The organism is Neoaquamicrobium microcysteis, from assembly GCF_008180155.1.
GTDB classification, from domain to species: domain Bacteria; phylum Pseudomonadota; class Alphaproteobacteria; order Rhizobiales; family Rhizobiaceae; genus Aerobium; species Aerobium microcysteis.
In genome coordinates this window covers 56,847-162,843 of the sequence record NZ_VSZS01000057.1, presented here as the reverse complement: position 1 = coordinate 162,843, position 105,997 = coordinate 56,847, and the positions used below count along the sequence as shown (strand labels likewise).

The 105,997-nt window shown below is 65.1% G+C and carries 100 protein-coding genes and 1 riboswitch (1 of these 101 running past the window's edge); of the genes, 49 read left to right on the top strand and 51 right to left on the bottom strand.

Going from position 1 to position 105,997, the window contains the following annotated elements:
* Window positions 1–181 precede the first annotated feature (181 nt).
* Together FY036_RS06330 and FY036_RS06325 are read right to left on the bottom strand one after the other, a co-directional pair.
* The gene (locus FY036_RS06330) at window positions 182–520 is read right to left on the bottom strand and encodes a YciI family protein (protein ID WP_148913866.1); all 339 of its coding nucleotides are present in this window, start codon (window positions 518–520) and stop codon (window positions 182–184) included.
* Window positions 521–603: 83 nt separating this feature from the next.
* On the bottom strand, window positions 604–1,170 hold the full coding sequence (locus FY036_RS06325) for a peroxidase-related enzyme (protein WP_148913865.1): 567 nt from the start codon (window positions 1,168–1,170) through the stop codon (window positions 604–606).
* A 122-nt stretch (window positions 1,171–1,292) separates the two neighbouring features.
* Between FY036_RS06325 and FY036_RS06320 the strand changes: the two genes are divergently transcribed.
* Window positions 1,293–6,059 (top strand): NAD-glutamate dehydrogenase, encoded by a 4,767-nt coding sequence (locus FY036_RS06320; RefSeq protein WP_148913864.1) that lies wholly within the window; start codon window positions 1,293–1,295, stop codon window positions 6,057–6,059.
* Window positions 6,060–6,101: 42 nt separating this feature from the next.
* On the top strand, window positions 6,102–7,493 hold the full coding sequence (locus FY036_RS06315) for an MFS transporter (RefSeq protein ID WP_148913863.1): 1,392 nt from the start codon (window positions 6,102–6,104) through the stop codon (window positions 7,491–7,493).
* A 6-nt stretch (window positions 7,494–7,499) separates the two neighbouring features.
* Here the strand turns inward: FY036_RS06315 and purH are convergent, their stop codons facing one another.
* From purH to htpX, 4 genes are all read right to left on the bottom strand, one after another.
* Entirely contained in the window at window positions 7,500–9,116 is a 1,617-nt protein-coding gene (gene purH, locus FY036_RS06310) for a bifunctional phosphoribosylaminoimidazolecarboxamide formyltransferase/IMP cyclohydrolase (RefSeq protein WP_148913862.1), read from the bottom strand.
* 78 nt (window positions 9,117–9,194) lie between these two features.
* A complete protein-coding gene (locus FY036_RS06305) occupies window positions 9,195–10,904 on the bottom strand; it encodes a heparinase II/III family protein (RefSeq protein WP_148913861.1) in 1,710 nt (569 codons plus the stop codon).
* Window positions 10,905–10,992: 88 nt separating this feature from the next.
* The gene (locus tag FY036_RS06300) at window positions 10,993–12,369 is read right to left on the bottom strand and encodes an RsmB/NOP family class I SAM-dependent RNA methyltransferase (protein WP_407941130.1); all 1,377 of its coding nucleotides are present in this window, start codon (window positions 12,367–12,369) and stop codon (window positions 10,993–10,995) included.
* Window positions 12,366–13,406, bottom strand: a complete 1,041-nt coding sequence (gene htpX, locus FY036_RS06295) for a zinc metalloprotease HtpX (RefSeq protein ID WP_148913860.1) — start codon at window positions 13,404–13,406, stop codon at window positions 12,366–12,368. Before htpX ends, FY036_RS06300 begins: the two co-directional genes overlap by 4 nt.
* Window positions 13,407–13,466: 60 nt before the next feature.
* Here htpX and FY036_RS06290 point away from each other — a divergent pair, with 60 nt between their 5' ends.
* From FY036_RS06290 to FY036_RS06280, 3 genes are all read left to right on the top strand, one after another.
* Window positions 13,467–13,736 carry a DUF1674 domain-containing protein gene (locus tag FY036_RS06290; protein WP_201744701.1) on the top strand — a complete coding sequence of 90 codons (270 nt, stop codon included), beginning with the start codon at window positions 13,467–13,469 and terminating at the stop codon, window positions 13,734–13,736.
* Window positions 13,737–13,792: 56 nt separating this feature from the next.
* Window positions 13,793–14,260 carry a thermonuclease family protein gene (locus FY036_RS06285; protein ID WP_148913858.1) on the top strand — a complete coding sequence of 156 codons (468 nt, stop codon included), beginning with the start codon at window positions 13,793–13,795 and terminating at the stop codon, window positions 14,258–14,260.
* A 198-nt stretch (window positions 14,261–14,458) separates the two neighbouring features.
* Entirely contained in the window at window positions 14,459–15,772 is a 1,314-nt protein-coding gene (locus FY036_RS06280; RefSeq protein WP_148913857.1) for a pilus assembly protein, read from the top strand.
* Window positions 15,773–16,020: 248 nt separating this feature from the next.
* Here the strand turns inward: FY036_RS06280 and acs are convergent, their stop codons facing one another.
* Entirely contained in the window at window positions 16,021–17,976 is a 1,956-nt protein-coding gene (acs, locus tag FY036_RS06275) for an acetate--CoA ligase (protein ID WP_148913856.1), read from the bottom strand.
* 287 nt (window positions 17,977–18,263) lie between these two features.
* Here acs and FY036_RS06270 point away from each other — a divergent pair, with 287 nt between their 5' ends.
* Window positions 18,264–18,536 carry an usg protein gene (locus FY036_RS06270; protein ID WP_148913855.1) on the top strand — a complete coding sequence of 91 codons (273 nt, stop codon included), beginning with the start codon at window positions 18,264–18,266 and terminating at the stop codon, window positions 18,534–18,536.
* Between the two features lie 15 nt (window positions 18,537–18,551).
* Here FY036_RS06270 and FY036_RS06265 read toward each other — a convergent pair whose 3' ends face one another.
* Window positions 18,552–18,950: a hypothetical protein gene (locus tag FY036_RS06265; protein WP_148913854.1), complete on the bottom strand. Its 399-nt coding sequence runs from the start codon at window positions 18,948–18,950 to the stop codon at window positions 18,552–18,554.
* Between the two features lie 99 nt (window positions 18,951–19,049).
* The gene (locus tag FY036_RS06260) at window positions 19,050–19,712 is read right to left on the bottom strand and encodes a YggS family pyridoxal phosphate-dependent enzyme (RefSeq protein WP_148913853.1); all 663 of its coding nucleotides are present in this window, start codon (window positions 19,710–19,712) and stop codon (window positions 19,050–19,052) included.
* A 146-nt stretch (window positions 19,713–19,858) separates the two neighbouring features.
* Between FY036_RS06260 and leuS the strand changes: the two genes are divergently transcribed.
* From leuS to FY036_RS06245, 3 genes are all read left to right on the top strand, one after another.
* On the top strand, window positions 19,859–22,486 hold the full coding sequence (gene leuS, locus FY036_RS06255) for a leucine--tRNA ligase (protein WP_148913852.1): 2,628 nt from the start codon (window positions 19,859–19,861) through the stop codon (window positions 22,484–22,486).
* Entirely contained in the window at window positions 22,473–23,123 is a 651-nt protein-coding gene (locus FY036_RS06250) for an LPS assembly lipoprotein LptE (RefSeq protein ID WP_148913851.1), read from the top strand. Before leuS ends, FY036_RS06250 begins: the two co-directional genes overlap by 14 nt.
* A 122-nt stretch (window positions 23,124–23,245) precedes the next feature.
* Window positions 23,246–24,145 carry a 1-acyl-sn-glycerol-3-phosphate acyltransferase gene (locus tag FY036_RS06245; protein ID WP_148913850.1) on the top strand — a complete coding sequence of 300 codons (900 nt, stop codon included), beginning with the start codon at window positions 23,246–23,248 and terminating at the stop codon, window positions 24,143–24,145.
* Window positions 24,146–24,231: 86 nt separating this feature from the next.
* Here FY036_RS06245 and fsa read toward each other — a convergent pair whose 3' ends face one another.
* Complete coding sequence (gene fsa / locus FY036_RS06240) at window positions 24,232–24,885, bottom strand: fructose-6-phosphate aldolase (protein ID WP_148913849.1); 654 nt, start codon at window positions 24,883–24,885, stop codon at window positions 24,232–24,234.
* An 86-nt stretch (window positions 24,886–24,971) separates the two neighbouring features.
* Between fsa and FY036_RS06235 the strand changes: the two genes are divergently transcribed.
* A complete protein-coding gene (locus FY036_RS06235) occupies window positions 24,972–27,152 on the top strand; it encodes a primosomal protein N' (protein ID WP_148913848.1) in 2,181 nt (726 codons plus the stop codon).
* A gap of 4 nt (window positions 27,153–27,156) precedes the next feature.
* On the opposite strand, the gene FY036_RS06230 is transcribed toward FY036_RS06235, so the two are convergent.
* Entirely contained in the window at window positions 27,157–28,350 is a 1,194-nt protein-coding gene (locus tag FY036_RS06230) for a multidrug effflux MFS transporter (RefSeq protein ID WP_148913847.1), read from the bottom strand.
* 254 nt (window positions 28,351–28,604) lie between these two features.
* Here FY036_RS06230 and FY036_RS06225 point away from each other — a divergent pair, with 254 nt between their 5' ends.
* The 7 genes from FY036_RS06225 to FY036_RS06195 all read left to right on the top strand — a co-directional run bounded on the left by FY036_RS06225 (window position 28,605) and on the right by FY036_RS06195 (window position 35,183).
* Window positions 28,605–29,297 carry an aspartate/glutamate racemase family protein gene (locus FY036_RS06225; protein ID WP_148913846.1) on the top strand — a complete coding sequence of 231 codons (693 nt, stop codon included), beginning with the start codon at window positions 28,605–28,607 and terminating at the stop codon, window positions 29,295–29,297.
* Window positions 29,298–29,412: 115 nt separating this feature from the next.
* Window positions 29,413–29,808 (top strand): AGROH133_08824 family phage infection protein, encoded by a 396-nt coding sequence (locus tag FY036_RS06220; RefSeq protein WP_148913845.1) that lies wholly within the window; start codon window positions 29,413–29,415, stop codon window positions 29,806–29,808.
* A gap of 256 nt (window positions 29,809–30,064) precedes the next feature.
* On the top strand, window positions 30,065–30,607 hold the full coding sequence (locus FY036_RS06215) for a F0F1 ATP synthase subunit delta (protein WP_407941131.1): 543 nt from the start codon (window positions 30,065–30,067) through the stop codon (window positions 30,605–30,607).
* On the top strand, window positions 30,607–32,133 hold the full coding sequence (gene atpA, locus FY036_RS06210; RefSeq protein ID WP_148913843.1) for a F0F1 ATP synthase subunit alpha: 1,527 nt from the start codon (window positions 30,607–30,609) through the stop codon (window positions 32,131–32,133). Before FY036_RS06215 ends, atpA begins: the two co-directional genes overlap by 1 nt.
* 31 nt (window positions 32,134–32,164) lie before the next feature.
* Window positions 32,165–33,043 carry a F0F1 ATP synthase subunit gamma gene (locus tag FY036_RS06205; protein WP_148913842.1) on the top strand — a complete coding sequence of 293 codons (879 nt, stop codon included), beginning with the start codon at window positions 32,165–32,167 and terminating at the stop codon, window positions 33,041–33,043.
* A 67-nt stretch (window positions 33,044–33,110) separates the two neighbouring features.
* Window positions 33,111–34,670: a F0F1 ATP synthase subunit beta gene (gene atpD, locus FY036_RS06200; protein WP_148913841.1), complete on the top strand. Its 1,560-nt coding sequence runs from the start codon at window positions 33,111–33,113 to the stop codon at window positions 34,668–34,670.
* A gap of 114 nt (window positions 34,671–34,784) precedes the next feature.
* Window positions 34,785–35,183, top strand: a complete 399-nt coding sequence (locus FY036_RS06195; RefSeq protein ID WP_148913840.1) for a F0F1 ATP synthase subunit epsilon — start codon at window positions 34,785–34,787, stop codon at window positions 35,181–35,183.
* A 64-nt stretch (window positions 35,184–35,247) separates the two neighbouring features.
* Here FY036_RS06195 and FY036_RS06190 read toward each other — a convergent pair whose 3' ends face one another.
* Window positions 35,248–35,766, bottom strand: coding sequence for a winged helix-turn-helix transcriptional regulator (locus tag FY036_RS06190; RefSeq protein ID WP_148913839.1), 519 nt, complete (start codon window positions 35,764–35,766; stop codon window positions 35,248–35,250).
* Between the two features lie 88 nt (window positions 35,767–35,854).
* On the opposite strand from FY036_RS06190, the gene FY036_RS06185 reads away from it, so the two are divergent.
* Window positions 35,855–36,541: a glutathione S-transferase family protein gene (locus FY036_RS06185; RefSeq protein WP_148913838.1), complete on the top strand. Its 687-nt coding sequence runs from the start codon at window positions 35,855–35,857 to the stop codon at window positions 36,539–36,541.
* Here the strand turns inward: FY036_RS06185 and FY036_RS06180 are convergent.
* From FY036_RS06180 to obgE, 11 genes are all read right to left on the bottom strand, one after another.
* Window positions 36,536–37,060 carry an RNA pyrophosphohydrolase gene (locus FY036_RS06180; RefSeq protein WP_407941129.1) on the bottom strand — a complete coding sequence of 175 codons (525 nt, stop codon included), beginning with the start codon at window positions 37,058–37,060 and terminating at the stop codon, window positions 36,536–36,538. The genes FY036_RS06185 and FY036_RS06180 overlap by 6 nt on opposite strands.
* 5 nt (window positions 37,061–37,065) lie before the next feature.
* A complete protein-coding gene (locus tag FY036_RS06175) occupies window positions 37,066–38,226 on the bottom strand; it encodes a divergent polysaccharide deacetylase family protein (RefSeq protein ID WP_235897555.1) in 1,161 nt (386 codons plus the stop codon).
* 194 nt (window positions 38,227–38,420) lie between these two features.
* On the bottom strand, window positions 38,421–39,746 hold the full coding sequence (locus FY036_RS06170; protein ID WP_148913836.1) for a S41 family peptidase: 1,326 nt from the start codon (window positions 39,744–39,746) through the stop codon (window positions 38,421–38,423).
* Entirely contained in the window at window positions 39,736–41,049 is a 1,314-nt protein-coding gene (locus FY036_RS06165) for a murein hydrolase activator EnvC family protein (protein ID WP_148913835.1), read from the bottom strand. Before FY036_RS06165 ends, FY036_RS06170 begins: the two co-directional genes overlap by 11 nt.
* 94 nt (window positions 41,050–41,143) lie before the next feature.
* A complete protein-coding gene (gene rlmH / locus FY036_RS06160; RefSeq protein WP_148913834.1) occupies window positions 41,144–41,623 on the bottom strand; it encodes a 23S rRNA (pseudouridine(1915)-N(3))-methyltransferase RlmH in 480 nt (159 codons plus the stop codon).
* A 40-nt stretch (window positions 41,624–41,663) separates the two neighbouring features.
* The gene (gene rsfS, locus FY036_RS06155; protein WP_148913833.1) at window positions 41,664–42,062 is read right to left on the bottom strand and encodes a ribosome silencing factor; all 399 of its coding nucleotides are present in this window, start codon (window positions 42,060–42,062) and stop codon (window positions 41,664–41,666) included.
* A 109-nt stretch (window positions 42,063–42,171) separates the two neighbouring features.
* Window positions 42,172–43,464 (bottom strand): MFS transporter, encoded by a 1,293-nt coding sequence (locus tag FY036_RS06150; RefSeq protein WP_148913832.1) that lies wholly within the window; start codon window positions 43,462–43,464, stop codon window positions 42,172–42,174.
* 84 nt (window positions 43,465–43,548) lie between these two features.
* Window positions 43,549–44,136: a nicotinate-nucleotide adenylyltransferase gene (locus FY036_RS06145; protein ID WP_148913875.1), complete on the bottom strand. Its 588-nt coding sequence runs from the start codon at window positions 44,134–44,136 to the stop codon at window positions 43,549–43,551.
* A 59-nt stretch (window positions 44,137–44,195) separates the two neighbouring features.
* Entirely contained in the window at window positions 44,196–45,482 is a 1,287-nt protein-coding gene (locus tag FY036_RS06140; RefSeq protein WP_148913831.1) for a glutamate-5-semialdehyde dehydrogenase, read from the bottom strand.
* Window positions 45,466–46,620, bottom strand: coding sequence for a glutamate 5-kinase (gene proB / locus FY036_RS06135; protein WP_148913830.1), 1,155 nt, complete (start codon window positions 46,618–46,620; stop codon window positions 45,466–45,468). Before proB ends, FY036_RS06140 begins: the two co-directional genes overlap by 17 nt.
* Window positions 46,617–47,651, bottom strand: coding sequence for a GTPase ObgE (gene obgE, locus FY036_RS06130; RefSeq protein ID WP_148913829.1), 1,035 nt, complete (start codon window positions 47,649–47,651; stop codon window positions 46,617–46,619). The genes proB and obgE overlap by 4 nt, the downstream gene beginning before the upstream one ends.
* A gap of 102 nt (window positions 47,652–47,753) precedes the next feature.
* Between obgE and FY036_RS06125 the strand changes: the two genes are divergently transcribed.
* Window positions 47,754–48,617 (top strand): endonuclease/exonuclease/phosphatase family protein, encoded by an 864-nt coding sequence (locus FY036_RS06125; protein WP_148913828.1) that lies wholly within the window; start codon window positions 47,754–47,756, stop codon window positions 48,615–48,617.
* Window position 48,618: 1 nt separating this feature from the next.
* On the opposite strand, the gene FY036_RS06120 is transcribed toward FY036_RS06125, so the two are convergent.
* The 8 genes from FY036_RS06120 to hemN all read right to left on the bottom strand — a co-directional run bounded on the left by FY036_RS06120 (window position 48,619) and on the right by hemN (window position 55,321).
* Window positions 48,619–49,917: a TRAP transporter large permease gene (locus tag FY036_RS06120; RefSeq protein ID WP_148913827.1), complete on the bottom strand. Its 1,299-nt coding sequence runs from the start codon at window positions 49,915–49,917 to the stop codon at window positions 48,619–48,621.
* Window positions 49,917–50,381 carry a TRAP transporter small permease subunit gene (locus FY036_RS06115; protein WP_148913826.1) on the bottom strand — a complete coding sequence of 155 codons (465 nt, stop codon included), beginning with the start codon at window positions 50,379–50,381 and terminating at the stop codon, window positions 49,917–49,919. Before FY036_RS06115 ends, FY036_RS06120 begins: the two co-directional genes overlap by 1 nt.
* The gene (dctP, locus tag FY036_RS06110; RefSeq protein WP_148913825.1) at window positions 50,381–51,517 is read right to left on the bottom strand and encodes a TRAP transporter substrate-binding protein DctP; all 1,137 of its coding nucleotides are present in this window, start codon (window positions 51,515–51,517) and stop codon (window positions 50,381–50,383) included. The genes FY036_RS06115 and dctP overlap by 1 nt, the downstream gene beginning before the upstream one ends.
* 26 nt (window positions 51,518–51,543) lie before the next feature.
* The gene (locus FY036_RS06105; protein WP_161601102.1) at window positions 51,544–51,951 is read right to left on the bottom strand and encodes an OsmC family protein; all 408 of its coding nucleotides are present in this window, start codon (window positions 51,949–51,951) and stop codon (window positions 51,544–51,546) included.
* A 166-nt stretch (window positions 51,952–52,117) separates the two neighbouring features.
* The gene (locus FY036_RS06100) at window positions 52,118–52,708 is read right to left on the bottom strand and encodes a GNAT family N-acetyltransferase (protein WP_148913823.1); all 591 of its coding nucleotides are present in this window, start codon (window positions 52,706–52,708) and stop codon (window positions 52,118–52,120) included.
* A gap of 122 nt (window positions 52,709–52,830) precedes the next feature.
* A complete protein-coding gene (gene rpmA, locus FY036_RS06095; RefSeq protein WP_148913822.1) occupies window positions 52,831–53,100 on the bottom strand; it encodes a 50S ribosomal protein L27 in 270 nt (89 codons plus the stop codon).
* Between the two features lie 81 nt (window positions 53,101–53,181).
* Window positions 53,182–53,802, bottom strand: coding sequence for a 50S ribosomal protein L21 (locus tag FY036_RS06090; protein WP_148913821.1), 621 nt, complete (start codon window positions 53,800–53,802; stop codon window positions 53,182–53,184).
* Between the two features lie 193 nt (window positions 53,803–53,995).
* On the bottom strand, window positions 53,996–55,321 hold the full coding sequence (gene hemN, locus FY036_RS06085; RefSeq protein ID WP_148913820.1) for an oxygen-independent coproporphyrinogen III oxidase: 1,326 nt from the start codon (window positions 55,319–55,321) through the stop codon (window positions 53,996–53,998).
* A gap of 160 nt (window positions 55,322–55,481) precedes the next feature.
* Between hemN and ccoN the strand changes: the two genes are divergently transcribed.
* From ccoN to ccoP, 4 genes are read left to right on the top strand one after another with little or no spacing between them, the layout of a single operon-like run.
* Window positions 55,482–57,098: a cytochrome-c oxidase, cbb3-type subunit I gene (gene ccoN, locus FY036_RS06080; protein ID WP_148913819.1), complete on the top strand. Its 1,617-nt coding sequence runs from the start codon at window positions 55,482–55,484 to the stop codon at window positions 57,096–57,098.
* A 12-nt stretch (window positions 57,099–57,110) separates the two neighbouring features.
* Window positions 57,111–57,842 carry a cytochrome-c oxidase, cbb3-type subunit II gene (ccoO, locus tag FY036_RS06075; RefSeq protein WP_148913818.1) on the top strand — a complete coding sequence of 244 codons (732 nt, stop codon included), beginning with the start codon at window positions 57,111–57,113 and terminating at the stop codon, window positions 57,840–57,842.
* A gap of 9 nt (window positions 57,843–57,851) precedes the next feature.
* The gene (locus tag FY036_RS06070; protein WP_148913817.1) at window positions 57,852–58,004 is read left to right on the top strand and encodes a cbb3-type cytochrome c oxidase subunit 3; all 153 of its coding nucleotides are present in this window, start codon (window positions 57,852–57,854) and stop codon (window positions 58,002–58,004) included.
* A gap of 1 nt (window position 58,005) precedes the next feature.
* A complete protein-coding gene (gene ccoP, locus FY036_RS06065; protein ID WP_148913816.1) occupies window positions 58,006–58,860 on the top strand; it encodes a cytochrome-c oxidase, cbb3-type subunit III in 855 nt (284 codons plus the stop codon).
* A 77-nt stretch (window positions 58,861–58,937) separates the two neighbouring features.
* Here ccoP and iolB read toward each other — a convergent pair whose 3' ends face one another.
* The 5 genes from iolB to FY036_RS06040 are packed head-to-tail and all read right to left on the bottom strand — an operon-like array spanning window position 58,938 to window position 64,617.
* Window positions 58,938–59,747, bottom strand: coding sequence for a 5-deoxy-glucuronate isomerase (iolB, locus tag FY036_RS06060; protein ID WP_148913815.1), 810 nt, complete (start codon window positions 59,745–59,747; stop codon window positions 58,938–58,940).
* A 4-nt stretch (window positions 59,748–59,751) separates the two neighbouring features.
* On the bottom strand, window positions 59,752–59,937 hold the full coding sequence (locus FY036_RS06055; protein WP_148913814.1) for a DUF3329 domain-containing protein: 186 nt from the start codon (window positions 59,935–59,937) through the stop codon (window positions 59,752–59,754).
* Entirely contained in the window at window positions 59,934–60,818 is an 885-nt protein-coding gene (iolE, locus tag FY036_RS06050) for a myo-inosose-2 dehydratase (RefSeq protein ID WP_148913813.1), read from the bottom strand. The genes FY036_RS06055 and iolE overlap by 4 nt, the downstream gene beginning before the upstream one ends.
* A 4-nt stretch (window positions 60,819–60,822) precedes the next feature.
* Window positions 60,823–62,673: a 3D-(3,5/4)-trihydroxycyclohexane-1,2-dione acylhydrolase (decyclizing) gene (iolD, locus tag FY036_RS06045; RefSeq protein ID WP_148913812.1), complete on the bottom strand. Its 1,851-nt coding sequence runs from the start codon at window positions 62,671–62,673 to the stop codon at window positions 60,823–60,825.
* A 21-nt stretch (window positions 62,674–62,694) separates the two neighbouring features.
* Entirely contained in the window at window positions 62,695–64,617 is a 1,923-nt protein-coding gene (locus FY036_RS06040) for a bifunctional 5-dehydro-2-deoxygluconokinase/5-dehydro-2-deoxyphosphogluconate aldolase (RefSeq protein ID WP_148913811.1), read from the bottom strand.
* A gap of 131 nt (window positions 64,618–64,748) precedes the next feature.
* Here FY036_RS06040 and iolG point away from each other — a divergent pair, with 131 nt between their 5' ends.
* On the top strand, window positions 64,749–65,738 hold the full coding sequence (iolG, locus tag FY036_RS06035) for an inositol 2-dehydrogenase (protein ID WP_148913810.1): 990 nt from the start codon (window positions 64,749–64,751) through the stop codon (window positions 65,736–65,738).
* A 7-nt stretch (window positions 65,739–65,745) separates the two neighbouring features.
* On the top strand, window positions 65,746–66,570 hold the full coding sequence (locus tag FY036_RS06030) for an SDR family oxidoreductase (RefSeq protein ID WP_148913874.1): 825 nt from the start codon (window positions 65,746–65,748) through the stop codon (window positions 66,568–66,570).
* 27 nt (window positions 66,571–66,597) lie between these two features.
* Here the strand turns inward: FY036_RS06030 and FY036_RS06025 are convergent, their stop codons facing one another.
* Complete coding sequence (locus FY036_RS06025) at window positions 66,598–67,440, bottom strand: MurR/RpiR family transcriptional regulator (protein WP_148913809.1); 843 nt, start codon at window positions 67,438–67,440, stop codon at window positions 66,598–66,600.
* Between the two features lie 131 nt (window positions 67,441–67,571).
* Here FY036_RS06025 and ccoG point away from each other — a divergent pair, with 131 nt between their 5' ends.
* Genes ccoG through hemA form a run of 5 tightly spaced genes read left to right on the top strand, consistent with a single transcriptional unit; the run spans window position 67,572 to window position 73,281 of the window.
* Window positions 67,572–69,122 (top strand): cytochrome c oxidase accessory protein CcoG, encoded by a 1,551-nt coding sequence (gene ccoG, locus FY036_RS06020; RefSeq protein ID WP_148913808.1) that lies wholly within the window; start codon window positions 67,572–67,574, stop codon window positions 69,120–69,122.
* Window positions 69,123–69,126: 4 nt separating this feature from the next.
* Window positions 69,127–69,624, top strand: a complete 498-nt coding sequence (locus FY036_RS06015; RefSeq protein WP_161601101.1) for a FixH family protein — start codon at window positions 69,127–69,129, stop codon at window positions 69,622–69,624.
* Window positions 69,621–71,855, top strand: a complete 2,235-nt coding sequence (locus FY036_RS06010) for a cation-translocating P-type ATPase (protein ID WP_148913806.1) — start codon at window positions 69,621–69,623, stop codon at window positions 71,853–71,855. Before FY036_RS06015 ends, FY036_RS06010 begins: the two co-directional genes overlap by 4 nt.
* Window positions 71,852–72,013 carry a cbb3-type cytochrome oxidase assembly protein CcoS gene (ccoS, locus tag FY036_RS06005; RefSeq protein WP_148913805.1) on the top strand — a complete coding sequence of 54 codons (162 nt, stop codon included), beginning with the start codon at window positions 71,852–71,854 and terminating at the stop codon, window positions 72,011–72,013. Before FY036_RS06010 ends, ccoS begins: the two co-directional genes overlap by 4 nt.
* Before the next feature lie 53 nt (window positions 72,014–72,066).
* On the top strand, window positions 72,067–73,281 hold the full coding sequence (hemA, locus tag FY036_RS06000; protein ID WP_148913804.1) for a 5-aminolevulinate synthase: 1,215 nt from the start codon (window positions 72,067–72,069) through the stop codon (window positions 73,279–73,281).
* An 8-nt stretch (window positions 73,282–73,289) separates the two neighbouring features.
* Here hemA and FY036_RS05995 read toward each other — a convergent pair whose 3' ends face one another.
* Genes FY036_RS05995 through FY036_RS05975 form a run of 5 tightly spaced genes read right to left on the bottom strand, consistent with a single transcriptional unit; the run spans window position 73,290 to window position 77,416 of the window.
* Window positions 73,290–74,057: an ABC transporter permease gene (locus FY036_RS05995; RefSeq protein WP_148913803.1), complete on the bottom strand. Its 768-nt coding sequence runs from the start codon at window positions 74,055–74,057 to the stop codon at window positions 73,290–73,292.
* A gap of 60 nt (window positions 74,058–74,117) precedes the next feature.
* On the bottom strand, window positions 74,118–75,122 hold the full coding sequence (locus FY036_RS05990; protein ID WP_148913802.1) for an ABC transporter substrate-binding protein: 1,005 nt from the start codon (window positions 75,120–75,122) through the stop codon (window positions 74,118–74,120).
* A 34-nt stretch (window positions 75,123–75,156) separates the two neighbouring features.
* Entirely contained in the window at window positions 75,157–75,948 is a 792-nt protein-coding gene (locus tag FY036_RS05985; protein WP_148913801.1) for a nucleoside phosphorylase, read from the bottom strand.
* Entirely contained in the window at window positions 75,927–76,679 is a 753-nt protein-coding gene (locus FY036_RS05980; protein WP_148913800.1) for an ABC transporter permease, read from the bottom strand. The genes FY036_RS05985 and FY036_RS05980 overlap by 22 nt, the downstream gene beginning before the upstream one ends.
* Window positions 76,676–77,416 carry an ABC transporter ATP-binding protein gene (locus FY036_RS05975; RefSeq protein ID WP_235897554.1) on the bottom strand — a complete coding sequence of 247 codons (741 nt, stop codon included), beginning with the start codon at window positions 77,414–77,416 and terminating at the stop codon, window positions 76,676–76,678. The genes FY036_RS05980 and FY036_RS05975 overlap by 4 nt, the downstream gene beginning before the upstream one ends.
* Before the next feature lie 333 nt (window positions 77,417–77,749).
* Between FY036_RS05975 and FY036_RS05970 the strand changes: the two genes are divergently transcribed.
* From FY036_RS05970 to FY036_RS05960, 3 genes are all read left to right on the top strand, one after another.
* Window positions 77,750–80,386: a DNA translocase FtsK gene (locus tag FY036_RS05970; RefSeq protein ID WP_148913799.1), complete on the top strand. Its 2,637-nt coding sequence runs from the start codon at window positions 77,750–77,752 to the stop codon at window positions 80,384–80,386.
* 106 nt (window positions 80,387–80,492) lie between these two features.
* Window positions 80,493–81,191: an outer membrane lipoprotein carrier protein LolA gene (locus FY036_RS05965; protein ID WP_235897553.1), complete on the top strand. Its 699-nt coding sequence runs from the start codon at window positions 80,493–80,495 to the stop codon at window positions 81,189–81,191.
* Between the two features lie 111 nt (window positions 81,192–81,302).
* Window positions 81,303–82,109 (top strand): exodeoxyribonuclease III, encoded by an 807-nt coding sequence (locus FY036_RS05960; RefSeq protein ID WP_148913798.1) that lies wholly within the window; start codon window positions 81,303–81,305, stop codon window positions 82,107–82,109.
* 3 nt (window positions 82,110–82,112) lie between these two features.
* On the opposite strand, the gene FY036_RS05955 is transcribed toward FY036_RS05960, so the two are convergent.
* Window positions 82,113–82,568, bottom strand: coding sequence for a cyclic nucleotide-binding domain-containing protein (locus tag FY036_RS05955; protein ID WP_148913797.1), 456 nt, complete (start codon window positions 82,566–82,568; stop codon window positions 82,113–82,115).
* Window positions 82,569–82,623: 55 nt separating this feature from the next.
* Window positions 82,624–83,307, bottom strand: a complete 684-nt coding sequence (locus tag FY036_RS05950; protein WP_148913796.1) for a response regulator transcription factor — start codon at window positions 83,305–83,307, stop codon at window positions 82,624–82,626.
* A 94-nt stretch (window positions 83,308–83,401) separates the two neighbouring features.
* Between FY036_RS05950 and FY036_RS05945 the strand changes: the two genes are divergently transcribed.
* Window positions 83,402–83,980, top strand: a complete 579-nt coding sequence (locus tag FY036_RS05945; protein ID WP_235897551.1) for a L,D-transpeptidase family protein — start codon at window positions 83,402–83,404, stop codon at window positions 83,978–83,980.
* Between the two features lie 60 nt (window positions 83,981–84,040).
* Here the strand turns inward: FY036_RS05945 and FY036_RS05940 are convergent, their stop codons facing one another.
* Genes FY036_RS05940 through tsaD form a run of 5 tightly spaced genes read right to left on the bottom strand, consistent with a single transcriptional unit; the run spans window position 84,041 to window position 87,569 of the window.
* Entirely contained in the window at window positions 84,041–84,787 is a 747-nt protein-coding gene (locus FY036_RS05940) for a class I SAM-dependent methyltransferase (protein WP_148913795.1), read from the bottom strand.
* Window positions 84,742–85,167, bottom strand: a complete 426-nt coding sequence (locus tag FY036_RS05935; protein ID WP_148913794.1) for an EVE domain-containing protein — start codon at window positions 85,165–85,167, stop codon at window positions 84,742–84,744. The genes FY036_RS05940 and FY036_RS05935 overlap by 46 nt, the downstream gene beginning before the upstream one ends.
* A complete protein-coding gene (locus FY036_RS05930; protein WP_148913793.1) occupies window positions 85,167–85,463 on the bottom strand; it encodes a YciI-like protein in 297 nt (98 codons plus the stop codon). Before FY036_RS05930 ends, FY036_RS05935 begins: the two co-directional genes overlap by 1 nt.
* A 22-nt stretch (window positions 85,464–85,485) precedes the next feature.
* Window positions 85,486–86,487: an NAD(P)H-dependent glycerol-3-phosphate dehydrogenase gene (locus FY036_RS05925; protein WP_148913792.1), complete on the bottom strand. Its 1,002-nt coding sequence runs from the start codon at window positions 86,485–86,487 to the stop codon at window positions 85,486–85,488.
* Window positions 86,484–87,569, bottom strand: a complete 1,086-nt coding sequence (gene tsaD, locus FY036_RS05920) for a tRNA (adenosine(37)-N6)-threonylcarbamoyltransferase complex transferase subunit TsaD (RefSeq protein ID WP_201744703.1) — start codon at window positions 87,567–87,569, stop codon at window positions 86,484–86,486. Before tsaD ends, FY036_RS05925 begins: the two co-directional genes overlap by 4 nt.
* A gap of 62 nt (window positions 87,570–87,631) precedes the next feature.
* On the opposite strand from tsaD, the gene hemC reads away from it, so the two are divergent.
* The 6 genes from hemC to FY036_RS05890 all read left to right on the top strand — a co-directional run bounded on the left by hemC (window position 87,632) and on the right by FY036_RS05890 (window position 93,808).
* The gene (hemC, locus tag FY036_RS05915; RefSeq protein WP_148913790.1) at window positions 87,632–88,561 is read left to right on the top strand and encodes a hydroxymethylbilane synthase; all 930 of its coding nucleotides are present in this window, start codon (window positions 87,632–87,634) and stop codon (window positions 88,559–88,561) included.
* Window positions 88,558–89,286 (top strand): uroporphyrinogen-III synthase, encoded by a 729-nt coding sequence (locus FY036_RS05910; RefSeq protein ID WP_161601100.1) that lies wholly within the window; start codon window positions 88,558–88,560, stop codon window positions 89,284–89,286. The genes hemC and FY036_RS05910 overlap by 4 nt, the downstream gene beginning before the upstream one ends.
* A gap of 86 nt (window positions 89,287–89,372) precedes the next feature.
* The gene (locus tag FY036_RS05905; RefSeq protein ID WP_148913788.1) at window positions 89,373–90,791 is read left to right on the top strand and encodes a phage tail protein; all 1,419 of its coding nucleotides are present in this window, start codon (window positions 89,373–89,375) and stop codon (window positions 90,789–90,791) included.
* Between the two features lie 10 nt (window positions 90,792–90,801).
* Window positions 90,802–92,484 carry a heme biosynthesis protein HemY gene (locus FY036_RS05900; RefSeq protein ID WP_148913787.1) on the top strand — a complete coding sequence of 561 codons (1,683 nt, stop codon included), beginning with the start codon at window positions 90,802–90,804 and terminating at the stop codon, window positions 92,482–92,484.
* Between the two features lie 57 nt (window positions 92,485–92,541).
* Window positions 92,542–93,021, top strand: coding sequence for a tellurite resistance TerB family protein (locus FY036_RS05895; protein WP_148913786.1), 480 nt, complete (start codon window positions 92,542–92,544; stop codon window positions 93,019–93,021).
* 7 nt (window positions 93,022–93,028) lie between these two features.
* Complete coding sequence (locus tag FY036_RS05890) at window positions 93,029–93,808, top strand: glutamine amidotransferase (protein ID WP_148913785.1); 780 nt, start codon at window positions 93,029–93,031, stop codon at window positions 93,806–93,808.
* On the opposite strand, the gene FY036_RS05885 is transcribed toward FY036_RS05890, so the two are convergent.
* Window positions 93,774–95,009, bottom strand: coding sequence for an MFS transporter (locus tag FY036_RS05885; RefSeq protein ID WP_148913870.1), 1,236 nt, complete (start codon window positions 95,007–95,009; stop codon window positions 93,774–93,776). The two genes, FY036_RS05890 and FY036_RS05885, sit on opposite strands and share 35 nt — an antisense overlap.
* Before the next feature lie 171 nt (window positions 95,010–95,180).
* Between FY036_RS05885 and FY036_RS05880 the strand changes: the two genes are divergently transcribed.
* The 9 genes from FY036_RS05880 to FY036_RS05840 all read left to right on the top strand — a co-directional run bounded on the left by FY036_RS05880 (window position 95,181) and on the right by FY036_RS05840 (window position 105,975).
* The gene (locus FY036_RS05880; RefSeq protein ID WP_148913869.1) at window positions 95,181–96,890 is read left to right on the top strand and encodes an alpha/beta hydrolase; all 1,710 of its coding nucleotides are present in this window, start codon (window positions 95,181–95,183) and stop codon (window positions 96,888–96,890) included.
* Window positions 96,891–97,009: 119 nt separating this feature from the next.
* Window positions 97,010–98,005, top strand: coding sequence for a TRAP transporter substrate-binding protein (locus FY036_RS05875; RefSeq protein WP_148913784.1), 996 nt, complete (start codon window positions 97,010–97,012; stop codon window positions 98,003–98,005).
* 63 nt (window positions 98,006–98,068) lie between these two features.
* Window positions 98,069–98,581 carry a TRAP transporter small permease gene (locus FY036_RS05870; protein WP_148913783.1) on the top strand — a complete coding sequence of 171 codons (513 nt, stop codon included), beginning with the start codon at window positions 98,069–98,071 and terminating at the stop codon, window positions 98,579–98,581.
* Window positions 98,582–98,618: 37 nt separating this feature from the next.
* The gene (locus tag FY036_RS05865) at window positions 98,619–99,902 is read left to right on the top strand and encodes a TRAP transporter large permease (RefSeq protein ID WP_148913782.1); all 1,284 of its coding nucleotides are present in this window, start codon (window positions 98,619–98,621) and stop codon (window positions 99,900–99,902) included.
* Window positions 99,903–100,013: 111 nt separating this feature from the next.
* The gene (galE, locus tag FY036_RS05860; RefSeq protein ID WP_148913781.1) at window positions 100,014–101,006 is read left to right on the top strand and encodes a UDP-glucose 4-epimerase GalE; all 993 of its coding nucleotides are present in this window, start codon (window positions 100,014–100,016) and stop codon (window positions 101,004–101,006) included.
* Window positions 101,007–101,062: 56 nt separating this feature from the next.
* Window positions 101,063–101,267: riboswitch (cobalamin riboswitch) on the top strand.
* Between the two features lie 180 nt (window positions 101,268–101,447).
* Window positions 101,448–103,325: a TonB-dependent receptor domain-containing protein gene (locus FY036_RS05855; protein ID WP_148913780.1), complete on the top strand. Its 1,878-nt coding sequence runs from the start codon at window positions 101,448–101,450 to the stop codon at window positions 103,323–103,325.
* Between the two features lie 12 nt (window positions 103,326–103,337).
* Window positions 103,338–104,189: an ABC transporter substrate-binding protein gene (locus FY036_RS05850; protein WP_148913779.1), complete on the top strand. Its 852-nt coding sequence runs from the start codon at window positions 103,338–103,340 to the stop codon at window positions 104,187–104,189.
* Window positions 104,186–105,187 (top strand): FecCD family ABC transporter permease, encoded by a 1,002-nt coding sequence (locus FY036_RS05845; RefSeq protein WP_148913778.1) that lies wholly within the window; start codon window positions 104,186–104,188, stop codon window positions 105,185–105,187. The genes FY036_RS05850 and FY036_RS05845 overlap by 4 nt, the downstream gene beginning before the upstream one ends.
* Entirely contained in the window at window positions 105,184–105,975 is a 792-nt protein-coding gene (locus FY036_RS05840) for an ABC transporter ATP-binding protein (RefSeq protein ID WP_148913777.1), read from the top strand. The genes FY036_RS05845 and FY036_RS05840 overlap by 4 nt, the downstream gene beginning before the upstream one ends.
* A gap of 4 nt (window positions 105,976–105,979) precedes the next feature.
* On the opposite strand, the gene FY036_RS05835 is transcribed toward FY036_RS05840, so the two are convergent.
* On the bottom strand, window positions 105,980–105,997 hold the 3' portion of the coding sequence (locus tag FY036_RS05835; RefSeq protein WP_148913776.1) for a DUF2794 domain-containing protein. The gene runs 369 nt beyond the window's last position; only the last 18 of its 387 coding nucleotides appear in the window; its start codon lies beyond the right edge, outside the window; it ends in the stop codon at window positions 105,980–105,982.

The following is a 105,997-nucleotide window of genomic DNA, read 5'->3' as shown; positions in this document are numbered from 1 at the left end:
GGATCGGTAGCGGGGCAAGCAGCGTCGGCGGTGTGCGCCCGTCGGGCATCGTTTATTACCAAAGCAGCGCTGCCGATCTGACCCGGCAGGGCGTGCACCGCCTCCCTCCGCTTGTCTCGCGGGGTCAACAGCCAGACCGGCCAAGCCGGGGCGTGGCGCCGGCCCCGTGTGCCGTCTGCGCTCAGCCGGCGGTCATCGTCCTCATGTCGAGAATGGGTGCAATCTCGATATTCGCGTTGCCTGCCGCCAGGATCGGGCAGGATTTGGCCTTCCTCGCAGCGTCGTCGATATCCTTCGCCTCGATGATGGAATAGCCACCGGTCGGATTTACGCCGCCATTGTTCTCGACCTTGCCGCCGGGCATCACTGTCTTCGACATGCCGACCGGGTTTCCGGTGTCGAGAACGTCCGCTCCGAGGCTCGCGAACCACGCGTCCCAGGCCTTCATCATCTCGTGGCGCTCAGCCTCGGTCGCAGGGATCTTGCCGGAGCCGTGATAGACGTACAGAAACTTCGTCATGATCTTCTCCTCGCCTCCGCCCACGCAAAGCGGGAGAATTATTTTAGCGTCCTCTGAAACATGCAAATCAACATTGCGAGGCGCTACCGCGCCATCGCGTGATATTCGGGGTTGGGGCGCATATCGACGGCTGCGGCAACCCGGTTTGACATGTTGAAGAAGGCCGCCGTCGAGGCGATGTCCCAGATGTCGCGATCGGTGAAGCCGGCATCGCGAAGGCCCTGCCTGTCCTTCTCCTCGATCGTGTCTGGCCGTTCCGTCAGCTTGACGGCGAAGTCCAGCATCGCCTTCTGCTTCGCGCTCAGGTCGGCGGCGCGGTAGTTCATCGCCATCTGTTCGCCCAGCGCCGGGTCGCCAGACAGCTGGCGCACGGCAGCGCCATGTGCGGTCAGGCAATAGTAGCAGTGGTTCACCGCCGACACGGCCACCGCGATCATCTCGCGCTCGAGCTTGGTCAATCCCGAATCGCCCAGCATCAGATCGTTGTACATGTCGGTGAAGGCGCGCAGCTTCTTCTCGTCGAAGGCGTAGGCCAGAAGCACGTTCGGGACGAGGCCGAGCTTCTCTTCGCACTTGGCGAAATAGGCCTTCGTCGCATCGGAAAGCTCGTCCGATGGCGCCAGATCCAGTGCCGTCACCCGTTCGCCCATCGCTTCATCTCCCTTTCATCAGTTCCCTGCATATTGCGCCCGTTTCGGCGGTTTCGCCGGTCGCCAAAAGGCTTTTGTCTGCTACGATAGAGCAAAAGACGGAAATTGGAGAGGGAATCGCCATGGCTGCGGCCAAGAAGAAGCCAACCGCCGGCAAATCGAACGCGGCGGAGGTGGAAAAGCTTGCAGCCTTCCTCAAAGCGCGCGCGCCTGCCGAAGACATAGCCGACTACGAGGCGTCGTCGTTCAACAAGGCGGTCCAGTTCGCCCATGCGGCGCTGAAGAGCCACAAGCGCGGCGACAGCGTCATCGCCATCGACGAAGACCCGGCGCTGGTGCTGCACGGGCGGCCGGTCACGGCCATCACCGTCGTAAACGACAACATGCCGTTCCTGTTCGATTCGATCACCGGCGAGATCGCCGACAGCGCGGGCGAGGCGTCGCTGGTCCTGCACCCCGTCATTCTCGTCAAGCACGACAAGACGGGCGTGGCGGAACTCTTCGGCGACGGCTCCGCCGGCAAATCCGATCCACAGGCCGACCGCGTCAGCCTCATCCATGTCCATGTCGGCCGGCTCGGTCCGGAGGCTGCCAAGGCCCTGAAGGCACGGCTCAGCCACGTGGTGGCGCAGGTGCGCGCCGCGGTGGCCGACTGGAAGCCGATGCTGGCGCGGCTGGACGAGGCGATCCACGATTTCCGCTTCGCACCGATCCAGCTCGACAAGGGCGAGGTCACCGAAGCCATCGCATTCCTCGAATGGCTGCGCGACGACAACTTCACCTTCCTTGGCATGCGCGAGTTCAAATATACCGGCGGCGAGCAGAGCGGCACGCTGGAGCGCACGCGCAAGGCCGGGCTCGGCATCCTCTCCGATCCGGACGTGAAGGTGTTGCGACGTGGTACCGAGCCGGTGACGACGACGCCCGAAATCCGCGCTTTCCTGCACGGTCCCGACCCGCTGATCGTCACCAAGGCCAATGCCAAGTCGGTGGTGCACCGGCGCATCTATCTCGACTATGTCGGCGTCAAGACCTTCGACGCCAAGGGCCGGCTGACAGGCGAGCTGCGCATCGTCGGCCTGTTCACCTCCACCGCCTACACGCGCTCGGTGATGAAGATCCCGTATCTGCGTTCCAAGGCCAATGCGGTGATCGCCAAGTCGGGCTTCGACCCGAACGACCATTCCGGCAAGGCGCTCATCAACGTGCTGGAATCCTATCCGCGCGACGAGCTATTCCAGATCAGCGTGCCGATCCTGCGAAAGCACGCCGAAGCCATTCTGGCGCTGGGCGAGCGCCCGCGCGTGCGCGTGCTGTTTCGCGTAGACCAGTTCGACCGTTTCGTCTCGGTCATCGTCTTCGTGCCGCGCGACCGTTACGATTCCAACGTGCGCGAGCGCATCGGCGCCTTCCTGAAAACTGTGTTCGATGGTCGCCTGTCGGCCTACTATCCGGCGTTTCCGGAGGGCAGCCTCGCGCGCGTCCACTTCATCATCGGCCGTTCCGATGGCAAGACGCCGCGCGTCGAGACGGCCGCACTGGAGGCGGGCCTGCGCTCCATCGTTCGCACATGGGACGACGCGCTGCGCGAGGCCGCATCCGACGCGCAGGCAGCTCCCGCGCTGGTGGCTGTCGCCCAGCGCCTGCCACAGAGCTACCGCAACTCGTTCACGCCGGAGACCGCGCTGCGCGATGCCGGGCACATCGCCGGGATCAGCGCCGACAATCCGATCGCCATCGACTTCTATCATTTGCAGGACCACGACCCGTCCGGCGCGGCGCTGAAGATCTATCATCACGGTCAGCCCGTTGCGCTGTCGCGCCGTGTGCCGCTGCTTGAAAACATGGGCTTCCGCGTCATCAGCGAACGCACCTTCGAGATCGAGGGCGAGGAAGGCGCCGGTGCCGTGTTCGTCCACGACATGGAGCTGGTGAACGGCTTTGGCCAGCCGATCGACCTGTCAGACGGCGGCGCTCTGCTGGAAGAGGTTTTCCTGTCGGCATGGCGCGGCGAGACCGACAATGACGGCTACGCAGCACTCGTGCAGACGGCAGGTCTCGGCGCGCGCCAGATCCAGCTTCTTCGCGCTTACGGCCGCTATCTCCAGCAGGCGGGCATTCCGCAGAGCCAGGATTTCATCGCTGCCGTTCTCAACCGCTACCCCGACATCGCCCGCGCCCTGTTCCAGCTTTTCGCCGCGCGCTTCGATCCGGCCGCGCGCAAGGAAGGCGAGGTCACGGCCACGCATCTCAAGGCGGCCATCAAGGACGCGCTGGACGAGGTTCCCAATCTCGACGACGACACGATCCTGCGCCGCTACCAGAACCTGATCGATTCCTCGTTGCGCACCAACTACTACGCTGTCGAGACCGACAAACCCCGTTCGCTGGCGATCAAGCTCGATTCGCGCGCCGTCACCGGCCTGCCTGAACCGCGTCCGTGGCGAGAGATTTTCGTCTACGGGCCGGAGGTCGAAGGCGTTCACCTTCGCTTCGGCGCGGTGGCGCGCGGCGGTCTGCGCTGGTCGGATCGCGCGCAGGACTACCGCACCGAGGTGCTCGGCCTCGTCAAGGCCCAGCAGGTCAAGAACGCGGTGATCGTGCCGGTGGGTGCAAAGGGCGGCTTCTATCCGCGCCTGCTTCCGGCCGGCGGCAGCCGCAGCGAGATTTTCGAGGCCGGTCGCAAGGCCTACATCAACTTCATCTCCTCCATGCTGTCGATCACCGACAATCTGGACGGCGACAAGGTCGTCCCCCCCGCAGGCGTCATCCGGCGTGACGTGGACGACCCCTATTTCGTGGTCGCGGCCGACAAGGGAACGGCGACCTTCTCCGACACCGCAAATGCCATCAGCCAGGATCACGGCTTCTGGCTCGACGACGCCTTCGCGTCGGGCGGCTCGGCCGGCTACGACCACAAGAAGATGGGCATCACCGCGCGCGGCGCGTGGGAGGCGGTCAAGCGCCACTTCCGCGAGATGAACCGCGACATCCAGACCGAGCCCTTCACCGTCGTCGGCGTGGGCGACATGTCGGGCGACGTGTTCGGCAACGGCATGCTGCTGTCGCCCTGCATCAGGCTGGTGGCGGCGTTCGACCACCGCGACATCTTCATAGACCCGACGCCGGACGAGGCGTCGTCCCTTGCCGAGCGCCAGCGGCTGTTCGACAACCCCCAGCTCAACTGGCAGGACTACGACAAGTCCCTGCTGTCGGAAGGCGGCATGGTCATTCCGCGCTCGTCCAAGTCCGTGACGCTGACGCCGCAGGCAGCCGAGGCGATCGGGCTGGAAAAGACCACGGCGTCACCCGCCGAGATCATGAACGCTATCCTGAAGGCGCATGTAGACCTGCTCTGGTTCGGCGGCATAGGGACCTATGTGCGCGGCGCAGGCGAGGCCAACGCGGAAGTGGGCGACCGCGCCAACGACGCGATCCGCATCACCGGTTCGCAGATCGGCGCCAAGGTGGTGGGCGAGGGCGCCAATCTCGGCATGACCCAGCGCGCCCGCATCGAATACGGCCTTGCCGGAGGGCGCTGCAATTCCGACGCGATCGACAACTCGGCCGGCGTCAACTCGTCCGACGTCGAGGTCAACATCAAGATCGCGCTGGCGTCCGCCATGCGGAAAGGCTCGCTTTCCCGTCCGGCCCGCAACAAGCTGCTGGCCGAGATGACCGAGGAGGTCGCGGCGCTGGTGCTGGCCAACAACTACCAGCAGACGCTGTCACTTTCGCTCACGCGCCGGCGCGGGCTGGCCGATCTTCCTCATCAGGAGCGCTTCATGCAGGCGCTGGAAGGGCGCGGCCTGCTCGACCGCGCGGTCGAGGTGCTGCCGGGAAGCGCGGCGATTGCCGAACGCGAGGCGCGTGGCGAACCGCTGACGCGGGCCGAGATCGGCGTGCTTCTGGCCTACGCCAAGATCGTTCTGTTCGACGATATCGTCGCGAGCGGCCTGCCCGACGACCCGCATTTCGATACCGATCTCAAAGCCTATTTCCCCGGCCGTATGGCGAAGAAATACGCTGCCGAGATAGAAGCGCACCGGCTGCGCCGCGAAATCGTCGCGACCGTGCTCGGAAACGATGCGATCAATCGCGGCGGCCCGTCCTTCATCACGCGCATGCAGGATTTGACCGGCTGCGCGGCAGCCGAAGTTGTGGCTGCCTACACCGTGGTGCGCGATGGCTTCGAGCTTCCCGCGCTCTATGCCGAGATCGACGCGCTCGACAACAAGGTCGATGGCGATGTGCAGCTCGACCTCTACCAGTCTGTCGGCAGGCTGGTTCATTCGGCGACCGCGTGGTTCCTCAAGAATGACGACAACACAGCGCCGCTGGGTGCGCGCATCTCCAGCCTGAGGGCTGCCCGCAAGGCGCTCGAGGGCCGCATCGGAACGATGCTGCCGGCCTTCACCGCCGAGCGGCTGGAAGAGCGCACGCACGAGCTGTTCAAGACGGGCGCGCCGGAAGTGCTGGCACAGCGCGTTTCCTTCCTCTCGGTTGCCGAACTGATCCCGGACATCGCAGGCGTGGCCGAGGAGGCGAAGGCGGCGCTGGTCGATGCCGCGCGCGCTTTCTTCGCCATTACCGACGCCTTCCGCATCGGCCGCATCTCGGATGCCGCACGCTCGATCCAGCCGACGGACTATTATGACGGGCTGGCGCTCTCGCGGGCAACGGAGACCATCAGCGAGGCGCGGCGTGGCATGGCGATCGCTGCGCTTTCTGCCTACGGCAAGCAGGCCGATCCGGTGGCGGCGTGGCTTGAGGCCGGCGGCGACAAGGTCGCGCGCGCCAGGGACCGGCTACAGGCGCTGACGGAGGGTGGGGAACTCACCGTTTCGCGCTTGACGGTGGCATCCGGCCTGATGTCCGATCTGAGCTGAGGCCGACGGGCGGCGCATCGACAAGGTTGAGCGGAGGGGGTCATGGTCGAGGAAAAGCGCGCGTCGCGCCGCGGTATCTGGGGGTGGATGCTGTTCGACTGGGCGCAGCAGCCCTTTCACACGCTCATCATCACCTTCGTGTTCGCGCCCTATTTCGCGGCGGCCGTCGCGCCGGACGCCGCGCGCGGGCAGGAATTGTGGGGCTACGCCACCGGCATCGGCGGGTTGCTGATCGCGCTCTCCTCGCCGGTGCTGGGCGCCATCGCCGACGCCAGCGGTCCTCGCAAGCCGTGGATTGCCATCTTCTCCATCATCGGCGTGGTCGGCTGCTGGATGTTGTGGTTTGCCGTACCCGGCATGGACAACATCACCTTCGTTCTCATCGCCATCGCGGTCGCCGTGTTCGGCATGGAGTTTGCGGCCGTCTTCAACAACGCGATGATGCCAACGCTCGTCCCGCGTTCCGAACTCGGGCGGCTTTCGGGTTCGGCCTGGGGACTGGGCTATATCGGCGGTCTCATCACGCTCATCCTCGTGCTGGGCTTCCTGTCCGCCTCGCCGGAAACCGGCCGCACGCTTCTTGGCTTCGAGCCGCTCTTCGGCCTCGATCCCGCAATGCGCGAGGGCGACCGGGCGTCCGGCCCGCTCACCGCCATCTGGTACGTGGTCTTCGCGCTGCCGATGTTCCTGTTCACGCCGGATATAGCGCGCAAGCCATCGGTCACCGGCGCTGTCAGGAAGGGCCTTTCGGAACTCGGCCGCACGCTTCGCAGGCTGCCCGGCGAACGTAGCTATTTCGGCTTCCTGATGTCGAGCATGTTCTATCGCGATGCGCTGAACGCGCTCTACGCTTTCGGCGGCATCTATGCTGCGGGCGTGCTGGGCTGGTCGATCATTCAGATCGGCATCTTCGGCATTCTGGCAAACATCACCGGCGCCCTCGGCGGCTGGCTCGGCGGCCGGGCCGACCAGCGCTACGGGCCGAAGGTCGTGGTCAGCTGGTCGATCGTCATCCTGGCGTTCTGCTGCCTGCTGGTGATCTCGACCACGCAGACGGAGGTGCTGTTCGTTTCGGTCGCGGCCGCGGCAGGGCAATCGGGCCTGCCGGACATCGTCTTCTATACGGCCGGTGCGCTCATCGGCGCGGCCGGCGGCGCGATCCAGGCTGCGTCCCGCACGCTGCTGGTCGACCAGGTGGACCGCGAGAAGGTGACGGAAGCCTTCGGCCTCTACGCGCTTTCGGGCAAGGCCACCACCTTCATCGGCCCGCTCTCCATAGCTTTCGCCACGGCGTTCTTCGCATCCGAGGCGTTCGGTCTCTCACCGCAAGACGCCCAGCGCCTAGGCGTCACGCCGATCATCGTTCTGTTCGCCATCGGGCTGGCGCTGCTGCCGCTGGTCAAAAGCCGGCACAAGGAGACGGTGGCGGCGTGATCGCCGTCAATGCCTGAAGTGCCGCACCCCGGTGAAGACCATGGCGATGCCGTGCTCGTCGGCAGCCTTGACGACCCCGTCGTCGCGCATCGAGCCACCCGGCTGGATAACCGCCGTGGCGCCTGCTTCCACCGCGGCCAGAAGCCCGTCGGCAAAGGGAAAGAATGCGTCTGACGCGACCACCGAGCCCTTGGCGAGGGATTCTGTCAGGCCCCCTGCCTCGGTCGCGTCGAGCGCCTTGCGCGCGGCGATGCGCGACGAGTCCACGCGGCTCATCTGGCCTGCCCCGATGCCGACGGTGGCCAGCTTCTTCGCATAAACAATGGCGTTGGACTTCACATGCTTGGCCACGCGGAAGGCAAAACGCAGGTCGGCCATCTCGGCGTCGGTCGGCGCGCGCTTCGTCACCACTTTGAGGTCGAGATCGTCGACCACCGCGTTGTCGCGCGATTGCACGAGCAGGCCGCCGGCCACAGACTTCGCCATCATGCCGCCGGCGCGCGGGTCCGGCAGGCCGCCCGTCACCAGCAGGCGCAGATTCTTCTTGGCGGCGACGATTTCGGCCGCCTCCGGCGAGGCGTCCGGCGCGATGATGACCTCGGTGAACGTCTTGACGATCTCTTCCGCAGCCTCGGCATCGAGCAGGCGGTTGAGCGCTACGATGCCGCCGAACGCAGATACGGGGTCGCAAGCCAGCGCCTTCAGATAGGCGTCCTTCAGCGTCGCTCCCTCGGCCACGCCGCAGGGGTTGGCATGCTTGATGATCGCGACGGCCGCGGTCCGCCCGGCATCGAACTCGCCCACCAGCTCGAAGGCCGCGTCGGTGTCGTTGACGTTGTTGTAGGATAGCTGCTTGCCCTGCAGCTGGCGCGCGGTGGCGACGCCCGGCCGCCTGTCGCCGTTGACGTAGAAGCCCGCCTTCTGGTGCGGGTTTTCGCCATAGCGCATGACGTTCTCCAGCCTGCCGCCGAAGGCGCGCCATGTCGGGGCCTCGATGTCCAGCGCCTCGGCGAACCAGCCGGAGATCGCGGCGTCGTAGGCGGCCGTGCGCGCATAGGCCTTGGCGGCAAGCTCCTGGCGAAAGCGGTATGGCGTCGCGCCGTCGTTCTGCGACAGCGTCTCGGTCAGGCAGGCGTAATCGGCGGGGTCGGTCACGATCGCCACATAGGCGTGGTTCTTGGCGGATGCCCGCACCATGGCCGGTCCGCCGATGTCGATGTTCTCGACGATCGAGGCGTAGTCGCCGCCGCCGGCCCTTACCTCCTCGAACGGGTAGAGGTTGATGACCGCGATGTCGATCGCGCCGATCCCGTGCGTTTCCATCGCTTCCCTGTGCTCGGCGTCGTCTCGGATGGCGAGCAGCCCGCCATGCACGGTGGGATGCAGCGTCTTGACGCGGCCGTCCATGATTTCGGGGAAGCCGGTGATGTCCGAAACGTCCTTCACCGCGATGCCCGCCTGCGCGATGGCCTTGGCTGTGCCGCCCGTCGAGACCAGTTCCACGCCGGCTGCGTCGAGCGCGCGCGCCAGCTCGATCAGCCCCGACTTGTCGGAGACGGACAGCAGCGCGCGGCGCGCTTTGACCAGATCGGGGGCGGGAATGTTCTTCGAGGCGACGGCCATGCGCGGACAGGCTCCATAGGGCGGCGGGAAGGATGCCGCGCCCTAGCACAGCGGGGCTCGAAAGCAAATGACGAGGTGTCAGATCCGCAGGAAGCGCCAGTGTATTTCCGGGTGCTCGGAGGCGAGGAACGACAGGACGATCTGGTGGCTGCGCCGCGGGCCGCCGAGCCCCGCGAAGAAGAGCGATTCCTCGACGTCGCCGGCAATCTCCTCGCAGGAGAACTCCCACCTTTCGGCGCCCGTGGCGGCTGCAAGAACCAGTTCGTTGCGGCGGTTCTCGAACAACCCGACATCAGGGTGAAGATGAAAACGCACGGTGACGCGGTCGTTGCCGTCCGCCTTCGCCACCTCGCCGGCCTTGCGGAAAATGCGGTCGATGCCTTCCAGCATGTCGCCACCGGCGCTCAGCGCGATCTCGCGTTCGTGGTAGAGGCCGAAGCGCGGCAGATAACCATCGTGACGGGCGACGAAGGACTGGATGCCGGCCGAATCCATGCGCTTGCACGGCACGGCGCGCGGGCCGGCCAGTAGCGGTGCGCCGATCAAATTGCCGAAACCGCGCGACAAGGCGAAGCGGGCCGAGGACGTGTCGTTAAGCGTCGCGGTCGAATGCGCGGCGGTGGCGCGCGACAGCGGGCGGAAATCCTCCGCGCCGTAGGTGTCGACGCCGCAATTCACCACGAAATGGGTTCGTCCGGACGATAGCTCGAAGGAGAGGCACCCCGCCTGCGCCACATGCGACACTTCCGGCGGCGGCGGCGGGCCCGTATCGGCGATCAGCGTGACATTGCCCATCGACAGCCGCTCGTAGCCCGAATAGGGCGCGTGCAGCAGCGGCGCTCCCACCGTGTCGTCATGATGCAGGATCGCGGCGATCCGGTCGTGGCTGGTCGCGCCCATGCCGTTGAAGCGCGCCAGCGTGCCGTCCTGATGGCGAAAGAAGCGCAGCGCCGGCAGCATGCGCTCCACCGCGCCGATCAGCGCCTCCGGCGGCGCTTCGGCCTGGTTCGAATAGGTCTGGCGCAAAGGCAGCAGGTCGGCCAGCAGCTCCAGCACGGCCTCGGGGTTGCGTGAGATGTGGCCCCCGTCCGGCAGGATCTGATGCTCCAGCTCGGCCGAAAGGAGCCGCGAGGCCGCCCGCAGCGCGGATGGCGGGGCGGGCAGCGACAGGGCGGCGAAGGCGAGCGCGATCCGTGCCCGAAGCTTTTCCTCGCCGTCGGGCATCTCGGGCGCGGTCGCGCGCAGATAGCGGATCTGGATCGCCAGCGATTTCAGGAAGGCGCGATAGAACGGAAACTCCGCGCCCTGGAGCACGACGCCCGAATGCTGGAGCCATGCGATCACGCGGCGCGCGGTGATCGCGGGGTCCCACGCGACCGTCCCGATCCTGCGGCCGTGCAGGCTGATCCAGTCGCTGACCAGCGCACGTGCATTGGCTGCTGCAAGCTCGGTCTCGGCCGCGCGCATATGGCGCAGCCAGCGGAAGCCGTGCAGGGACGAAATCCACGCCGGGTTGCTCGCCTCCATGGTGAAGGGCGAGCCGCCCTCGGTCTCCACCATGGTGCCGGCGAAGGGAAAGCGCCCGTGGTAGATTTCCTGCGCGATCTGGGGGTCGGCGAGCCTCAGGTCCGGCGGGGCGATCAGCACGCGCTCGGGCGTGCGCCCGGTGAAACGCCAGCGATAAACAGGCCCCACGCGCAGCCGGCCACGCAGCCTTCGCCACATGGTGGAAGCGACAAGCGCCCATATTTGCGGGGAGTTACCCCTCGCAACCGCCAAGTTTCCCATCCTCCGAATCGCCGTCCCGCGTTTAGCACGTCAAGAATAGTCTAGATGATTCAAGAATTTGTGCGAAGGCTGAAATTGAAGTCGACGCCTATGTCAGTTTACGGAAACGTGCGGCAAAGAAGCCGTCCAGTCCGGAAAGCGCAGGCGTCGCCTGCTTCATGCCGGCGGGCGTGGTGCGCAGTTCACCCCGTTCGTTGAGGAACGGGTCGGCAAAGGCGAATTCGCCCGGCAGGATCGGATCGGCCTGCATGTCGGGATGGCTGGCCAGAAAGTCACGGCAGACATCCTCGCCCTCCAGCGGGTCGAGCGAGCAGTTTGAAAACACCAGCCGGCCGCCGGGCTTCACCAGCGTGGCCGCGTGGGCCAGCATGCGCGCTTGAAGGCCCGCGAGCTTCTCTACGTCCTGCGGCCCCTTGGTCCAGGGCACGTCGGGGTGCCGGCGCACGGTGCCGGTGGACGAGCACGGCGCGTCCAGAAGCACCGCGTCGAAGAGCTCCGCCGGCTCGTAGGCGAAGAGGTCGTCGGTGACGATCGCGGCACTCAGCCCCAGCCGCTCCAGATTGGTCGCCAGCCGCTTCGCGCGGTTGGGCGACAATTCGAGCGCTGTGACTTTGGCGCCTGCATGAGCGAGCTGTGCCGTCTTGCCGCCCGGAGCGGCGCACAAATCCGTCACGGCAAGGCCGGCGATATCGCCGAACAGCCGGGCGGGCATGGATGCGGCGGCATCCTGCACCCACCACTCGCCAGCGTCGAAACCGGTAAGCGCGGTCAGCGGGCCGTCGAGCTTTTCGAGCCGCACGCTCCCTGTCGGAAGCAGGGTTCCGCCCAACTTTTGCGCCCAGCCCTCTGCATCGGTCTTCACCGTCAGATCGACCGGTGCTTCAAGTCTGTGCGCGGCCAGAATGTCGGCCGCGTGCGCCTCGCCATAGGCCGCGCGCAGGCGCGTCACGAACCATTCCGGCGCGTCATCCGTCTGGCCGAGTGCCGCGGGCAGCGCGCGCTCCTTGCGCCTCGCGATCTCGCGAAGCACGCCATTGACGAGCGCTGCGAAGCGGGTGGTACGCGGGTCGGCCTTGGCCTGCGTGACGGCGAGATCGACGGCCGCCGAATCCGGCACGTCGAGAAACAGCATTTGCGCGGCCGCAACGTGCAGCACGTGCGACAGCGTATGCGCGTTTGCGGGCAGCTTGCGCTCCAACCGCGCGTCGATCAGCGCCTGTATCGTGCCGCGAAACCGCAGCGCGGTGGTGAGGATGGCCCGCACCAGCGCGCGGTCGCGCATGTCGAGCGCGCGAAACTGCGGATGGCCGTGGTCGTGATCGGTCAGCCCGTCGAGCGATGTCTTCGCGTCGATCACCGCTGCGAGAAGTTTCGTCGCGGCCATGCGGGCGGCGAGGCCGGGAATGTCGTCTTGCTGGGGCCGGGGTCTTGATGCGTCGCGCGGCGGGCGGCGTGCCGCCGTCACGACCTGCGGCTCCGCGGCCCGGTGGGATTGCGCCCCCACGGGTTCTGCTGGGGCTCTTCAGGTGCGGGCGCGGGTGGCGCCGAACGACCGCCTCCCCATGGTCCGGCCTGGCCGTCCGCTTCCGGCCTCGCCTCGCGCGCAGGGGGCTCGCTGCGGGGCTGCGTCGGTGCGCTCACGCTGCCTCCCCCGCCGCCGAACTCGGACGCCATCTTCTGCAAGGCGGCGATGCGGTTGTCGGTGTTCGGGTGGGTGGAAAACAAATTGTCCATGCGCTCGCCCGACAGCGGGTTGATGATGAAGAGATGCGCGGTCGCAGGATTGCGCTCGGCGTCCTGATTGTGGATCACCTTGGCGCTGCGCGCGATCTTGTCTAGCGCGGAGGCGAGCCAGATCGGGTTGCCGCAAATCTCCGCGCCGCGCCGGTCGGCGGCGTATTCGCGGGTACGGCTGATGGCCATCTGCACCATCATGGCGGCCAGCGGCGCGACGATGATGGCGACCAGAACACCGACGATGCCCAGCGGATTGTTGTTGTTGCGGTTACCGCCCATGAAGAAGGCGAAATTGCCGAGCATCGAGATCGCACCGGCCAGCGTGGCGGTGATCGTCATGGTCAGCGTGTCGCGGTTCTGTACATGCGCCAGCTCGTGCGCCATCACGCCGGCAACCTCTTCCTTGCTCAGCCGCTGGAGCAGGCCGGTCGTTGCCGCGACCGCGGCGTTCTGCGGGTTGCGCCCGGTGGCAAACGCGTTCGGCTGGGCGTTCTCGATAAGGTAGACCTTGGGCATCGGCAGGTTGGCGCGCTCGGCCAGCGCCTTGACGATGCCGTAATATTCGGGCGCGTTGCGCTCATCCACCTCGACGGCGTGATGCATGCGCAGCACCATCTTGTCGGCGTTCCAGTAGCTGAACAGGTTCATGCCTGCCGCGATGACGAAGGCGATCATCATTCCGCTTTCGCCGCCGATGAGGAAGCCCACGCCCATGAAGAGCGCAGTCATCAGGGCCAGAAGCATCGCTGTGCGGATCACGTTCATCCAGAACTCCGGTGTGCCAAGGTTTCCGGCGGGGTCGATCCCCGCCGGCGAAACGTCTATATGATGGGCAGAGACGCAAGGAAATTCAATGTTTCGAGCGAGCGCGCGATGAGCGACACCTTGTCCACCGACCCGACGACGCAGGACGCGGAGCCGGCCACGAAACCGCTTTCGCCCGCGGCACAGCGCGCGCTGGCCGAGGCTCAGGCCCGCCGCGTCGAAGCGCTCAGGCGCGAGGCCGAGGCTCCCAGGGAGTTCGGCGGCCGTAACGGACCCGATCCCGCCCGCTACGGCGACTGGGAAGTGAAGGGCATGGCCAGCGATTTCTGACGGCGTTGGCGCCGATCGCGATTGCAAACCCTCTACTTTAGGAATAAAGTCCTCATATGGATTTTGCTCCTTCGTTCGCATTTTTCCTCGTTTTCGCTCTTGCGGCGCCTCCCTCGCACGCCGAAACTCTGCCGGGGCCTGTCGAGGCGCGTGTGCTGCGGGTCATCGACGGCGATACGCTAGAAGCCGAGGCGCGCATCTGGCCGGGCCACACGATCCGGGTCGGCGTTCGTATACGCGGCATCGACGCGCCCGAGATGCGCACGCGGTGCGCCGCCGAGAAGGCTGCGGCCGAGCGGGCGCGCGCCGCGCTCGAGCGGCTCATCGGCGACAGGCCGGTCATGGTCTCAAACATCGGCGGCGGCAAATATTACGGCCGGGTGCTTGCCGATGTCAGCAATGCGGAGGGCCGTCCGCTTGCGCCCGAGCTGTTGGCACGCTCGCTGGTGCGGCCCTATGACGGCGGAAGGCGTGTGCCGTTCTGCGAGGTGTCGGGGGGCACGAGTCCCGATACCGGACAATGAGCGCGAGTGCGCGCGAAAGCGCGGAAAAGCCCGCTCCCGGCGTTAACCGGTCGCCAACCAAACCCTGATCTTGCAACTCCCGAAAAGCAATAACTTAACCCCTTCGCGCGCCTAGATGCCGTCGTCTTCGTGCATTCCGGCGCGCGCCATGCAGCGCTTGCCGGGACATATGCATGTGTTTCGGATGGAGACAGGGCGATGCGGGTGGTGGGCAGTATCAGGCGGTTTCTGGCGCGTCTCGGGCGTAGCCGCAGCGGCAATTTCGGCATGATGCTGGCGTTGACGACGCCGGTTCTGCTGCTGGGCGCGGGCTACGGCCTCAACATCGCGCAAATCTCCATCACCAAATCCAACCTGCTGGCGGCACTCGATGCGGCGGTGACATCCACCGCGCGCGACCTGACGACCGGCGCGATCCAGGAAGAGCAGGCCCGGGAGGTGGTCGAGGCGTTCCTGATAGCCAACGGCCTGCGCGCCTATGCGGAGGAGGGCAAGCTGTCGCTGGACAGCATCGTCGTCGACCGCGAGGCCAGCACCGTCACTGCCAAGGCCACCGTGGAGCTCGACGTTGCATTCGCCCTGTTCGGGGCGGCAAACCGCCAGCGTGTCACGACCGAATCCGCCGCGCTCTATTCCGATCGCCGGATCGAGGTGGCGATGATGCTGGACGTGACCGGCTCGATGCAGGGCCAGCGTCTGAAGGATCTCAAGGTCGCCGCGACCAATGCGGTCAACCTGCTTCTCGACAACAACCGTCCCGGCAGCGACCGGGTGCGGGTCGCCATCGTACCCTACGCGGACGCCGTCAATGCCGGGCCGCTGTCGCATGTGATCTATCGGGAGACGGACCTCCACTCGGCAAGCGAACCGCCATCGCTGCCGCCCGCGACCCCTGCTTCGGGCGGCAACATCTGCGGCACCGATCGCGAAGGAACCCGCCAGTTCACCGACGACGGCCCGCATGTCAGGATGGTCAACCGCGACTACCGGCTGCAGTTCTGTCCGGCTGCGGCGCTGATCCCGCTTACGACGGATCGCGCGGCGCTTACCTCCCGCATCCAGAGCTTCGTGGCCAATGGACACACTGCCGGCCAGATAGGCATTCAGTGGAGCTGGTATATGCTGTCGCCCAAATGGGCGAGCGTCTTGCCCGTCTCCGCGCAGCCGCATGAATACGACAACAAGAAGGTCGCCAAATACGCGATCCTCATGACCGACGGCGAGTTCAATACGGCGTTTGCCGATGTGCCCGACGGGGCGAATGTGCGCAACCAGCCGACGCGGTCGCGCAACTATGCAAACCGTCTCTGCACCGAGATGAAGCGGCAGGGAATAGAAATATTTACCATCGGCTTCATGCTGAACAATACGGCCAAGCAGGTGATGCGCAACTGCGCCACGCCTGACAGCGGCAGCACCCAGCACTATTACGAGGCCTCGACAGGGGCCGAACTCGATGCCGCCTTCCGTTCGATCGCGGGCAACATCGAACGCCTCGCCCTGACCCGATAAGCCCAAACAAAAGGGCCGCTCCGAAGAGCGGCCCCCGTGTTTCCGTCCGTGGCGCGGCCCGTGGTGGCGATCGCTCGCCTGCCGCGCGTCACGCGCCTGTCAGGAAGACTGCTTCCCGAAAGGACGATCCGCCGGGGCCACGCTACGGTTGAAACCACTCGACATTGGATCACCTCCTTTCAGTTCGTTGAACACAAGAGGAATGTGGGGCAAACGATGCGATCACGCAAGCCCCTGTTTCCGTTGCGTCATTTCTTTCTGTTCTGGCGGTTCTCGACGAGGTCGTCCACTACGCCCGGATCGGCCAGTGTCGAGGTGTCGCCCAGAGCGCCGAAATCATCCTCGGCGATCTTCCTGAGAATGCGCCGCATAATCTTGCCCGAGCGCGTCTTGGGCAGGCCGGGCGAGAACTGGATGAGGTCGGGCGAGGCGATCGGGCCGATCTCCTTGCGGACATGGGCCACCAGCTCCTTGCGCAGCGCGTCCGTGCCCTCCTCACCGGCCATCAGCGTCACGTAGCAGTAAATGCCCTGGCCCTTGATGTCGTGCGGATAGCCGACCACGGCTGCTTCCGACACCTTGTCGTGGCTCACCAGCGCCGACTCCACCTCGGCCGTGCCCATGCGATGGCCCGACACGTTGAGCACGTCGTCCACGCGACCGGTGATCCAGTAATAGCCGTCGGCGTCGCGGCGGCAGCCGTCGCCGGTGAAGTACTTGCCCTTGTAGGTGGCGAAATAGGTCTGAATGAAGCGCTCGTGGTCGCCATAGACCGTGCGCATCTGGCCCGGCCACGAATCGACGATGCACAGGTTGCCGTCGGCCGCACCCTCCAGCACGTTGCCTTCATTGTCGACAAGCTGCGGCTGCACCCCGAAGAAGGGCCGTGTCGCAGAGCCCGCCTTCAGGTCGGTCGCGCCCGGCAGCGGCGTGATGAGAATGCCGCCGGTTTCCGTCTGCCACCACGTGTCGACGATGGGGACCTTCTTGTTGCCGACGACGTTGAAGTACCATTCCCACGCCTCCGGATTGATCGGCTCGCCGACCGAGCCCAGCACGCGCAGGCTCTTGCGCGACGAACGCGTGACGAAATCGTCGCCCGCGCCCATCAGCGCGCGGATGGCGGTCGGCGCGGTGTAGAAGATGTTGACCTTGTGCTTGTCGACGACATCCCAGAAGCGGCCGGCGTTCGGGTAGTTCGGCACGCCCTCGAACATCAGCGTGATCGCGCCGTTGGCGAGCGGCCCGTAGACGATGTAGCTGTGGCCCGTCACCCAGCCGACATCTGCGGTGCACCAGTAGATGTCCCCGTCGTGATAGTCGAAGACGTACTGGTGCGTCATCGAGGCGTAGACCAGGTAGCCGCCGGTGGTGTGCAGCACGCCCTTAGGCTTGCCGGTGGAGCCCGAGGTGTAGAGGATGAACAGCGGGTCCTCCGCCTTCATCTTCTCGGGCTTGCACTCGGCCTTAACGCTGCGCACCTCGTCGTGATACCAGACGTCGCGGCCATCGGCCCACCCGGTCTTACCGCCGGTGCGGCGCACCACCAGCACCTTATCGACCTTCACGTGATTTTTCGCCGCGATGTCTATGGCCTTGTCGGTGTTTTCCTTCAGCGGGATCGTGCGGCCGCCGCGCAGGCCCTCGTCGGCGGTGATGACGAAGGTCGATTCGCAATCGACGATCCGGCCCGCCAGGGCATCCGGCGAAAAGCCGCCGAAGACGACCGAATGGATCGCGCCGATGCGCGCGCAGGCCAGCATCGCATAAGAGGCCTCGGGGATCATCGGCATGTAGATGGTGACGCGGTCGCCTTTCTTGACGCCGTGCTTCTTCATCACATTGGCCAGCCGGCAAACGTGCTCGTAGAGCTCGTTATAGGTGATCTTCTTGTCGTCGTAAGGGTTGTCGCCTTCCCAGATGATGGCGGTCTGGTCTCCGCGCTTCTTCAGGTGGCGATCGATGCAGTTGTAGGAGACGTTGGTCTGTCCGTCCTCGAACCACTTGATCGAAACCTTGCCGGAAAACGAGGTGTTCTTGACCTTCGTGTAGGGCTTGAACCAGTCGATCCGCTTGCCGTGCTTGCCCCAGAACTTTTCCGGGTTCTTCACGCTCTCCCTGTACCACTTCTCGTAGGTATCGCCGTCGATCAGCGCGTCCTTCTTCCACGCCGGCTGGACACGATGAAGCTTTACCTCGGACATGCTGGAACTCCCTCCCGGATCGATCTGCCGGCCGCAACCGGCCGGTTAAGCGGACGAATGCCGCCATTCGCGGCGCATTATTACCAATTCGCGCGCGGTCACAACATTAGACGATGGGTCAGGTTGCCGCCGGCGCCGGCAGGCTGTCAGCACTCACAGCTCCATGCTGCCAAGGTATTGTAAACACGCAATAAAACTCTCGTGAACGCAATCTCGTCAATAGACGGTTAACGCAAATCGCGTCACACTTGGCGCGTGGAGGAGCCAACCGCAGCGGGGCAGCGAAGATGCAAAACCACAGCGAAATGGAACTGATGCTCAGCGGATACGGGCTGACGACCGCCCAGATCCTCTATCGCATGCCGGATCACCCGTCGTTCCTACAGACCTTCATCTGGCAGCACTACGATCTGGCGCCGAAATTTCCGTCGCTTCATCGCTTCATCGATTTCTGGCAGGAGAAGATCGACGGCGCTCTGCATTCGGTCGCCTATACCCACCGCAAGCTCATCGCACCGAACGAGTGGCGCAACGTGGCGGGCGAACTCAAGCTGCACTGACGGGGCTGCCGGCGATCAGCTCATCACATGGGCCAGGATCGCAAAGGCGAGCATGCCGAACGCGACCGCGCAGAGCGGCAGCAATATCTCTATCGCCGCCGACCGTCCGCTGGTCGCGCCGGTGAAGGTATCGACATCGTGCTCGGCCCAGGCATGGAACGTGTCGCGCTCGACATCATGGGGCCCGCGCGTCGGATGCTCGTGCCATTGCCGCCACGCAAGCAGCGGAAGCGCCACCACCATGGCCAGAAACGCCGTGACGATGACAAGCAGATAATCGATGTAGGAACTCGCGCCGAAGCCGTACCAGGTGGCCAGCACGAAGAGCACGGCCAGGCCGGCCATGGCCGTGTAGACGCGGGGATGAAGGTGTGCGGTATGGGGCCTCTCCGGCCCGGTCATGTTCCTCGCCATTGTCTCTCTCCTCAAGCGGCTCAGGACATTTCAGCAAGTGTCCTCAAGGATACGCGACTTCGTGGCGAAAAACGGATCGAAATGACCGCCGCGCGATGGTCAGCGCGTGCCGAAGATCGCCGAGCCGACACGCACGCTGGTCGCGCCGAAGGCGATGGCCGTCTCGTAGTCGCCGGACATGCCCATGGAGAGCTTTTGGACACCTGCCTCACGAGCCAGCTTTTCCAGCAGCGCGAAATGCGGGCCGGGGTTCTGGTCGAAGGGCGGGATCGCCATCAGCCCTTCGATGGCGAGGCCGTGCACCTCCCGGCACCGCGCCACGAAGGCGACGGCCTCGCGCGGGTCGATGCCGGCCTTCTGCGCCTCAAGTCCGGTGTTGACCTGCACGTAGAGGCGCGGGGCCTTGCCCAGCCGTGCGATTTCCTTCGCCAGTTCGGCTGCGATCTTCTCGCGGTCGACCGTCTCGATCACGTCGAAGAGCGCTACCGCCTCCTTCGCCTTGTTGGATTGAAGCGGGCCGATCAGGTGCAGTTCGAGATCGGGAAATTCATCGCGCAGCGGCGGCCATTTGCCCTGCGCCTCCTGCACCCGGTTTTCACCGAAGACGCGCTGGCCCGCCTGGATGACCGGGCGGATCTCATCGGCCGCAAAAGTCTTGGAGACGGCGACGAGGGTTACAGAGCCGCTTTCGCGCCCGGCTTCTTTCTCCGCAGCTGCGATATTGTTCCTCACCGCATCAAGCCGGGAAACCGCGTCGTTCATGGTCCAATTCCGCTGTTTTGATCGGCCTCCGGACCGTTACGGTTGACGGGTCCTGGAAACCGTGGTGAAGGCATGCGCACTTTCAACTTTCAAGTGACATTCACGCCGAAAGTTGGCCCTGGCGTCTTTTAGGTAAAAATCCGGACATGGCAACCGAACGATACAACCCCCGCGCATCCGAGCCCAAATGGCAGAAGGCCTGGGACGAGGCGAAACTGTTCGAGACGAAGAACGACGCGCCGGGCGAAAAGTATTACGTGCTGGAGATGTTCCCGTATCCTTCGGGGCGCATCCATATGGGCCATGTCCGCAACTACGCCATGGGCGACGTGGTGGCGCGCTACAAGCGGGCCAGGGGCTTCAACGTCCTGCACCCGATGGGTTGGGACGCGTTCGGCCTGCCGGCCGAGAACGCCGCGCGCGACAACAAGGTCAATCCGCGCGAATGGACCTATGCCAATATCGAGACGATGAAGGGCCAGTTGAAGACGATGGGCCTGTCGCTCGACTGGGCGCGCGAATTCGCGACCTGCGACCCCTCCTATTATCGTCACCAGCAGAAGATGTTCCTCGACTTCTGGAAGGCGGGACTGGTCGAGCGCCGCAACGCCAAGGTCAACTGGGACCCGGAAGACATGACCGTGCTCGCCAACGAGCAGGTGATCGACGGGCGCGGCTGGCGTTCCGGCGCGCTGGTCGAACAGCGCGACCTGACGCAATGGTTCTTCAGGATCACCTCGATGGCGCAGGAGCTGCTGGACGGGCTGGAGACGCTGGATCGCTGGCCCGAGAAGGTCAAGCTGATGCAGTCTAACTGGATCGGCCGGTCGGAAGGGCTGCAACTGCGCTGGAAGCTGGACGCGGCGACTGCACCTGACGGCGAGAGCGAGCTGGAGGTCTACACCACAAGGCCCGACACGATCTTCGGCGCATCCTTCATGGCGATCGCCGCCGACCACCCGCTGGCCAGAAAGGCGGCGGAGAAGAACCCGGCGCTCGCCGCCTTCATCGAGGAGATCAAGCGCGGCGGAACGTCGGCCGCCGAGATCGAGACAGCAGAAAAGAAGGGCTTCGACACCGGCATCCGCGTCGTCCATCCCTTCGACGAAAGCTGGACGCTGCCGGTGCATGTGGCCAATTTCGTGCTGATGGATTACGGCACCGGCGCGATTTTCGGCTGCCCGTCCGGCGACCAGCGCGATCTCGACTTCGCCAATAAATACGGCCTGCCGGTCGTGCCGGTGGTGATGCCCGCAGACGCGGACGCAGCGACGTTCCAGATCACCGAGGAAGCCTATACGGGCGACGGCGTGATGATGAATTCGCGCTTCCTGGATGGCATGACGCCCAAGGCAGCGTTCGATGAAGTCGCCCAGCGTCTGTCCGGCGTGACCATCGACGGCCGCCCGCAGGCGACGCGCAAGGTGCAGTTCCGCCTGCGCGACTGGCTGATCTCGCGCCAGCGCTACTGGGGCTGCCCGATCCCTGTCATTCACTGTGACGACTGCGGTGCGGTGCCGGTGCCTGCCAACCAGCTGCCGGTGCTGCTGCCCGACGACGTGTCGTTCGACAGGCCGGGCAACCCGCTCGACCATCACCCGACCTGGAAGCACGCCGACTGCCCGCAATGCGGCAGGCCCGCACGGCGCGACACCGACACGATGGACACCTTCGTCGACTCCTCGTGGTATTTCGCCCGCTTCACCGATCCGTGGAACGGTCAGCAGCCGACGACGCTTCCCTATGTGGATGGTCCGAACGGCTGGCTGCCGGTCAACCAGTATATCGGCGGCATCGAGCACGCGATCCTGCACCTGCTCTATTCGCGCTTCTTTGCCCGCGCCATGAAGGCGACGGGGCATCTCAACGCGGTCGAGGAGCCGTTCGAGGGCCTGTTCACGCAGGGCATGGTGGTTCACGAAACCTACAAGGGTCCGGGCGGGTGGGTCACGCCCGCAGAGATCACCATCTCGGAAGCCGATGGCAGGCGCAGCGCCGTGATGACGGCGTCGGGCGCGCCGGTCGAGATCGGCTCGATCGAGAAGATGTCGAAGTCGAAGAAGAACGTGGTCGACCCCGATGACATCATCGCCAGCTACGGTGCCGACACGGCGCGCTGGTTCATGCTGTCGGATTCGCCGCCCGAGCGCGACGTGATCTGGACGGAAGCGGGCGTCGAGGGCGCACACCGCTTCGTGCAGCGCGTGTGGCGTCTGGTGTCCGAGTTCGCCCCGGCTCTGGCCGGCGTTTCGCCCGCGCCGGCGCGCGACGGCGAGGCCGCGGCCATATCGAAGGCCGCCCACAAGGTCGTCAAGGCGGTCGGCGAGGACATCGAGAGACTGGGCTTCAACAAGGCCGTCGCCCGGCTCTACGAGCTCACCAACACGCTGTCGCCGCATGTCGGCAGCGCGGCGTCGGCCGACACGGGCACAAAAGCGGCGCTGCGCGAGGCGCTGGAAGCCCTGGTGCGGATGATCGCTCCGATGATGCCGCATCTGGCCGAGGAGTGCTGGGCCGCGCTCGGCGGCGACGGGCTGGTGGCGAATCAGCCCTGGCCCGCATTCGATGCGGCGCTGGTGGTGGACGATGAAATCGTGCTGCCGGTACAGATCAACGGCAAGAAGCGCGGCGATTTGACAATCTCGCGAAACGCGGATCAATCTGCCGTCGAGGAAGCGGCGCTGGCGCTGGACGTCGTGCGCGCCGCGCTCGACGGGAAGCCGCCGCGCAAGGTGATTATCGTGCCGCAGAGGATCGTCAATGTCGTCATCTGACCGGAGCCCCGTCCGCCGCCTCGCGCTTGTCGCGGGCCTGCTGCTGGCGGTAACGGCAATGGCCGGCTGCACGGTTCGCCCTCTCTACGGCGATGTCACCACGTCGGCCACCGGGCCGCAGGGGGCGGCCTCGGCAAAGCTGGCGCTCGTCGAAATCGCGCCGGCAAGGGATCGCGTCGGCCAGGAGGTGCGCAACCATCTCATCTTCCTGATGGCGGGTGGCAAGGGCCAGCCGGCCAACCCCGCCTATCGCATGCAGCTCAGCACCAGCGTGCGCGATGCGCGCGCCACCTCGGTCAACACGCGACGCGTCAATCTCGAGCCTACTGCCGGCATCGTCACCGTTCGCGGCAGCTACGTGCTGACCGACGCGGCGAGCGGCGAGCGCATTTCGGCCGGCACACGTGCCGTGCAGGCTCCCTACGACCTTCCGATCCAGGAGTTTGCGGCCCTGCGTTCCGTGCGAAACGCCGAAGACAGGGCGGCCCGGGAACTGGCCGAGTTGTTGCGTCTTGTGGTTGCGCAGGAGCTGGAAAAGGCGACCTCCACGGCCGAGGCTCGGCCCGCTGCTACCTCGCCTGAAGAGGTCGAGGATATCTGGCGCCGCGAGGACGCTGAAGAGCCGCTGCTCCAGTAATCTTCCCGCAGTGGACCATGGAACCTTTCCCCACACAGGGCGTTCTGTGTTGCGGGAGCGTGCGGCCGTCATAGCGCTGTCACCTTTCCAAGCCAGTGATGGCCTCACGGAGTGGTTGCCAGATGCAGTTCAGAATGATGCCCGCCTCGCTGACCTCGGCACTTGTGCGTGACCGGATGGGAATGGCGGGCGATCCCGATCATGTCGTCGACCAGCTCATCGCCGAGCGCGCGACGCATCTGTCACAGGGGGTGTTCTGGCCGCTTCTTCGGCCGGTCATCTACCGCGCCTTTCACTACAGCCAGGCCGTCTCGATGGCCAACGACATCGCGCCTTTGTCCGGCCGCGAGGCATTCGACTATCTCAGCACCCTGCTCAGCCTCGACGTTTCGGTGGCGGGGGCCGAAAATCTGCCGGCAAGCGGCGGGTTCATCCTCGCGCCGAGCCATCCGACGGGCATCGCCGACGGGATCGCGGTGTTCGATTTTCTCAAGACTGCCCGGCCCGACATGGCCATCTTCGCCAACCGCGACGCCCTTCGGGTCGCGCCGGGTTTCCGCGATCTCATCATCCCGGTCGAATGGCGGCAGGGCGAAAAGACGCTTTCGAAGAGCCGCGATACGCTGGAAATGACGGCGCGCGCCTTTTCCGGCAAGAAGGTCGTGGTGCTGTTTCCGTCGGGACGCATCGCGTTCTGGAACGAGGGCAGGCTGACGGAGCGCCCATGGCAGAGCTCCGTCGTTGCGCTGGCGCGGCGCTACCGCGTTCCCGTCGTGCCCGCGCGCATCACCGCGCGCAACTCCGGTCTGTTCTACCTGCTGTCGCGCTGGTCGGACGAGTTGCGCGACATGACCGTGTTCCACGAGCTGCTGAACAAGCGGGGCGGGCGCTTCAACATTACCGTCGGCAAGCCAATCGCGCCCGATCTGCTGGATGGCGAGCCTGGCGACGTGGCCGCCCTGCTGCAGCGCCACACCGTCGAGCGGCTGGCCGACGATCCGGGCGCCGAGTTCACGCGCTGACCGACTTGTTCGATCCAAGCGGTTTGCGCCGGGCATAAGGGGAAGGGTGGCGGGTCACGCCACCCGATCTCGGATAGCCGGCCTTTTTAGCCGATCTTCTGGCCGGTCTTGGCCCAGTCGGCGAGGAAGGCTTCCAGCCCCTTGTCGGTCAGCGGGTGCTTGACCAGCGCCTTTAGCGTCGAAGGCGGCACGGTCGCGACATCCGCGCCGATCAGGGCGGCCTGCTTGACGTGATTGACCGTGCGGATCGAGGCGGCAAGAATCTCGGTCTTGAAATCGTAATTGTCGTAGATGGTGCGGATTTCCGAGATCAGCTCCATGCCGTCGACGCCCATGTCGTCGATGCGGCCGATGAAGGGCGAGATGAAGCTCGCGCCCGCCTTGGCGGCCAGCAGCGCCTGATTGGCAGAGAAGCAAAGCGTTACGTTGACGAGACGACCGCTCGAGGTGATCGACTTGCACGCCCTGAGCCCGTCGAGCGTCAGCGGCACCTTGATGCAGACATTGTCGGCGATTTTCGAAAGAACGTCGGCCTCGCGCATCATCTCCTTGTACTCGGTCGCCACCACCTCGGCTGAAACCGGGCCATCCACGATGGAACAGATTTCCTTGGTGACGTCGGCGATGGAGCCGCCCGACTTGAGGATGAGGGACGGGTTGGTCGTCACGCCGTCCAGAAGGCCGAGCTCGTTCAGCTCGCGGATTTCCTTCACGTCGGCGGTATCGACGAAGAACTTCATGGCAGTGCTCCCTTGGCAATGGGCCTCATGACGCAGATCGCGCTTCGCCCTTGCTCTAATCCAAGAACCGGGCAAGGTCACGTCCGATGAGCGAAGATTCGTCCCCGACAGGCATCGTTCCCGTGCTGGTGCCCATGCCGGCCGAGCGGCCCTATTCCTACGCGGTGCCGCCTGGCATGAGGGTGGTGCCGGGTTCCATCGTGCGCGTGCCGCTGGGCCCGCGCGAGGTGGCGGGCATCGTGTGGGACACGCCGACCGACAGGGTGGACGCCAGAAAGCTGCGGCCGATATCCGAGGTGTTCGACTGCCCGCCGATCGAGGAAAAGGCGCGTCGCTTCGTCGACTGGGTGGCCGCCTGGACACTTTCCGCCCCCGGCATGGTGGCGCGCATGTTCCTGCGCGCCCCGGCGGCCTTCGATCCCGAGCCGCTGCTCGACGGGCTGCGCTGGGCGGGCGGCGAGCCGGAGCGGCTGACCGAGGCGCGGGCGCGGGTAATGGAGCTTGCGCGCGACGGCATGGCCTGGACGCGCTCGGGCCTCGCGCATGCGGCCGGCGCGTCGTTGACGGTCATCGACGGGCTGAAGGCGCAGGGCGTGTTCGAGACGGTGATGATCCCGCCACAGCCTGTCGTGGCCGCGCCCGACCCTTCCTTTGCAACTCCTGAGCTATCGGGCGACCAGCAGCTTGCGGCGGACACATTGCGGAAAAGGGCTGCCGGCGGCTTCTCCGTCTCGCTGCTCGACGGCGTTACCGGTTCGGGCAAGACCGAAGTCTATTTCGAGGCCATTGCGGCGGCCATTGAGGCAGGGCGGCAGGTTCTGGTCCTGGTGCCGGAGATCGCGCTCACAGCCGCGTTCCTCGATCGTTTCCACGACCGCTTCGGCGCGAAGCCCGCCGAATGGCACTCCGATCTGTCGCCCCGGATGCGGGAGCGCGTCTGGCGGCAGGTGGCCGAGGGCCGCGTGCGCGTGGTGGCGGGTGCGCGCTCCGCGCTGTTCCTGCCGTTTCGCGATCTCGGGCTCATCGTGGTCGACGAGGAGCACGACCCCGCCTACAAGCAGGAGGACCGCGTGTTCTATTCGGCGCGCGACATGGCGGTCGTTCGCGGGCATATCGGCAGCTTTCCCGTGGTGCTCGCATCGGCTACGCCGTCCGTGGAAAGCCGCGTCAACGCGCAGCAGGGCCGCTATGAGCGCGTCGTGCTTTCGGGGCGCTTCGCGGAGGCAGCTCTGCCGGACCTGCGCGCCATCGACATGCGACGCGATCCGCCCGCGCGCGGGGGCTTCCTGTCGCCGCTGCTTTTGCGCGAGATGGAAAAGACCGTCTCACGCGGCGAGCAGGCGCTGCTCTTCCTCAACCGGCGCGGCTATGCGCCACTGACGCTGTGCCGCGTGTGCGGCCACCGTTTCCAGTGCCCGGACTGTTCGAGCTGGCTGGTCGAGCACCGCTTTCGCGGCCAACTCGTCTGTCATCACTGCGCCCATACCGAGCCGCGGCCTGAAGCCTGCCCCGAATGCGGAACGCTCGACCATCTGGTCGCCTGCGGGCCGGGCATCGAGCGTATCGCCGAGGAGGTGGTGTCGCATTTTCCCGATGCGCGCACGATCATGCTGTCGTCCGACATGATGGGCGGGGTGAAGCGGCTGCGGCTCGAGCTCGACGCCATCGCCAAGGGCGAGGCCGACATCGTCATCGGCACGCAGCTCGTCGCCAAGGGCCACAACTTTCCGAACATGACGCTGGTGGGCGTGGTCGATGCCGATCTGGGCTTGGCAAATGGCGACCCGCGCGCCGCCGAGCGCACCTTCCAACTTCTTAGTCAGGTAACGGGCCGCGCCGGGCGAACCGGCCGAAAGAGCCTCGGCCTCATCCAGACCTACCAGCCTGCCCATCCGGTGATGCGCGCGATCGTCTCGGGCGATGCCGAATCGTTCTACGAGCAGGAGATCGCCGAGCGCGAGCGCGCGCATCTGCCACCCTTCGGACGGCTGGCCGCGATCATCGTCAGCGCGGCGACGCGTGCCGAGGCAGAGGGCCATGCGCGAGGCCTCCGCCGCGCCGCGCCCGCCGCCAGCGACATTTCCGTGCTCGGGCCGGCGGAGGCTCCTCTATCGCTGATCGCCGGGCGCTACCGTTTCCGCCTGCTGGTCCATGGCGATAAGCGCTCCGACATGCAGTCCTTCCTGCGCGCCCTGCTTTCCGCGGGACCGAAACAGCGCGGCTCGGTGCGCGTGCAAGTCGACGTCGATCCGCAGAGCTTCTTGTGATGTGTCACTGCGGTTTCAGGGTGCGCTCGAGATGGCTGGCATACAGGGCCGCGGCCAGCGCCAGAGTGGCAGAAGCCAGCATGACCAGCAGCAGCGCATAGCGGGCATTTTCGGCATCTAGCACGGCACCCGTGATCGACGACATCGCCGCACCGCCCGCCACTGCGAGTGCGCCTGCCAGGCCGGCCGCGCTTCCTACAAGCTGCGGGCGCACCGAGATCGCACCCGCATTGGCGCTCGGCATCGTCAGCCCGTTGGACAGGCCGACAAACATGCACGGGCCGAACAGGGCGAATACGTGATCGATGCCCGAAACGTGGAGACCCAGGCCCAGCAGAAGCCCGAAACAGGCGATGAGCCGGCCCGATATCAGCATCGTGGTCAGTCCGACACGGCTTGAAAAGCGCCCTGCGAGGAAGCTGCCGAGCATGAAGCCGCCGGTTATCGACCCCATGGCCAAGCCGAGCATTGCGGGGGACATTTCGAATGCCGTGCACGCCGCAAGAGGCGCGCCTGCGAGGAAGGCGTAGAACGCGCCAACGGAAAACGCCATGCACAGCGCATAGGCCCAGAACCGGACGGAACCCAGCAATTCGGGGTAGGCGCGGAACTGGGCGGCAAGGGTGCTGGCGCGATTATCGTTGGTTTCCCGCAGGTCGGCCCAGCACAGGGCGAATACCGCGATGCCGGCCGCCGCGAGGAACCAGAAGCTGGCGCGCCATCCGAAGGCTTCGTCGAGCAGGCCGCCGAAGCTTGGGCCCAGCATCGGCGCCAGCGCCCATGCCATCGCGACGTAGCCCATGCGGCTGGCGGCCTGCTCCTTGTCGGTAGTGTCGCGGATCACCGCCAGCGCAACGGCATAGGTCGGTGCGATGGCTGCCTGCGCCATGCGAAAAGCCAGAAAGGTCCACACATCGCGTGCGAAGATACAGCCCAACGTGGCAACGATGAAGATCCCGGTTCCCCACAGGATCACCGGCCGTCGTCCATACCTGTCCGACAGAGGGCCCATGACTATCTGGAGACAGGCCGAAACGGCTGCGTAGGCCGCAAGCGAAAGCCCCATCACTCCGTAGCTTACGCCGAAATCGGCGGCCATGCCCGTCAGCGAAGGGAGGAAGATGTTGATCGGCAGGATGCCCAGCGCCGCCAGCAGGATCAGCGTGGACAGACGGGGTGCGGGTGCGGACTGTGACATTGGCGGGCAATTCCGGAACGAGACTTCGGACATGAAAAAGCCCCCGAATTTCGGGGGCGCATGGGAGTTTGGGCCGATACCCTCAAGCCACCATGCGGACGCTTCCTACAATGAATATGACTGCACGCATGGCGCGAAATCCCGGATCCGACAGCAAGCTATGCCGGTCTGACGCGCATCGTCAACCGTGCGGGTCGACATGACCGGAACGCCCGCCTAACCTGCAACGTTCCCAGGCAGCAGGCAGCGATTTGATGAAGACGATCGGCATTCTCGGGGGCATGTCGGCTGCCTCGACGCAAATCTACTATCGGCAGCTCTGTACGCTGGCGCGCGAAAGGCTGGGCGGTCTCCATTCACCCGACCTGCTGATCCGGTCCCTCGATTTCGCCGCCATAGAGGCGCTACAGGCGGCCGGCGAATGGGGTCGTGCAGGCAAACGGTTGAACGCCGAGGCGCTGGCTCTGGAACGCGGCGGGGCTGATTTCCTGATCCTGGCCACGAATACGATGCATAAGGTCGCCGACGCGATGATGCATGGTGTCTCGATCCCGCTGCTGCATATCGCCGATGCCACTGCGCACGGCATTCAGCGCGCGGGGCTCGGCAGGCCGGGGCTGATGGCGACGGCGTTCACCATGGAGCAGAGCTTCTACACCGACCGTCTCGTCGCTGCCGGTCTGGAGCCGATCATCCCGTCAGCCGACGACCGCACCCTGACCCACCGGATCATCTACGACGAGCTTTGCCGCGATATCGTGACTGACGACAGCCGTGCCGCCTATGTGGGGATCGCCAGCCGCCTTGTGGCGCGCGGAGCCGACAGCCTCATTCTGGGTTGCACCGAGGTAGGAATGCTGCTCGATCAGGGCAACGTCTCCGTGCCCGTGTTCGACACCACACTCGTTCATTGCGAGGCTGCTCTGGAGATGGCGCTGGCCAGCTAGCGTCTGCCGGTGCGCACTGTCCCTCGTGGCGGGCCTGTCAAACCGCGTGCCCCCTCACGACAACGTCTCCTCCTTCGGCTAATCTCGCGCGGCGATTCGTTTTGGAGGGGATGCCGTGGAGTTCGCGTTTCCGTGGCCCATGAGCCAGGGTGAGTGGTTGGCTTGGTCGGTGGCGGCCTTCACGCTGCTGTTCGGCCTCATGATGCTGTTTGCGCCGGGGCTGACGTTCAGGCTCCTGCGGCTGCAGACGACGCCGAACCATCCCGAGGCGGTGGCGGAGGCGCGCGCCACCATGTCCGGCTTCTATGTCGGCGTAGGCCTCGCCGCCATCCTGCTCGCCCAGCCGTTGATCTATCTGACGCTCGGCCTGTGCTGGGCGCTGACGGCGTTCGGCCGCATCATTTCCATGCTCTCGGATGACGGCAACACCATCTACAACTGGCTGTGGCTGGCACTGGAAATCGTGCTGGCCGCGCTCGTGCTGTCCTTCGCGCTCGGCTTCGTCGCCTGATTCCACGACGCGACTGAAGGCGGGCTTCCCGGCTGCGACAAAACTGCCGCGAATCCATGGCTTGCGCCGTGTTGCGAGTCGGGAAAGCCTGTGCTAGACGGCAAGCGACTTTCGACAGGGGGATGTGGCAAGCTCACGGTTCCGGTCGGGAAATTTCAACAAGGTCAACGATTTAGCCAGGGTCTAACGCTCCAGCGATAAATCATGTGACCTGTCAGACAGAGAGAAAAGACGGTCCGTGGCACAGTCTGGCTCGATGATCTCCGGAGTGGCAGAGCGCTATGCGGGTTCGCTGCATGAACTCGCCGCGCAGGCCAACTCGGTTGCCAAGGTCGAAGGCGATCTCACGCGCTTCGAAGCGCTGATCGAAGGCAGCGACGATCTAAGGCGTCTTATCGAGAGCCCCGTGTTCTCCTCCGACGACCAGCTGAAGGCCATCACGGCCATCGCCGACAAGGCGAAGATCACCGGCCTCACCGGCAATTTCCTGCGCGTCGTCGCCCGCAACCGCCGCCTGTTCGCCATTCCGGGCATGATCGCCGCCTTCCGGCGGATCGCTTCCGAGGCGCGCGGCGAGGTTGCTGCCGATGTCATTTCGGCTCACGAACTCACCGCTGCGCAGAAGGCCGAACTCAAGGCTGCGCTCAAGTCGGTCGCCGGCAAGGATGTCGCGATCAACCTGACGGTGGACCCTTCGCTTCTCGGCGGCATGGTGGTCAAGATGGGCTCGCGCCAGATCGACACGTCGCTCAAAACCAAACTCGCTTCGCTTAAGCTCGCACTGAAAGAGGTCGGCTGATGGATATCCGCGCCGCGGAAATTTCCGCAATTCTCAAGGACCAGATCAAGAATTTCGGCAAGGAAGCCGAGGTTTCCGAGGTCGGTCAGGTTCTCTCCGTCGGTGACGGCATCGCCCGTATCTACGGTCTGGACAATGTCCAGGCCGGCGAGATGGTCGAGTTCCCCGGCGGTATCCGTGGCATGGCGCTGAACCTCGAAGCCGACAATGTCGGCGTCGTCATCTTCGGTTCGGACCGCGACATCAAGGAAGGCGACACCGTCAAGCGCACCGGCGCGATCGTGGACGTCCCGGTCGGCCCCGAACTGCTCGGCCGCGTCGTCGACGCGCTCGGCAATCCGATCGACGGCAAGGGCCCGATCAAGGCGAAGCAGCGCGCCCGCGTCGACGTCAAGGCTCCCGGCATCATCCCGCGCAAGTCGGTGCACGAGCCGATGTCGACCGGCCTGAAGGCCATCGACGCGCTCATCCCGGTCGGCCGCGGCCAGCGCGAGCTGGTCATCGGCGATCGCCAGACCGGCAAGACCGCGATCATCCTCGACACCATCCTGAACCAGAAGTCGCTCAACGACGGCGACGACGAGAGCCAGAAGCTTTATTGCGTCTACGTCGCTGTCGGCCAGAAGCGCTCCACCGTCGCCCAGCTGGTGAAGGTGCTCGAAGAGCGCGGCGCGCTCGAATATTCGATCATCGTCGCCGCGACCGCTTCGGACCCGGCTCCGCTGCAGTATCTCGCGCCGTTCGCCGGCGCCGCCATGGGCGAATATTTCCGCGACAGCGGCAAGCATTCGCTGATCGCCTATGACGATCTGACCAAGCAGGCCGTCGCCTACCGTCAGATGTCGCTGCTGCTGCGTCGTCCGCCCGGCCGCGAAGCCTACCCCGGCGACGTGTTCTATCTGCATTCCCGCCTGCTCGAGCGCGCTGCCAAGATGAGCGACGAAATGGGCGCCGGCTCGATGACGGCTCTGCCGGTCATCGAAACGCAGGCCAACGACGTCTCGGCGTACATCCCGACCAACGTGATCTCGATCACTGACGGCCAGATCTTCCTCGAGACCAACCTGTTCTTCCAGGGTATCCGCCCTGCCGTGAACGTCGGCCTCTCGGTTTCGCGCGTCGGCTCCGCCGCGCAGATCAAGGCGATGAAGCAGGTTGCCGGCTCGATCAAGGGCGAGCTCGCCCAGTATCGTGAAATGGCTGCCTTCGCGCAGTTCGGTTCCGATCTCGACGCTTCCACCCAGCGCCTACTGAACCGCGGCGCCCGCCTGACCGAACTCCTGAAGCAGCCACAGTTCTCGCCGCTGAAGACGGAAGAGCAGGTCGCGGTGATCTTTGCCGGCGTCAACGGCTACCTCGACAAGCTCGCCGTCAACCAAGTCGGCAAGTTCGAGCAGGGCCTTCTGGCGCATCTGCGCTCGCAGGGTTCGATCCTCGAGGCCATCCGCAAGGAGAAGGCTCTGTCGGACGATCTGCGCGGCAAGCTCAAGGCCGAGATCGACGGCTTCGCCAAGAACTTCGTCTGAGGCGCTAGCGTAACGGAGCAGGGGCAGCCGAATGGCTTCACTGAAAGAACTTCGCAACCGCATCGCCTCGGTCAAGGCGACGCAGAAGATCACCAAGGCGATGCAGATGGTCGCCGCGGCGAAGCTGCGTCGCGCCCAGGAAGCTGCGGAAGCCGCGCGCCCCTATTCGGAGCGCATGGCTGCGGTGATGGCCAATATCGGCAAGGCCGTCGACGTGGCGGATGCCCCGGCGCTGATGACCGGCACCGGCAAGGACGACGTTCACCTGCTGATCGTCGCGACGGCCGAGCGTGGCCTGTGCGGCGGCTTCAACTCGCAGATCGCGCGCTTTGCCCGCGACCATGCCCGCCGCCTGATCGCGGAAGGCAAGACGGTCAAGATCATCACGGTCGGCAAGAAGGGTTACGACATCCTGCGCCGCGACTTCGCCGACAAGATCGTCGACCGCATCGAACTGCGTGAAGTCAAGCAGGTCGGCTTCGTCAATGCCGATGCGATCGCCAAGAAGGTGATCGGCATGTTCAACGCCGGCGAGTTCGACGTTGCGACGCTGTTCTATTCTCAGTTCAAGTCGGTCATCAGCCAGGTGCCGACCGCGCAGCAGCTCATCCCGGCATCCACGCCGGTCGTTTCGGACGAGGCGGCAAGCGGTTCGGCCGTCTACGAATACGAGCCGGATGCGAGCGAGATCCTGTCGGACCTCATTCCGCGCAACGTCTCGGTGCAGATTTTCAGCGCGCTGCTGGAGAATGCGGCCGGTGAGATGGGCGCCAAGATGTCGGCCATGGACAACGCGACGCGCAATGCGGGCGACATGATCAACAAGCTGTCGATCACCTACAACCGTCAGCGCCAGGCGAAGATCACCACGGAACTGATCGAAATCATTGCGGGCGCGGAAGCGCTCTAGTGCCGGAACGCGTTGAGGGATCAACGCCGCGACCGGACAACAGGAACGATTGAAGAGGGTATTCAGAATGGCTAAAGCAGCTACCCCCAAGACGGCCACGGCGGCAGCCGCCAAGGCCGCAGCGGCGCCCAAGGCCGCGGCAAAGGCTCCCGCAGCAAAGAAGGCCGCTCCGGCCAAGGCTGCGGCTCCCAAGGCGAAGGCCGTCGCGTCCGGCGCAACCGGCAGGGTTCATCAGGTCATCGGCGCCGTCGTCGACGTGGCGTTCGAAGGCAACCTGCCTGCGATCCTGAACGCGCTGGAGACCAGCAACCAGGGCAACCGTCTCGTCCTCGAGGTAGCACAGCACCTTGGCGAGAACATCGTGCGCACCATCGCCATGGACGCGACCGAAGGTCTGGTTCGTGGCCAGGCCGTCACCGACACCGGCGCACCGATCTCGGTTCCGGTCGGCCCGCAGATGCTCGGCCGCATCATCAACGTCATCGGCGAGCCGATAGACGAAGAAGGCCCGGTTACCGGCGTCGAAGACCGCCCGATCCATGCTCCGGCTCCCGAATATGTCGAACAGTCGACGGAAGCCGCCATCCTCGTCACCGGCATCAAGGTCATCGACCTGCTGGCTCCCTACGCGAAGGGCGGCAAGATCGGCCTGTTCGGCGGCGCCGGCGTGGGCAAGACCGTTCTCATTCAGGAACTGATCAACAACATCGCGAAGGCGCATGGCGGCTACTCGGTGTTCGCAGGCGTGGGTGAGCGTACCCGCGAGGGCAACGATCTCTATCACGAGTTCATCGAATCGGGCGTCAACAAGAAGGGCGGCGGCGAAGGCTCCAAGGCCGCTCTCGTTTACGGCCAGATGAACGAGCCCCCCGGTGCGCGTGCTCGCGTTGCTCTGACCGGTCTGACGGTTGCCGAGTATTTCCGCGATCAGGGCCAGGACGTTCTGTTCTTCGTGGACAACATCTTCCGCTTCACGCAGGCGGGCTCGGAAGTGTCGGCTCTGCTGGGCCGTATTCCTTCGGCCGTGGGCTATCAGCCGACGCTGGCGACCGACATGGGCGCCCTGCAGGAGCGCATCACCACGACCCAGAAGGGTTCGATCACCTCGGTGCAGGCGATCTACGTCCCTGCCGACGATCTGACCGACCCGGCGCCGGCGACCTCGTTCGCGCACCTTGACGCGACGACGACGCTGAACCGCGCCATCGCCGAAAAGGGCATCTACCCGGCGGTCGATCCGCTCGACTCCACTTCGCGCATGCTCGACCCGCAGGTCGTCGGCGAGGAGCACTACGCGGTCGCCCGTAACGTCCAGCAGACGCTCCAGCGCTACAAGTCGCTGCAGGACATCATCGCGATCCTGGGCATGGACGAGCTCTCCGAAGAGGACAAGCTGACGGTTGCCCGCGCCCGCAAGATCGAGCGCTTCCTGTCGCAGCCGTTCTTCGTGGCCGAAGTGTTCACCGGCGCGCCGGGCAAGCTGGTCGACCTCGCAGACACCATCAAGGGCTTCAAGGGCCTCGTGGCGGGCGAGTACGATCACCTGCCGGAAGCCGCCTTCTACATGGTCGGCTCCATCGAGGAAGCGATCGAAAAGGCACAGAAGCTGGCGGCGGAAGCTGCCTGAGCGGCGGCAATCGGCAATCGGCAATCGGCAATAGGGAGATGGCAGTCGAGTTGGACGGGAAGTGCGTAGTTCGGGTTATTGCCGACTGCCGACCTGCCGACTGCCGAACAAGACATGGCTGAATCATTCAAGTTCGAACTGGTCTCGCCCGAACGCCTGCTCGTATCGCAGGACGTCGAGGCCGTCATCATTCCCGGTACTGAAGGTGAGATGACGGTCATGGCCAACCATGCTCCGCTGATGACCACCATCAAGCCGGGCGTCGTGACGGTGAAGCCTGCATCGGGTGCCGAGGAGCGCTATGTCGTGTTCGGCGGCTTTGCGGACGTTACGCCGGAAGCCTGCACGCTGCTGGCCGAGTCGGCCGTGGCGGTGAAGGACATCGACCGCGACGACCTCGCCCGCCGCATCCAGGACGCACGTGAAGACGTGGCGGACGCCAAGAACGACGAGGCCCGTACCAAGGCCGAACAGTTCCTTTCGCAGCTTGCCACGCTGGAGGATGCGGTCTGAGCGACCGCGTCATTCGACACTATCGAAGGCCGGCGCAAGCCGGCCTTTTTCGTTGCCTCCAGGGTCACCCGGCGGCCTTCGCCTTTCGCGACACCACCGCCTCATAGGCGGCCTGAAGTTCTTCACGCACCGTCGGGCTCCGTGGGGGCTCCTCGCCATCCGCAAGCCCGACATGCTCGGCGCGCAGCTCGAGCATGAACCTGTCCCACATCACCGGGCCGCCTTCCTCCAGAAGCTGTGCGCGGATGCTGAGCTCTTCGCTGACCGGCAGATGCCGGCGTCCCCACGCGCCGATATGCGCGAAGATCGGCAGCAGCTCTATGCCCCGATCCGTAAGGCTGTAGATCGCCTTCTGCTTGTGGGTCGGGTCGTCCCGCCGGGAAATCACGCCCTGCGCCAGCAGCCTTTTCAGGCGGTCAGCCAGAATGTTGGACGCGATCCCTTCCTCCGACTGCGACAGCAGCTCTCGGAAGTGGCGGCGGTTGCCGAACATCATGTCGCGGATGACCAGCAGGCTCCACTTGTCGCCCAGTATCTCCAGCGTAAGGTTGATCGGACATCCCGACCGGTGAGGCTCTTCCATTGCGTCTCCCACGATCGCGATTGCATCGTAGTAATGCTGCTTGCATCATGCAATCGGACGTGCCGAGGATAGGAGGAGCCGAGGATACATGAAACTGGTCTTATACTATCATCCCCTGGCGTCGTTCTGCTGGAAAGTGCTGGTCGCGCTCTACGAGAACGACGCGCCTTTCGAGCGCGTCATCGTCGACTTCGGCAACGAGGAATCGCGGGCCGCGTTCACGGCGCTATGGCCTATGGCGAAGATGCCGGTTTTGGTCGATGAAGCGCGCGGTGCCGTGGTTCCGGAATCGTCCACCGTGATCGACTATCTCGAGACCTTTCATCCCGGACCGGCCAAACTTCTCCCCGCGGGTCCCGACGAGGCTTGGCAGGCGCGCGTCTGGGACCGGTTCTACGATCACTATGTCCACCACCCGATGCAGCAGATCGTGGGCGACGCGCTACGGCCAGCCGAAAGCCGCGACCCGTATGGCGTCGCGCAGGCAAGGGCGTTGCTGCGCCGTTCCTATGCCTATGTGGAAAGCGAGATGACCGGCCGCATCTGGGCGGTCGGGGACGGGTTCAGCCTGGCGGATGCCTCGGCGGTGCCGGCGCTGTTCTACGCTAATATCGTCGAGCCCTTCGGCGACCGGCATGTGGCGCTGCGAGCCTATCATGACCGGCTCATGGCGCGGCCGTCCGTGGCGCGCGTGCTGCACGAGGCGGAACCGTATTTCGACTATTTTCCGCTGGACCCCAAGCCGGCCTTGCCTCAGGCTTCACGTGAGCTATGACGGCGCGAGATGCCGGAAGGCAGCCACGACCTCCTCGTAGACCTTGCGCTTGAAGGGCACGATGAGTTCGGGCAGCTCAGCCATCGGCTTCCATTCCCACGCGTCGAACTCGGCTTCCTGCGCGCCCTCCGGCGGGTCGATGGTGATCTCGCTGTCGTCTCCCTCGAACCGGAAGGCGAACCATTTCTGCGTCTGGCCGCGATACTTGCCCTTCAGCGCAATGCCTACGATGTCGCGCGGCAGGTCGTAGTTGATCCAGTCCGGCGCTTCGGCGAGCAGGGAGACCGATTTCATCCCGGTCTCCTCGAAAAGCTCGCGGGTCGCGGCGGGAAGGGGGTCCTCGCCCTTGTCGATGCCGCCCTGCGGCATCTGCCACAATTTGTCGGTGCCGGCCATTTCGCTGTCTGCCAGCGCGATGCGGCGGCCGGCCCAGACGAGATTGTCGCGGTTCAGCACCATGATGCCGACGCAGGGGCGATAGGGCAGGGTTTCGGGATCGACGGGCGTCTTCCGGGTCATGATGCTCAGCTTCGTTCGGGATCGTTGGCGACGGCCGAGATCGGGACGATCTCGATGCCGCGGCGTCTGGCTTCCTCGACCCAGGTGGTCACGGCTTCGACCGTGACGGAAAAGGCCGATCCGGTAGCCACGGCAAAGCCGCGCGCGCGGGCCGTGCGCTCCACATCGTCCAGCTTCTGGAGGATCGCTCCGCGGTCGCGGTCGGAATCTATGGCGATGTCGGCGGCCGCGTACGGTACGCGCTGTCGCTGGGCCATGTCGGCGGCCATGCTGCGTGCCGAAGAGCCGTCGTCGAGATACATCAGCCCACGCTGCTGCAATTCGCCGAAGAAGGGCGCCATCGCCGCCTGGTCGGTGACGAAACGCCCGCCCATATAATTCATGACGCCCGTATAGTTCGTGATGCGCGAGAGTGCCCAGTGCAGCCTGTCGCGGTTTTCGACCGGGTCGGCATCGACGGTCAGCGTATTGCGGCCGGGATCGACCTCGGGGTAGTCGAAAGGCTCGAGCGGCACCTGCATGACAATTTCGTGGCCCTTGCGGCGGGCAGCCTGCATCCATCTGTCGAGGCTGTTGCCGCCGCTGGCGAAGGCCAGCGTCACCTCGGGCGGCAGCCTGTCAATCGCCTCCTGCGTGCCGCTCTGGCTCACGCCGAGGCCGCCGATGACGACCGCCACCCTTGCGCCGCGCGCACCCGACCATGGACGCGCATAGGTGTCGAAAGGTCTGCGGCCGTCTGCGGCGCGCACGGGCAGTGGCCCGATCTCTGTATCCTCAATCAGCTCCCTGTCAGGCAGATGGGCGACGAGCGGATTGTGGCCCAGCGCCGACGGGTCGCGGATCACCATCTCGCCGCCCTCCGTCGCGGGAGGCGGAACCCTGATGATGGAAGCGCCGCCGCCTTCGCGTGACGGGTAGGTGGGAGCAGGTTCCGCTGCCGCCTGCGCCGACGCGGCCTCAGGCGTGGAAACCACCACCTGGGGCGGTGTCCGGAACGGCTGTTCCCTCAGGGCAATCACGCCTGCAAGCGCAAGAATACAGATCGTTGCCAGGCCGCCGACGAGATGGCGCGCGCCAAACGCCGACCAGCGCCATACGTCGCCGGCCTCTTGCCGCCCGAGGCCGAGTGGCCTGTCGATATCCTTGTCGAGAGGAGACTTGACCAAAGGTGCGCCCGTCCCAGACCCGCCTTGATGCGAACGAGCCCGCATCCTGAATGAGCGTCGCAATTTCCGGAAGCCCGGATTTCACTTCTCGGCCCGACGCTCCGATGCAGCCGATTCGTGAATCCGCGCCGGCGCTTGGTGAAACGCCGGCGCGGACAGAAAACTGGCCGGCCCCGCAGGGGCCGGGATACGCGTCACTGGTTCATGACCGCCTTGTCGGGGTCGGGCGGGAACGCGGCATGCGTCTCGGTCCCGCGCAGAAGATCGTATGCGTAGTTGAGCTGCACGTCGTCCTTCTGCTCCGGCGGCACATAAGCGACCGAGCCCGAGCCGTTTTCGTCTTCCTCGGTACCCCTGATGTGGCCGCGCAGGTCGGACTCGCCGCGCGAGACATCACGTCCAAGAAGCTCATCCGGCAGCGGCTGGTCGACCTTGATGTCGGGCGTGATGCCCTTACCCTGGATCGAGGTTCCTGCCGGCGTGTAGTAGAGCGCCGTGGTCAGCCGCAGCGCACCGTTCTCGGCCAGCGGGATGATCGTCTGTACCGAGCCCTTGCCGAAGGACTGCGTGCCGACGACGGTGGCGCGGCGATGATCCTGCAGCGCTCCGGCAACGATCTCCGATGCGCTGGCGGAACCGCCATTGATGAGCACCACCAGCGGCTTGCCGTCGATCATGTCGCCGGCGCGCGAATCGAAGCGTGTGATGTTCTTCGGGTCGCGGCCCCGCGTCGAGACGATCTCGCCGCGGTCGAGGAAGGTGTCCGTCACGCTCACCGCCTGGTCGAGCAGACCGCCGGGATTGAGGCGAAGGTCGAGCACGTAGCCCTTGAGCTGATCGTCGGGCACCTGCTTTTTGATGTCGTCGATCGCGGCCTGAAGGTCGTCGAAGGTCTTCTCGGTGAACGAGTTGATCTTCAGGTAGCCGACATCCTCCTCGACGCGGTGGCGCACGGCGCGCACCTTGATGATGTCGCGAACGATGGAGATCTTCAGCGGCTCTGCAGCGCCCTCGCGCAGGATGGTCAGCTCGATGGGCGTGTTGACTGCGCCGCGCATCTTGTCGACCGCGTCGCTCAACGTCATGCCGCGCACCTCGTCGCCGTCGATGGCCGAGATCAGGTCGCCTGCCAACACGCCGGCGCGCTCGGCAGGCGTGCCTTCGATCGGCGCGATGACCTTGACCAGCTCGTTCTCCATCGAAACCTCGATGCCCAGACCGCCGAACTCGCCGCGCGTCTGCACGCGCATGTCCTGGGCCGCTTCCGGGTTGAGATACGAAGAGTGGGGGTCAAGCGAGGTGAGCATGCCGTTGATCGCGCTCTCGACCAGCTTCTTCTCCTCCGGCGGCGTCACATACTGGGCGCGCACGCGTTCGAAGATGTCGCCGAAGATGGCGAGCTGCCGATAGGTTTCCGATCCGGCCGCATTCGCCGTCCCACCGCCAGCGCCGTAGACAAGGCTCATGGCGGACGCGCCCATCAGCGCGCCGGCAAACAGAAGCGACAACTTACGTATCATTCCCTGTCCTTCCAGAATTGCGCTCCGTCCACCATGGGGCCGGATCGACGGGTTTCCCTTCCTTGCGGAACTCCACGTAGAGTTCCGGGCCGATGCTCGCCTCGCCAAAGGCTACGGCACTTGCAACTCTCGTTTCACCCATCAGGCCCACCGGCTCTCCCGCGAGAACGGACTGGCCCGGTGAAACGCTGATTCGACCCATTCCCGCCAGAACGATATGATAACCGTCACCTGCATTGAGGATCAAGAGTTGGCCGTAGGAGCGGAACGGTCCTGCATAGAGGATCGAGCCGTCCACGGGTGCGGTTACGATTGCGGCCGAATGTGTCGCAAGCATGTCGCCCTGCATCACGCCGCCGCTATCGTCGTCCTGGCCGAAACGCCTTGCCACGCTGCCCGCGACGGGAAGGCCGACCCGGCCCTTCATGTCGGCAAACGGCACGTTGGGCGCCTCGAAACGCTGCAAGGCAGCGGCGGCGGGGGGAGTCTGGGGTGAATCGTCGCCGAGCGAGGCCATTCTGGCCTGTTCATCCGCGGTGCGGGCCGCGATCTCGATCTCGCCTTCCAGTGCGTCGATCAGTTCGCGCAGCGAGGTAGCGTCGGCCGCGAGTTCGGTCGCGCGCTGCCTTTCCTCGGTCAGTAGCCGTTCGGATTTTGCCTGCAGCAGGCGCTTTTCTTCAAGAAGAAGTGATAGGCGGCGCTGCTCGGACGCCTGCTGCTGAACGGTGGCTAGCAGGCGGGAACGCTCGCTTTCGATGGTGGCAACGATGCGCGACAGTTCCCTGAGGTCGCCGATCAGAACCTCGGTCTCGCCGCGCAGTTCGGGCACGACGGCTGCAAGCAGGATCGAGCTTCGCACCGACGACAGGGCATCCTCCGGCCGCACCAGAATGGCGGGCGGCGGATTCAGCCCCATGCGTTGAAGCGCGCCCAACACCTCGGCCAGCACGCCGCGCCGCTCGGCCAGCGATTCGCGCAAGCCGCCTTCCTGAAGCCGCAGGGCATCAAGACGCGCCGCGATGTCGGCGACGTCCTGGCTGAGCTTGCGCTCGGTCTTGGCGGCCTGCACCAGCGCGGCGGAGAGGGTGGCGTTGTCCTTGCGGATCGTTGCGATCTCGGCAGCGATCTCTTCCGCGCGCTCCTCCGACACCGTCAACGCCTGGGTCAGGCGCTCGTGCTCGATCACGCTGGCGGCACGGCGCGTTTCCAGCTCGCCCGCCTCCTGCGCGCGAGACGGCATCGCCGCGGCCATGCCGAGGATCAGCGTGGCTGCGAGAAGGATATGTCGGGTGCTGTGCGTCATCTCTCGCGCGTCATTCAAAGCCGGCAGGCTAGAGCGCCTTCGTTAACGAACCATCAACCATGCGCACCGTGCCGCCCGCAACCCCCGCCGTCAATCACGACCGATGGTAGGGGTGGCCCGACAGGATGGTGGATATGCGGTAGAGCTGTTCGGCCAGCATAACGCGCACCATCTGGTGCGGCCATGTCTGGGCGCCGAACGAGATGACGAGATCGGCCGCCGCGCGCGAGGTCGCATCGTGCCCGTCGGGGCCGCCAATGGCGAAGACCAGCTGCCTGCGTCCGCCGTCGCGCAGGTCGCCGATGCGCCGCGCGAGGTCTTCCGATGTGGGGTTCGCGCCGCGCTCGTCCAGCAGAAACAGCGCGGCGTCCTTTCGGTAGGCATCCAGCGCCGCCGCTTCTTCACGGCGACGCTCGTCCGTGCCCTTGGCGCGGCTTTCCGCGATCTCGGAAACGCCTGAGAATTCGAGCCCTATCGCCGGACCGGTCTTGGCGAAGCGACCGAAATAGCGGTCGGCCAATTCCCTTTCGGGGCCGGCTTTCATCCGGCCCACGGCATGGACTCCTATACGCATCCTGGCCTTTCCGCAGCTTCCGCGCCGTCAGCGCGAAAGGCTAGTGGACGGTCTCCTCGTCGAGGTCGGGTGTCTGCCACATCTTTTCGATGTTGTAGAACTCCCGGACCTCGGGACGGAACACGTGGACGATGATGTCGCCGGAATCGATCAGAACCCAGTCGGCATTGGCCAGCCCCTCGACCCGCGGAAAGCCGAAACCGGCATCCTTGAGCGCCTTGATGAGATGGTCGGCAACCGCCGCGACATGACGTTGCGAGCGCCCGGACGCGACGACCATGTAGTCGCCGAGGCTGGACTTGCCCTGTATGTCGATGGATACGATGTTTTCGGCCTTGGAGTCGTCCAGACTGGCAAGGACAGTTTCGAGGGCGCGGGAAACTTCGGCAGCGCCGATGACCCCGGCCGGCGAAGGCTGGAGATCCGCCTTCTTCCGCAATGCTGTTCTCAGTGTCTTTCCTTTCCGACAAGAACAAGCTCGCCGATGCAACCGTTGCAGTCGGCACCCTCTAGATAGGCAGAGTCGAGCTACAGATTCAAGACATCCGCTACTTTGTGATGTCCTGCCCCGCGTCTTCCGGCTGATCGGAGCCGAAGGCGAGCTCCACCGGCAGGGGCGCCTGCGCGGTCATGGGGGCGAAGCTGCCCGTCTCCTCCGCCGGCACGGCAGGGTTGCGCACGATGCGCAACAGCACGAAAGCGCAGAAGATCACAGCGATGACTATGGCGACGGACATGAAGGCCTGCGTACCGTAGGCGGCCGTCAGTGCGGTGCCCAGCGCCGGCACGACGAAGCCCGACACCGACCACGCAAACAGCATCGTGCTGGACAGCGCCACCAAGTCGTCCTTGGAGGCGCGGTCGTTGGCATGGGCCGAAGACAGCGAATAGATGGATTCGGAAGCCCCGCTCCAGACCATGTAGATGAGGATCATCACGGCGAGCGTACTGCCATCGAACATGCCGGCCGCAATGCCCGCCGCAACCACCAGCAGCGAGGCGGTGACAAGCACGTAGCGGCGGTCCGTGCGGTCGGAAATCCAGCCGAAAGGAAGCTGGAAGAGCAGTGTGCCCAGCGGCATCGCGAACATCAGCGTGGCCACCTGCGCCTGGGTGTAGCCGTTGGCTGTTGCGTGGATGGGCGCGAAGCCGGCGATCATCATAGACAGACCGCCGACGGCGAGCATGCCCGCCACGCCGACCGGCGATATCGCCCAGGCGCGGGCGAACGCTATCGAGGCTCCCTCGGGCGGCGGCGGGGGCGGAAGGCGGGTCATGCCCACGGGCAGGATCGACAGGGACGTGAAGGCGATGCCGATGAGCGGTGCCGCCGCGCCCGATATGTCGAGCAGGCCCATGAGCCACGATCCGGCGCCCAGCCCCAGAATGTAGCTGACGTAGAAGACCGCCATCACGCGGCCGCGTATCTCATTCGACACCGCGTCGTTGAGCCAGCTTTGCCCGACGATGAACATGCCGCAAATGGCGAAACCGTATAGAGCGCGGGCGCCGATCCACGTGACGGGATCGACGCCCGCGCCGATGATGGCGTTGGACAGGACGATGAGCGCGGAGAAGATCATGAAGGCGCGGGCATGGCCGACGCGTTTAACCAGCATGCCCGTCAGCAGGCAGCCAGCGATGCCGCCGGCCGAAAGCCCGGTGAGGATCAGGCCGGCCCAGGTCGGCTCATAGCCGGAAAGCCCGAGGCGCACCGGAATATAGGCGAACATCAGCCCGTTGCCGACTGCAGCAAGCGCCATCGAGACGATGACGCTCGCTACCGCGACGAGCGTCGCGGGCTGTGCTTCGAGGTTGGCTTGATCGACGCTCCGGTCCATCGCCGAAATCTGCTCTGCGCATTGCGCCGCCGCCGCGTCAAAAGCGACACGGCCTGCGTGGCACGAGACATTGCCTGCTGTGGATCAAGCCTTGCCGGCGGCGCGGATCGCCGTCGAGGACAGCGAGGAACGCGGGCCGTGGATGAAGGTCCAAGCCGGAGGCCGCATGCGCGCCAGCCTTGCCGCGTCACGTTCGGGAATGCGGGCATTGTCGAACGTCCGCGCCATGACCGAGGAGACGAAGGAGAGCGTCGAGCCAGGGCGGTCGATCACCGCTATGGGCATCGTAAGCATGATCTCGCGCCAGCGCTGCCAGCGATGGAAGTCGGCAAGGTTGTCGGCGCCCATGATCCAGACGAAATCGACGCCCGGATTGCGGGCGCGCACCAGCGCCAGGGTGTCGGCCGTATAGCGCACGTTGAACGCCGCCTCGAACGCCGTGACCTTGATGCGCGGATCGCCCGCCATGGCTTCGGACCCCGCGATGCGTTCGGCAAGAGGCGCGATCTGGCGACCGGCCTTCAGCGGGTTCGCGGGGGTGACGATCCACCAGAGCTGGTCGAGCGCAAGCGTGCGAAGCGCGATCTCGGCCACAAGAGCGTGGCCTGCGTGCGGCGGATTGAACGAACCGCCGAACAGGCCGACCTGCATGCGCTTTTCGACATAGGGCATGCGCAGGTGGGAGGACGACACGTCAGGCATCAGCCGCCTGCCGACAGCGAGGCGCGCATCTACGCTCTGACCTGCCCGGTGCCCCGTACGCGGTACTTGAACGAGGTGAGTTGCTCGACGCCGACAGGCCCGCGCGCGTGCATGCGGCCGGTAGCGATGCCGATCTCGGCGCCCATGCCGAACTCGCCGCCATCGGCGAACTGGGTGGAGGCGTTGTGCAGCAGGATCGCGGAATCGATCTCGTTGAAGAAGCGGTTCACCGCTGCCGCATCCTCTGCGACGATCGCCTCGGTGTGGTGCGACGACCAGTGCTCGATATGGTCGATCGCTTCGCCGACGCCGTCGACCAGCTTCACCGAGATGATGGCGTCGAGATATTCCGTCTTCCAGTCGTCCTCTGTGGCCGGCTTTGAGGCGGCATAGGCGGCATGCACATCGTCGGAGGCGCGTATCTCGCAGCCCGCTTTTGAAAGCGCGTCGAGGATCGGCACGAGATGGGTGGACGCGACGGCCCGATCCACCAGCAGCGTCTCGGCCGAGCCGCAGATTCCTGTGCGGCGCATCTTGGCGTTGACGGCGATCTTCACCGCCATGTCGAGGTCGGCCGACCTGTCGATGTAGAGATGGCAGATGCCTTCCAGATGCGCGAAGACCGGGACGCGCGCCTCGGTCTGGACGCGTTCGACGAGGCTGCGGCCGCCGCGCGGGACGATCACGTCTAGATTGCCGCCGAGACCCTTGAGCATCTCGCCCACGGCGGCGCGGTCGGTCGTGGGCACGAGCTGTATGGCGTCCTCCGGCAGGCCCGCTGCCTTAAGCCCCCTTACGAGGCAGGCATGGATGGCCGAGGACGAATTGATCGAGTCCGAGCCGCCGCGCAGGATCACCGCATTGCCGGCCTTGAGGCACAGCGCGCCTGCATCGGCCGTCACGTTAGGGCGGCTCTCGTAGATCACGCCGATGACGCCGAGCGGCGTGCGCACCCGTTCGATGTGAAGCCCGTTGGGCCGGTCCCATGCGGCGATGACCTCGCCGACGGGGTCCTTCAGTTCGGCGATTGCGCGGATGCCATCTTCCATCGCGCGGATTCGATCCGGCGTCAGCTTCAACCGGTCCATCATCGCGGGCGAGAGGCCGGCTTCCTCGCCATTGGCGATGTCGATCGCGTTGGCCTCGATGATGGCGGCCTCGCCGTCGCGAATGGCATGCGCCATGGCGATCAGGGCGGCGTGCTTGCGCTCGGCGTCGGCAAGCGCCAGCGGGCGGGCGGCCGCGCGCGCCTTGCGGCCGATCTGCGCCATCAGGTCGGCGATGTTCTCAGCCGTCGCGTCATGCGCGTTCAGCATGGTCAACCTCCACTTCCAGTGCGCGCGACATGACCATGTCGTCGCGATGCACCATGGCGGAGCGGGCCTCGTAGCCGAGCACCGCCTCGATCTCCGCCGTCTTCAGACCTGCGATCCTTACGGCATCGGCAGCGTCATAGGCAACCAGTCCGCGCGCGATCTCGCTTCCGGCAGGGTCTAGGATAGCCACCGTGTCGCCGCGCGAAAACCGGCCCGAGACCAGCTTTACCCCCGCCGGCAACAGCGATTTACCTGCACGAAGTGCGCGCACCGCGCCGGCATCGACCGTGATGCGCCCGGCGGGCTCGAGATTGCCGGCGATCCAGGTCTTGTAGCCGCGCACGGGGCTGCGGGCGGCATCGAACCACGTCGCGCGTTCGCCTGCGTCGATAGCCGCCAGCGGGTTGCGGCGGTTGCCCGCCGTAATCACCATGGTCGTGCCGGCGATGGTGGCGATCTTGCCCGCATCGAGCTTGGTGCGCATGCCGCCGCGCGACAGTTCGGACGCCGCTGCACCCGCCATCGCCTCGATCTCCGGCGTGATGCGCTCGACATGGGGTATGAAGCGGGCATCGGGGTCGAGCGCGGGCGGGGCGGTGTAGAGGCCGTCGATGTCCGAAAGAAGCACCAGAAGGTCGGCGCCCATCATGGTCGCGACGCGGGCGGCCAGCCGGTCGTTGTCGCCGTAGCGGATCTCGGAGGTGGCCACCGTGTCGTTCTCGTTGATGACCGGGACCGCCTTGAGCTTGAGCAAGGTGGAGATGGTGGCCCGCGCGTTGAGATAGCGCCGGCGTTCCTCGGTGTCGCCTAGCGTCACCAGCACCTGGCCGGATTTGAGCCCCTTGCGGGCAAGCGCCTCGGCCCAGGCGCCGGCGAGCTCGATCTGTCCCACCGCGGCGGCAGCCTGGCTTTCCTCCAGCCGCAGCGCGCGCGATTGCAGCCCCAGCACCGTGCGGCCGAGTGCGATCGCGCCCGACGACACGACCAGCACCTCCGCGCCATCCGCCGTCAGCGCGGCCACGTCATCCACAAGCGAAGCCAGCCATTCCCGCTTCAGCCCAGCCTTGCGGTCGACCAGAAGCGCCGATCCGATCTTCACCGTGATGCGGCGGAAGTCCTTGAGCGAACGGACGGTCATTTTATCCATCGCTCGTCGGTGGTGACGGGGTCTTCCTCCGCGCGGGCTTCCTCCACCACGGCGATCAGCGCGCGCAGCGTTTCCTCCACGCCTTCGCCTGACACGGCCGAAAGGAGGATCGGCGCGCGGCCGGCGGCACGCTTGAGCGCGGCGGCCTTCTTCTTGCGCGCGTCCGCGTCCAGCGTGTCCACCTGCGACAGCGCGACGATCTCGTGTTTCTCGTCCAGCCCGTGGCCGTAGGCCTCAAGCTCTCCGCGAACCGTCTCGTAAGCCTTGCCGGGGTGTTCCTCCTGCGCCGAGACGAGATGGAGCAGCACGCGGGTACGCTCGACATGGCCTAGGAAGCGGTCGCCGATGCCCACGCCCTCATGCGCGCCTTCGATCAGGCCCGGAATGTCGGCGATGACGAACTCGCGCGCATCCACACGCGCGACGCCCAGGCCGGGGTGCAGCGTCGTGAACGGATAGTCGGCGATCTTCGGCTTGGCGGCGGTGACGGAAGCGAGGAAGGTGGACTTGCCGGCATTGGGCAGGCCGACAAGGCCTGCATCCGCGATCAGCTTCAGGCGCAGCCAGATGGTGCGCTCCTCGCCCGGCAGGCCGGGGTTGGCGCGGCGTGGGGCCTGATTGGTCGATGTCTTGAAATGCTGGTTGCCGAACCCGCCATTGCCGCCCTTGGCAAGCAGGAAGCGCTGGCCGACCTCGGTGAGGTCGCAGATCAACGTCTCGTTGTCTTCCTCGAAAATCTGCGTGCCGGCGGGCACCCGCAGCAGTACATCGCCGCCTTTCGCGCCGGTGCGGTTGCGGCCCATGCCGTGGATGCCGGTCTTGGCCTTGAAATGCTGCTGGTAGCGGTAGTCGATCAGCGTGTTGAGGCCGTCGACGGCTTCGGCCCACACATCGCCGCCGCGTCCGCCGTCGCCGCCGTCCGGTCCACCGAATTCGATGAACTTCTCGCGCCGGAACGAGACGGAGCCCGCGCCACCGTCGCCGGATCGGATATAGACCTTGGCCTGATCGAGAAATTTCATCGGATTGACAGTCTGTCTGTTCTTCTGTTCTGGAGCGCTCTGCTCTAGCGCATGCTGGAGGGAGAATCACGCGCGAAAAGGCATGTGAGAGGACGAAACGCCATGAAATGCGTCAGCTACAACATCCAGTTCGGCTTCGGGCAGGACGCGCAGTTCGATCTGGAGCGCATCGTCGATGCCGTTCGCGGTGCCGATGTGATCGCGCTTCAGGAGGTTACCCGCAACAGTCCGATGAATGGCGGACGCGATCTCGTCGCCGACATCCGCGCCATGCTGCCTGACTATTTCGCCGCCTTCGGACCCAATCTCGAGGCCGAGATAGGTTCCCACGTCAAGAATGGCAAGGCCGTCGACGTGCGGCTTGAGTTCGGCAACATGATCCTGTCGAAGACGCCGATCCTGCTCTCGCGCAACCTGCTCCTGCCGCGCACCCGCAGCTATGACCGGGTCAACCTCCAGCGCGGCGCGCTGGAAGCCATGATCGACACGCCCTTCGGTCCCGTCCGGTTCTATTCGACCCATCTCGACCATCGCGGCGCGGACGAGCGGATGGCGCAGGTGCGTTTCCTGATGGATCGCCTGCTCGCCTATCCGCTGGAAGGCGGCGCGATCAGCGGGATTTCCGAGATGGGCTTTCCCGAGCCGCCGACGCCCGAGGCCTATGTGCTGATGGGTGATTTCAACATGCTGGAAGGCTCGCCGGAGTACCATCTGGTGGCCGGCACGCCCGATCATGAGTTCGGCACGCCGCTGGTGGCCCGCCATGCCGTCGATGCGGCCCTGCGCGTGGGCGGCGCCCCGCAGCCCACCTGTGTCAATCTCGAAGACCCGGCCGATGCCAGCCTTCACAAGCGCATCGACTACTGCTTCGTCCACCCGCTTCTGGCGTCGAAGATCAAGGCGTTCCACGTCGATGTCGAAGCTGTCGGCTCCGACCACCGGCCGCTCTGGCTGGAACTCGGATAGGTCAGCGCATCGTCTGCGGCAGCCAGGTGGCGAGCTGCGGGACGTAGATCAGCAGCACCACGACGGCGAGCGCAGCTACCACGAACGGCCATACGCCGGCGAAAATCCGCGCCGCCGGCACGCCCGTGGCGCGCTCCAGCACGAAGACATTAAGGCCGATCGGCGGGGTCAGCATGGCGATCTCCATCAGGATCGTCAGGTAGATGCCGGTCCAGATCGGATCGTAGCCGAGCGCGAGCGTGATCGGCAGCACGAGCGGCAGGGTCAGGATCAGCATGCCGAACGTGTCCATGATCGCGCCAAGCAGCAGATAGACCAGCGCCAGCGCCAGCAGGATCATCTGGGGCGAGGCGTCGAGATCGGACACCAGCCCTACGACGGCGTTGGTGAGCCGCGTCTGCACCAGGAAACGCGACAGGATGATGCCGCCCGTCAGGATGAGGAAGATCGCGGCCGAGGTGCGGATGGTCTCCTTGAGCGCGCTGCGCATCATCGCAAGGTTCAGCCGGCGGCTCGCCAGCGCTATGGCGAGAACCGACAGAACACCAATGCCCGACGCCTCCGTCGGCGTGAACATGCCCGCATAGATGCCGCCGATGACGATGACAAAGATGACAACGACCGAGATGAGGCCGACGGCGTGGGACGATAGCGGCCGACCAAGCTCTTCGATGAGCTGGCTGGATGCCGCGGCGTATTGTCGTCGTTGTATCATCACGGTTGCGATGAAGGCGAGCATCAGGATAACGCCTGGGACGATGCCGGCGATGAACAGCGCGCCGATGGAGGTTTCGCTCCACACGCCGTAGATGACGAGGGGAACGCTGGGCGGAATGATGATGGCGAGGGTGGCGGCGCTGGCCACGGTTGCTGCCGAAAGCCTGTCGCTGTAGCCGCGCTTTATCATCTGCGGCACGGCGATGTTGCCCATCGTGGCCACTGCCGCCACGCTGGAGCCGGTGACCGCGCCGAAGCCGGCCGAAGCCAGCACTGTCGAGACGCCCAGCCCGCCGGGCAGGCGGCGCAGCGCACGCTGCGCCAGCGCGAAGATGTCCTCGGCAAGGCCGGCATGGAAGATGAGCTGCCCCATCAGGATGAACAGCGGCACGGCGATGAACAGGAAGTTTGTGCCGTTGTCCCACAACGCCAGACCGATCTGGGTAAAAGCCTGCGAGGGCCCGGAGAGCACGGCGTAGCCAATGGTGCCCGCGCCCAGCAGCGCGTAGCCCACGGGCAGGCCGAGCATGACGACCACCAGCATGCCGACCATCACGACGATGCCGAGCGTCAGCGGGTCCATCAGGTGTTCCCTGCGAAGGCGCGGGCGGCGCGGACGAACTCGGCCAGCGCCGAAAGGGTTGCGGCGAGCGCGACGAAAGCGGCAAAGGGCCAGAAGCTGATGGCGATCATCTCGGCCCGGTCGCCATAGCGATGCATGTCGAGCGCCATCAGCAGCACCGCGTAGCCGACCGCGAGCGCGGCGATACCGGTCAGCACATGGCGCAGCGCAACCCACAGGCTGCCGGCGCGGTTGCGAAAGAACCGGTCGAAAAGCCCGACACGGATGTGCTGATCGGCAAGGCTGACGCCCGGCAGGGCGCCGACGACGACGAGCAGCAGAAGCAGCTCCTTGACGTCGTTGCCCCACCGCAGCGGCAGGTTGAGAATGTAGCGCAGGACAACATCGACCCCCACCAGCACAGCCAGCGCTGGCAACAGCAGATAGGCTACCCAGCCTTCGAGGAAGTCGACGATGCGTTGCATCACTGCGCCGCCGGCAGCAGGCCCTCGACCGGCGAGTTCACCGTCAGCTCGAAGATTTCCTCGGCGCTCTTGTCGCCATACTCCGCCTCGAGGCGGCGAATGTCGTCGATCAGCTCACGCGCCGGAAGGCCCTCGGCCTCGCGCGCCTCGACCCAGGCTTCCAAAACCGGCTCCAGAGCGGTGCGCCAAGTCTGCTTCTCTTCGGCGTTGAGCTCGATCAGCTCGACGCCATTGTCCGCATAGGTCTTCAGCGCCTGTTCGCGGAATTCCACGCCGAGACGCTGGCTGACCGCGTGGGCGATGTTCTGCTGGAACCGGCCGAAGACCGGCTTCAACTCGTCCGGCAGGCCGGCATAGGCGTCGCGGTTGATGCAGGTGTCGATGTGCTGGGCGGTGAGGCCGAGGCTGGTGTGGAACTTGGCCAGCTCGTAGATCTTGAACGGTACGAAACCCGGATCGACCCAGATGACCGCGTCGGCGATGCCCTGCTGGAAGGCGGTGTAGATTTCGGGGAAGGGGATGTTCAGCGTGGTGATGCCGAGCGCTTCTGCGGCTTCGGGCGGGAAACCCTGGGCGATGACGCGCAGCCCGCGCAGGTCGTCGGGCGTGCGGATGGGCTTGTTGCTCATGATGTCGGAGACGCCGGCAATGACGGTGTAGCCATAGAGAACGCCGCGGCTCTCCCACTCGGGGACGAAATATTTCGGCGCAAGCTCCTGCAAGATGCGGGTGGCGGCCACGGGGTTTGCCGGCGTCACGAATGGCAGCTCGATGGCCTTGTGCAGCGGGAAGCCGCTGCCCTCGTAGGAGGTGTAGCAGGCTGCATAGTCGCTGACGCGGTTGCGCACCGCGCGCCAGCCATCGGCCGCCGCATGCAGCGTTCCGCCGTGATACTCCTCGATTACGAGCTTGCCGTCGGTCGCTTCCTTCAGCCAGGTGAAGCCCTTGGCCCACACTTCGGGCACCAGAGAAGCGGCAGGGTTGGGCGAGGAAAATTTCAGCGTCACCGGGTCGCCATCATAGGCCACCTGCGGCTCGGCGGCCGGAACCTCGTGGGCGAGCCAGTCGGCCACGGTGAATGCGTGGGCGGGCGCGGCGGCGAGCGCCAGCGCGAGGGACAAAACGAGACGACGCATGGATGTTTCTCCTGTGATCGCTGCTGTTACGCGCGGCGTCCGACGACGACCGTGTCGCCGGCCCGCAGCGTGTTGCTGATGGTGCAGATATCTTCGGCCGCGTGAATCAGGCGATCCTGCACGGCTTCGTCGAGCGGATCTGAAAAGCGCACGGCTACCTCGAAACGGCCGAGACGGCTCGGCTCGTCCTCCGCCTTGATGGCCTCCACCTCGACATCGAGCTGACCCAGCGGCCCGATGTCGGCGGCGCGCGCGGCAATGCGCACGCTGGCTGCGATGCAGGCCGCAAGCGAAGCGGCCTGTATTTCGAGCGGCGTGAAACCCTCGGCGCGGGGAGAAAAGACCGCCGCGATTGTCTGCTCGCGATCGTTGGTGACGGTGCAGGACGCAGCCGTGGGGCTGTGCGCCCAAACCTTTGCCGATTTGACTGCCACTTCGCCCTCTCCTTGCATCCGGACACAAGGAAATAGCAGGTGCGCGAGAGCGGCAGAAGGAAAAACATTCCGGCCAATCACGGCTATTCGACCGGTCCAGCCTCATCGGCCGGTAGCAAGGGACAAATTTTGCGCCGGCAGTTTCCGCCGCCGGCGCGAGGCCTTTCTACATCTGCGCCCAGCTACGCAGGCTGACCCAGGTCTTGCGGTCGAGTGCATAGCGCTCGACGGGCACGCGGCCGGCCGCGATCGACTCGATCATGCCCTGGCCGGAATACTGGAAGCCGCATTTATGGATCACCCGGCGCGAGGCGGCGTTGATGACCCGGCATGAAACGAACAGACGGTCGATCTCCGTGGCACGAAACGCGAGGTCGACCAGCGCGTGGGCGGTTTCCGTCGCATATCCGTGGCCCCAATAGGGCTCGCCGATCCAGTAGCCAAGGGCTAGTCCCAACGAGCCTGCTTCCAGACCGGCGCAACCGATGAACGCGCCGTTATCGGCCAGCGTGACGGCGTAGACGCAGCCCGAGCGCGAACCGTTTTGCGTGCTCGAAACGAAGGCGCGCGCCTCCTGCTCCCCATAGGGATAGGGCATGCGCGCCACCATCTCCGCGATGCGACGGTTGTTGGCCAGTTCAGCCAGTTCCTCGATGTCGTCGGCATGGGGCGGACGCATCACCAGACGCTCGGTCACCAGAACCGGGCAGTCTATGCTCAGACTTTCGTCCTCGACGTCTTCCTTCTCGGCAACCATGGGTCAGTCCTCCAGATGAAACGAAAAAAGGGAGATGGCGACCCATCTCCCTTGTTCCTTTTCCGGACTGTCCGGACACCGGTTCCCGAGATGGGGCGCCGGTGTTGTGGTGCGGATCCGGCTTACTCCGCTGCGTCCTGAATCGGGTTCACCGATACGTAGGTTCGGCCGTTGGCTTTGCGCGCAAACGAAACGGCGCCAGCCTCGAGCGCAAAAAGGGTGTGGTCCTTGCCCATGCCCACGTTGACGCCCGGGTGCCACTTGGTCCCGCGTTGACGAATGAGGATGTTGCCAGGAATGACGGCTTCGCCGCCGAATTTCTTCACGCCAAGGCGCTTGGATTCGGAATCGCGACCGTTACGCGAAGAACCGCCAGCTTTCTTGTGTGCCATCGTAGTGCTCCTTTGCGCCTCGAAGTGCGCTTCAATCTTTCAATGCCCGCATTCGCGGGAAAATTCAATCACCGGGCGAAATTACTTCGCCAGTTCCTTGGCCTGCTCGCGCCAGTCGCTGATCTGGTCGGCGCTGAAAGGCATCGCCTCGTCGATCTTGGCAATGTCCTTGTCGGACAGCGCGGCGATCTGCTTGAAGGTGGTGATGCCCTGCTCGTTGAGCTGGCCGGCCGCAACCGGGCCGATGCCCTTGATCTCGGTCAGGTCGTCGCCCTTGCCCTTGGGTGCCTTGAACAGCGGCGCTGCGGCGGCGGCCGGAGCGTCGTCCTTCTTGGTCTCGGCCTTCGGCGCTTCCTTCTTCGCGGCGGCCTTCTTGGAAGGCTTAGCGCCGTCGGTCAGGATTTCCGAGATGCGCACGGTGGTGAGCAGCTGGCGGTGGCCGCGGGTGCGGCGCGAATTCTGGCGGCGACGCTTCTTGAAGGCGATGACGGTCGGGGCCTTGCCCTGCGCGACGACTTCCACGGCGACCGATGCGCCGGAAACCAGCGGAGCGCCGATGGTGACGTTTTCGCCTTCGCCGAATGCGAGGACCTCGCCCAGGGTGACGATATCGCCGACTTCGCCGGCAACCTTCTCGATCTTCAACACGTCGTCGGCGACGACGCGGTACTGCTTACCGCCGGTCTTGATGACTGCGAACATTTTTTGACCTTTCGCTGTTCGGTCCGGCCTCGTATGACCGCTTTCGCGGTCCGGCCGGCTTTTTATTCAGTCGGTTTCGGGTGACGTTCCAGTGGCGACTTGCCGCGCAAAGAACGACCGGCGCGGAGAGCCCCCACGCCGGATTTGGGCTGCCGATACAGGAACGACCCAGCAGAGTCAAGCAAGCCGACGTTCACACCGCAGCCGAGTGTCTAGCCGTGCCAGCCTTCAGATATGTGTCGAAGCGGGCGGCGACCACGCGTACGAAGGGCCGCTGCGTGCGCGGGACGGCAAAACAGACCCCGTCGCGGACAAGCATGGGGTTGCGTTCCTGCGCGATCATGCTCGCCTCGGCCAGCACCACCCGTGCCGCCTGTCCGAAACGCTCGACGGCCTCAATTGTCGAAAATCGGAAGTCGCACATCAGCCGCTCGATGACCCATGCGCGCAGGCGATCCTCGGGCGAGAGGGCGATGCCGCGCGCCACGGCTAGGTCACCAGCACCCACCAGCCGGCAATACTCCCGGGTCGCCGCTACGTTCTGCGCATAGCCTTGGCGAAACCGGCTGACCGATGAAGGGCCGAGTCCGACGAGCGTTTCGCAACTATCGTCTGTGTACCCCTGAAAATTGCGCCGCAGCCTGCCTGCAGCATCCGCAAGCGCCAGTGAATCGTCGGGCAGGGCGAAATGGTCGAGACCCACAACCCGGTAGCCGGCGGCAATGACGCGTTCTGCCGCGAGGCCGGACTGTGCCAGCCGCTCTGCTGGGCCGGGCAGGGCCGCCTCGTCGATCATCGTCTGGTGCTTCTTGAACCACGGTACGTGGGCGTAGCCGAACAGTGCGATGCGGTCCGGGCGCAGCGACAGCACCTTGTCGATCGTCGTGGCCACGCTATCGCACGTCTGGTGCGGCAGGCCATAGAGAACGTCGAGATTGACGGAGCCGACGCCGCGTCGCCGCAAGCCGTCGATCACCGCTTTGGTGTCCTCGAAGCTCTGGTCGCGGTTGATGGCCTTCTGGACGCGTTCGTCGAAGTCCTGCACGCCGAGGCTGGCGCGCGTCATGCCGATGGCCGCCAGCGCATCCAGCCGTGCCCCGTCCATGTCGTTGGGGTCGATCTCGACGCTGATCGCGGCGTCGGCGGCAAAGCGGAAACTTTCTCTCAAAGCCGACATCAATGCGACGAGGTCACCGGGCCGCAGCATTGTGGGCGAACCACCGCCGAAATGCAGCGAGGAAACAGCCGCCCGCTTGCCGACCAGGGCGCCGATGGTGCGGATTTCGCAGTGGAGAGCGTCGATAAACGTCGCCACCGGGTCGTATCGGTTCGTCTGCTTGGTGTGGCAGGCGCAGAACCAGCAGAGCCGGTCGCAGAAGGGGACGTGCACGTAGAGCGACAGCCTCTCATCCTGCGGGATCGCCGCTATCCAGCCCTTTACGGTCAGTGATGTGACGCCGGCATGAAAATGCGGCGCGGTGGGATAGCTGGTGTAGCGCGGCGCTGTGTCGGCTTGCATTAGCGGCTCCTTGGATGGCCGACATGTCGCGTCCCAACCGCCGACCCGCCTTGACGTGGATCAAGGCGTCCAACCGGCCTGCGATAGATGGCTAGCAACCGAAGCAGTGCGCGGTTTCGGCCGCTGCGCTGCGTTGATGCCGCCGACGGGGGTTGAGGGAATGAGATTTGGAGCTGCAATCATCGGCGTCGGCCTGTTCGCCTTCGTCGCCCTTGTCGGCGCTGCCTTCGGCGTCGACGCGCCGTTCAGGCAGCATATGTGGGTGCTGTTCTTCACGCTTTCAGCGTTCGCCGTCATCCTGATGCGCCGAACGAGTTTCGCCCCTGCCGCGCCCGCCGACCCGGCCTCATACATGGACGAGCCGGTGCGCTACGGCGCGATCGCGACAATGTTCTGGGCCGTGGTGGGGCTGCTCGTCGGAGTGGTCGTCGCGCTGCAGCTCGCCTGGCCCGACCTCAACATCGAGCCGTGGCTGAATTTCGGGCGCGTGAGGCCGCTGCACACATCGGCGGTCGTGTTCGCATTCGGCGGCAATGCGCTGATCGCGACGTCGCTCTATGTCGTGCAGCGCACCAGCCGGGCGCGGCTCTTCGGCGGCGATCTCGTCTGGTTCGTCTTTTGGGGCTACCAGCTCTTCATCGTCATGGCGGCGACGGGCTACCTCCTCGGCATCACCCAGAGCCGTGAATATGCCGAGCCCGAATGGTATGTCGACATCTGGCTGACGCTCGTCTGGGTCGCCTATCTCGTGGTGTTCCTCGGCACGATCCTCAAGCGCAAGGAACCGCATATCTACGTCGCCAACTGGTTCTACCTCGCCTTCATCGTGACCATCGCGATGCTGCATGTGGTGAACAATCTGGCGATGCCGGTGTCGCTGCTGGGCTCGCGCTCCTACTCCGCGTTCTCCGGCGTGCAGGACGCACTGACCCAGTGGTGGTACGGCCACAACGCCGTCGGCTTCTTCCTGACGGCGGGCTTTCTGGGCATGATGTACTACTTCGTGCCCAAGCAGGCCGATCGTCCGGTCTATTCCTACCGCCTGTCGATCATCCACTTCTGGGCGCTGATCTTCCTCTACATCTGGGCCGGTCCGCACCACCTGCACTACACCGCGCTGCCCGACTGGGCGCAGACCCTGGGCATGGTGTTCTCGATCATGCTGTGGATGCCCTCCTGGGGCGGCATGATAAACGGCCTGATGACGCTATCGGGCGCATGGGACAAGATCCGCACCGACCCGATCATCCGCATGATGGTGGCCGCAATCGCCTTCTACGGCATGTCGACCTTCGAAGGCCCGGTCATGTCGATCAAGGCGGTCAATTCGCTCAGCCACTACACCGACTGGACCATCGGGCATGTGCATTCGGGCGCGCTCGGCTGGGTGGGGCTGATTTCATTCGCAGCGATCTATCACATGGTGCCGAAGCTGTGGGGCCGGGCCCGGCTCTACTCCGACCGTCTCGTCATCTGGCACTTCTGGCTGGCGATGATCGGCATCGTCATCTACGCGGCCGTGATGTGGGTGTCGGGCATCATGCAGGGCCTGATGTGGCGCGAGTACGACGCGCAGGGCTTCCTGGTCTACTCCTTCGCCGAAACCGTCGCCGCCATGTTCCCCTACTACGTGATGCGCGCGTTTGGCGGGGCGCTCTATCTGGCGGGCGCGCTGGTCATGACCTTCAACATAACGATGACCATCCTGGGCCATCAGCGCGAGGAGGACCCGATCGGCGGCGCCTCCTTCCAACCCGCCCTGAAGCCGGCCGAATAAGGACTTCCAGACATGGCTTTGATGGACAAGCACAAGATCATCGAAAAGAATGCAACGCTGCTTCTGGCCGGTTCTCTTTTCGTCGTCACGATAGGCGGCATCGTCGAGATCGCGCCGCTGTTCTACCTCGAGAACACCATCGAGAAGGTGGAAGGCATGCGGCCCTACTCTCCGCTCGAGCTGGCCGGGCGCAACGTTTACATCCGCGAGGGCTGCTACGTGTGCCACAGCCAGATGATCCGGCCTTTCCGCGACGAGGTCGAGCGCTACGGGCATTACAGCCTTGCGGCTGAATCGATGTACGACCACCCGTTCCAGTGGGGTTCGAAGCGAACCGGACCGGACCTTGCCCGCGTGGGCGACCGCTATTCGAACGAATGGCACGTCCAGCACATGATCGAGCCGCGCTCGGTGGTGCCGGAATCGGTGATGCCGAGCTACGCCTTCCTGAAGGATACGCCGCTCGACACCCGCAATTTCGGAACGCACCTGGTGGCGCAGCAGCGCGTGGGCGTGCCCTACACCGACGAGATGGTGGAAAACGCCGTCGCCGACCTCAAGGCGCAGGCGGACCCCAATGCGGACACTTCCGGCGTGGAGGCGCGCTACCCCAAGGCAAAGCTCGGCGACTTCGACGGCGACCCGGCGCGGCTGACCGAAATGGACGCGCTGGTTGCGTATCTCCAGATGCTCGGCACGCTGGTCGACTTCTCGACCTACGACGAAGCCGCCGGCTACCGATAGGAGGGCGCGATGGAAACCTATACCGCGCTGCGCCAGTTCGCCGATTCGTGGGCGCTGCTGGCGATGACCCTGTTTTTCATTGGTGTCGTGATCTTCGCCTTCCGGCCGGGCAGCCGGAAGCAGGCCGACAACGCCGCCCGTATTCCCCTCGAGGACGAATGACATGAGCGAGAGACAGATCGACGAGACCAGCGGCGTCGAGACGACGGGGCACGAGTGGGACGGAATAAGAGAGCTCGACAACCCGATGCCGCGATGGTGGCTTTGGACGTTCTACGCGACCATCGTGTGGGCGCTGGCCTATACAGTGGCCTATCCCGCATGGCCGATGATCTCGTCCGCGACAACCGGATTTCTCGGCTATTCGAGCCGCGCCGACCTGCGCAGCGAACTCGGCGCGATCGAGGACGGCAAAGCCGGATATGTCGCGCGGATCGCCGAACTGCCGGTGGAGGACATCCTGGCCGACGATGGGCTGCGCCAGTTCGCCACCTCCGCCGGCGCTGCCGCCTTCAGGGTTAACTGCGTGCAGTGTCACGGTTCGGGCGCCTCCGGGTCCCCGGGTTATCCCAACCTCAACGATGACGAATGGCTTTGGGGCGGGACGCCTGAAAACATACGCATCTCCATCGCCCATGGTGTGCGCTTCGCAGGCGACGGCGAGACGCGTTTCTCGCAGATGCCGGCCTTTGCCGACATGCTCGACCGGCAGCAGGTGAGCGCCGTCACCGCCCATGTGCTCGCGCTTTCTGGCGAGGGCGACGGTTCGGAGCCCGGCGCGCAAATCTTCGCCGACAATTGCGCCTCATGCCATGGCGAGGCCGGAAAGGGCGACCCCGAACTGGGCGCACCCGACCTGACAGACGCGATCTGGCTCTACGGCTCGAGTGTGGAGGCGATCGCCGCGCAAATCCGCGCCCCGCAGCATGGCGTTATGCCGGCCTGGGCGGAGCGCCTCGGCGACACGACCGTGAAGGAACTGACGGTCTATGTCCATTCGCTCGGCGGCGGCCAGTAGGCCCCCTCTCGGGCCCCGTCGGAGCGGACGGGTCGGGCCTGGCAGCGACGCCGGGCCCGGCCTCGTCGCGGACGCGACTACTTCAACAGCCACTCATGCTCGGGCGCATTGTGGAACTTCCACGTGCGCTGCGGACCTGCCATGACGTTTAGATAATAGAGGTCATAGCCGTGGCAGGCGGCGCAGGGGTGATAACCCTTCGGCACCAGCACCACGTCGCCGTCCTCGACCGCCATCACCTCGTCCAGCTCGCGCACGCCGTGGTCGTCGGCGTCGGTGTAGACGCGCTGGAAGGCGAAACCCTGCTGCGGGTCGAGCCGATGGTAGTAGGTTTCCTCGAGATGGGACTCGCGCGGCAGGTCGTCCCTGTCGTGCTTGTGGGGCGGATAGCTCGACGTATGGCCGCCCGGCGTGATGACTTCCACCACCAGCAGCGAATCCGCCGGCTCGCCTTCAGGCAGGATATTGGTGACATGGCGGGTGTTGGTGCCCTTGCCGCGCACTTCCTGGCCGAGCATGTCCGGCGCGATCACGCGTGGAGGCAGCTTGCCGCCTAGCCCCGGTGCCGTGCACACGGCCAGTTCCAGCGGCGTGGTCGCGGTGATCGACCAGCGCGACTCCTGCGGCACATAGAGAGACCACGGCTTACCCTCGAAGGGCGACATGCGGTCGCCGAGCGTGCCGAAATCCTCGCCCGCGACCGAGGCTTCGCCCTTGCCGGTCACGAATACGAGGCAGGCTTCACGTCCGCCAGTCACGGCTTCGACTGTTTCGCCCGGCGCCAGCCTGAAGAGCTCGAAGCCGACATAGGTCCAGCCTGCGCTTTCCGGTGTCACCGCGATGACGCGGCCTGATTTTCCCTGCGGTTTGATTTGCAGTTTCGACATCGTGCTAATCCTGCTTCGGCGGCTCGTAGGCGATCAGGAAGCTCCAGACGCCATAGGCTGTGGCCGCGCCAGCCATCATCGCCCAGCCAGTCTGGCCGTTGATCCATTCCAGCACGGCCCAGCCGGCACAGGCAGCGACGATCAGTGCCCGGATCCACAGCGGGCGGAAGAAGTCTTCGCCGCCCTTCATGACAGACCCGCCTCAGCCAGGAACCGGGAGACGTTGGCGTGCCCGAGCTTCGCATAGGCGGCGGGCTCCGCCTTTTTCGGGTCCTGCTCGGCTTCGACGACAACCCAGCCGGAATAGCCGCTCAGTTCCTTCAGCACCCGTACATAGTCGATCATGCCGTCGCCAGGCACGGTATAGACCCCTTCGAGGACGGAATTGAGAAACGACCAGTCCTCGCGGTTGGAACGCCACATCACCTCCTCGCGGATATCCTTGCAGTGAACGTGACTGATGCGGTCGCGATAGTGGCGGGCGAGGCGCGCCGGATCGGCCCCGCCCCATGTCGCATGGCCGGTGTCGAGCAGCAGGTGAACCGCGTCGTCCGTCACCTCCGTGAAGCGGTCGATCTCGGCTTCGGTCTGCACGCAGGTTCCCATATGGTGATGGTAGACGACGCGCAGCCCGTACTCGTCCAGAATGGCTGCCGCGAACGCGCTGTAGCGCTGTCCAAAACCCGTCCACTCGTCTTTAGCCAGAACGAGACGTGCGGACAGCGGCAGCGACCTGTCGGAATGGATGGCGTTGGACGTTTCGGCTGCGATGAAGACCGAGCAGCCCATCGCCTTGAGGAGCGATGCGTGGTCGCGCGCCGCTTCCAGCTCCGCCTGCACGTCCCGGCGAAGCAGCTCCGTCGAATACCAGCCGCCTACCAGGGCCAGCCCATGAGCGTCGAGGACCGGTCTCAGGCTTTCAGCGCGGCGGGGAAACTTGTTGCCCAATTCCATGCCCTCGAAGCCGGCGGCCTTCGCCTCGGCCAGGCACCGTTCCAGCGGTATGTCGCCGCCGATCTCGATCATGTCGTCGTTCGACCAGCCGATAGGGTTGGCGCCGATGCGGATCATTCAGTCAGTCTCCCAGCCTTTGCAGCTTCACCGCGTCCTCGTAGGCGCGGCGTTTCTCCAGCACTTCCGCGCGTTCGCTCACTTCCGGCACGGCGACATCCCACCAGTAGCCGCCCGCCTCGGTAGACGCGAGCGGGTCGGTGTCGATGACGATGACCGTGGTGCGGTCGTTGCCTTTCGCCTTTTCCAGCGCACCTTCCAGTTCGGCAATCGACGCGACCTTCACCGCAATCGCGCCGAGGCTCGCGGCATGGGCCGCGAAGTCGATCTGTGGCAGCGTTTCGTGGCGCGTGTGCTCCAGCAGGTTGTTGAAGCTCTCGCCACCTGTGGCGCGCTGGAGGCGGTTGATGCAGCCGAAACCGCGATTGTCGAGCAGCACTATGGTCAGCTTCACGCCGAGCATGACCGAGGTGGCGATCTCGGAATTGAGCATCAGGTAGGAGCCATCGCCCAGCATCACGACGACCTCGCCATCCGGTTTCGCCAGCTTCACGCCGAGGCCGCCCGCGATCTCGTACCCCATGGTCGAATAGCCGTATTCGGCATGGTATGAGCCGGGCGCGCCTGCCCGCCACAATTTGTGCAGTTCGCCCGGCAGGCCGCCTGCCGCATGCAGCAGCGTGACATCGGAGCCAAGCGCCCGCTGGACTGCGCCGATGACCTGCGCGTCCGAGGGTAGCGCGGCGTTGGTGGCCGCGAGCGCTTGGTCGGCATCGCGCCTCCAGGAGGTTTTCCCCGCCTTGGCATCGTCGGTCCAGGCCGCTGGCGTGCGCCAGCCACCGAGGGCAGACGAGAGTTCCGCCAGCCCCTCCCGCGCGTCGGCCACCAGCGGCAGCGCGCGGTGCTTGCCTGCGTCGAAGGGCTGGACGTTGAGGCCGACGATCTTCTTGTCGCCGTTTTGGAACAAGGCCCACGAGCCTGTGGTGAAATCCTGAAGGCGCGTGCCGACGGCAAGGATGAGGTCGGCTTCCTGCGCCAGACTGTTTGCGGCCGACGTGCCGGTCACGCCGACAGCGCCCATGTTGAGAGGGTGGTCGTCCGGCAATGCCGACTTGCCGCCCTGCGTCTCGCAGACGGGTGTTCCCGTCGCTTCCGCGAAAGCCGCCAATGCGGCGCTGGCCTGCGAGTAGAGCACGCCGCCGCCGGCGACGATCAGCGGGTTCCTTGCCGCCTTGAGGGCATCGAGCGCCCGCCCCAGTTCGCCGCTGTCGGGACGTGGACGCCGCGGGGTCCAGATACGCTCCTCGAAGAAAGTTTCCGGATAATCGTAGGCCTCGGCCTGCACGTCCTGGCAAAGGGCGAGCGTAACCGGCCCGCAATCGGCCGGGTCGGTCAGCACCTGCATGGCGCGCGCCATGGCGGGCACGATCTGCTCGGGCCTCGTGATGCGGTCGAAATAGCGCGACACAGGGCGCAGACAATCATTGGCCGATACGGTGCCGTCTCCGAAATCCTCGACCTGCTGAAGCACGGGATCGGGGATGCGGCTGGCGAACACGTCGCCCGGAAGCAGCAGCAGCGGCAGCCGGTTGACGTGGGCAAGCGCTGCCGCTGTCACGAGATTGGTCGCGCCGGGGCCGATGGAGGTCGTGGCGGCCATCATCCGGCGGCGGAAGCTTGCCTTGGCGAAGGCGATCGCCGCATGGGTCATGGCCTGCTCGTTATGGGCGCGATAGGTCGGCAGCTCGTCGCTGACATGCCACAGCGCCTCGCCAAGGCCGGCGACGTTTCCATGGCCGAAGATGGCCCATACCCCGGCGAAAATCGGTACGGTTTCGCCGTCGATCGCGGTCTTCTGGGCAGCGAGATAGCGCGTCAACGCCTGCGCCATGGTCAGCCTGATGGTGGCGGTCATGTGTCTCCTCCTCGGCTGCGACTATGCCGTCGCCGGACCGCGCGCGGCAAGCCAGCTTCGGCACAATGCGTCGAAACGGCCAGCCATATCCGAGATCGCCGCCTCGTCATCGATGTCTCCGGCAAGCCAGTTTGCAGCGGCATCGCCGAAGAGCGTTCGGCCGACGGCAAAGCCTTTCACCACTGGCGCGCCGGCGGCGGCGCGGAAGGCTGCCTCCAGCTGCTCGGCAGGCGCTTCCAGCCCCAGCATCACCACGCCGCGACAGTGTGGGTCGTTGTCTCCGATCACCTTGCCGATCGCGTCCCAGGCGGCGGGGGAAGCCTGCGGCTCGAGCTTCCACCAGTCGGGCCTGATGCCGAGCGCATAGAGTTCGCCCAGGGCCTTGGCCAGGGTATCATCCCCAAGAGCTCCGTGCCTGCTGGATATGATCTCCACCAGCAGCTCGCGCCCGATCTTTCGCGAAGCCTCGAACAGCGCGCGCAGCTTCTGCTGCTGCTCGTCCTTCAGCCCGGCCGGATCGTCAGGGTGGTAGAAGCACAGGCACTTGATGCAGTGATCGACCGGCCATTCCACCAACTGCGAACCGATATCCTGCGAGAACTCGAACCGCAGCGGCCGCGAGCCGGGCTGCTCGACGGGACGGCCGAGCCAGACGAGCGGATGGTTGGCGAACTCGGCCATGGCCTTGCGGCCGTGGCGCTCGTCCAGCAGCATTCCGCAGCCGGAATGCCGGGCAGCGACCTTCGCCGCCGCTTTGACTGCCAGAACCTTGAAATCGGCAATTCTATCGGCCGGTGCACCGGCCCTCGCGGCGATATCCTCGAGCTGCGAGCGATGGTCGATGGCGAAGGCCATCAGCGAAGGGATATCCGCTCGCCTAGTGGTCGCCCAGTGGACGTGGTTCAGCGCTTCGTCCTTGCGCAGCGCCCGGTGCGGGCTTCCATTGGCAAGGAAATACTGCAGCTCCTCGAATGTCGGTATTTCGGGTGAGCAGAGCAGGCGCGAGACGGCGAACGCGCCGCAGGCATTGGCCCATGTGGCGGCGGTCGCGAGGTCTTCGCCGCCCAGCCATCCGCGCAGGAAACCGGACATGAAAGCGTCGCCCGCGCCCAGCACGTTGTAAACCTCGATGGGGAAGCCGTGCCCGACAATGCCGTCTTCGAGATCGTTGGGGATAGGCCCGTCATAGACGATGCAGCCCATCGGCCCGCGCTTGAGAACGATGGTTGCCGAGGAAAGCTCGCGGATCGTACTCAGTGCGCTCGCTAAATCGCGATCGCCCGACGCGATCATGACCTCTTCCTCGGTCCCGACGATGAGGTCGCATTCGGGAAGCACCGTGCGCATGCTGGCGGAGACGGCATCGGACGCGATGTAGCGGTTGTCGCCGGCATCATGGCCGGCCAATCCCCACAGATTGGGGCGATAGTCGATGTCGAGCACCACCTTGCCGCCCGCCTCTTTCATCAGCCGCATCGCCTTGCGCTGGGCCGCCTCCGTGCCGGGCTTCGAGAAATGGGTGCCGGTGACGACCAGCGCGCGCGCAGAGGCGATGAAAGCCTCGTCGACGTCGTCCTCGCAGAGCGCCATGTCGGCGCAGTTCTCGCGGTAGAACAGCAGCGGGAAGCTGTGATCGTTCTCTACCGAGAGGATCGCCAGCGCCGTCAGCCGCGCTGGGTCGGTGACGATGCCCGTCCCGGCGACGCCTTCGCGCCGCATCTGCTCGCGGACGAAACGGCCGAACTGTTCGTCGCCGACCCGGGTGAGCAGCGCCGAGCGAAGCCCCATGCGCGCCGCGCCGATGGCGATGTTGGCCGGGCAGCCGCCGACCGATTTGGCGAAGGATGCGACATCCTCCAGCCGCGTGCCGATCTGCTGGCCGTAGAGATCGACGGATACGCGGCCCATGGTGATGACGTCGAGCGTGCGCGAAATCTCCGCCATCTTGTCCTCCGGTGCGTTGCGTGGCCAACTGGACGCGTGTGGTCCGGCATTGTATGGAAGCGCATGAAACATAGGTTCCGTTGATACGTCAATCTGGAACGAATATTCCATACGGGTTTGGAGGACCTTGCATGCTTTCCATCGCGCTTCTGGGGGCCGGTCGCATCGGCCAGATCCATGGCCGCACCATCGCCGCTTCGCCGCGCGCCCGGCTGGCTGCCATCTGCGACCCGATGCCGGAGGGCGCGGCCGCACTTTCTGCCGCGACGGGCGCTCCCGTCATCGATGTCGATGCGGTTTTCGCGTCGGCGGATATCGACGCCGTGCTTATCGCGACGCCCACGGACACGCATGCCGACTTCATTGATCGCGCGGCTGCCGAGGGCAAGGCGATCCTTTGCGAGAAGCCGGTGGACATGAGTTCGGCCCGCATCCGCGAAACTCTGGCGCGGGTGGAAAAGGCTGGCGTACCGCTGATGATCGGCTTCAACCGGCGCTTCGACCCGAATTTCGCAGCCCTGCAGAAGCGGCTGGCGGACGGGGCGGCGGGCGAGGTCGAGCTGGTCACCATCCTGTCGCGAGACCCCGCGCCGCCGCCGGTCTCCTATATCGAGCGTTCCGGCGGGCTTTTCCGCGACATGATGATCCACGATCTCGACATGGCGCGTTTCCTGCTGGGCGAAGACCCGGTCGAGGTGCAGGCGATGGGCTCGGCACTGGTGGATGCGGCAATCGGCGCGGCCGGCGATGTCGATACGGCGGCGGTGCTTCTCAAGACGGCGTCGGGCAAGATCTGCCAGATATCCAATTCGCGCCGGGCTACCTATGGCTACGACCAGCGCATCGAGGTGCATGGGTCGAAGGGCATGCTTTCGGCCGGCAACGTGCACGAGACGACGGTGCAGTTCGCCGGAGCAAGCGGCATAACCGCCGACCCGGTGCAGAACTTCTTCCTCGAACGCTACGCTGCGGCGTATCGCGCCGAGGTGGAGGCGTTCATCGATGCGGTCGAAAAGGGCATGCCGCCGTCGCCATCCGGCCGTGACGGGCTGAAGGCGCAGGAGCTTGCCGATGCGGCGACGGAGGCCTGCTTTTCCGGCAAGCCGGTGAGGCTCGGCTGACATGGCGATGGATTTCAGCTCTCTCCAGCCGTTGTCTCTCGAAGGCAAGGTCGCGGTCGTCACCGGCGCCACGCAGGGTCTGGGCGAGGCCATCGCCCGCCTGTTTTGCGCACGCGGCGTTGCGGGACTCGTCCTGACGGGGCGCAGCCCGGAACGCGGCGAGGCCGTGCGGGCGTCCCTCGCAACGTCGGGCGTGAAATGCATCTTCGTTTCAGCGGACCTCGAAAAGACCGAGGCTGCCGGGCACATTATCGATGCGGCGGATGCCGCGTTCGGCCGCGTAGACATTCTTGTCAACGCAGCGGGGATCACCGATCGCGGGTCGATCTGGGATACCTCTCCCGAGCTGTTCGACCGCATGTTCGCGGTGAATGTGCGCGCGCCGTTCTTTCTCATGCAGCACGCGCTGAAAATCATGAAGCGAGAGGCAATCGAAGGGTCCATCGTCAATATCATCTCGATGTCTGGGCATGGCGGGCAGAGCTTCATCAGCGCCTATAGCGCGTCGAAAGGCGCGCTGGTGACGCTGACCAAGAACACGGCCTACAGCGTCATGCGCCATCGCATCCGCGTCAACGGACTGACGATCGGCTGGATGGACACGCCCGGCGAAGACCGCATCATGAAGACTTATCACGATGCGCAGGACGGCTGGCTGGAGAAGGCGGAGCAGGGCCGGCCTTTCGGGCGGCTGCTGAAACCCGACGAGGTTGCGCGCGCGGTCGCCTATCTGACAAGCGCGGAAAGCGGGCTGATGACCGGCTCGATCATCGATTTCGACCAGCAGGTGCTGGGTGCGGGTGACGCCCCGGCCGAGCCGCCTGCAATCTAGCCATGAAACGGTCTAGACCGAGCAGGGCTAGCCGGCTCTGCGCCTTTCGGCCACCGCGACCGAAAGCGCCATGACCAGGGCCATGGTGGCCGAGAGCGACCGGAAGCCGGAGAAGTCCGCTTCCGCGACCTCCAGCCATTGCGCCGCACAGGAAACGAGCGGAGAAAACGCACTGTCGGTGACGGCGACGACGGCAACACCCCTGTCGGCCAGCAGGCGGGCGTGCTCGACCGTGTCGGACGCGTAGGGCGAAAACGAGATCGCGATCGCAGCATCCTGCGGCTGCGCCATCTGCAGCGTTTCGGGGTCGAGCCCGGCCGCGGACCCCGTCAGCACGTAGCGTATGCCGAGCTTGCCGAACGCATAGGCCAGATAGGTGGCGACCGGATAGGAGCGCCGGCGCGCGACCAGATAGATGGTTCCGGCGTCGGCCAGCAGCGCGGCGGCCTTCTCGAAACGGGCCGGGTCGAGCGATGCGGACAGCGCCTCGACCGAGCGGCCGGCGGCGGCGAGAAAGCCGTGTAGAGCCGCCTGATCCTTGGAGCCCTGCGCGGCAGTCTTGCGCAAGGCAGTCAGCCGTTCCTCGTATGAGCCGGTTCTTTCGCGCAGCCGCGCACGAAAGACATTCTGAAGGTCGCTGAACCCCTCGAAGCCGAGATGGCGGGCGAGCCGCACCAGCGTCGATGGCTGGACGCCGGCCGAGACCGCGACGCTGGCGGCGGTGCCGAAAGCTACCTCGTCGGGGTGCTCCAGCGCGTATGCGGCGACCTGCGCCAGCCGTTTCGGCATCTCGTTGCGGCGGCCGAGAATAAGCCCGCGCAGCGCGTCGAAATCGCGCGGTGCCAAGGTTGCTGTATCCGTCTCGCCCATGCCGCACCTTCCCTTGCGCGGGGGTGAAAAGCAACAGCCGCAGGATGCCGGCTCACATCATCTTGACCTGGATCAAGGCCTGCCTGCCCTGTCGGGCGCATCTGCTGGACCGGAATGTTCGGGAGAATGCAATGTCGGGCGCGGTGGAATTCGAGCGGCACGACGCCGAGGCCGTGAATTCGGCCCGGCTGCGCAAGCCGCTCTATGCAGCGCGCATGAAGATATTTCCCAAGCGCGCTTCAGGGTCGTTCCGGCGCTTCAAGTGGCTGGTGATGGCCGTCACGCTCGGTATTTACTATCTGACCCCCTGGCTTCGCTGGGACCGTGGGCCGCATGCTCCGGACCAGGCCGTGCTGGTCGATCTCGCCAACCGCCGCTTCTATTTCTTCTTCATCGAGATATGGCCGCAGGAGTTCTTTCTCGTTGCGGGACTGCTCGTGATGGCGGGGCTGGGTCTGTTTCTTGTCACGTCCACCATCGGGCGTGCATGGTGCGGCTACACTTGCCCGCAAACCGTCTGGGTCGATCTCTTTCTCGTGGTCGAGCGCGCTGTAGAGGGGGAGCGCAGCGCGCGCATAAAGCTCGACGAGGGGCCATGGACGGGGCGCAAGCTTGTGCTGCGTGCCGTCAAGCATGGGGCGTGGCTTTGCATAGCCGTCGCGACAGGTGGCGCGTGGATATTCTACTTTGCCGATGCGCCGACGCTGCTCGTCGATCTCTTCACAGGGCAGGCGGCTCCCGTCGCCTACATCACCGTCGCGATCCTGACGGCAACCACCTACACGTTCGGCGGCCTGATGCGCGAGCAGGTCTGCACATACATGTGCCCGTGGCCGCGCATACAGGCCGCGATGCTGGACGAGCATTCGCTGACCGTCACCTACAATGACTGGCGCGGCGAGCCGCGATCCCGCCATGCCAAGAAGGCGGCCGCGCGGGGGCTTTCGGTCGGCGACTGCGTCGACTGCAACGCCTGCGTCGTGGTTTGCCCGATGGGCATCGACATCCGCGACGGCCAGCAGCTCGAATGCATCACTTGCGCGCTCTGCATCGACGCCTGCAATGGGGTCATGGACAAGCTCGACAGGCCGCGCGGGCTGATCTCCTACGCAACGCTGGCCGATTACAACGCCAACATGCGGCTTGCCACCGGGAACGGCACCCATGTCATCCGCCCCGAGCTCGTGCGGGATGCGACGGGGGGGCCTTCCGGTTCGCTTGCGAATTTCGAGGTGCGCAAGCTCTTCAGGCCGCGGACCTTCATCTATTTCGCAGCTTGGGCGCTGGTGGGGCTGATGCTGCTCTATGGATTGATGGCGCGCGACCGCCTTGAAGTCAGCGTGCTTCACGACCGCAACCCGCAATATGTGCTGCTTTCCGACGGCTCCATCCGCAACGGCTACACCGTCAAGCTGCTCAACAAGATCGCAGAACCGCGCACCGTCGCCGTCTTGATGGAAGGTCTGGACGGCGGCGCGATGAGCGTCGTCGGGCACGACGAGCCCGAAGCGCGCGCTTTCTCCGTCAGCCTCGAGCCGGACAGGCTGCGGACGCTCAAGGTCTATGTGCGCCAGCCGCGCGAGCTTGTGGCCGGCAGGGTGCAGCGCTTCCGCTTCATCGTCGAGGATCGATCGAGCCTTGAGACGGATTCCTACACAGCCAGCTTCGATGCACCGGAGTGAGACAATGAAAAATCGATCATATCCGGCAAACCAGTTCACCGGCCGGCATATGCTGGCGATCATGCTTGCCTTCTTCGGCGTCATCATCGGCGTCAACGTCACCATGGCGGTGATGGCGAATACGAGCTGGAGCGGCTTCGTGGTGAAGAACTCCTACATCGCCAGCCAGGAGTTCAACCGCAGGGCCGCAGAAGGGCGGGAACAGGATGCGCTGGGCTGGCGTTCGCAAATTTCGCTTCGGGACGGCACGCTGCGCTACGCGCTCGTCGACCAGTCCGGAGCGTCGCGCGTTCTTTCCAGCGGGAAGGGTATCATCCGAAGGGCGGTGAACGATACTGGGGATCATGCCCTCGTTCTTCGCCCTGCCGGTAACGGTGCGCTTGAAGCGTCGGTCCTGCTCGAAGACGGCATCTGGATCATCGAAATTCTTGCTGAGGCGGGGCTGGAGCGGCCTTATCGGGAGACCCATCGCGTCATGGTGCGCAACAGGAGCTTCCAATGAGCTGCTGTGCTCCCGGGGCCGAGGATTTGGCGGTCGCCGGGCCGTCGCTGCCTTCCGACGAGGAGGTGCGCTTTGCTGCCCGTGATCTGGGAAACGGGACCAGCCAGATCGAGCTTTCCGTGCCGGCGGTGCATTGCGCAGCCTGCATCCAGACTGTCGAACATACGCTGCGGCTGTTGCCTGGGGTCGAGGCGGCGCGGGTGAACCTTTCCACAAGACGGGTGACGGTGCGATGGCGAGGCGCGGCGCTGCCGCCGCTGGTCGGGACGCTGGCCGGGCTCGGCTATGTGCCCAATCTCTTCGATGACTCGCAGGCAGGCCGGGACGGCACGCTGACGGAGCTGATCCGGGCCGTTGCCATATCGGGATTTGCGGCCGGCAACATCATGCTGCTCTCCGTTTCGGTGTGGTCGGGCGCCGAAGGCGCCACGCGTGACTTGTTCCATTGGGTCTCGGCGCTGATCGCGCTGCCGGCACTGATCTTTGCCGGGCGCATCTACTATCGTTCGGCTTGGGGTGCGCTCAGATACGGCCGCATGAACATGGACGTGCCGATCGCCATCGGCATCACCTGCGCCTATGCGCTCAGCCTGTACGAGACGATCAACAGCGGCCCCCACGCTTATTTCGACGCGGCGGTGACGCTGCTGTTCTTCCTGCTCATCGGACGCACGCTGGACCATGTGATGCGTAACAAAGCGCGCGCCGCCGTGCTGGGGCTGGCGCGGCTGGCGCCGCGCGGAGCGCTGGTGATCGGACCGGACGGCAGCCGCGACTACCGGCCGCTCGGCGAGATCGAGCCCGGCATGCGGCTTCTGGTGGCTGCGGGCGAACGCATTCCGGTAGATGCACGCGTTGTCAAAGGGGCCTCCGATCTCGACTGTTCACTGGTGACCGGTGAGAGCGCACCGCAGGCGATAGCACCGGGTGCGGTCGTGCGGGCGGGAACGCTCAACCTGACAGGGCCGCTGACGCTGGAAGCCCAGTCACGCGCGACCGATTCTTTCCTGGCCGAAATGATGCGAATGATGGAAGCTGCCGAAGGCGGCCGTGCACGCTACCGCAGGATCGCGGATCGCGTCTCGCAGCTCTATTCGCCCGTGGTGCACCTCACCGCCTTCCTCACCTTCCTCGGATGGATGCTTGCAACGGGCGACTGGCATCGCGCGATCACCATTGCCATCGCCGTGCTGATAATTACCTGCCCCTGCGCGCTGGGGCTGGCGGTGCCGATCGTGCAGGTGATGGCCGCGCGCAGATTGTTCGAGAACGGGATCATGGTGCGCGACGGGTCGGCGATGGAGCGTCTGGCGGAAGCCGATATCGCGGTGTTCGACAAGACGGGAACGCTGACGCTCGGCCAGCCACGCCTGACCAACACCAATGAGATCGAGCCGGCGCTGCTGGCCGTGGTGGCCGCACTTGCCGCACATTCGCGGCATCCGCTGTCCCAGGCCATCGCTGTTCATGATGGGGGCGGCGGGCCGGTTTTCGAGCGGATCGTGGAGATCCCGGGATACGGTATCGAAGCCGAAGCGGGGGGTGTCGTGTGGCGGCTCGGCCGGGCGCAATGGGCCGGTAGCGCCGGTGAGGGCACGGTGCTTGCGCGCGCCGGCGAGGTGGTTGCCCGCTTGTCCTTCGAGGATCGTATCCGCAGGGACGCGCGCGAGGCGCTGGGTGAGGTCGAGGCCCATGTGGGACCGGTCGAAATGCTGTCAGGCGACGGCGAGGCTGCGTGCACCAACGTTGCGGTGCGAACGGGGATAGGCCGTGTATCGGCCCAGTTGCTGCCGACGGACAAGGTGGCGCGCATCGAGGAACTTGCCGCGGCCGGACATAAGGTGCTGATGGTGGGCGACGGGCTGAACGACGCCCCGGCACTGGGTGCCGCGCACGTGTCGATGGCGCCTGCGACGGCTGCGGATATAGGCCGCAACGCGGCCGACTTCGTCTTCCTGCGCGAAAGCCTCTCGGCGGTGCCGACCGCCGTGGATGTGGCGCGCAAGGCCGGCAGACTGATCCGGCAGAACCTTTTCCTCGCCATCGTCTACAATTTCTTCGCCGTGCCCGTGGCCATCCTCGGCTACGTCACGCCGCTGATCGCGGCGGTGGCGATGTCGACCTCCTCAATCATCGTCATAGCCAACGCGCTGCGGCTCTCATCAGCGCCGAACCGGCGCGAGGACGAGGTGTCCGCCGCGACGGGCGTTCCGGCGGAGGAAGCGCGATGAGCATGCTGCTCTATCTGGTGCCGGTGGCACTGTTTCTCGGGGGTGCCGCCCTGCTGGCCTTTCTGTGGGCGTTGCGCGCGGGGCAGTACGACGACCTCGACGGGGCCGCCGAACGCATCCTTCTGGATGAGGAGAAGCGAGGCGATTCGGCCCGCTGAACTTGACCAGCCGGCTTCGAGGCACGATGGTGCGGCCATCACGGGAATCTATCATGGACTTCGAAGCCTTTTTTGCCACGAAGCTTTCCGGCCTGCGCGATGAAGGCCGCTATCGGGTGTTTGCCGAACTGGAACGCCGGGCGGGGTCGTTTCCCGCGGCGCGCCGCCATGCCGGCGGGACGGTGGACGACGTCACGGTGTGGTGCTCCAACGACTATCTGGGCATGGGCCAGCATCCGGCCGTCATAGGCGCCATGCACGAGGCGCTGGATGCGTGCGGCGCGGGCGCGGGCGGCACTCGCAACATCTCGGGCACCAACCACTACCACGTGCTGCTGGAGCGCGAATTGGCCGACCTGCACGGCAAGGAGGCGGCGCTGCTGTTCACCTCCGGCTATGTGTCGAACTGGACCAGCCTTTCGACGCTCGGCTCGCAGATTCCCGGCTGCGTGATCTTCTCCGATGCGGGAAACCATGCCTCGATGATCGAGGGCATTCGCCATTCCAAGGCCGAGCGGCGCGTCTTCCGGCATAGCGATGTCGCAGATCTCGACCGGCAGCTTTCGGAATACGGTTCAGACCGGCCGAAGATCGTGGCCTTCGAGAGCGTCTACTCTATGGATGGCGACATCGCGCCCATCGCAGATATTCTCGCGGTAGCCGAAAAACACGGTGCCATGACCTATCTGGACGAGGTGCATGCCGTGGGAATGTACGGTCCGCGCGGCGGCGGCATTGCCGAGCGCGAGGGGCTGATGGATCGCATCACCCTGATCGAGGGCACGCTCGGCAAGGCGTTCGGCGTCGTGGGCGGCTATATCGCAGGTTCGGCGGCGCTGTGCGACTTCATCCGGTCGTTCGCGTCGGGCTTCATCTTCACGACCGCGCTGCCGCCGCATGTGGCAGCCGGGGCGCTGGCCTCTATCCGTCATCTGAAGAACAGCGACATGGAGCGGCTGGCGCATCGCCAGCGCGTGGCGCAGGTGCGTGCGCGGCTGGATGCCATCGGCATTCCGCAGCTTTCCAACCCCAGCCACATCGTACCGGTGATGGTTGGCGACGCGGCCAAGTGCAAATGGATATCCGACCTGCTGCTGGACGAGCACGGCATCTATGTGCAGCCGATCAACTATCCGACAGTACCGCGCAAGACTGAGCGTCTGCGCATAACGCCCACCCCGCTCCACAGCGCGGGCGACATAGACCGGCTGGCGACTGCGCTTTCCAGCCTTTGGTCGCGTTGCGCGCTGGCGCGGCAGGTGGCGTAGTAGGCCTCTCAGCCTTCCACGTTGGACAGGGCGCCCGACCGGCTTTCGTGCCAGCCAAGCAGGCGTTTTTCGACCGCCCCGAGTGCGACGTAAAGCAGGTAGCCGATCAGCGACAGCAGTAGGACGGCGACGAGCACAAGCGAAACGTCGGCCGTTTCCTGACCGAGGCTGAGCAGGTATCCGAGACCGGCGCGTGCGCCCATCAGTTCGCCTATGACGGCGGCGGTCACCGCCAGCGTCACACCCACCTTCATGCCGGCAAAAAGCAGCGGCATGGCCTGTGGAAGCTCGATGCGCCACAGACGCTGCAATGCGTTCATCTTGAGGATTTTCGCCAACGCGCCGTAGTTCGGATCGATGGAGCGAAGGGCGCTCAGCATGTTCGACAGGACCGGGAAGAAGCTGACGATGGCAACCAGCACGATCTTGGGCGTGGCGCCGAGGCCAAGCCAAAGCAACAGCAGCGGCGCGATGGCGATCTTGGGTGCGGTCTGGATGAAGATGATGAGCGGATTGAGTACGACCTCGACCATGGGGAAGCGAGTGAAAAGCACTGCCGAGGCCACGCCGACAAACGTGCCGATGACGAAGCCGACGACGATCTCCATCAACGTCACGGGCACATGGCTGAAAAGGGCAGCCTGGGTGGTGAGGAACCAAAACTTTTCGGCCAGCACCCATGGCGACGGCACGAGATAGGAAGGCACGTCGAAAAGCACGACGAGGCCCCACCAGGCAAGAATGAAGCCTGCGAGTGTCAGAAGCGTGCGGATCATGACGTGTTTTCCTTCGAGGAGGGAGCCCCGGCCGCGTGACGGCCGGGGTTTATCGGCAAATCAGAGCTCGGAAGGCTTCTCGACGACGAGGTCGGCCGCGTCGAACTTCTCCGGGATCGCCTCATATTCGAGCGCGGTGTCGATGGTGGTCTGCCATGACTCAAGATTGCCGTAGCCGAAGCCGTTGGCCGTGGTGTCCTCGCTCTGCCACAAGGTCTTGACGAAGACTTCCTCGATGATCTCGGTCACCAGCTCCTCCTGACCGGCGAAGGTGGGGGAATATTCCTTGATCGCCATGGCGACTTCAGTGGCCACGTCGCCGTCGACGATGTGCCGGAGTGCCTTGTCGAGAGCGGTGATGAAGCCTTTGACCTGCTCCGGGTTGGAGCCGAGATAGGCTTCCGAGGTCACGAGCACGTTGCCCTTGGAGGGCAGGTAGTCGTCGGAAGCGATCATGCCGACATCGACGCCTTCGGCCTGCAGCGCATAGTAGCGCAGCATTGAGAAGACGATGGCGTCTACCTGATCGGCCTTCAGCGCGTCGAGGATAGCGCCTGTACCGACGATCTCGACATTGACGTCATCGACCGACTTGCCGGCCTGCGCCATCATAACCTGAAGCTGAATATAGTTGGGGCTGCCGTAGCTCGTGACGGCGACCTTCTTGCCTTCGAGATCGGCGGGCGTTTCGATGCCGCTGGCGTTCTTGAACAGGACCGCGCCGATGCCGCGCTGGTAGGTCGAATGGATGACCTTGACCGGCAGGCCGTTGGCGCGCGCCGAAATCACCGCATCGCCGTTGGGGAAGCCGAACTGGACGTTGCCGGCGGCGATGTTGTTGAGGATGTCTGCGGCGTTGGCGTAGAGGAACTCGACCTCCAGGCCGGCTTCCTCGAAATATCCGTAATGGTCGGCAACGAACATAGGCAGGTAGTAGGGCACGGCCGCGCCGTCGATCTGGATGGTGACCTTCTCCTGCGCCTGTGCGGCCGAAAGGCCAAGCGCCAGGCCGGCCGCGACGAGGGCGCCCCTGGCAAGGGTGGAAATTGCGGAAATCAGTTTCACTGCAGTTCTCCTCTGGTCTTGAGATGTGGTTGTTTCAGATTTGCTTCAGCGCGCTCGCCGCCGCCTTGGCGCCGATGCGCAGAACGTTGCGCTGGGTGGTTTCGTAATCCTCCAGCCAGCCGTCGCTGCGGCGGTGGGCGTGGACGGCGAGCACGGCGCCGGTCCTGACGCTTAGCGCCGCGCCCACGGCAAAGACGATCTCGGCTTCCATCTCGACGCCGTCGGCGCCTCGCTCGGCAAGCGTGTCCAGAATGGTCGGCTCGCCCTGTCCCGCCGCGTGGTCCGGCCGGCCCTGAGCGCGGTAGTAGCCGTCTGCGGTGGCGCATCTGCCGATGCGGCCCGGCAGTCCCAGCGCACCGCGCGTGGCGTCCAGCGCCTGCACAACGATCGGATCGGCTACCGCCCTTTCGCCGGGCTCCGCATAGAAGGTCGCGACGCCGCTATTGCGTATGGCTTCCTCGACGATGAGAAAATCGCCAAGAGACAGGTCCTGCGCGAGCGCGCCCATGCCGCCGGTGCGGATCGCGACCTCGACGCCAAGGGCTGCGAGCTCGACCATGACGATCTCGGTCGAAGCGCCGCCTATCCCCGTCGAGCAGATGCCGATCTCCACGCCGTCGATCATGCCGACGCCCATGCGGAACTCGCGGTTCTGGCCGACGATGTGGAAATCCTCCAGCACCTCAGCAGCCTTGTCCACGCGGCCGGGGTCGCCCGGCAGCAGGAACGCGCGCGGCATGTGAAGATGATGGGGAATATGGGGCGGGGTGTCGCCGCGCCACGGCCAGATCGCGGTCCGTTCCTTCAGCGCCATGACAGAAGCCATTTCTCGGTCAGCGCCAGCGCCTGATAGACGGCGATGCCGAGCAGCGACGTCACCAGGACCATGGCGAACAACAGGGGCGTCTTGTAGGTCGTGCCGGCGAAGACCATGAGGTAGCCGAGGCCTGTGCCGCCGGAGAGCCATTCCGCGAGGATAGCGCCGATGGTCGCCTGTACGGCGGCCACCTTCAGGCCGGCGAAAATCTCGGGTACAGCGGCGGGAAGCTCCACGCGCACCAGCTTCTCGCGCTGCGACAGCTTCAGGATCGCGCAGAGCGAATGCAGGTTGGCCGGCACCGAGCGCAGGCCGAGGATGGTTCCGACCATGACCGGGAAGAACACCAGCGAGACGGTAAGCACGATCTTGGAGGTGAGGCCGAGCCCGAACCAAAGGATGAACAGCGGAGCGAGCGCGATCTTTGGCGCGGTCTGGAAGAAGAAGAGGTAGGGGCCGACGATCCTTTCGATGCGCGGCCATTTGCCGAGCGCGAAACCAAGCGCGAAGCCCGCAGCCGAACCGATGGCGAAGCCTGCGACGATGACGCCGACCGTATGGGCCAGATGCGGCCAGATTGTCCCGCTGGTGAACAGCCGGACGAGCTCGGAAAAGACGGCGTCAGGCGGCGGCAGCACGAAACGCGGCACGTTGAAGATGGTGACGTAGGCCCACCAGGCGCCGATCAGCAGAAGCGGTGTGGCGACGGCGAACAGGCGACGCAGCGTTGTTTCGCTCACCGCAGTTCCTTTCGCAGCGTGGACAGCCACTGGTAGAAGCGTGGATCGTCCTTGATCGCCTCCGAGCGCTCCGGCCCGAGATCGAGATCGTGGAGCGCGCTGATGCGGCCCGGCCGCGCGGACATCACGGCCACGCGATCGGACAGGTAAGCGGCCTCCTCGATGGAGTGGGTGACAAATACGATGGTCGAGCCCGTCTCGTTCTTGATGCGCAGCAGCTCGTCGTTCATGCGATCGCGGGTCAGAAGGTCAAGCGCGCCGAACGGCTCATCCATCAGCACGATGCGCGGGCGGTAGACAAGGGCGCGCGCGATGGCTGCGCGCTGGCGCATGCCGCCTGAAAGCTCCTTGGGGAGCGCCTTCTCGAACGCGCCGAGACCAACGAGTGCCAGCATCGCGCGGGCGCGCTCGTTGCCTTCGTTCTTCGGTGTCCTGAACACGTCGAGCGGAAAGCGGACATTGTCGAGGATGGAGAGCCAGGGCAGCAGCACCGGCTCCTGAAATACGAAACCGACGTCTGAGCCCTTGGTCGGGGCGCCATCGCGCCACTCGAGCTTGCCGCCGCTGAGCGTCTCCAAACCTGCGAGGATGCGCAGGAAGGTGGACTTGCCGCAGCCAGACGGGCCGATCAGGCTGAGGAACTCGCCCTCGTGGATGTCGAGCGTCGTCGGCGCTAGGGCCTCGACGCTTTCGCCCATGCGGGAGCGGTAAATCTTGGTGACCGCGTCGGCCCTCACGAGGACCTGCGGATGCGTGCCAGCCTGTTTCAATTTTTCGACTTTGCCTAATTTAGTCTCATTATTGGGACGATGCTCGCAAAATAGAACCTTCCCGTCAAATGACATTGTTGGAGCCGCCTCACTTTTTTGCGCGGCGAAACGGCTTTTGGCGCGCTTCTGCAATCAGGCGATGCAAACGCGCGCGTTCAATCCACCTGCGCACGTATCCCGCGCGATGATAGCGCTCCCGAGGTGCATGGTTAATGGGCGCTTAACCTCCGTTGCATAGGCTGCGAGGCGATTCTGCGCGGAGGCCTGTCCCCGCGCCGACCAGATGGACGGGGAGTTGTCATGCGTTCGGGTGCATCCGCGCAAATGGTTATCGGTGATGCGGGCTACGGCCTGCGCGGCTTCTTCCAGCGCCAGCTCACCCGGGCGGCGGGGCTGGCAACGCTGGTTTTCGTGGCGTTCTGCCTCGCGAGCCTCGGCACATGGAACGTCGCCGATCCGAGCTTCAGCCACGCCACCGACAATGTGGTGACCAACGCGATGGGATACCCCGGCGCGGTGGTTTCGGACCTGTTGATGCAGTTTTTCGGGCTTTCGTCGGTGATTGTGCTGATCCCCGCGCTGGCCTGGGGGCTCTGGCTGCTGGCCGCACGCTCGATCGACCGGATACCGCGCCGCCTCGGCGCGTGGCTCGGCGGGGCGATGCTCGGCGCGGGCATTGTCGGCTGCGTCAGCGCGCCTCCGACATGGCCGCTGCCTTCGGGGCTTGGCGGCGTGGTGGGCGACCTCGCGCTAACGATCCCCGTCTGGTTTTCCGGCGGCTACCCGACCGGTGCTGCCGCCATCCTCACGGTAGCCATCTACGCCGCGCCTGCGCTGTGGCTGCTTGCCTTCGGGTCGGGCCTCATCGGCAGGCTTGTCGAAGAGGAGGTCGCGCCTGCGTCCGCCCGCACTGCCAAGCGCCGCAAGGCGCAGCAGGTCGAGGAAGAAGACGATTTCGACGAAGACGAGGACACGGGCGGTGGGGTGCTGGCCGCGCTGGGCGAAGTCACGCATTGGTGGCTATCCGCCAAGGCATTCGCGCGGCGCAAGCTGGGCGCGATGCCGCTGCCGCGCCGGCGCGAGTATGACGACGAATATGAGGAAGACCTGCCGCCTGCGCGCCCCGTGGAAAGGCGCGGACGCGTGGAGCCGGGCTTCGACGCTGCACCAGCGGTCGACGTCGAGCCGCCCTTCGACATGGACCCGCATGGCGGGCACGACGCCGGCAACTACGAATATGATGACGATTTCGACGATGACGTGATCATCCAGCCGACGCCACAGGGCGGCCCTCAGGCACAGGTACGTCACTTCCGGTCTGATGCGGCCACACGCGTCGAGGCGCCGGCCCCGCGCCCCCAGCAGGGCGCCAGGGTGCAGCGCGAGGCGCAGCGTTCGCTGATCGGCGCGGACGCCTTCGAGATGCCGTCGCTGCACTTCCTGGCAGAAGCCAAGAACGTGGCTCGCGACCCCTCGCTGTCGCAGGATGCACTGGAGCAGAATGCGCGGCTTCTGGAAGGTGTGCTGGAAGATTTCGGCGTCAAGGGCGAGATCATCCACGTGCGGCCCGGACCGGTGGTCACGCTCTACGAACTGGAGCCTGCGCCGGGCATCAAATCGTCGCGCGTCATCGGCCTTGCAGACGACATCGCGCGTTCGATGAGCGCGATCGCTTGCCGCGTCGCGGTGGTGCCCGGGCGCAACGCCATCGGCATCGAGCTGCCGAACGCCCGGCGCGAAACGGTGTATCTCCGCGAAATTCTCGCCAGCCGCGATTTCGAGCAGACCAAGTGCAAGCTGGCGCTGGCGCTGGGCAAGACGATCAACGGCGAGGCAGTCATCACCGACATCGCCAAGATGCCGCACGTTCTCGTGGCCGGCACGACCGGCTCGGGCAAGTCGGTGGCGATCAACACCATGATCCTGTCGCTGCTCTACCGCATGACGCCCGAACAGTGCCGGCTGATCATGATCGACCCGAAGATGCTGGAGCTTTCCGTCTATGACGGCATCCCGCATCTGCTGACCCCGGTTGTTACCGATCCCAAGAAGGCCGTCGTCGCGCTGAAGTGGACCGTGCGGGAGATGGAAGACCGCTACCGCAAGATGTCGAAGGTGGGCGTGCGCAACATCGACGGCTTCAACCAGCGCGTGGCGCAGGCCGAAAAGAAGGGCGAGCAGATCAGCCGCACCGTGCAGACCGGCTTCGACCGCCAGACAGGCGAGGCCATCTACGAGACCGAGCATCTCGACCTCGAGGCGATGCCCTACATCGTCGTCATCATCGACGAGATGGCCGACCTGATGATGGTTGCCGGCAAGGACATCGAAGGCGCGGTACAGCGGCTTGCACAGATGGCGCGTGCGGCCGGCATCCACGTCATCATGGCCACGCAGCGCCCGTCAGTCGACGTCATCACAGGCACGATCAAGGCCAACTTCCCGACCCGCATCTCCTTCCAGGTGACGTCGAAGATCGACAGCCGCACGATCCTGGGCGAGCAGGGCGCGGAGCAGCTGCTGGGCATGGGCGACATGCTCTATATGGCCGGCGGCGGCCGCATCCAGCGCGTGCACGGACCCTTCGTCTCCGATGACGAGGTGGAGAAGGTGGTCGCGCATCTCAAGCTTCAGGGCGTGCCGGAATATCTCGATGCCATCACCGAGGATGACGACGAGGACGACGATGGCGGCGGCAAGGGCGGCTCGTCCGGCGGCGGCAATTTCGACGATTCGGAAGATCCGTACGATCAGGCCGTGGCTGTGGTGCTGCGCGACGGCAAGGCTTCGACCAGCTACATCCAGCGCAGGCTGGGCATAGGCTACAACCGCGCGGCGTCCATCATCGAGCGGATGGAGCAGGAGGGCATCGTTGGTGCGGCCAACCACGCCGGCAAGCGCGAAATCCTGGTGCCCACGGAGGAGGACAAATTCTAGTTACCTGCAACCGAAGCGGCGACCGTTCGTTTCATCTGGCGTGGTCAGCCGTATTTCGGCCCAACTGACCGCCTAGCTCACGACCATGAACCAAGGACGAATTGCGATGGAAACCATGGCGAAGACGATGCCTACGAAACTGACCGAAAACATCTCGCGGCGCAGCTTTCTGGGAACAGCCGCCATGGGACTGGGCGTGCTTGCGCTGGGCCAGTTTGCCGGCCCCTTCCTGAGCGTCGGCCATGCGCAGGCGGGTGGTGCGGCACAGCGCATCGCAGACCATTTCTCCAGCGTTCGCACCATGATGGGCGAGTTCGTACAGTTCGGCCCCCGTGGCGAGCAGACCGGCGGCAAGTTCTTCATCGAGCGTCCCGGCAAGGTTCGCTTCAACTACGAAGCCCCGTCGAGCTTCCGCGTTACCTCCGACGGGCAGACCGTCGTGCTAGAAAACACCAAGATGCGCACCGCCGACATCTATCCGCTTTCGCGCACGCCGCTGAAGCTGTTGCTGGACGACCGCATCGATCTGTCGGGCAACAAGGTGCGCAGCGTGAAGGAAGAGGCGGACCTGACCACGATCCAGCTGGCCGACCAATCCGTGTTCGGCAATTCGACCATTACGATGATGTTCGATCCGAACAACTACGAGCTGCGCCAGTGGACCATCACCGACGCGCAGGGCAAGGACACGACGGTCATGATTTTCAACGTCGAGCAGGGCGTGAACTTCGACCCATCGGTGTTCGCGATCGACCACAGGCGCGTGCAGGAAATGCAGCAGCGCGGCCAGAGCGCCAATCGCTGATGGTTTCTGTGGAATAACGCGACGAGCCGCGCCAGTCGCGGCTCGCGGCTTGTTTATCCAACCTCCTGCTGGCAGTTTCCCGGCTCTGTTGAATGAGCTTTGGATCTTTCAATGCCGTTTTCCATCGCGACCTGGAACATCAACTCCGTGCGGCTGCGCATGCCGCTGGTCGAGCGGTTCCTGGCCGAGCATCAGCCTGACGTGCTGTGCCTTCAGGAAACCAAGTGCCCGGATGACCTGTTTCCGCTGAACGCCTTTCGCAAGGCGGGCTATGAACACATCGTCATCAGCGGCCAGAAGGGCTATCACGGGGTTGCGACGGTCGCGCGGCGGCCTCTCGAGGTGGTCGAGAAGCGGCGCTTCTGCGACAATGGCGATTGCAGACACCTCTCCGTCAACGTCGAAGCCGGCGGACGGCGTATACTGCTGCACAATTTCTACGTGCCGGCGGGTGGCGACGAGCCGGACCCGGACATCAACCCAAAATTCCGCCACAAGCTCGACTTCGTCGCGGAGATGCACGACGTGCCGGCGCTGGAGGATGACGTGACGTCGTCGGTGCTGGTGGGCGACCTCAACATCGCGCCGCTTGAGACAGACGTATGGTCGCACAAGCAACTGCTGAACGTGGTCAGTCACACGCCGATAGAGACAACCAGCTTCGAGGCCATGCGGAGAGCGGGCAACTGGGTGGATCTGATGCGCCAGGCGATCCCGCCCGAGCAGAAGCTCTATACGTGGTGGAGCTATCGCGCGCAGGACTGGGCCGCGTCGGATCGCGGCCGGCGGCTCGACCATGTCTGGTCGTCGCCCAACCTCGCGCCGGCGCTGACCGGCGTCGAGGTGCTACGCAACGCGCGCGGCTGGGACCGGCCGTCCGACCACGTGCCGGTGATCGCGCGTTTCGACCTGGACTGAAGCCTATTCGGTGAATCTCGACGACAGGCGCTCGATGTTCTTGAGGAAGGCCTGAAGCTCGTCGAGCATCTTGGCATGCAGCTCGGCTGCGGCTTCCGGATATTCCTCGAGGATGCGGCGAAACAGCGAACGGTTCAGCCTTATGGCTTCGACATCGCTTTCGGCCGCTGCATAGGTGAGGCGCTTCGTTTCCGCGATCAGCGCCAGTTCGCCGAGGATTGCGCCTTCGCCGAGGCGCGAAACGGCAACCGCCTCGCCATTGCCTTCGCGGTAGAGCACGACCTTGCCCGAGACGACGACATAGGCGCAGTCAGCCGAAGCTCCCTCGCGATAAATCTCGCGTCCGGCCTGAAAGCGCACCGACTCGGCCCCGAAGGCGAGCAGCCGCAATTGCTCCGCCGTCAGCCCGGCGAACAGCCGGACGCCGGACAGAATGCGGATGTCGTCGTCAAGCGCCAAATCGCTGTCCCCGGTTGCGCCCCCTCCCGGTTCTTCCGCCGCGAGGGGAAAACAGTCAAGGGACGAGCTTGTAACCGCCGCTTTCGGTCACAAGAATCTCCGCATTCGACGGATCGCGCTCGATTTTCTGACGAAGACGGTAGACATGCGTTTCAAGCGTATGGGTCGTCACGCCGGAATTGTACCCCCAGACTTCCTCCAGAAGCACATCGCGCGTGACCACCTTCTGGTCGGCCCGATACAGATATTTGATGATCGAGGCTTCCTTCTCGGTAAGCCGCACCTTGCCACCCTTGGGATCGGTCAGGAGCTTCTGGCTGGGCTTGAACACGTAAGGCCCGACCGAGAAGGTCGCGTCCTCGCTCTGCTCGTGCTGTCGCAGCTGGGCGCGTATGCGCGCCAGAAGCACGGCGAAGCGAAACGGCTTGGTCACGTAGTCGTTGGCGCCGGCTTCCAGACCGAGGATGGTGTCCGAATCGGTGTCGTGCCCGGTCAGCATGATGATCGGCGCCTTGAACCCGCCCTTGCGCAGCAGCTTCACCGCCTCGCGTCCATCCATGTCGGGCAGGCCGACATCCATGATGAGCAGATCGATGATCCCGCCGCGCGCCGTCTGGACGCCTTTGCCCGCCGTCGCTTCCTGCAGAACCTCAAATTCCTCATAGAGCGAAAGCTGCTCCACCAGAGTTTCGCGCAGGTCGGGGTCGTCGTCGACGATGAGGATGGTGCGAGACGTCATGTTGTATCCGTTGCTGGAGCCGGCGGTTGACCGCGCTTCGGTTTATGCGGAAGCATATGGCCCGAAAAAGAATATCACGGCGATTTGTTCCACAGTGCCATCATACTCCAAATTTCGTGAGCGCAATGAGGCGGCGGTTCGCAGCCTGACGAAACCCCGTAACATCGTCGTGCGCGCGCGGCCGGGAAAGCCGACGCAGGGGCTGCTTTCATGGGGCGGCGCGGTGTTTCCATGCGCGCTTGGGCGCGGCGGCATCCGCGCGATCAAGCGTGAAGGCGATGGTGGTACGCCGCTCGCCTCGATGCCGATGCTCTACGGCTGGTTCCGTCACGGGCGACTGGCGACGACCCGGTCCGCGCTGCCGCTGCGCCAGATCAAGGCGCGTGACGGGTGGTGTGACGCGCCGGGCGACCGCAACTACAACCGTCCCGTCGCACTCCCCTATCCGGCAAGCAGCGAGGCGATGACGCGCGGCGACCGACTCTACGATTGCTGCGTCGTGCTGGACTACAACATCAGGCCGCGCCGGCGCGGCATGGGCAGCGCCATCTTCTTTCACATTGCCAAGCCGGGCTTCCAGCCCACGGAAGGGTGCGTGGCCGTCGCACCTCATGTCATGAAGCGGCTGTTGCCGCATCTGTCGAAGAAGACGGTGCTGACCGTATTACGCTAGACCGTGATGCCGAAAAGTGGGAACCGGTTTTCGGAGGACATCAGGGTCAAACTTATTGATTTAGCCGCATGTATGCGACGCCGGTTGATTCCATCCGCCTGCAACATGCTTTAGGCGCCAGACCGTGGTCTTCTTGACTTCGGCGTCTTCCAGCGCGCGGGTGACGGGGACCTGATAGGTGGCAAGTGCTTCGATGCCGGTTTTCGGCAGGTAGGCGCGGCCGGGATCGCCGACAAGCACCGTCCTGCCGCTTGCGCGCAGGGCGGCGAACCACGGGAGCAGGCGATCTGCGAAAGCCCTGTCGTAGAACACGTCGCCGGCGAGGATCACGTCCCAGTCGCCATCCATTCCGACGAGATCGGCAGAGGTGAAGTCGATGTGCACGTTGTTGGCGGCGGCGTTGAGCTTTATGGCCCCGGCGCAAAAATCATCGATGTCGGCTGCCAGAACACCTGCTGCTCCCGACTTCGCGGCCGCGATGGCGACCAACCCCGAGCCACTGGCGAAATCGAGCACGCGCTTGCCGCGTACGATGGCGGGATGGTCGAGAACAAATCTCGCCAAACCCTGTCCGCCTGCCCAGGCGAAGGCCCAGAACGGCGGCTGGAGGCCGATGGCCTCAAGTTCCTCCTCCGTGCGCTGCCACAGAGCGTGGGCCTCGTCTGCCAGATGCAGGGTGATTTCCGGCACATGCGGCGGGGCCATTGGCTCGGTGTTGGCGCGGATGAAGGCTTCCGCTTTTTCTGGGGGGAGCTTTCGGCTCACGGCGCTGGGACGAGGCCTCCCATGCGGCAGACCTCTTCCCATTCGTCGGGCCTGACCGGCTGGACCGACAGCCGCATCGACGTGACCAGCGACATGTCGGCCAGCTTCGGGTTGGCCTTGACGTCCTTGAGTGTGACCGGGTTGGGCATATCGCGCACGGCGCGTATGTCGACGCATTCCCAGCGCGGGTCGTCGGTGGACGAGTCGGGATGGGCGAGCCTGCACACTTCCACGATGCCAACGACCTCAAGCCCCTCGTTGGAGTGGTAGAAGAAGCCGAGGTCGCGGAGCTGCATCTCTCGCATGTTGTTGCGCGCCTGGTAGTTGCGCACGCCGGTCCACTCCTCGCCGGCCATGCCCTTCGCCTTCTGCTGGTCCCAGGACCAGGTGTCGGGCTCCGACTTGAACAGCCAGTATGCCATCACTTCGTCTCCGGCGCCTTGAACACCCAGTTCCACGGCAGGATCTCGACGCTTTCGAAAAGGCCCGCCTTGGAATAGGGGTCGCCGCCGGCCATCTGCTCGGCACCGGCCCGGTCTTCCGCCTCCACCGCCACGAGGCTGCCGATCGGCTTGCCGTCCTCACCAAGGAAGGGGCCGGCGAATTTGAGCTTGCCCGCCTTGTCCAGCGCCATCAGGTAGTCGACATGGGCCGGGCGGTTCGCCAGCCGGACATCCAGCTGCCCCGGCTTGTCCTTGCAGATGAGGGTGAAGATCATCGGTCGTCTCCGTTGCCTTGCTCTATCTTTCGCTCTTCAGCGGCCGCCCCATCAGGGCGGCCACGGCCTGTGCAATCGTCACCTCGCCCCTGAGGAGGCGGTCGACTGCCTCAATGATCGGAGCCTGCAAGCCCTTTTCGCGAGCGATGCTGGCGGCGATACCGGCCGTCGACGCGCCTTCGGCCAGAGGCCGCCCCTCCAGGCTTTCGCCGCGTCCCAGCGCCACGCCGTAGGAGAAGTTGCGCGACTGCGACGATCCACATGTCAAGATGAGGTCGCCAAGCCCCGACAGGCCCATCAGCGTCTCGGGCTCGGCGCCGAAGGCCGCGCCCACTCGGCGAAGTTCCACGAAGCCGCGCGTCACCATCGCCGCCTGCGCGCTGGCGCCGAGGCCCGCGCCCGCCGTCGCGCCGGCGGCGATCGCCAGAACGTTCTTCAGCGCGCCGCCGACCTCGACGCCGATCAGGTCGCTGGTGGAGTAACAGCGGAAGGTGGGAGACGACAGCAACGCAGCCAAATCCGACGCTCGCACTTCGTCGTGCGCCGCGACGGTCACGGCCGTCGGCAGGCCGCGCGCCACATCGGTTGCAAAGCTCGGGCCGGACAGTGCGGCGACGGGCGTATGCGGCAGGAGTTCCACGGCGATCTCGGAGAGGAGCTTGCCGGTGCCACGTTCTATGCCCTTGGCGCAGAGCACCAGCGGGGTGCCGGCGCGAATGCGGCCCGCAAGGTCTTCGAGCAGCCCGCGCATCGCCTGTGCCGGGACGACGGCGAGGACGCAGTGTGCTCCGTCCAGCGCCATGCCGATGTCGGCCGTGGCGGCGAGGCGCTTGTCGAGCCCAATGCCCGGCAGGTAGCGGGGGTTCTCATGCGTTTCATTGACCGCGGCGACGGTGTCGGCATCGCGCGCCCACAGGCGGCAATCGTGCCCGGCCCGCAACATGGTGACGGCAAGGGCGGTGCCCCACGCGCCTCCGCCCAGAACCGCGATACGGCCTTCTGCGTTCATGCCCCCATTGGTCATGCCTTGGCCCCTCGCTTGCCCGAGCCGATCAGGGGCGCGGCGTCCTCATCCAGCGGCCAGCGCGAGCGCGGCGTGAACGTCATGGCGTCAGTCGCAGTCATCCTCGCGCGGATGCGCTCGATGCCCGCCCAGGCGATCATGGCGGCGTTGTCGGTGCACAGCGCCAGCGGCGGCGCGACAAGCCGCATCGACCGGCCGGCGCAAAGTTCCTCGAGTGCTGTGCGGATGGCCTTGTTGGCGGCCACCCCGCCGGCCACGACCAGTGCGGGTTCGCCAATCGTCGGGAACTCCCCGCGAAAGCGCGCAAGGCTGCGGCCGACACGCTCGACCAGCGTTTCTGTGACGGCGAGCTGGAAGGCGGCGCAGATGTCGCAGACATCTTGTCGAGACAGCGGCGCGATGGCTGTTGCCGCCTGCCGGACCGCGGTCTTGAGCCCGGAAAAGGAAAAGTCGAGACGGGCTTCGCCCCGAAGCGGACGAGGAAAGGCGAAGCGGGACGGGTCGCCTGCCAGAGCCTGCTTCTCGACGTTCGGCCCGCCGGGATAGGGCAAGCCCAGAAGCTTGGCCGTCTTGTCGAAGGCTTCGCCCAGCGCATCGTCGATGGTAGAGGCCCAGCGCTCGTAGTCGCCAACCCCGCGCACCAGGATGATCTGGGTGTGGCCGCCCGACACGAGCAGCAGCAGATAAGGAAACTCGAGGCCGTCGGTCAGCCGCGCCGTCAGCGCGTGGCCTTCCAGATGATTGACGGGGATGAGCGGTTTGCCGGCCGCTGCAGCGACGGCCTTCGCCGTCATGAGGCCGACGATCAGCCCGCCGATCAGGCCCGGCCCGGCGGTGGCGGCCACCCCGTCGATGTCGCCCAGGACCGTACCCGCCTCCGCAAGCGCGGTTGCCACGATCCCGTCCAGCGCCTCCACATGGGCGCGCGCGGCGATCTCGGGCACCACGCCGCCGAAGGCTGCATGGTCGTCGATCTGGCTGTAGACGACGTTGGACAGGATTTGCGGCGTGCCGGCATCGTCGAGCGCGACCACCGAGGCCGCCGTCTCGTCGCAACTGGTCTCGATGCCGAGAATTCGCATCATTGCTGTGCCGGTCATTCCTAGCTAGGAGTTGGCCGGCACTATCACGGACGAAGCGGCGCATGCAAATGGATGTCTTGAAGATCGGTACGCGCGGCAGCGCGTTGGCGCTGGCACAGGCGCACGAGACCCGGGCGCGGCTGATGGCGGCACACGGGCTGCCCGAAGCGGCTTTCGAGATCGTCGTCATCTCCACCAGCGGCGACCGGATACAGGACAGGCCGCTCTCGGAGGCTGGCGGCAAGGGGCTGTTCACCAAAGAGATCGAGGAGGCGCTGCTCGACCGGCGCATCGACATCGCCGTACACTCGTCCAAGGACATGCCGACGGCGCTACCTGCCGGGCTGGAACTTTCCGCCTTTCTCGAGCGCGAGGACGTGCGCGATGCATTCATCGGTAGGGCGGCGGCAAGGCTCGAGGATTTGCCGCAACGCGCGGTGGTGGGTTCGTCGTCGCTGCGTCGGCAGGCGCTTATCAGAAGGCTTCGGCCGGACATCGAGGTGGTGATGTTCCGCGGCAATGTGCAGACGCGTCTGCGCAAGCTGTACGAGGGACAGGTGGCCGGCACGCTGCTCGCCAATGCCGGCCTGAGGCGGCTGGGCATGGCGGACGTCATCACCGAGCTACTGCCGCTAGAGCGTTTTCCGCCCGCGCCTGGGCAGGGCGCCATCTGCATCGAGAGTCGCATCGGCGACGAAAAGGTCAAGACGATGCTGGAACCGATCGGGCACGTGGCCACCGCGCAGGCTCTTTCGTGCGAGCGCGCGTTTCTGGCGGCCCTCGACGGGTCGTGCCGTACGCCGATCGCCGGCTATGCCCAGATCGACGGCGAGAGGCTTGCCTTTGCCGGCATGATCCTGTCGCCCGACGGGCAGGCCGTGCACGAAGTTGCCGCAGAAGGGCGCGCTGCGGAGGCGGCACCGCTCGGGACCGACGCGGGTGAGCGCATCCGCGAAAAGGCGGGAGCGCGCTTCTTCGAAGGATGGTCGTGAGCAAGCGCGTCCTTGTCACCCGGCCCGAGCCCGGCGCGAGCGAAACAGCCGCGCGGCTGACGAGGATGGGGTTTTCCCCAATCGTGTTGCCGCTGACGCGGATTGTCGCGACAAGACCGGAGAAACTGCCTGATCCCGCAACCGTCGATGCAGTGGCGGTGACCAGTGGCAACGCCATCCGTCATGCGCCGGCGGGGCTTCTGGCCGGGTTGCTCGACAAGCCGGTCTTCGCCGTCGGGAGTGCTACAGCGGCGGCAGCACGGGATGCGGGTTTTTCGACGGTCCATGAGGGGGCCGGGACTGCCGCCGATCTTGTGGAAGCGATCGGTTCGACAACTGCGCATCGTGCCCGCATCCTTCATCTTGCCGGGGTGGATCGAACGGAAGGCTTTGCTGAAGCGCTTGCTGCAAAAGGGCACCAGATAGACGTGCTGGAAATCTACGCAGCAGAAGAAGTCAGTTACCCGACTGACTTTGTTCTTGAGGCGTTGGGAAACCAGCCGGTCTGGGGCGCGCCCGTGTTTTCGACCCGAGGCGCAGAGTTGCTGGCCACTCTCCTGCGGCAGGCCGCCGCAAGCCAGCTCTTTGATAAAACGAGCTATTTCTGCATTTCGGAGAAAGCTGCCGCGCCACTGAACGCGTCTGGACTGCGGCGGGTTAGTGTCAGCCAACAGCCGACCGAGGAGGCGGTATTGCTGCTGCTTTCGTCGCACCGTCCGGCCTGATCGCAATCCTACCCTTTTCAGCGATCAATGATGTCTCTAGATCATGGGGTGCTCATCCCCAAGTAGCCGCCGAAGGAAAAGCCGGAATGGTCAAGACGCCGCGCACCCGCCACTCCAGGACCACGAAGGATCCGGTGACCATAGACCTGACGCCCGGTGAGGTTTCGCGCGTGAAGGCGGAGGCGGAGCAGCAGGCCGAGGCAGAAAAGACGGCCAAGGTGCCACCTGCGGAGCCGGCGATCGCTGATTCTGTGAAGCAGGACATGGCCGAAGAGGCCGCCTCGTCCAATGAGAGACCGGCAGCGCCCGCGTCCGAGATGTCCGGTGACGGCCAGGAAACCGCCGCGGAGGCTGAAGCCGCAGCCAGTGCCAGCTCCGGGAACTCACAAACGACCCATGGCTTCGGGCGCGCCGGCCGCGACAGCGAGCCGCTTGCCGCTACGCCTGCGCCGCCTGCTCGTGGGGGAATGTTGACCGGCGCGGTGGCCGGCGGGCTGGCCGCGCTCGCAGTCGTGGGCGGTCTGTCCTTTTCCGGCCTTCTCCCCGGGTCGCAGTCCGCGCGGGACGATGCAGCACCAGTGATCAACGCGCTGGACGCGGAAGTCGCTTCGTTGCGCGAGCAGTTGAGCGCGCTGGAAGCGGCCGGATCGCAGAGTGGGACGACCGGCGACGCACTCGCAGAGGCCGAACGGCGGATTTCGCAGCTAAGTTCGGAAGTTGAGACGCTTCGTGCCGACCTCGCGCAACTGGGCGAGAGTGGCGGTGGCGATGCAGCACCGGTCGACCTGACGCCATTGGAGGGCCGGATCGCGGCGCTCGAGACCGGCATCGCCGACCTTGGCGAAAGGGCGACGCCCGATGCAGCGTTTGAGGAACAGGTCGTGGCGATTCGCAAGGAGGTCGTTGCCGTGCGCGAAGCCCAGACGCAGGCAGCCACGCGCCTCGACGCGCTCGAGCAGTCGCTCGGGGAGCTGACGGGCCGTGTGGATGAGGCCGCAGAAACGCCGGCAACGGCGGTCATCATCGCGGCCTCCGCCCTCAAGGCAGCGATCGATCGTGGCGCGGCCTTCTCCACTGAGCTGGATACATTCGCATCGCTCGCTCCGGATGCGCCGGAGGTTGCGGAGCTGCGCCGGCTGGCTGCCGACGGTGTGCCGACCCGCGCGGAAATCGCCGCGGAATCGGACGCCGCAGCCAATGCCATGATTGCGGCGGGCCGGCCCGTCGATCCGGACGCCGGGGTGATGGACCGGCTGCTGGGCAGCGCCATGGGTCTGGTTCAGGTGCGCCCGGTCGGCATGGTCGAGGGAGAAGGCGTGCCGGAGATCGTTGCACGGCTGGACGCCGCGGTTGAACAGGGCGATTACGAACGTGCGCTCGAGGAATACGAAAGCCTCCCGGAGACGGCCAAGGCTGCCGGCGAACCGTTCATTGCGAAGCTGCGCGCCCGCCACTCCGCAGACCAGCTGATCGACAGCGCGCTTGCCGCCGCGCTCAAGTCCTGAGGAAAGTCCGATGTTGCGTATCCTGTTCTTCCTCGGTCTCGTTTTCCTGATGGGGCTGGGCTTCGCCTGGCTGGCGGACCGTCCCGGCGACATGGTTATTACTTTCGGGGGCTACCAGTATCAGGTGTCACTGATGGTTGCGGCCGTCGCGGTGTCGGCCATCGTGCTGACGGTCATGCTGTCCTGGTGGCTGCTCAAGAGCATCTGGTACAGCCCCCACGCGATCTCGCGCTATTTTAGGGTCAGGCGACGCGACCGCGGCTATCAGGCGCTGTCGACGGGCATGATTGCCGCCGGCGCCGGCGATGCCGGGCTGGCGCGCAAGAAGAAGAAGGAGGCGATGAAGCTCATCAGCGCCGATCAGGAGCCGCTGATCCATCTGCTGGATGCACAGGCGTCGCTGCTCGAAGGCGACCACGAAGCTGCGCGCGGCAAGTTCGAGGCGATGTTGGCCGATCCCGAAATGCGGCTTCTCGGCCTGCGCGGCTTGTATCTGGAGGCGGAGCGCCTGGGCGACCGCACGGCCGCCCGTCATTATGCGGCACGTGCGGCGGAGGCTGCGCCACAGCTTGGATGGGCAGCCGAAGCCACGTTGGAGGAGAAAACGGAAGCGGGACTGTGGGACGAAGCGCTTCGCCTCGTCGAATCGCAAAAATCTACCCGCCAGATCGAGCGCGAGGCGGCCAGCCGCCGCAAGGCCGTTCTCTTGACGGCCAAGGCGATGGAGATGCTGGACGCCGACCCTACCGGCGCGAAGACCGCCGCCGTAGAGGCCAATCGGCTGGCGCCGGACCTCATCCCCGCAGCAACCACGGCCGCGAAGGCGCTTTTCCGGCTCGCAGATACGCGCAAGGGCGCGAAGATCCTCGAAGCCATCTGGAAAAAGGAGCCGCACCCGGAGGTGGCGGATGCCTACATCCATGCGCGGCCGGGGGATTCAACACATGATCGACTGGAGCGGGCCAGGAAGCTGCAATCGCTCAAGCAGAACCATGCCGAATCGTCACTGGCGGTTGCGCGTGCGGCACTCGACGCGGGCGAATTCGCCATCGCGCGGCGCGAGGCGGAGGCAGCGATCCGCCTGGACGGGCGCGAGGGTGCATGGCTGGTGCTGGCCGACATCGAGGAGGCGGAAACCGGTGACCAGGGCAAGGTGCGTCAGTGGCTTGGCAAGGCAGTGCGCGCGCCACGCGATCCGGCCTGGGTTGCCGACGGCGTCGTTGCGGAGCGCTGGGCGCCCATCTCGCCCGTGACGGGCAGGCTCGACGCATTCGAGTGGCGTGTGCCTGCCGAAAGGCTGGGCCAGCTCGTCGAATCGGTCGAGGACAAGCCAGTGGCCCCCGCTGCTTCCCTGCCGATGGTCGCCGTACCCGTGGCTCCGGCCCCGCCAGCGGTGGTGACTGAAGCGAAGCAGCCTGTCGAGGAAGCTGTGGTCGAGCCGGTTGCGGTGCCGCCCGCTCCTGCGGAGGCGTCGTCCGCCCCAGCAACTCCCAAGCCGCCTGCCAGACCCGAGGCAGGCAACGGCATGGCTGCGGCAGTGGGTCCCGCGATGGTTGCACCGGCACCCGTGCTGGACGCGCCGCCGCCCGAATCCGACGAAACCGAGCAGCAGCCCATCCGCCTGCCCGACGACCCCGGCGTCGAGCCGGACGAGGCGGAGGGGGAAGAACCTCGCCGCTTCCGGTTGTTCTGAACGCCGGCTTCGCGCTAAGGAAGAGGCAGATCAAGGCATGCTGTACATGGGCGGGAAATGCTCGATAGATTGAAGTCGTTTTTCGGTTCGCTTCCCGACAAGCCTCGAAGCAAGGGGCTGGCGGCAGACGATCCTCGCGTTGCAGCCGCCGCCCTGATGTTCTTCGTCATCGATGCTGACGGCGTGCGCTCGGAGGACGAGCGCAAGCGGATGCGTGAGCTTCTTGCCGGTTCGTATTCGCTGTCGGGCGGCGAACTGGAAGCGATCGTCAAGGCCGGCGAGGATGCGCATCGCGAGGCCGTCGATCTCTTCGCGTTCACCAGTGTGCTCAATCGCGGGCTCGACGAGGACGCCAAGGTCGAGTTCATCGGCATCCTTTGGGAGATGGTGTATGCCGACGGCGAAATGCATGAGCTGGAAGACAACATCGTCTGGCGCACGGCCGAGCTGATCGGCGTTTCGCCGCGAGACCGCATGCGGATGCGCAGACGGGTGCGCGATGCGCAAGACGACGATGCGCCGGAGCAGGAAGACTGAACTGACCATGACGCATGCGGACAAGGGCAAGATACTGATCGTGCTCCATCAGGAGATGTCCAGCCCCGGCCGGGTCGGCCAACTGCTCACAGCGTCCGGTTTCCATCTCGATATCCGTCGCCCGCCTCTGGGCGATCCGCTGCCCGATACACTCGCCGATCACCGCGGCGTGGTGGTTTTCGGCGGGCCGATGAGCGCCAACGATCCCGACGAGTTCATCCGCCGCGAGACCGACTGGCTGTCCGTGCCTCTCAAGGAAGAAAAGCCGTTTCTCGGCATCTGTCTTGGCGCGCAGATGCTGGTCAACCATCTCGGCGGCAAGGTTGACGGCCACGACGACGGGCTGGTCGAGATCGGCTGGTATCCGATCCGCGCGACCGAAGCCGGCTCGCGCCTGATGGACTGGCCCGGCATGGTCTACCAGTTTCATCGGGAAGGCTTCTCCTTGCCCTCTGGCGCGAAGCTGCTGGCGGAAGCCGATCACTATCCCAACCAGGCCTTCCGCTATGGCAAAAAGGCCTGGGGTATCCAGTTCCACGCCGAGTTGACCCGGGTTATGATGCAGCGATGGGTGGTACGCGGCGCACACCGCTTCGTGCTGCCCGGCGCGCAGGTGGGCAACGACCATCTGGCCGGCCGCATGATCTGGGACTTCAGGCTGAAGCGCTGGCTTGAGGACTTTCTGGCGTTGATCTTCGAGGACAAGGAACCTGCGCGCAGCCCTGCCATTGTGCACGCGGTGGCGACAGGCGTTACACCCGACCGTCGAGACGCCGAGCCTTCCTGAGTTCGGGAAACAGCCGGGCCCACAGAACGGCAACGCCAACGGCGCCGACACCGCCGAACACGACGGCCGGGACCGTGCCGACGAGCGCCGCCATCGAGCCGGCGCGGAACTCGCCCAACTCGTTGGACGCGCCCACGAACACCATGTTGACGGCGTTGACGCGGCCGCGCACACGGTCCGGCGTCCAGAGTTGGATCAGTGTCTCGCGGATATAGACCGAGATCATGTCGGCAGCGCCCAGCAACGCCAGCGCCGTGATCGAAAGCCAAGGAATGGTCGAGATGCCAAACACCGCCGTGAAAACCCCGAAAAGGCCGACGAAGAAGAACATGATGAGGCCCGCGTGGTCGCGGATGGGGTGACCGGCAAGCCAGATCGCGACGACGATTGCGCCTATGCCGGGGGCCGCGCGCAACAGGCCCAGCCCCCATGGGCCGAGTTCCAGAATGTCACGCGCATAGACGGGCAGGAGCGCGACCGCGCCGCCCAGCAGCACCGCGAACAGGTCCAGCGAGATCGCGCCCAGCACTATCTTCTCGCTGCGAATATAGCGGAAGCCGGCGAAAAGCGTTTCCAGCGACGGCCGCTCCGTCTCGGTATGCTGCTGCGGCTTGGGTATGGAGAAAATCAGGATGCCGGCGCTGGCCATCATCGCGGCGGCCACGGCGTAGGCGGCTTCGGGCGCGAGCCCGTAAAGCAGGCCGCCGGCGACCGGGCCGACAATCGTCGCCGTCTGCCAGGCAGAGGAGTTCCATGCGACTGCGTTGGCGAAATCCTGCGGCGGGACCAGATTGGCGACCAGCGATGCAGAGGCTGGGCCGAAGAACGATCGCGCGACGCCGAAGACGGCCAGCACGACGAAAACCTGCGTCACCGAGGTTAGGCCTCGCAGGCTGAGCGTGAGCAGCGCCAGCGCGCACAGAGCCTCCAGCAGAATTGCCAGCGCCATCACGAGCCTGCGGCCGAAGCGGTCGGCTACCGCGCCGGTCACCAGCACCAGAAGCAGCGAGGGGGCGAACTGAACGAGGCCGACAAGCCCGAGATCGAAAGGGTTGCGTGTCAGATCGTAGACCTGCCACCCGACCGCTACGGACACGATCTGCGTGGCGAAGGTCGTCAAGAAGCGCGCGGCCCAGAACCTCAGATAGGAGGAATGGCGAAAGGCGGCGTAGCGATCTTCGGATTGCGGTGATGGGGACATGGGCATGGCGGGACGATGCGGGAGCCTTTCCTTACCGCACATCAACGGCCCAAGCTTGTGTTTCGACGCTGCTGGACCAACGACTGGCGCTCGCGCGGCCATATGCGTGGCAGGGTGCGAGGCGGGTGTTTGCCTCTTTGAAACGTGCTGCGATGCAGCTAAATGACCTCCATGCGCTCCCGAGAAACCGGTATCCGGACCCTTCCCGCGACGATCCTAGGCTGGGTGGCCGCCCTTGGCGGATCGTTCTGCACGGTCGGGCTGCTGCTAGGGACGCTGTTTTTCGCCGCCTCGCTCACGCCAAGTCTCATCCCGCGCGACTTCGTCCTGCAGGGCGTGCTTTCCGGATGCTCGTTTGCGGCAGGCTACGGCATCGGCGTGTTCGCGCGCTGGCTGTGGTCTTACCTGGAACTGCCGCAGCCCTCGCGCCAGATCGAGTTGTCCGCCAAGCTTTCGGCAGCGGTTTTCACCATAGCGGCCGCGCTGCTCTTTCTATGGCGCGCGTCGGAGTGGCAAAACTCCATCCGCATATTGATGGACCTCGAACCGGTTGCCGGTGCGCGGCCGATGGAGGTTGGGCTGATCGCGCTTGCCGTATTCATCGCGATCATGATGCTTGCCCGCCTTTTCAAGCTCACGCTCCATCTGGTTTCGCAATATCTCCACCGCTACATCCCGCGGCGCGTCGCCAACGTATTGGGCGCGCTGATCGCTATCGCGTTCTTCTGGTCGGTGGTGGACGGCGTCCTGCTGCGGTTCGGGCTGAGGGTGGCGGATACGTCCTTCCAGCAGTTCGACGCGCTGATCGAGAGCGGGGTGGAACAGCCCGCCGATCCGCTGAAGACGGGCAGCGCGGCATCGCTCATCGGCTGGGAACTGCTCGGCCGCGCCGGGCGCCAGTTCGTCTCTTCGGGCCCGACGCGCGACGAGATCGCCGCGCTGTCCGACGGTGACGCAATGGAGCCGATCCGCGTGTTCGTGGGCCTCAACTCGGCCGAAACGGTCGAGGCGCGGGTTGCGCTTGCCCTGGAGGAACTCAAGCGCACCGGTGCTTTCGAACGGTCGCTGCTGGTGCTTGTGACGCCGACCGGCACCGGGTGGATCGACCCCTCGGCAACCGACGCGCTGGAACATCTGCATCGCGGCGACGTCGCCAGCGTGGCAGTGCAATATTCCTACCTGACGAGTTGGCTTTCGCTGCTCATCGAACCGGGCTACGGGGCCGAGACATCGAGGGCGCTGTTTGCCGCCGTCTACGAATACTGGACGGCGTTGCCCGAAAACAGCCGGCCGAGACTCTATCTGCACGGGCTGAGCCTCGGAGCGCTGAACTCGGACCTCTCCTTCAACATCTTCGATGTGGTCGGCGATCCATTTCACGGGGCGTTGTGGAGCGGCCCTCCGTTTTCCAGCGTCACGTGGCGCGCCGCAACCTCCGGCCGCAACACCGGCTCGCCTGCATGGTTGCCCCAGTTCCGCGATGGCTCGGCGATCCGCTTCGCAAACCAGACCGGAATGACCAAGCCGCCTGGCGCCGAGTGGGGACCGATCCGCATCGTCTATCTCCAGTACGCAAGCGACCCGGTGACGTTCTTCGAGCCGGGAGCCTTCTACCGCGAGCCGGCATGGATGACTGGACCGCGCGGACCGGACGTATCGGACGAGTTGCGCTGGTATCCCGTCATCACGCTGCTTCAACTCGCGCTCGACATGGCGCTTGCTACCACGGCGCCTATCGGTCATGGGCACACCTATGCGCCGGAACATTACGTCGATGCGTGGATGGAGGTAACGCAGCCGCAAGGGTGGACGCCTGCCAGCATCGAGCGGCTCAAGGCGGCGCTGACGCCCGAACCGGAAATCCTTCGTCAAGCGCGATAGGCCGCGCGATACGATACCCGCAAAGATTGAACGCGGCGTCCGAAGCTGGCATAAGCCGACACCTCGCACCATGCGACAGCTATTGCAGGCGCGCCTGCACATCAGGGAGAGAATCACGGATGACGCATTTCACCAAGCATATCGGGGCAGCCGCCATTGCGCTGGCCGTGAGCGGACCAGGCTTTGTCGGCGTGGCGCAGGCGCAGCAGGAAGTGAAGCTCGGCTACGCGCTGGCCGTCGAGTCGCACTACGGTGTGGCCGCCGAGAAGTGGGAAGAGGTCGTCGAGGCTGAAGCAGGCGACCGGTTCACCTTCCGCCACTTCCCCTCGTCTGGACTGGGCGGCGAGCGCGAAGTGATCGAGGGCCTTCAACTCGGTACCGTCGAGGCCACCATCGTGTCGTCCGGCACGCTTTCCAACTTCGTTCCCGAAACCGGCGTGTTCGACATCCCGTTCCTGTTCCGTGACCTCGCCCACGCGCGCACGGTGCTGGATGGCCCCATCGGACAGGACATCCTTGCGAAGTTCGACGATGCGGGGCTCGTGGCGCTGGCATGGGGTGAGCAGGGCTTCCGCCACATCACCAACAACCGCAACGCTATTGCCGGGCCTGCCGATGTTGCCGGCCTGAAGCTGCGCACGATGGAAAACCCGATCCACATCACCGCCTTCGAGACGCTGGGTGCTGCTCCCACGCCGATGGCATGGCCGGAGGTTATCGGCGCGCTGCAGCAGGGCACGATCGACGGACAGGAAAACCCGCTTTCCGTCATCACGTCGGCCAATCTTTCCGAGGTTCAGAAGTACCTGACCGTGTCCGGCCACGTCTATTCGCCGGCCATGCTGCTCGTCTCGCAGCAGCTCTGGGACGGCATGTCGGCGGAAGACCAGGAACTGTTCCGCAAGGCGGCCAGCGAAGCCGCTGTTGCCATGCGCGGTTTCGTCGACAACGTAGAGACCTCCGGCGTGGCCCAGCTTCGTGAGGCCGGAATGGAAGTGGGCGAACTCTCGACCGAGCAGAAGGCCGCGTTCCAGGAAGCGCTGGGTTCCGCGTACGAGCAGTACTACGGTACCTATGACAAGGAACTGGTCGACCAGATCATCGCGACCGAATAGTCGGTCGGGATGATGGGACCTGCCGGCGCGGTCTTGCCGCGCCGGCGTTTCGGGGACGGGTTCATGAAGACCTTCGAGCGCTGGTTCGTGGAACTCAACAAATGGGTTCTGGTGCTGCTTCTTGCCGCCATGTCGGTGATCGTCTTCGCCAACGTCTCCTTGCGATATCTGAGCAACTTTTCCATCGTCTGGGCCGAAGAGGTGGCGCGGTACCTGATGATATGGCTGACCTTTCTGGGCGCCGGGCTGGTGCTCCGCTTCGGCGGACATGTCGCCATTACGAATTTGCAGGATGCGTTGGGCCAGCGGATGCAGCGCGCGGTGCGCCTGCTGATCGCGGTCCTCCTTCTCGGCTTCTTCGTCGTGATGATCTGGATCGGCCACGACTACATGTTGCGGATGGGGCGCCAGATGACCCCGGCGACACGCATACCCTTCAGCTATGTCTACGCGGCCATGCCGATAGGCTTCGTGCTGCTGGTCGCCCACTTGCTGTTGATCGCGAAGCACTATGTGCGTGGCACCATGCCCGACAGCGATGCTCAGGCCATGGACAAGCAGGCGGTGGCGGGATGAGCCGCACCGGCGCGACCGCGGGAGCGGTGGGGAAACGATGACCGCTATCCTCTTCGGTGCATTCTTCGTCCTGCTCGTCATTGGCGTGCCGGTGGCGTTCGCGATGGCCATATCGGCCGCGCTGGCGGTCTATTTCGGCTCAAGCTATCCGCTGATCGTCGTCGTCAAGGAGATGTTCTCCGGGCTGGATTCCTTTCCGCTCATGGCCGTGCCATTCTTCGTGCTGGCGGCCGAACTGATGACCGGCGGCGCGATGACGCATATCCTGCTGCGCTTCGCCTCCCAGTTCGTCGGCCACCTGCGCGGCGGGCTTGGCTACGCCAACGTGCTGTCGTCCACCATGTTCGCGGGCATTTCGGGGTCGGCGCTGGCCGACGCGGCCGGTCCAGGCGCGATGATGGTGCGGATGATGGAGAAGGGCGGCTACGACAGGCCGTACGCCGCCGCGCTTACGGCGTCGAGTGCGGTGATCGGGCCGATCATCCCGCCGTCGATCATCATGATCCTCTATGCGATGCAGGTGGATCGCGTGTCCGTGGGTGCCCTGTTCATGGCCGGCATTGTGCCGGGCCTGATGATGGCCGCGATGCTGTGTGCGGCTAACTGGTATGTCTGCCGCCAGCGCGGCTATCGCAGCGCCGAACCGCGGCCTTCGCCGGGCGAAATGATGCGTACCACGTTGCATGCGATACCCGCGCTGATGCTGATAGTCATCATCATCGGCGGCATCAGGGCAGGCATCTTCACGCCCACCGAAGCGTCCGTGGTGGCGGTGTTCTACGCCCTCGTCTGCGGCATGTTCGTCTACCGATCGCTCAAGCTGCGCGACCTGCCCGAGATCGTCTATCGCGCCGCACTCGTCAGCGTGGCGGTGCTGCTGATACTCGCGGCGGCGCGCGCCTTCGCATGGGTTCTCATCATACAGAGCGTGCCGCAGACGCTTGCGGCCACCATCGGCGGCTGGGAACTCAGCCCGATCGTCTTCCTGCTTGCCGTGAACCTCCTGCTGCTGGTCTTCGGCCTGTTCATGGACCCGCTACCGGGAGTGATGGTGCTGGTTCCCATACTGGCGCCGATCGCCCACTCGCTCGGCATCGACCCTGTGCACTTCGCGATCGTTGTTATCGTAAACCTGACACTGGGGCTCATCACGCCGCCTGTGGGAAGCCTGCTCTTCGTCGTCTCATCTACAGTGAAGATCAGGGTGACCGATCTTGTGAGGGAAATGCCGCCCTTCTTCATCGCACATCTCGTGGTTCTCGCGCTGCTGACCTTCGTGCCGGCGCTATCGACATGGCTGCCGCGCGTCAGCGGCTTTTGACGCCCATCACCCTGCGTTAACCGGCCTGAAATCGGCAGTTGCCATAAGAGTTGCGGTTGCGCATTGTGCGGTGCGGTAGAACCGGTTCCTTGAATGGCGAGGGTTTGACGAATGGCAGTCTTGGTGACAGGCGGGGCCGGCTATATCGGCAGCCACATGGTGTGGGCCCTGCTGGATGCGGGCGAGGACGTGGTCGTGCTGGACCGGCTCTCTACCGGCTTCGAATGGGCGGTCGCGCCGGAGGCAAGACTGGTGGTGGGCGACATAGGCGATGCCGAACTGGTGGGCTCGCTAATCGAGAAGCATTCGGTGGACGCGATCATCCACTTCGCCGGCTCAATCGTGGTGCCAGAGTCGGTGGCCGACCCGCTCGGCTACTACTCCAACAACACCTGCAAGACACGCACGCTGCTGGAAGCCGCCGTCAAGGGGTCGGTCCGGCATTTCATCTTCTCCTCCACGGCCGCCGTCTATGGCGCGGCCGGAATAGACCCGGTGCAGGAAACGGCGCCGCTCCTGCCGGAATCGCCCTATGGCACATCCAAGCTGATGAGCGAGCTGATGCTGCGCGACGCCGCCGCGGCGCACGATTTCACCTACACCGCGCTGCGCTACTTCAACGTGGCCGGCGCAGACCCGCGCGGCCGCACCGGCCAGTCCACCCCGGGCGCGACGCATCTCATCAAGGTGGCAAGCGAGACGGCCTTGGGCAAGCGAGCCTCGCTGACGGTTTTCGGCGACGACTATCCCACCCCCGACGGCACCTGCGTACGCGACTACATTCATGTGTCGGACCTCGCAAACGTTCATCTGCTGGCGCTTCAGCGGCTGCGTGCCGGCGGTGGCAATCTTGTCGCCAATTGCGGCTACAACCACGGCTATTCGGTGCTCGAGGTGCTCGATTCGGTTCGCCGGGTCTTCGGCAGCGACTTCAACGTCGCGATGGGTCCGCGCCGGCCGGGTGATGCCGCAGCCGTCGTGGCAGACTCGACACTGGCGCGCTCGGAACTCGGCTGGAAACCCGCCCACGACAATCTCGACGGGATCGTGGGCGACGCGCTCGCCTGGGAGAAGGCGCTGTCGCACCGCAACAGCCGGGGTTGACGTTCAGTTTCCGGCACAGCCGTCCAAGCGCGTTGACGCGAGCGTGAACAAGCGCTAGCACCGATATCGGAACAGGTTCCGCCGCAAGGTGGATGAAAATGGGAACGCGGTGAGGCCTTCGGGCTGATGCCGCGGCTGCCCCCGCAACTGTAACCGTTGAGCCATCTTCCGGACGCCACTGACCCCAACAAGGTCGGGAAGGCGGAAGAACCAAGGCGATGACACGGAAGCCAGGAGACCTGCCCGTTCCGGTCACCCATGCCAGGATACGGGGTGTGTCCAGGCGCGGTCGTCCGTCGCGGTGACATCGAGAAGCTACCGCATGCCGGAAACGGCCGGGCGATCGATGTGCATCCGCCATCACTGCCCCCAGCCATGAACGCCTGCGGTCTGATGCAACCGGGGCGCATGGCGCTTCCATTCTGGAAGTTGGGGACCGACATGAACAGACTTATTCTTTCGGCAAGCGTATTGGCGCTCGCGGCAGGCGGCGGGGCACACGCGCAGGCGCCTGACAACGCCGATAGCGGCGCAACTCTGCTCGAGACGATCGTGGTGACGACACCGCTGCGGCGCGAGACGCCGCTGGTGCGTTCGACATCATCCGTCACCGTGATCGAGGAAGAGGAGATTGCACGTTCGGCCGCGCCCGACCTGCCCTCGCTCCTGAAGCGCTATACCGGAGTTTCGGTGACCACCTATGGCGGGCAGGGGTCAACCTCGAACGTCCAGCTTCGCGGCATGTCATCCACGCAGACGCTGGTTCTGGTCAACGGCGTGCGCACCGCCGCGGCGACCAGTGGAACGAGCACGCTGTTTGCCATTCCGTTGTCCGCGATCGAGCGGATCGAGATCGCAAAGGGGCCCCATTCGGCCCAGTATGGCGCCGACGCAATGGGCGGCGTCATCAACATCATTACCAAGCAGGGCGGAAGCTGCGGCGACGGGCGCGACTTCTGCGGCAGCGTAACGACGGGTGTCACGCATCCTTGGGGCGCGCATCTCTCTGCGGACGTGCGGGGGCAGACCGGCGGGCTGGACTATGCCGTCGGCGGCAGCCTTCTGGGAACCAGAGGCTACAACTTCACCTACCCGACCGCATGGGGCTACGAGCCCGACGATGACGGTTTCATGCAGGGCTCACTGAACTTCTCGGTCGGCAGGGACTTCGACTGGGGGCGCATTTACGCCGACGGCCTCTTTTCACGTTCGCGCTCGCAGTACGACGCCAATTCGTTCGAGTACAACGAGGTGGATAGCACCACCTTCGCCGGCAAGATCGGCGCGCGGATCGACCATGCGCATGACTGGAACACCCGGGTCGAGCTCTCCAGCGGCATCGATCTGAGCGAGAATTTCCGCGATGGCCTGCCTGGCTCCGACCAGTTCGACACCGTGCGCTACGGCGTGTTCGCCTCGACGGAGAAGACCTTCGAGACGGACGCCGCAACCCATACCCTGCTTGGCGGCGTAGAAGCCTATCGCGAGAGCATCGACGTAAGCGTAGATAGCTTCGGCCCGGTCATTTTTCCGGTGACGTCGAGAACGCTTGCTGCCGGTTTCGCGCAGTATTCGGCGGAACTCGGCGCCCTGACTTTCGACAGCGGCATCCGTCACGACTACAACGAGCAGTTCGGCAGTGCGACGACCTACAATCTGGGCGCCAGCTACGAGATCGTGCCGGATCTCGTCGCGCGTGCGTCCTACGGAACGGGCTTCCGCGCGCCGACCTTCAACGACCTCTACTATCCGGGCTTCTCGAACCCGAACCTGCGTCCCGAGAAGTCGCAGACCTACGAGGTGGGCCTGACGTGGAGCCCGACCGTCGATACGACCATCGATTTTGCCGTCTACCAGAGCAACCTTCGCGATCTGATAACGCTCGATTCCACCTTCACGCCGATGAACATCGGACGGGCGAGGATCAGGGGTTTCGAGGCTTCGGTGGCGCATGCCTTCGATGCCCGTTGGTCGGCCAAGGCCTCGATCGACGTGCGCGAGCCGATCAACCTCGATACGGGCCTCTACATTCCCAACCGGGATCGGTTCAAGGCGGCGGCGGAGGTCACTTTCGCGGCGACCGAAAAGCTCGACGTAACGGCGAAGGTGCTCTACGGCTCGTCGCGGCATTCCAACGTCGCCAATACGGCACGGCTGCCCGACTATGTGACAGTGGATGTTTCGGCCGACTATCGCTTCGATGACCAGTCCAGCCTGAAGTTCGCCGTCGAGAACCTGTTCGATGAAGAATACTCGACGCAAACCGACTATCGCGCGCCCGGCCGGACCATCAATCTGAGCTTCACGCGTCTCTTCTAGGAAAAAGAAAAGTTGTCCGTCGCCCGCATTGCCGGTTTGATTGTCGCTTTGACCGGTTTCTGCGGCGCGACGGATGTGTTTGCATCGGGCGAAACGGCGCCGAAGCGCGTCGTGTCCATGAACGTTTGCACGGATCAACTCGCCATGCTGGTGGCGGGCGAGGGGCAGCTTCATTCCGTCTCGAATCTCGCCGCCGATCCGGGGATTTCGGTTCTGGCGGACGAGGCTGGACGCTACGTCGTCAATCACGGCATGGGCGAGGAAGTATTCCTGATGGGGCCCGATCTCGTTCTTGCAGGCACCTTTACGGCGCAGCCGGCAGTCGAGATGCTGCGCCGGCTTGGGTTCCGGGTCGAGCAGTTTCCGCCAGAAAGCACTTTCGAGGGCATTCGGGACAGCATCCGGCGCATGGGACAGTTGCTTGGCAGGCAGGAACGCGCCGAAGAACTGGTTGCGGAGCTCGAAGCCGGGCTGGACGACCTTTTGCGAGAGCCTGTGGCGAACCTCTCGGTCGCCGTCTATTCCGCAAACAGCTACACGTCGGGCGAGGGGTCGTTGTCGCATGCCGTGATCGAGGCGGCGGGGCTCACCAACATCACCGACAAGCTCGGCATTGCAGGCGTGCAGCGGATTCCACTGGAGCAGCTCGTGCTTGCCGATCCCGACATCGTGGTTCTCGGTGAGCAGCACTACGAGAAACCGGCCCTCGCGCAGGAGAATTTCCAGCACCCGGCTTTCAGGGCGATCGCGTCCGGCGATCGGCTGGTGCGCATACCGGACCGCTACTGGATATGCGGTGCGCCGTTCACACTGGAGGCTGCCAGAATGCTCAGGCAGGCTGCCGGCGAGGTTGCCGAGCAATGAGCGAGCAAGCCCGATATGCGGCGGTTTTGCTGGCTCTGGCCGTTCTCACGCTATCGCTTTTCATCGCCTCGCTGACGACGGGGCCAGCCGAGGCGGGTTTCCGGCAGAGCCTGGCTGCGCTGTTTGTCGATGAGGGGGACCTCATGTCGCTGGTGATGCGTGAGATACGCCTGCCGCGCGCCGTTCTGGGCCTGATGATCGGCGCGACACTCGGCCTTTCGGGCGCAGTGCTGCAAGGCTACCTGCGCAACCCGTTGGCCGAACCCGGACTTTTAGGCATCAGCGCTTCGGCGTCGCTCGGCGCGGTGCTGGCCATTTACACGGGGTTGTCGGCCACATTTGCGCTCGGCCTCCCGCTTGCCGCACTCGCAGGCGCTGTCATTGCCGTATTGCTCGTACGCGCAATGGCGGGAGAACGCGGCGGCACGCTGACGATCATCCTGGCCGGTGTGGCTATCTCCGCCTTTGCCGGAGCGATGACCTCGCTCGCATTGAACCTTTCTTCCAACCCTTTCGCAGCGCTGGAGATCGTGTTCTGGATGCTCGGCTCGCTTGCCGACAGGTCGATGACGCATCTGTGGCTGTCGGGCCCCTTCATGGTTGCCGGATGGGTGATGCTGGCGATGCTGGCCCGGCCGCTCGACGTACTGACGCTGGGCGCGGACGCCGCCTCCAGCATCGGGATAGACATGCGCAGGGTGCAGTTTCTGGCCATCACCGGTACCGCCGCTTCGGTGGGCGGAGCAACTGCGGTTGCCGGCGCGATCGGCTTCGTCGGGCTGGTCGTTCCGCACCTCCTGCGCCCGCTGGTGGGTTCTGTGCCTTCGCGGCTGCTACCGGCCAGTGCGCTCGGCGGAGCATCCGTGCTGCTGGCCGCCGATGTGCTGGTACGGCTTATCGCGCCCGGCCGGGATCTCAAGCTGGGTGTGCTGACGGCAATCGTCGGCGCGCCGTTCTTCCTGTGGCTGATCTGGCGGACGCGGAGGCAGATGCTGTGAGCCTGCTTCGTCTCAGCGACGTTTCGGCTCGGCTCGGTGGCAAGGCGGTGCTGGATGGCGTCGATCTTTCCATCCGCGAAGGAGAGTTCGTCGGCCTGATCGGGCCAAACGGCGCAGGCAAGTCGACGCTTCTTCGGGCGGTGCTCGGTTTGACGCCGTCTTCGGGAGAAATCGACATCGGTGGAACGCCGGCCTTAAACCTGAGCGCGACGGCGCGAGCGAAGATCGTCTCCTATCTGCCGCAGGAACGCGAGATCGCATGGCCGGTTACTGCCGAGCGGCTTGTAGGGCTGGGTCGCTCGCCGCATATGCCGGCCTTTGCCGGCCTAGGCGAACGCGACAACGCAGCAGTTCTGCGCGCCATGCAGCGCATGGACGTTGCCGAATTTGCGGCACGGCCTGCAACCGAATTGTCCGGGGGTGAGAAAGCTCGCGTGCTAATCGCCCGCGCGCTGGCGCAGGAAGCGCCGCTGATGCTGGCGGATGAGCCTACCGCCGGTCTGGACCCTTTGCATCAGATTGCGCTGATGCGGGTCTTCGCAGCGCTCGCGCGGGAAGGCGCCAGTGTCGTCGCATGCCTTCACGATCTGGGCCTGGCGGCGCGCTGGTGCACTCGGCTGGTGCTGCTGGATGCCGGCAGAATCGTGGCGGACGGCACCCCTGCCGAGGTGCTGACGCAAGCGCGGTTGCGCGACGTCTATAACATCGAGGCGTATATCGGCGAGGTCGGCGGGGGGCTCGTGGTATACCCGCTCGATCTTTCAAGCTTGCCTGATGCCCAGCGGTAAGGCGCTACGCACGCACGACCTT

Excerpts from the sequence above, each read along its gene's own strand:
- hemC (WP_148913790.1), top strand. The coding sequence starts at position 87,632 with ATGCAAATGGATGTCTTGAAGATCGGTACGCGCGGCAGCGCGTTGGCG.
- FY036_RS05905 (WP_148913788.1), top strand. The coding sequence starts at position 89,373 with ATGGTCAAGACGCCGCGCACCCGCCACTCCAGGACCACGAAGGATCCG.
- obgE (WP_148913829.1), bottom strand. The coding sequence starts at position 47,651 with ATGAAATTTCTCGATCAGGCCAAGGTCTATATCCGATCCGGCGACGGT.
- FY036_RS05935 (WP_148913794.1), bottom strand. The coding sequence starts at position 85,167 with ATGGCATACTGGCTGTTCAAGTCGGAGCCCGACACCTGGTCCTGGGAC.
- iolD (WP_148913812.1), bottom strand. The coding sequence starts at position 62,673 with ATGACCGCCACCATCAGGCTGACCATGGCGCAGGCGTTGACGCGCTAT.
- FY036_RS06195 (WP_148913840.1), top strand. The coding sequence starts at position 34,785 with ATGGCTGAATCATTCAAGTTCGAACTGGTCTCGCCCGAACGCCTGCTC.
- FY036_RS06270 (WP_148913855.1), top strand. The coding sequence starts at position 18,264 with ATGCAAAACCACAGCGAAATGGAACTGATGCTCAGCGGATACGGGCTG.
- tsaD (WP_201744703.1), bottom strand. The coding sequence starts at position 87,569 with ATGCGAATTCTCGGCATCGAGACCAGTTGCGACGAGACGGCGGCCTCG.
- leuS (WP_148913852.1), top strand. The coding sequence starts at position 19,859 with ATGGCAACCGAACGATACAACCCCCGCGCATCCGAGCCCAAATGGCAG.
- iolG (WP_148913810.1), top strand. The coding sequence starts at position 64,749 with ATGCTTTCCATCGCGCTTCTGGGGGCCGGTCGCATCGGCCAGATCCAT.
- FY036_RS06150 (WP_148913832.1), bottom strand. The coding sequence starts at position 43,464 with ATGGACCGGAGCGTCGATCAAGCCAACCTCGAAGCACAGCCCGCGACG.
- FY036_RS06180 (WP_407941129.1), bottom strand. The coding sequence starts at position 37,060 with ATGACCCGGAAGACGCCCGTCGATCCCGAAACCCTGCCCTATCGCCCC.
- FY036_RS06165 (WP_148913835.1), bottom strand. The coding sequence starts at position 41,049 with ATGACGCACAGCACCCGACATATCCTTCTCGCAGCCACGCTGATCCTC.
- hemA (WP_148913804.1), top strand. The coding sequence starts at position 72,067 with ATGGACTTCGAAGCCTTTTTTGCCACGAAGCTTTCCGGCCTGCGCGAT.
- FY036_RS06070 (WP_148913817.1), top strand. The coding sequence starts at position 57,852 with ATGGAAACCTATACCGCGCTGCGCCAGTTCGCCGATTCGTGGGCGCTG.
- FY036_RS06090 (WP_148913821.1), bottom strand. The coding sequence starts at position 53,802 with ATGTTCGCAGTCATCAAGACCGGCGGTAAGCAGTACCGCGTCGTCGCC.
- FY036_RS05950 (WP_148913796.1), bottom strand. The coding sequence starts at position 83,307 with ATGACGTCTCGCACCATCCTCATCGTCGACGACGACCCCGACCTGCGC.
- FY036_RS06100 (WP_148913823.1), bottom strand. The coding sequence starts at position 52,708 with ATGGTTGCCGAGAAGGAAGACGTCGAGGACGAAAGTCTGAGCATAGAC.
- purH (WP_148913862.1), bottom strand. The coding sequence starts at position 9,116 with ATGGCCGTCGCCTCGAAGAACATTCCCGCCCCCGATCTGGTCAAAGCG.
- FY036_RS06170 (WP_148913836.1), bottom strand. The coding sequence starts at position 39,746 with ATGATACGTAAGTTGTCGCTTCTGTTTGCCGGCGCGCTGATGGGCGCG.
- FY036_RS05895 (WP_148913786.1), top strand. The coding sequence starts at position 92,542 with ATGCTCGATAGATTGAAGTCGTTTTTCGGTTCGCTTCCCGACAAGCCT.
- dctP (WP_148913825.1), bottom strand. The coding sequence starts at position 51,517 with ATGCGTCGTCTCGTTTTGTCCCTCGCGCTGGCGCTCGCCGCCGCGCCC.
- FY036_RS06245 (WP_148913850.1), top strand. The coding sequence starts at position 23,246 with ATGCAGTTCAGAATGATGCCCGCCTCGCTGACCTCGGCACTTGTGCGT.
- FY036_RS05985 (WP_148913801.1), bottom strand. The coding sequence starts at position 75,948 with ATGGCTTCTGTCATGGCGCTGAAGGAACGGACCGCGATCTGGCCGTGG.
- FY036_RS06260 (WP_148913853.1), bottom strand. The coding sequence starts at position 19,712 with ATGAACGACGCGGTTTCCCGGCTTGATGCGGTGAGGAACAATATCGCA.
- FY036_RS06140 (WP_148913831.1), bottom strand. The coding sequence starts at position 45,482 with ATGCTGAACGCGCATGACGCGACGGCTGAGAACATCGCCGACCTGATG.
- FY036_RS06125 (WP_148913828.1), top strand. The coding sequence starts at position 47,754 with ATGAAATGCGTCAGCTACAACATCCAGTTCGGCTTCGGGCAGGACGCG.
- FY036_RS06330 (WP_148913866.1), bottom strand. The coding sequence starts at position 520 with ATGACGAAGTTTCTGTACGTCTATCACGGCTCCGGCAAGATCCCTGCG.
- FY036_RS06230 (WP_148913847.1), bottom strand. The coding sequence starts at position 28,350 with ATGTCACAGTCCGCACCCGCACCCCGTCTGTCCACGCTGATCCTGCTG.
- FY036_RS06235 (WP_148913848.1), top strand. The coding sequence starts at position 24,972 with ATGAGCGAAGATTCGTCCCCGACAGGCATCGTTCCCGTGCTGGTGCCC.
- FY036_RS05880 (WP_148913869.1), top strand. The coding sequence starts at position 95,181 with ATGCGCTCCCGAGAAACCGGTATCCGGACCCTTCCCGCGACGATCCTA.
- FY036_RS06185 (WP_148913838.1), top strand. The coding sequence starts at position 35,855 with ATGAAACTGGTCTTATACTATCATCCCCTGGCGTCGTTCTGCTGGAAA.
- FY036_RS06190 (WP_148913839.1), bottom strand. The coding sequence starts at position 35,766 with ATGGAAGAGCCTCACCGGTCGGGATGTCCGATCAACCTTACGCTGGAG.
- FY036_RS06040 (WP_148913811.1), bottom strand. The coding sequence starts at position 64,617 with ATGGCGGAGATTTCGCGCACGCTCGACGTCATCACCATGGGCCGCGTA.
- FY036_RS05960 (WP_148913798.1), top strand. The coding sequence starts at position 81,303 with ATGCCGTTTTCCATCGCGACCTGGAACATCAACTCCGTGCGGCTGCGC.
- FY036_RS06010 (WP_148913806.1), top strand. The coding sequence starts at position 69,621 with ATGAGCTGCTGTGCTCCCGGGGCCGAGGATTTGGCGGTCGCCGGGCCG.
- FY036_RS06015 (WP_161601101.1), top strand. The coding sequence starts at position 69,127 with ATGAAAAATCGATCATATCCGGCAAACCAGTTCACCGGCCGGCATATG.
- FY036_RS06225 (WP_148913846.1), top strand. The coding sequence starts at position 28,605 with ATGAAGACGATCGGCATTCTCGGGGGCATGTCGGCTGCCTCGACGCAA.
- FY036_RS06265 (WP_148913854.1), bottom strand. The coding sequence starts at position 18,950 with ATGGCGAGGAACATGACCGGGCCGGAGAGGCCCCATACCGCACACCTT.
- ccoP (WP_148913816.1), top strand. The coding sequence starts at position 58,006 with ATGAGCGAGAGACAGATCGACGAGACCAGCGGCGTCGAGACGACGGGG.
- FY036_RS06290 (WP_201744701.1), top strand. The coding sequence starts at position 13,467 with ATGATGGGCAGAGACGCAAGGAAATTCAATGTTTCGAGCGAGCGCGCG.
- FY036_RS05995 (WP_148913803.1), bottom strand. The coding sequence starts at position 74,057 with ATGATCCGCACGCTTCTGACACTCGCAGGCTTCATTCTTGCCTGGTGG.
- hemN (WP_148913820.1), bottom strand. The coding sequence starts at position 55,321 with ATGCAAGCCGACACAGCGCCGCGCTACACCAGCTATCCCACCGCGCCG.
- FY036_RS05930 (WP_148913793.1), bottom strand. The coding sequence starts at position 85,463 with ATGATCTTCACCCTCATCTGCAAGGACAAGCCGGGGCAGCTGGATGTC.
- FY036_RS05875 (WP_148913784.1), top strand. The coding sequence starts at position 97,010 with ATGACGCATTTCACCAAGCATATCGGGGCAGCCGCCATTGCGCTGGCC.
- FY036_RS05855 (WP_148913780.1), top strand. The coding sequence starts at position 101,448 with ATGAACAGACTTATTCTTTCGGCAAGCGTATTGGCGCTCGCGGCAGGC.
- FY036_RS06315 (WP_148913863.1), top strand. The coding sequence starts at position 6,102 with ATGGTCGAGGAAAAGCGCGCGTCGCGCCGCGGTATCTGGGGGTGGATG.
- FY036_RS05970 (WP_148913799.1), top strand. The coding sequence starts at position 77,750 with ATGCGTTCGGGTGCATCCGCGCAAATGGTTATCGGTGATGCGGGCTAC.
- atpA (WP_148913843.1), top strand. The coding sequence starts at position 30,607 with ATGGATATCCGCGCCGCGGAAATTTCCGCAATTCTCAAGGACCAGATC.
- FY036_RS06145 (WP_148913875.1), bottom strand. The coding sequence starts at position 44,136 with ATGCCCTATGTCGAAAAGCGCATGCAGGTCGGCCTGTTCGGCGGTTCG.
- ccoS (WP_148913805.1), top strand. The coding sequence starts at position 71,852 with ATGAGCATGCTGCTCTATCTGGTGCCGGTGGCACTGTTTCTCGGGGGT.
- FY036_RS06215 (WP_407941131.1), top strand. The coding sequence starts at position 30,065 with ATGATCTCCGGAGTGGCAGAGCGCTATGCGGGTTCGCTGCATGAACTC.
- FY036_RS06030 (WP_148913874.1), top strand. The coding sequence starts at position 65,746 with ATGGATTTCAGCTCTCTCCAGCCGTTGTCTCTCGAAGGCAAGGTCGCG.
- FY036_RS06055 (WP_148913814.1), bottom strand. The coding sequence starts at position 59,937 with ATGAAGGGCGGCGAAGACTTCTTCCGCCCGCTGTGGATCCGGGCACTG.
- atpD (WP_148913841.1), top strand. The coding sequence starts at position 33,111 with ATGGCTAAAGCAGCTACCCCCAAGACGGCCACGGCGGCAGCCGCCAAG.
- FY036_RS06325 (WP_148913865.1), bottom strand. The coding sequence starts at position 1,170 with ATGGGCGAACGGGTGACGGCACTGGATCTGGCGCCATCGGACGAGCTT.
- rpmA (WP_148913822.1), bottom strand. The coding sequence starts at position 53,100 with ATGGCACACAAGAAAGCTGGCGGTTCTTCGCGTAACGGTCGCGATTCC.
- fsa (WP_148913849.1), bottom strand. The coding sequence starts at position 24,885 with ATGAAGTTCTTCGTCGATACCGCCGACGTGAAGGAAATCCGCGAGCTG.
- iolB (WP_148913815.1), bottom strand. The coding sequence starts at position 59,747 with ATGTCGAAACTGCAAATCAAACCGCAGGGAAAATCAGGCCGCGTCATC.
- ccoN (WP_148913819.1), top strand. The coding sequence starts at position 55,482 with ATGAGATTTGGAGCTGCAATCATCGGCGTCGGCCTGTTCGCCTTCGTC.
- FY036_RS06205 (WP_148913842.1), top strand. The coding sequence starts at position 32,165 with ATGGCTTCACTGAAAGAACTTCGCAACCGCATCGCCTCGGTCAAGGCG.
- ccoO (WP_148913818.1), top strand. The coding sequence starts at position 57,111 with ATGGCTTTGATGGACAAGCACAAGATCATCGAAAAGAATGCAACGCTG.
- rlmH (WP_148913834.1), bottom strand. The coding sequence starts at position 41,623 with ATGCGTATAGGAGTCCATGCCGTGGGCCGGATGAAAGCCGGCCCCGAA.
- FY036_RS05940 (WP_148913795.1), bottom strand. The coding sequence starts at position 84,787 with ATGGGAAGAGGTCTGCCGCATGGGAGGCCTCGTCCCAGCGCCGTGAGC.
- FY036_RS05900 (WP_148913787.1), top strand. The coding sequence starts at position 90,802 with ATGTTGCGTATCCTGTTCTTCCTCGGTCTCGTTTTCCTGATGGGGCTG.
- FY036_RS06250 (WP_148913851.1), top strand. The coding sequence starts at position 22,473 with ATGTCGTCATCTGACCGGAGCCCCGTCCGCCGCCTCGCGCTTGTCGCG.
- FY036_RS05865 (WP_148913782.1), top strand. The coding sequence starts at position 98,619 with ATGACCGCTATCCTCTTCGGTGCATTCTTCGTCCTGCTCGTCATTGGC.
- FY036_RS06305 (WP_148913861.1), bottom strand. The coding sequence starts at position 10,904 with ATGGGAAACTTGGCGGTTGCGAGGGGTAACTCCCCGCAAATATGGGCG.
- FY036_RS05885 (WP_148913870.1), bottom strand. The coding sequence starts at position 95,009 with ATGTCCCCATCACCGCAATCCGAAGATCGCTACGCCGCCTTTCGCCAT.
- FY036_RS05845 (WP_148913778.1), top strand. The coding sequence starts at position 104,186 with ATGAGCGAGCAAGCCCGATATGCGGCGGTTTTGCTGGCTCTGGCCGTT.
- proB (WP_148913830.1), bottom strand. The coding sequence starts at position 46,620 with ATGACCGTCCGTTCGCTCAAGGACTTCCGCCGCATCACGGTGAAGATC.
- FY036_RS05925 (WP_148913792.1), bottom strand. The coding sequence starts at position 86,487 with ATGACCAATGGGGGCATGAACGCAGAAGGCCGTATCGCGGTTCTGGGC.
- FY036_RS06285 (WP_148913858.1), top strand. The coding sequence starts at position 13,793 with ATGGATTTTGCTCCTTCGTTCGCATTTTTCCTCGTTTTCGCTCTTGCG.
- FY036_RS05890 (WP_148913785.1), top strand. The coding sequence starts at position 93,029 with ATGACGCATGCGGACAAGGGCAAGATACTGATCGTGCTCCATCAGGAG.
- iolE (WP_148913813.1), bottom strand. The coding sequence starts at position 60,818 with ATGATCCGCATCGGCGCCAACCCTATCGGCTGGTCGAACGACGACATG.
- htpX (WP_148913860.1), bottom strand. The coding sequence starts at position 13,406 with ATGAACGTGATCCGCACAGCGATGCTTCTGGCCCTGATGACTGCGCTC.
- FY036_RS06115 (WP_148913826.1), bottom strand. The coding sequence starts at position 50,381 with ATGCAACGCATCGTCGACTTCCTCGAAGGCTGGGTAGCCTATCTGCTG.
- ccoG (WP_148913808.1), top strand. The coding sequence starts at position 67,572 with ATGTCGGGCGCGGTGGAATTCGAGCGGCACGACGCCGAGGCCGTGAAT.
- FY036_RS05965 (WP_235897553.1), top strand. The coding sequence starts at position 80,493 with ATGGAAACCATGGCGAAGACGATGCCTACGAAACTGACCGAAAACATC.
- galE (WP_148913781.1), top strand. The coding sequence starts at position 100,014 with ATGGCAGTCTTGGTGACAGGCGGGGCCGGCTATATCGGCAGCCACATG.
- FY036_RS05870 (WP_148913783.1), top strand. The coding sequence starts at position 98,069 with ATGAAGACCTTCGAGCGCTGGTTCGTGGAACTCAACAAATGGGTTCTG.
- FY036_RS06025 (WP_148913809.1), bottom strand. The coding sequence starts at position 67,440 with ATGGGCGAGACGGATACAGCAACCTTGGCACCGCGCGATTTCGACGCG.
- FY036_RS06320 (WP_148913864.1), top strand. The coding sequence starts at position 1,293 with ATGGCTGCGGCCAAGAAGAAGCCAACCGCCGGCAAATCGAACGCGGCG.
- acs (WP_148913856.1), bottom strand. The coding sequence starts at position 17,976 with ATGTCCGAGGTAAAGCTTCATCGTGTCCAGCCGGCGTGGAAGAAGGAC.
- FY036_RS06120 (WP_148913827.1), bottom strand. The coding sequence starts at position 49,917 with ATGGACCCGCTGACGCTCGGCATCGTCGTGATGGTCGGCATGCTGGTG.
- FY036_RS06280 (WP_148913857.1), top strand. The coding sequence starts at position 14,459 with ATGCGGGTGGTGGGCAGTATCAGGCGGTTTCTGGCGCGTCTCGGGCGT.